The organism is Enterobacter sp. LU1 (assembly GCF_008271405.2).
GTDB lineage: Bacteria > Pseudomonadota > Gammaproteobacteria > Enterobacterales > Enterobacteriaceae > Enterobacter > Enterobacter hormaechei_C.
In genome coordinates this window covers 458,449-573,486 of record NZ_CP043438.2, presented here as the reverse complement: position 1 = coordinate 573,486, position 115,038 = coordinate 458,449, and the positions used below count along the sequence as shown (strand labels likewise).

At 55.3% G+C, this 115,038-nt stretch carries 108 protein-coding genes, 1 tRNA gene and 2 pseudogenes (1 of these 111 only partly in view); 53 read left to right on the top strand and 58 right to left on the bottom strand.

Annotated features, from left to right (window positions below; all coding sequences use genetic code 11):
• The 3 genes from FZF21_RS02725 to FZF21_RS02715 form a co-directional block, all read left to right on the top strand.
• On the top strand, nt 1-780 hold the end of the coding sequence (locus tag FZF21_RS02725; protein WP_149121087.1) for an S-type pyocin domain-containing protein. The gene continues 879 nt to the left of window position 1, outside the view; only the last 780 of its 1,659 coding nucleotides appear in the window; the start codon falls outside the window, past its left edge; the stop codon is at nt 778-780.
• Nucleotide 781: 1 nt separating this feature from the next.
• Entirely contained in the window at nt 782-1,030 is a 249-nt protein-coding gene (locus FZF21_RS02720; RefSeq protein ID WP_077266469.1) for a bacteriocin immunity protein, read from the top strand.
• Between the two features lie 114 nt (nt 1,031-1,144).
• Nucleotides 1,145-1,516, top strand: a complete 372-nt coding sequence (locus FZF21_RS02715) for a hypothetical protein (RefSeq protein WP_058688930.1) — start codon at nt 1,145-1,147, stop codon at nt 1,514-1,516.
• Between the two features lie 77 nt (nt 1,517-1,593).
• On the opposite strand, the gene FZF21_RS02710 is transcribed toward FZF21_RS02715, so the two are convergent.
• On the bottom strand, nt 1,594-2,067 hold the full coding sequence (locus FZF21_RS02710) for a SymE family type I addiction module toxin (protein ID WP_149121088.1): 474 nt from the start codon (nt 2,065-2,067) through the stop codon (nt 1,594-1,596).
• A gap of 303 nt (nt 2,068-2,370) precedes the next feature.
• Nucleotides 2,371-2,679, bottom strand: coding sequence for a helix-turn-helix transcriptional regulator (locus tag FZF21_RS02705; protein ID WP_071922641.1), 309 nt, complete (start codon nt 2,677-2,679; stop codon nt 2,371-2,373).
• A gap of 202 nt (nt 2,680-2,881) precedes the next feature.
• Here FZF21_RS02705 and FZF21_RS02700 point away from each other — a divergent pair, with 202 nt between their 5' ends.
• From FZF21_RS02700 to dndE, 5 genes are all read left to right on the top strand, one after another.
• Nucleotides 2,882-3,145, top strand: coding sequence for a helix-turn-helix domain-containing protein (locus FZF21_RS02700; RefSeq protein ID WP_088208777.1), 264 nt, complete (start codon nt 2,882-2,884; stop codon nt 3,143-3,145).
• 91 nt (nt 3,146-3,236) lie between these two features.
• The gene (gene dndB / locus FZF21_RS02695) at nt 3,237-4,322 is read left to right on the top strand and encodes a DNA sulfur modification protein DndB (RefSeq protein WP_149121089.1); all 1,086 of its coding nucleotides are present in this window, start codon (nt 3,237-3,239) and stop codon (nt 4,320-4,322) included.
• A complete protein-coding gene (gene dndC / locus FZF21_RS02690; RefSeq protein ID WP_149121090.1) occupies nt 4,319-5,953 on the top strand; it encodes a DNA phosphorothioation system sulfurtransferase DndC in 1,635 nt (544 codons plus the stop codon). The genes dndB and dndC overlap by 4 nt, the downstream gene beginning before the upstream one ends.
• Nucleotides 5,943-7,943, top strand: coding sequence for a DNA sulfur modification protein DndD (dndD, locus tag FZF21_RS02685; protein ID WP_149121091.1), 2,001 nt, complete (start codon nt 5,943-5,945; stop codon nt 7,941-7,943). Before dndC ends, dndD begins: the two co-directional genes overlap by 11 nt.
• Nucleotides 7,943-8,296, top strand: a complete 354-nt coding sequence (dndE, locus tag FZF21_RS02680) for a DNA sulfur modification protein DndE (protein WP_149121092.1) — start codon at nt 7,943-7,945, stop codon at nt 8,294-8,296. The genes dndD and dndE overlap by 1 nt, the downstream gene beginning before the upstream one ends.
• 72 nt (nt 8,297-8,368) lie before the next feature.
• Here the strand turns inward: dndE and FZF21_RS02675 are convergent, their stop codons facing one another.
• The 7 genes from FZF21_RS02675 to rraB form a co-directional block, all read right to left on the bottom strand.
• Nucleotides 8,369-10,093, bottom strand: a complete 1,725-nt coding sequence (locus FZF21_RS02675; protein WP_149121093.1) for a DUF262 domain-containing protein — start codon at nt 10,091-10,093, stop codon at nt 8,369-8,371.
• A gap of 27 nt (nt 10,094-10,120) precedes the next feature.
• Nucleotides 10,121-11,101 carry an O-methyltransferase gene (locus FZF21_RS02670; protein ID WP_149121094.1) on the bottom strand — a complete coding sequence of 327 codons (981 nt, stop codon included), beginning with the start codon at nt 11,099-11,101 and terminating at the stop codon, nt 10,121-10,123.
• Nucleotides 11,094-12,386 carry an ATP-binding protein gene (locus FZF21_RS02665; RefSeq protein ID WP_149121095.1) on the bottom strand — a complete coding sequence of 431 codons (1,293 nt, stop codon included), beginning with the start codon at nt 12,384-12,386 and terminating at the stop codon, nt 11,094-11,096. Before FZF21_RS02665 ends, FZF21_RS02670 begins: the two co-directional genes overlap by 8 nt.
• Nucleotides 12,387-12,651: 265 nt before the next feature.
• Nucleotides 12,652-12,736, bottom strand: a tRNA-Leu gene (locus FZF21_RS02660).
• Between the two features lie 105 nt (nt 12,737-12,841).
• On the bottom strand, nt 12,842-13,564 hold the full coding sequence (locus tag FZF21_RS02655; RefSeq protein WP_149121096.1) for a topoisomerase II: 723 nt from the start codon (nt 13,562-13,564) through the stop codon (nt 12,842-12,844).
• 30 nt (nt 13,565-13,594) lie between these two features.
• Nucleotides 13,595-14,353, bottom strand: a complete 759-nt coding sequence (gene miaE / locus FZF21_RS02650) for a tRNA isopentenyl-2-thiomethyl-A-37 hydroxylase MiaE (RefSeq protein ID WP_047637797.1) — start codon at nt 14,351-14,353, stop codon at nt 13,595-13,597.
• A gap of 47 nt (nt 14,354-14,400) precedes the next feature.
• Nucleotides 14,401-14,826 carry a ribonuclease E inhibitor RraB gene (gene rraB, locus FZF21_RS02645; RefSeq protein ID WP_017694625.1) on the bottom strand — a complete coding sequence of 142 codons (426 nt, stop codon included), beginning with the start codon at nt 14,824-14,826 and terminating at the stop codon, nt 14,401-14,403.
• 98 nt (nt 14,827-14,924) lie between these two features.
• Here rraB and FZF21_RS22155 point away from each other — a divergent pair, with 98 nt between their 5' ends.
• From FZF21_RS22155 to xynR, 3 genes are all read left to right on the top strand, one after another.
• The gene (locus tag FZF21_RS22155; protein ID WP_213014347.1) at nt 14,925-15,020 is read left to right on the top strand and encodes a hypothetical protein; all 96 of its coding nucleotides are present in this window, start codon (nt 14,925-14,927) and stop codon (nt 15,018-15,020) included.
• Nucleotides 14,990-15,994, top strand: a complete 1,005-nt coding sequence (argF, locus tag FZF21_RS02640) for an ornithine carbamoyltransferase (protein ID WP_149121097.1) — start codon at nt 14,990-14,992, stop codon at nt 15,992-15,994. The genes FZF21_RS22155 and argF (FZF21_RS02640) overlap by 31 nt, the downstream gene beginning before the upstream one ends.
• 245 nt (nt 15,995-16,239) lie before the next feature.
• On the top strand, nt 16,240-16,998 hold the full coding sequence (gene xynR, locus FZF21_RS02635; protein ID WP_015572531.1) for a DNA-binding transcriptional repressor XynR: 759 nt from the start codon (nt 16,240-16,242) through the stop codon (nt 16,996-16,998).
• A 4-nt stretch (nt 16,999-17,002) separates the two neighbouring features.
• On the opposite strand, the gene FZF21_RS02630 is transcribed toward xynR, so the two are convergent.
• The 5 genes from FZF21_RS02630 to FZF21_RS02610 all read right to left on the bottom strand — a co-directional run bounded on the left by FZF21_RS02630 (nt 17,003) and on the right by FZF21_RS02610 (nt 23,813).
• Complete coding sequence (locus FZF21_RS02630; protein ID WP_149121098.1) at nt 17,003-18,613, bottom strand: glycoside hydrolase family 43 protein; 1,611 nt, start codon at nt 18,611-18,613, stop codon at nt 17,003-17,005.
• Between the two features lie 11 nt (nt 18,614-18,624).
• Nucleotides 18,625-20,007, bottom strand: coding sequence for an MFS transporter (locus tag FZF21_RS02625; protein WP_017694629.1), 1,383 nt, complete (start codon nt 20,005-20,007; stop codon nt 18,625-18,627).
• Nucleotides 20,008-20,233: 226 nt separating this feature from the next.
• Nucleotides 20,234-22,201: a xylonate dehydratase YagF gene (gene yagF, locus FZF21_RS02620; protein ID WP_149121099.1), complete on the bottom strand. Its 1,968-nt coding sequence runs from the start codon at nt 22,199-22,201 to the stop codon at nt 20,234-20,236.
• A gap of 14 nt (nt 22,202-22,215) precedes the next feature.
• Nucleotides 22,216-23,124 (bottom strand): 2-keto-3-deoxygluconate aldolase, encoded by a 909-nt coding sequence (gene yagE / locus FZF21_RS02615; RefSeq protein WP_149121100.1) that lies wholly within the window; start codon nt 23,122-23,124, stop codon nt 22,216-22,218.
• Nucleotides 23,125-23,360: 236 nt separating this feature from the next.
• Nucleotides 23,361-23,813 (bottom strand): YhcH/YjgK/YiaL family protein, encoded by a 453-nt coding sequence (locus FZF21_RS02610; protein WP_047740990.1) that lies wholly within the window; start codon nt 23,811-23,813, stop codon nt 23,361-23,363.
• 675 nt (nt 23,814-24,488) lie between these two features.
• On the opposite strand from FZF21_RS02610, the gene arcA reads away from it, so the two are divergent.
• The 5 genes from arcA to FZF21_RS02585 all read left to right on the top strand — a co-directional run bounded on the left by arcA (nt 24,489) and on the right by FZF21_RS02585 (nt 29,765).
• The gene (arcA, locus tag FZF21_RS02605) at nt 24,489-25,709 is read left to right on the top strand and encodes an arginine deiminase (RefSeq protein WP_015572525.1); all 1,221 of its coding nucleotides are present in this window, start codon (nt 24,489-24,491) and stop codon (nt 25,707-25,709) included.
• Between the two features lie 10 nt (nt 25,710-25,719).
• Entirely contained in the window at nt 25,720-26,631 is a 912-nt protein-coding gene (gene arcC / locus FZF21_RS02600) for a carbamate kinase (protein WP_149121101.1), read from the top strand.
• A 119-nt stretch (nt 26,632-26,750) separates the two neighbouring features.
• Nucleotides 26,751-27,755: an ornithine carbamoyltransferase gene (gene argF / locus FZF21_RS02595; RefSeq protein WP_003863360.1), complete on the top strand. Its 1,005-nt coding sequence runs from the start codon at nt 26,751-26,753 to the stop codon at nt 27,753-27,755.
• 46 nt (nt 27,756-27,801) lie between these two features.
• Nucleotides 27,802-29,205 carry a YfcC family protein gene (locus FZF21_RS02590; RefSeq protein ID WP_149121102.1) on the top strand — a complete coding sequence of 468 codons (1,404 nt, stop codon included), beginning with the start codon at nt 27,802-27,804 and terminating at the stop codon, nt 29,203-29,205.
• An 80-nt stretch (nt 29,206-29,285) separates the two neighbouring features.
• Entirely contained in the window at nt 29,286-29,765 is a 480-nt protein-coding gene (locus FZF21_RS02585; RefSeq protein ID WP_003863366.1) for an ArgR family transcriptional regulator, read from the top strand.
• Here the strand turns inward: FZF21_RS02585 and FZF21_RS02580 are convergent.
• Nucleotides 29,762-29,886: pseudogene (locus FZF21_RS02580) on the bottom strand (hypothetical protein). The gene FZF21_RS02585 and the pseudogene FZF21_RS02580 overlap by 4 nt on opposite strands.
• Between FZF21_RS02580 and FZF21_RS02575 the strand changes: the two are divergent.
• The 5 genes from FZF21_RS02575 (at nt 29,866) to gbpA (ending at nt 33,456) form a co-directional block, all read left to right on the top strand.
• Nucleotides 29,866-29,970, top strand: a complete 105-nt coding sequence (locus tag FZF21_RS02575) for a pyrBI operon leader peptide (protein WP_071524139.1) — start codon at nt 29,866-29,868, stop codon at nt 29,968-29,970. The pseudogene FZF21_RS02580 and the gene FZF21_RS02575 overlap by 21 nt on opposite strands.
• Before the next feature lie 34 nt (nt 29,971-30,004).
• Entirely contained in the window at nt 30,005-30,937 is a 933-nt protein-coding gene (pyrB, locus tag FZF21_RS02570; RefSeq protein WP_047364811.1) for an aspartate carbamoyltransferase, read from the top strand.
• A gap of 12 nt (nt 30,938-30,949) precedes the next feature.
• Nucleotides 30,950-31,411: an aspartate carbamoyltransferase regulatory subunit gene (gene pyrI, locus FZF21_RS02565; RefSeq protein ID WP_010427352.1), complete on the top strand. Its 462-nt coding sequence runs from the start codon at nt 30,950-30,952 to the stop codon at nt 31,409-31,411.
• Between the two features lie 73 nt (nt 31,412-31,484).
• A complete protein-coding gene (gene ridA / locus FZF21_RS02560; protein ID WP_003863373.1) occupies nt 31,485-31,871 on the top strand; it encodes a 2-iminobutanoate/2-iminopropanoate deaminase in 387 nt (128 codons plus the stop codon).
• 136 nt (nt 31,872-32,007) lie between these two features.
• Nucleotides 32,008-33,456, top strand: a complete 1,449-nt coding sequence (gbpA, locus tag FZF21_RS02555) for an N-acetylglucosamine-binding protein GbpA (protein ID WP_149121103.1) — start codon at nt 32,008-32,010, stop codon at nt 33,454-33,456.
• Between the two features lie 85 nt (nt 33,457-33,541).
• On the opposite strand, the gene FZF21_RS02550 is transcribed toward gbpA, so the two are convergent.
• Entirely contained in the window at nt 33,542-35,926 is a 2,385-nt protein-coding gene (locus FZF21_RS02550) for a family 20 glycosylhydrolase (RefSeq protein WP_149121104.1), read from the bottom strand.
• A gap of 200 nt (nt 35,927-36,126) precedes the next feature.
• On the bottom strand, nt 36,127-38,835 hold the full coding sequence (mgtA, locus tag FZF21_RS02545; RefSeq protein ID WP_020480537.1) for a magnesium-translocating P-type ATPase: 2,709 nt from the start codon (nt 38,833-38,835) through the stop codon (nt 36,127-36,129).
• Nucleotides 38,836-39,221: 386 nt separating this feature from the next.
• On the opposite strand from mgtA, the gene treR reads away from it, so the two are divergent.
• From treR to FZF21_RS02525, 4 genes are all read left to right on the top strand, one after another.
• Nucleotides 39,222-40,169, top strand: a complete 948-nt coding sequence (gene treR, locus FZF21_RS02540; RefSeq protein WP_017383908.1) for a trehalose operon repressor TreR — start codon at nt 39,222-39,224, stop codon at nt 40,167-40,169.
• Between the two features lie 127 nt (nt 40,170-40,296).
• Nucleotides 40,297-41,715: a PTS trehalose transporter subunit IIBC gene (gene treB / locus FZF21_RS02535; RefSeq protein ID WP_020480548.1), complete on the top strand. Its 1,419-nt coding sequence runs from the start codon at nt 40,297-40,299 to the stop codon at nt 41,713-41,715.
• Nucleotides 41,716-41,766: 51 nt separating this feature from the next.
• A complete protein-coding gene (gene treC / locus FZF21_RS02530; protein ID WP_047737030.1) occupies nt 41,767-43,422 on the top strand; it encodes an alpha,alpha-phosphotrehalase in 1,656 nt (551 codons plus the stop codon).
• Between the two features lie 134 nt (nt 43,423-43,556).
• The gene (locus tag FZF21_RS02525; RefSeq protein ID WP_032668656.1) at nt 43,557-44,303 is read left to right on the top strand and encodes an oligogalacturonate-specific porin KdgM family protein; all 747 of its coding nucleotides are present in this window, start codon (nt 43,557-43,559) and stop codon (nt 44,301-44,303) included.
• Between the two features lie 8 nt (nt 44,304-44,311).
• On the opposite strand, the gene FZF21_RS02520 is transcribed toward FZF21_RS02525, so the two are convergent.
• Complete coding sequence (locus FZF21_RS02520; RefSeq protein WP_015572516.1) at nt 44,312-44,971, bottom strand: MurR/RpiR family transcriptional regulator; 660 nt, start codon at nt 44,969-44,971, stop codon at nt 44,312-44,314.
• Between the two features lie 179 nt (nt 44,972-45,150).
• On the opposite strand from FZF21_RS02520, the gene FZF21_RS02515 reads away from it, so the two are divergent.
• The 5 genes from FZF21_RS02515 (at nt 45,151) to nrdG (ending at nt 52,807) form a co-directional block, all read left to right on the top strand.
• Nucleotides 45,151-46,548, top strand: a complete 1,398-nt coding sequence (locus FZF21_RS02515; protein WP_149121105.1) for a fructose-specific PTS transporter subunit EIIC — start codon at nt 45,151-45,153, stop codon at nt 46,546-46,548.
• A 10-nt stretch (nt 46,549-46,558) separates the two neighbouring features.
• Nucleotides 46,559-49,156, top strand: coding sequence for a glycoside hydrolase family 38 C-terminal domain-containing protein (locus FZF21_RS02510; protein ID WP_047737032.1), 2,598 nt, complete (start codon nt 46,559-46,561; stop codon nt 49,154-49,156).
• A gap of 1 nt (nt 49,157) precedes the next feature.
• Entirely contained in the window at nt 49,158-49,730 is a 573-nt protein-coding gene (locus FZF21_RS02505) for a PTS sugar transporter subunit IIA (RefSeq protein WP_015572515.1), read from the top strand.
• Between the two features lie 368 nt (nt 49,731-50,098).
• The gene (gene nrdD / locus FZF21_RS02500) at nt 50,099-52,237 is read left to right on the top strand and encodes an anaerobic ribonucleoside-triphosphate reductase (RefSeq protein ID WP_015572514.1); all 2,139 of its coding nucleotides are present in this window, start codon (nt 50,099-50,101) and stop codon (nt 52,235-52,237) included.
• Between the two features lie 105 nt (nt 52,238-52,342).
• Nucleotides 52,343-52,807, top strand: a complete 465-nt coding sequence (gene nrdG, locus FZF21_RS02495; RefSeq protein WP_023302982.1) for an anaerobic ribonucleoside-triphosphate reductase-activating protein — start codon at nt 52,343-52,345, stop codon at nt 52,805-52,807.
• Nucleotides 52,808-52,839: 32 nt separating this feature from the next.
• Here nrdG and FZF21_RS02490 read toward each other — a convergent pair whose 3' ends face one another.
• The 10 genes from FZF21_RS02490 to FZF21_RS02445 all read right to left on the bottom strand — a co-directional run bounded on the left by FZF21_RS02490 (nt 52,840) and on the right by FZF21_RS02445 (nt 61,504).
• Nucleotides 52,840-54,750: a PRD domain-containing protein gene (locus FZF21_RS02490; RefSeq protein ID WP_017383912.1), complete on the bottom strand. Its 1,911-nt coding sequence runs from the start codon at nt 54,748-54,750 to the stop codon at nt 52,840-52,842.
• A gap of 19 nt (nt 54,751-54,769) precedes the next feature.
• On the bottom strand, nt 54,770-55,906 hold the full coding sequence (locus FZF21_RS02485; RefSeq protein WP_032103144.1) for a lactonase family protein: 1,137 nt from the start codon (nt 55,904-55,906) through the stop codon (nt 54,770-54,772).
• Nucleotides 55,907-56,021: 115 nt separating this feature from the next.
• Nucleotides 56,022-56,762, bottom strand: a complete 741-nt coding sequence (locus tag FZF21_RS02480; protein WP_017694646.1) for a KDGP aldolase family protein — start codon at nt 56,760-56,762, stop codon at nt 56,022-56,024.
• A complete protein-coding gene (locus tag FZF21_RS02475) occupies nt 56,759-57,877 on the bottom strand; it encodes a DgaE family pyridoxal phosphate-dependent ammonia lyase (RefSeq protein WP_063946191.1) in 1,119 nt (372 codons plus the stop codon). Before FZF21_RS02475 ends, FZF21_RS02480 begins: the two co-directional genes overlap by 4 nt.
• The gene (locus FZF21_RS02470) at nt 57,861-58,994 is read right to left on the bottom strand and encodes an amidohydrolase/deacetylase family metallohydrolase (RefSeq protein ID WP_017383915.1); all 1,134 of its coding nucleotides are present in this window, start codon (nt 58,992-58,994) and stop codon (nt 57,861-57,863) included. Before FZF21_RS02470 ends, FZF21_RS02475 begins: the two co-directional genes overlap by 17 nt.
• A gap of 42 nt (nt 58,995-59,036) precedes the next feature.
• Entirely contained in the window at nt 59,037-59,678 is a 642-nt protein-coding gene (locus FZF21_RS02465; RefSeq protein WP_015572508.1) for a DUF4310 family protein, read from the bottom strand.
• A 13-nt stretch (nt 59,679-59,691) separates the two neighbouring features.
• On the bottom strand, nt 59,692-60,468 hold the full coding sequence (locus FZF21_RS02460) for a DUF4311 domain-containing protein (protein WP_006810337.1): 777 nt from the start codon (nt 60,466-60,468) through the stop codon (nt 59,692-59,694).
• A gap of 22 nt (nt 60,469-60,490) precedes the next feature.
• Nucleotides 60,491-60,790: a DUF4312 family protein gene (locus FZF21_RS02455; RefSeq protein WP_006810338.1), complete on the bottom strand. Its 300-nt coding sequence runs from the start codon at nt 60,788-60,790 to the stop codon at nt 60,491-60,493.
• 2 nt (nt 60,791-60,792) lie between these two features.
• On the bottom strand, nt 60,793-61,155 hold the full coding sequence (locus FZF21_RS02450) for an SFCGS family glycine-rich protein (RefSeq protein WP_006810339.1): 363 nt from the start codon (nt 61,153-61,155) through the stop codon (nt 60,793-60,795).
• A gap of 10 nt (nt 61,156-61,165) precedes the next feature.
• Nucleotides 61,166-61,504 carry a PRD domain-containing protein gene (locus tag FZF21_RS02445; RefSeq protein ID WP_026080657.1) on the bottom strand — a complete coding sequence of 113 codons (339 nt, stop codon included), beginning with the start codon at nt 61,502-61,504 and terminating at the stop codon, nt 61,166-61,168.
• 416 nt (nt 61,505-61,920) lie between these two features.
• Between FZF21_RS02445 and FZF21_RS02440 the strand changes: the two genes are divergently transcribed.
• Nucleotides 61,921-62,076, top strand: a complete 156-nt coding sequence (locus FZF21_RS02440) for a Hok/Gef family protein (RefSeq protein WP_017383916.1) — start codon at nt 61,921-61,923, stop codon at nt 62,074-62,076.
• Between the two features lie 70 nt (nt 62,077-62,146).
• On the opposite strand, the gene cybC is transcribed toward FZF21_RS02440, so the two are convergent.
• Entirely contained in the window at nt 62,147-62,533 is a 387-nt protein-coding gene (gene cybC, locus FZF21_RS02435) for a cytochrome b562 (RefSeq protein ID WP_010427378.1), read from the bottom strand.
• Between the two features lie 43 nt (nt 62,534-62,576).
• Nucleotides 62,577-63,929, bottom strand: coding sequence for a metalloprotease PmbA (gene pmbA, locus FZF21_RS02430; RefSeq protein ID WP_015572506.1), 1,353 nt, complete (start codon nt 63,927-63,929; stop codon nt 62,577-62,579).
• Nucleotides 63,930-64,024: 95 nt separating this feature from the next.
• On the opposite strand from pmbA, the gene yjgA reads away from it, so the two are divergent.
• Nucleotides 64,025-64,576 (top strand): ribosome biogenesis factor YjgA, encoded by a 552-nt coding sequence (yjgA, locus tag FZF21_RS02425; RefSeq protein WP_003856072.1) that lies wholly within the window; start codon nt 64,025-64,027, stop codon nt 64,574-64,576.
• Nucleotides 64,577-64,680: 104 nt separating this feature from the next.
• Here yjgA and mpl read toward each other — a convergent pair whose 3' ends face one another.
• Complete coding sequence (mpl, locus tag FZF21_RS02420; RefSeq protein WP_017694649.1) at nt 64,681-66,054, bottom strand: UDP-N-acetylmuramate:L-alanyl-gamma-D-glutamyl-meso-diaminopimelate ligase; 1,374 nt, start codon at nt 66,052-66,054, stop codon at nt 64,681-64,683.
• A 179-nt stretch (nt 66,055-66,233) separates the two neighbouring features.
• Here mpl and fbp point away from each other — a divergent pair, with 179 nt between their 5' ends.
• On the top strand, nt 66,234-67,232 hold the full coding sequence (gene fbp, locus FZF21_RS02415; RefSeq protein WP_003856070.1) for a class 1 fructose-bisphosphatase: 999 nt from the start codon (nt 66,234-66,236) through the stop codon (nt 67,230-67,232).
• A gap of 37 nt (nt 67,233-67,269) precedes the next feature.
• Here the strand turns inward: fbp and FZF21_RS02410 are convergent, their stop codons facing one another.
• The 5 genes from FZF21_RS02410 to ytfQ form a co-directional block, all read right to left on the bottom strand.
• Entirely contained in the window at nt 67,270-68,838 is a 1,569-nt protein-coding gene (locus FZF21_RS02410) for a methyl-accepting chemotaxis protein (RefSeq protein ID WP_015572503.1), read from the bottom strand.
• Between the two features lie 93 nt (nt 68,839-68,931).
• Entirely contained in the window at nt 68,932-69,933 is a 1,002-nt protein-coding gene (gene yjfF, locus FZF21_RS02405) for a galactofuranose ABC transporter, permease protein YjfF (protein ID WP_017383921.1), read from the bottom strand.
• Nucleotides 69,920-70,945 (bottom strand): galactofuranose ABC transporter, ATP-binding protein YtfT, encoded by a 1,026-nt coding sequence (ytfT, locus tag FZF21_RS02400; RefSeq protein WP_017383922.1) that lies wholly within the window; start codon nt 70,943-70,945, stop codon nt 69,920-69,922. Before ytfT ends, yjfF begins: the two co-directional genes overlap by 14 nt.
• A gap of 10 nt (nt 70,946-70,955) precedes the next feature.
• Entirely contained in the window at nt 70,956-72,458 is a 1,503-nt protein-coding gene (gene ytfR, locus FZF21_RS02395) for a galactofuranose ABC transporter, ATP-binding protein YtfR (protein ID WP_017383923.1), read from the bottom strand.
• A 103-nt stretch (nt 72,459-72,561) separates the two neighbouring features.
• Nucleotides 72,562-73,518 (bottom strand): galactofuranose ABC transporter substrate-binding protein YtfQ, encoded by a 957-nt coding sequence (ytfQ, locus tag FZF21_RS02390; protein WP_039271932.1) that lies wholly within the window; start codon nt 73,516-73,518, stop codon nt 72,562-72,564.
• A gap of 309 nt (nt 73,519-73,827) precedes the next feature.
• On the opposite strand from ytfQ, the gene ppa reads away from it, so the two are divergent.
• Nucleotides 73,828-74,358 (top strand): inorganic diphosphatase, encoded by a 531-nt coding sequence (gene ppa, locus FZF21_RS02385; protein ID WP_006810347.1) that lies wholly within the window; start codon nt 73,828-73,830, stop codon nt 74,356-74,358.
• 157 nt (nt 74,359-74,515) lie between these two features.
• On the opposite strand, the gene FZF21_RS02380 is transcribed toward ppa, so the two are convergent.
• From FZF21_RS02380 to tamA, 3 genes are read right to left on the bottom strand one after another with little or no spacing between them, the layout of a single operon-like run.
• Complete coding sequence (locus tag FZF21_RS02380) at nt 74,516-74,860, bottom strand: gamma-glutamylcyclotransferase (RefSeq protein WP_017383925.1); 345 nt, start codon at nt 74,858-74,860, stop codon at nt 74,516-74,518.
• Nucleotides 74,861-74,862: 2 nt separating this feature from the next.
• Complete coding sequence (gene tamB / locus FZF21_RS02375) at nt 74,863-78,639, bottom strand: autotransporter assembly complex protein TamB (protein ID WP_047737036.1); 3,777 nt, start codon at nt 78,637-78,639, stop codon at nt 74,863-74,865.
• Nucleotides 78,636-80,369, bottom strand: a complete 1,734-nt coding sequence (gene tamA, locus FZF21_RS02370) for an autotransporter assembly complex protein TamA (protein WP_032647013.1) — start codon at nt 80,367-80,369, stop codon at nt 78,636-78,638. The genes tamB and tamA overlap by 4 nt, the downstream gene beginning before the upstream one ends.
• A 224-nt stretch (nt 80,370-80,593) precedes the next feature.
• Between tamA and msrA the strand changes: the two genes are divergently transcribed.
• Entirely contained in the window at nt 80,594-81,235 is a 642-nt protein-coding gene (msrA, locus tag FZF21_RS02365; RefSeq protein WP_006810351.1) for a peptide-methionine (S)-S-oxide reductase MsrA, read from the top strand.
• Here the strand turns inward: msrA and FZF21_RS02360 are convergent, their stop codons facing one another.
• A complete protein-coding gene (locus tag FZF21_RS02360) occupies nt 81,236-82,294 on the bottom strand; it encodes a LacI family DNA-binding transcriptional regulator (protein ID WP_023302973.1) in 1,059 nt (352 codons plus the stop codon).
• 192 nt (nt 82,295-82,486) lie between these two features.
• On the opposite strand from FZF21_RS02360, the gene FZF21_RS02355 reads away from it, so the two are divergent.
• The 6 genes and pseudogenes from FZF21_RS02355 (at nt 82,487) to FZF21_RS02330 (ending at nt 90,078) form a co-directional block, all read left to right on the top strand.
• Nucleotides 82,487-83,638 (top strand): Gfo/Idh/MocA family oxidoreductase, encoded by a 1,152-nt coding sequence (locus FZF21_RS02355; RefSeq protein ID WP_015572494.1) that lies wholly within the window; start codon nt 82,487-82,489, stop codon nt 83,636-83,638.
• Between the two features lie 15 nt (nt 83,639-83,653).
• Nucleotides 83,654-84,832 (top strand): Gfo/Idh/MocA family oxidoreductase, encoded by a 1,179-nt coding sequence (locus FZF21_RS02350; protein ID WP_063946193.1) that lies wholly within the window; start codon nt 83,654-83,656, stop codon nt 84,830-84,832.
• A 2-nt stretch (nt 84,833-84,834) separates the two neighbouring features.
• The gene (locus FZF21_RS02345; RefSeq protein WP_015572491.1) at nt 84,835-85,902 is read left to right on the top strand and encodes a Gfo/Idh/MocA family oxidoreductase; all 1,068 of its coding nucleotides are present in this window, start codon (nt 84,835-84,837) and stop codon (nt 85,900-85,902) included.
• Between the two features lie 9 nt (nt 85,903-85,911).
• Nucleotides 85,912-86,934 carry a Gfo/Idh/MocA family oxidoreductase gene (locus FZF21_RS02340; RefSeq protein ID WP_045339546.1) on the top strand — a complete coding sequence of 341 codons (1,023 nt, stop codon included), beginning with the start codon at nt 85,912-85,914 and terminating at the stop codon, nt 86,932-86,934.
• Between the two features lie 69 nt (nt 86,935-87,003).
• A pseudogene (locus tag FZF21_RS02335) lies at nt 87,004-88,547 on the top strand (MFS transporter).
• A gap of 193 nt (nt 88,548-88,740) precedes the next feature.
• Nucleotides 88,741-90,078, top strand: coding sequence for a hemolysin family protein (locus FZF21_RS02330; protein WP_006810357.1), 1,338 nt, complete (start codon nt 88,741-88,743; stop codon nt 90,076-90,078).
• A 76-nt stretch (nt 90,079-90,154) separates the two neighbouring features.
• Here the strand turns inward: FZF21_RS02330 and FZF21_RS02325 are convergent, their stop codons facing one another.
• Nucleotides 90,155-90,361: a DUF1107 domain-containing protein gene (locus FZF21_RS02325; RefSeq protein ID WP_003856054.1), complete on the bottom strand. Its 207-nt coding sequence runs from the start codon at nt 90,359-90,361 to the stop codon at nt 90,155-90,157.
• A gap of 324 nt (nt 90,362-90,685) precedes the next feature.
• Here FZF21_RS02325 and FZF21_RS02320 point away from each other — a divergent pair, with 324 nt between their 5' ends.
• Nucleotides 90,686-91,243: a YtfJ family protein gene (locus FZF21_RS02320; RefSeq protein ID WP_015572489.1), complete on the top strand. Its 558-nt coding sequence runs from the start codon at nt 90,686-90,688 to the stop codon at nt 91,241-91,243.
• Here the strand turns inward: FZF21_RS02320 and cysQ are convergent.
• The gene (gene cysQ, locus FZF21_RS02315; protein WP_015572488.1) at nt 91,237-91,977 is read right to left on the bottom strand and encodes a 3'(2'),5'-bisphosphate nucleotidase CysQ; all 741 of its coding nucleotides are present in this window, start codon (nt 91,975-91,977) and stop codon (nt 91,237-91,239) included. The genes FZF21_RS02320 and cysQ overlap by 7 nt on opposite strands.
• A 190-nt stretch (nt 91,978-92,167) precedes the next feature.
• Between cysQ and cpdB the strand changes: the two genes are divergently transcribed.
• Nucleotides 92,168-94,111 (top strand): 2',3'-cyclic-nucleotide 2'-phosphodiesterase, encoded by a 1,944-nt coding sequence (cpdB, locus tag FZF21_RS02310; RefSeq protein ID WP_045350202.1) that lies wholly within the window; start codon nt 92,168-92,170, stop codon nt 94,109-94,111.
• Between the two features lie 93 nt (nt 94,112-94,204).
• On the opposite strand, the gene FZF21_RS02305 is transcribed toward cpdB, so the two are convergent.
• On the bottom strand, nt 94,205-94,591 hold the full coding sequence (locus FZF21_RS02305; protein WP_023302966.1) for a helix-turn-helix domain-containing protein: 387 nt from the start codon (nt 94,589-94,591) through the stop codon (nt 94,205-94,207).
• Nucleotides 94,592-94,675: 84 nt separating this feature from the next.
• On the opposite strand from FZF21_RS02305, the gene FZF21_RS02300 reads away from it, so the two are divergent.
• From FZF21_RS02300 to FZF21_RS02290, 3 genes are all read left to right on the top strand, one after another.
• Complete coding sequence (locus tag FZF21_RS02300; protein ID WP_015572487.1) at nt 94,676-95,524, top strand: SDR family oxidoreductase; 849 nt, start codon at nt 94,676-94,678, stop codon at nt 95,522-95,524.
• A gap of 81 nt (nt 95,525-95,605) precedes the next feature.
• Nucleotides 95,606-96,430: an AraC family transcriptional regulator gene (locus FZF21_RS02295; protein WP_017694662.1), complete on the top strand. Its 825-nt coding sequence runs from the start codon at nt 95,606-95,608 to the stop codon at nt 96,428-96,430.
• A gap of 75 nt (nt 96,431-96,505) precedes the next feature.
• Nucleotides 96,506-97,465 carry a DMT family transporter gene (locus tag FZF21_RS02290; protein WP_045350203.1) on the top strand — a complete coding sequence of 320 codons (960 nt, stop codon included), beginning with the start codon at nt 96,506-96,508 and terminating at the stop codon, nt 97,463-97,465.
• An 85-nt stretch (nt 97,466-97,550) separates the two neighbouring features.
• Here FZF21_RS02290 and FZF21_RS02285 read toward each other — a convergent pair whose 3' ends face one another.
• Nucleotides 97,551-99,200 (bottom strand): methyl-accepting chemotaxis protein, encoded by a 1,650-nt coding sequence (locus FZF21_RS02285; protein ID WP_003856047.1) that lies wholly within the window; start codon nt 99,198-99,200, stop codon nt 97,551-97,553.
• Between the two features lie 245 nt (nt 99,201-99,445).
• Between FZF21_RS02285 and ytfE the strand changes: the two genes are divergently transcribed.
• Entirely contained in the window at nt 99,446-100,108 is a 663-nt protein-coding gene (gene ytfE / locus FZF21_RS02280) for an iron-sulfur cluster repair protein YtfE (protein ID WP_017383941.1), read from the top strand.
• 86 nt (nt 100,109-100,194) lie between these two features.
• Here ytfE and cycA read toward each other — a convergent pair whose 3' ends face one another.
• Both cycA and fklB read right to left on the bottom strand, forming a co-directional pair.
• A complete protein-coding gene (gene cycA, locus FZF21_RS02275) occupies nt 100,195-101,604 on the bottom strand; it encodes a D-serine/D-alanine/glycine transporter (protein WP_015572483.1) in 1,410 nt (469 codons plus the stop codon).
• A gap of 314 nt (nt 101,605-101,918) precedes the next feature.
• A complete protein-coding gene (gene fklB, locus FZF21_RS02270; RefSeq protein WP_008502892.1) occupies nt 101,919-102,539 on the bottom strand; it encodes an FKBP-type peptidyl-prolyl cis-trans isomerase in 621 nt (206 codons plus the stop codon).
• Nucleotides 102,540-102,770: 231 nt separating this feature from the next.
• On the opposite strand from fklB, the gene FZF21_RS02265 reads away from it, so the two are divergent.
• Nucleotides 102,771-103,409: an OapA family protein gene (locus FZF21_RS02265; protein WP_015572481.1), complete on the top strand. Its 639-nt coding sequence runs from the start codon at nt 102,771-102,773 to the stop codon at nt 103,407-103,409.
• Between the two features lie 46 nt (nt 103,410-103,455).
• Here FZF21_RS02265 and FZF21_RS02260 read toward each other — a convergent pair whose 3' ends face one another.
• The 5 genes from FZF21_RS02260 to rpsF all read right to left on the bottom strand — a co-directional run bounded on the left by FZF21_RS02260 (nt 103,456) and on the right by rpsF (nt 105,977).
• Nucleotides 103,456-104,385 (bottom strand): DMT family transporter, encoded by a 930-nt coding sequence (locus FZF21_RS02260; RefSeq protein ID WP_017383942.1) that lies wholly within the window; start codon nt 104,383-104,385, stop codon nt 103,456-103,458.
• A 152-nt stretch (nt 104,386-104,537) separates the two neighbouring features.
• On the bottom strand, nt 104,538-104,987 hold the full coding sequence (gene rplI / locus FZF21_RS02255) for a 50S ribosomal protein L9 (protein WP_006810372.1): 450 nt from the start codon (nt 104,985-104,987) through the stop codon (nt 104,538-104,540).
• A 41-nt stretch (nt 104,988-105,028) separates the two neighbouring features.
• Nucleotides 105,029-105,256, bottom strand: coding sequence for a 30S ribosomal protein S18 (rpsR, locus tag FZF21_RS02250; protein ID WP_000135199.1), 228 nt, complete (start codon nt 105,254-105,256; stop codon nt 105,029-105,031).
• Nucleotides 105,257-105,260: 4 nt separating this feature from the next.
• A complete protein-coding gene (priB, locus tag FZF21_RS02245) occupies nt 105,261-105,575 on the bottom strand; it encodes a primosomal replication protein N (protein WP_003856035.1) in 315 nt (104 codons plus the stop codon).
• A gap of 6 nt (nt 105,576-105,581) precedes the next feature.
• Nucleotides 105,582-105,977, bottom strand: a complete 396-nt coding sequence (gene rpsF, locus FZF21_RS02240; protein ID WP_003856034.1) for a 30S ribosomal protein S6 — start codon at nt 105,975-105,977, stop codon at nt 105,582-105,584.
• 340 nt (nt 105,978-106,317) lie between these two features.
• Between rpsF and yjfY the strand changes: the two genes are divergently transcribed.
• Entirely contained in the window at nt 106,318-106,593 is a 276-nt protein-coding gene (gene yjfY / locus FZF21_RS02235; protein WP_017383944.1) for a DUF1471 family protein YjfY, read from the top strand.
• 135 nt (nt 106,594-106,728) lie between these two features.
• Here the strand turns inward: yjfY and FZF21_RS02230 are convergent, their stop codons facing one another.
• The 6 genes from FZF21_RS02230 to ulaA are packed head-to-tail and all read right to left on the bottom strand — an operon-like array spanning nt 106,729 to nt 111,136.
• A complete protein-coding gene (locus FZF21_RS02230; RefSeq protein WP_017383945.1) occupies nt 106,729-107,415 on the bottom strand; it encodes an L-ribulose-5-phosphate 4-epimerase in 687 nt (228 codons plus the stop codon).
• A complete protein-coding gene (locus FZF21_RS02225; protein ID WP_015572478.1) occupies nt 107,408-108,268 on the bottom strand; it encodes an L-ribulose-5-phosphate 3-epimerase in 861 nt (286 codons plus the stop codon). Before FZF21_RS02225 ends, FZF21_RS02230 begins: the two co-directional genes overlap by 8 nt.
• Nucleotides 108,269-108,277: 9 nt before the next feature.
• Nucleotides 108,278-108,928 carry a 3-keto-L-gulonate-6-phosphate decarboxylase UlaD gene (gene ulaD / locus FZF21_RS02220; protein WP_017694667.1) on the bottom strand — a complete coding sequence of 217 codons (651 nt, stop codon included), beginning with the start codon at nt 108,926-108,928 and terminating at the stop codon, nt 108,278-108,280.
• A 12-nt stretch (nt 108,929-108,940) separates the two neighbouring features.
• Complete coding sequence (gene ulaC / locus FZF21_RS02215) at nt 108,941-109,408, bottom strand: PTS ascorbate transporter subunit IIA (protein WP_006810377.1); 468 nt, start codon at nt 109,406-109,408, stop codon at nt 108,941-108,943.
• Nucleotides 109,409-109,417: 9 nt separating this feature from the next.
• Nucleotides 109,418-109,723: a PTS ascorbate transporter subunit IIB gene (ulaB, locus tag FZF21_RS02210; RefSeq protein ID WP_003856022.1), complete on the bottom strand. Its 306-nt coding sequence runs from the start codon at nt 109,721-109,723 to the stop codon at nt 109,418-109,420.
• Nucleotides 109,724-109,735: 12 nt separating this feature from the next.
• A complete protein-coding gene (gene ulaA / locus FZF21_RS02205) occupies nt 109,736-111,136 on the bottom strand; it encodes a PTS ascorbate transporter subunit IIC (RefSeq protein WP_015572475.1) in 1,401 nt (466 codons plus the stop codon).
• Between the two features lie 359 nt (nt 111,137-111,495).
• Between ulaA and ulaG the strand changes: the two genes are divergently transcribed.
• Both ulaG and ulaR read left to right on the top strand, forming a co-directional pair.
• Nucleotides 111,496-112,560 carry an L-ascorbate 6-phosphate lactonase gene (gene ulaG / locus FZF21_RS02200; RefSeq protein WP_006810379.1) on the top strand — a complete coding sequence of 355 codons (1,065 nt, stop codon included), beginning with the start codon at nt 111,496-111,498 and terminating at the stop codon, nt 112,558-112,560.
• Between the two features lie 110 nt (nt 112,561-112,670).
• A complete protein-coding gene (ulaR, locus tag FZF21_RS02195) occupies nt 112,671-113,426 on the top strand; it encodes an HTH-type transcriptional regulator UlaR (RefSeq protein ID WP_149121106.1) in 756 nt (251 codons plus the stop codon).
• Here the strand turns inward: ulaR and yjfP are convergent.
• Nucleotides 113,423-114,145 (bottom strand): esterase, encoded by a 723-nt coding sequence (gene yjfP, locus FZF21_RS02190; protein ID WP_047737053.1) that lies wholly within the window; start codon nt 114,143-114,145, stop codon nt 113,423-113,425. The genes ulaR and yjfP overlap by 4 nt on opposite strands.
• A gap of 137 nt (nt 114,146-114,282) precedes the next feature.
• On the opposite strand from yjfP, the gene bsmA reads away from it, so the two are divergent.
• Complete coding sequence (gene bsmA / locus FZF21_RS02185; RefSeq protein ID WP_003856011.1) at nt 114,283-114,612, top strand: biofilm peroxide resistance protein BsmA; 330 nt, start codon at nt 114,283-114,285, stop codon at nt 114,610-114,612.
• A 148-nt stretch (nt 114,613-114,760) separates the two neighbouring features.
• Nucleotides 114,761-115,036, top strand: coding sequence for a DUF1471 family protease activator YjfN (yjfN, locus tag FZF21_RS02180; protein ID WP_017694671.1), 276 nt, complete (start codon nt 114,761-114,763; stop codon nt 115,034-115,036).
• Nucleotides 115,037-115,038: the final 2 nt, after the last annotated feature.

Here is a 115,038-nt window from a genome sequence, read left to right as displayed (position 1 = left end):
CGGGAAGCCCCTACCCGCGTTCGCTTCACTTGGGAGAACGACGCCAGCGGTAACCCGACACCGCGCGGCTGGCATACGCCGCCGGGCAAAGACAGCGTGCGCGTTCGCAGGATGGAGTGGGATAGCCGACGCCAGGCTTACACCTTTACCACCGAAGAAGACCCCGGTATCACCATTATCTGGACACCGGACCGCACCGGAGAGAATAAGCCGTGGGATACGGGCAATCAGAACCCGGTACGGATACCGAACCCGGTTGTGGTTGATCCGCTGCCGGAGGATACGGCGATTGGTGTGACGACTAGCCCGACACCGGAAGAGAAGACGTTTGCGGATTATATTCTGATTCTGCCGGTGGGCGGGGTGCCGCCGATTTATGTCTATATCCGCCACAATCCCGGACAAGTCACAGGCAAGGGGCAGAAAATTAGGGGCATTTGGTTATTTGATGCGAATGCGGGTAATGGGTCTCCCATTCCGAGCCAGATAGCGGATCGGTTACGTGGGCAGACATTTACGGACTTTAACCAGTTTCGTAAGGCGTTTTGGCTGGAGGTGTCGAGGGATCCGGGACTGCTTGAGCAATTCAACCGAGGGAATATTGGTAATATCAAGGTAGGGAAAGCACCGTCACCACGAGAAAATGAGCAGGTAGGCGGTAAAGTGAAATATGAGATTCACCACATAAAACCTATAGTTGAGGGTGGTGAAGTCTACAACATTGATAATATGGGGATAGTGACCCCTAAACGTCATATTGAAATTCATCGAGGGGCATAAATTGAAAACGATAAGTGATTATACAGAATACGAGTTCCTTAATTTCGTAAGAAAATTGTTTGATGTCACTGCCACCACTGAAGCTGAAGATATAAAAAATATCCTCGAATTCAAACGATTGACTGAGCACCCTGATGGTTCCGATCTTATTTACTATCCACGAGAAGATAGAGAAGACAGCCCCGAAGGTGTAGTTCAGGAAGTAAAGGAGTGGCGTAGGGAAAATGGTAAATCCGGTTTCAAACCATAGCAAAGATAATCATGCTTTCTGGACCAGTACTCTACTTCGCACCTTATCGAATAGCGGGTGACTGTTAAGTTCCGGAAAGCCAATTGAAACTAACGAATACGGAATATTTTGTAAATGGAACCTACTCTCGCACAAGTTATTGAGGTCGTACGTGAGTCCTCTGGGATACATCGTAAACCTATTGATAGCAACACCTGGATTGAGGCCGATTTGCATATTTGCGGTATGGATGGCGAAGACCTACTGGAAGACTGCGAAGAAGCTTTTGGCGTTCAGCTTGCCACGGAAGAGGATGGCTATAGGAAAACGTTCTCTCTTGCTGATAACGAGTATCTGTTCACGGGTGAAGGTGTAGATTTTTTTGGCATCTGTAGGTTTATGCGCTGGGTGCGTGGCATACCCGAACCTGTGATACGCGATTTAACCGTTGGCGAACTTCACGCTGTGCTGGTTAAGGTTGTGAAAGAACAGGTAAAGCACGAGTGATTTTTACTTAAAACGGGCATGGGATGACATGCCCGTATCGTTTTATTGCTCCAGGAATATAAGGTAGGAAGCCAGAACTACTCAGGCATCGCTTGCCCGATTCCCCGCTTCACAACGGGTATATCGCCGGTATCATTCAGCGCCCCCGGAAACGTTTTTAACCACTGCGCAACTTTCTGCTTATTTATATTCACCACGCTCATCCCTTCCAGGCATCCCCATAATTCTCTTGTATGCTGTGGCGTAATCACAATGCAGTCTTTCATGGCGCGGATTTTCACGGGCATGCCGTTGATAAAGCCTGCGCGAGTTAACCATTCGCCGCCCAGAAGAAGGTATTTCATGTCTATGCGCGCATACAGTTCGCAGCAAGCTGCACTGTCCTGCGGCGTTTCCGCGCGAGGATGGACGGGGGCCGCGTTGGGCGGGTTGCCGTGAAGACGGCGGGCGCTGTTTTTGCGTACCAGCTCGCGGTTTTCAATCATGCCGGTGAAAGCGTCTGATTCTGTTTTGCAAACAGTAAACTCTGGCTTAAAATTCGTCGCAGCCATTTTCAACTCCTTTTCAGTTGTTGGTGGTTAGCGGTATGGGGGTGTTGCAGCACCTTCATATCGCGAATTCCTCGTTAAATATTCTTCGAGACTTCCTTTGCCGTTCGGCGTAATTTCTGGTGACCATTATACAGGGCTGAATATAAACACAGCAGTTTGGTGTAGGGGAAATTTGGAATTTGCGAGGGGGATTCAGGAAATGAAATCAGACGAACTGAAGCAAGATTCTAACGCAAGGTTTTGGTTCTAAATCACTGGAAAGCCTTTCGAGAAGAAAAAGCACAGCGAAGCACTCTTTTTTGTTTAGAGCTGCTGAAGGATGTTTTTTTTCTTCTCCGAGTCCAATTTCGGCCAAAGACGGACTAAAGAGGCCAGTTCATCATCTTCTGTGTAGAAGTATGCTACAGGCACTTCGAGAACTTTAGCGAGATGCCGAACGACTTCAATGCTTGCCTGGTGAACCCCTTTCTCGTAGCGGTTGATACGCGCGCTTGCTGCAAACTCATCTATGCCAGCCAAAATACCCAGGTTTTTTTGCGATAACGCCATGTCCAAGCGCACCTCTTTGAGGCGTCGACTGAAGAGCTGATTGTGGGAATTGGATGTTTTCATAACTACGATAATCGTAGTTAATGCCTAAGGAAGATACTACGTTTTACGTAGTGCAAACACTAGATTGATTTTCACGTAAGGATTTCACAAATCCTCGAGCACCCTCGCAAAACTACGTAAAACGTAGTTTTATGGATTCCAAAGAAGCTACGAATAACGTAGTGTCTGGTTCAGTCATCTTTTCTCAAGGGGGATATGAAGAATGGTTTGGTACAAAGCATGTGTTTTAGCGGTTCTCAAAAGGAAAGAGGTTTCGCTCGCCACCTTAGGTGTCAGCTCCTACACAACGATTAACGCTCTTGTGAGACCTTGGCACAAAGTAAACTTCTTCCATGCCAGAGCAATTGGTATCAATCCAGAGCTCATACGGCCACGTTGTTACTCCAAATCTTTGGCTCAAGGGGTTTACATTCAAGAAGAATCAAGCACAGCAAAGAGTTACGTCAAATCATACGTAAATCTTTAACAATTCGTGTCTTATCATCATAAAAATTTCGTTCTAAGAAATTTTTACGTAAAATATAACGTAATTGCGCCTTTAAAACAGGGACTAGAACATGGCTAACTTTGATGCAGATTATTGCTACTCTTTCCCCGCAGTGAGGGGCGTCCAGGCTGGACGACCATTCTATATCGCCACTTGCCCTATGCGCATCATTCCAAAGATCTTCAGCTTCGATGAGACAGACGTGCCACCGGAGCTGCGCGCTCAGCGTATCTTGAATAAATCACGCATCCCAGAGATGGTGCGTTACTTACTTGAAAACCCTAAAGATTACGTATTCTCTGCATTAACTGCATCCATTGCGGTCGATGTACAATTTGACGAGTTCGAAAACTCCAACAATCTTGGAACGCTTCGCGTACCAATGGATGCGCAAATTCTTATCAATGATGGTCAACATCGCCGTAAGGCTATCGAGGATGCCCTTTCTGAGCGTCCTGAATTAGGACAGGACAACATCCCCGTATTGTTCTTTGTTGATGAAGGTTTAAGGCGTAGTCAGCAGATGTTTGCTGACCTGAACAAATACGCAATCCGCCCTAGCCCATCTCTATCCGCGCTTTACGATCATCGCGACGTAAGCTCGAACCTTGCCCGCTATCTGGCCATGTCTATCGAGCCCTTTATTGGTCTTACTGAACTTGAGAAATCCAGTATCAGTTTGCTTTCCAATAAACTGTTCACGCTAAGCAGCATTAAACAGGCAACACGTGCCCTGCTTGGTAAAGACCCTAAAGTAGGCAGCATTGAGGACAATACGCATATCGCTACGCTATACTGGCAGGCTATTTTCAAAGTCATGCCAGACTGGCAGCTTGCTGCACGCAAAGAAGTATCTCCGGCGCAGCTCCGCCAGGATTATGTGCATGCCCACGGTATCGGTTTGCAGGCTTTGGGCCTTCTGGGCCGTTCACTACTGGCTGAAGAACCCGAACACTGGCAGGAAAAACTTACGGAGCTTAAAACCTTTGACTGGCGTAAAAGCAATCCTGAGATGATTAAGCGCGCAATGCAACATGGCAAATTGAGCAAAACCGGTACCGCCATTCAGCTCACGTGCAACGCTTTAAAAATAGCGCTGTCTCTCCCCCTTTCTCCTGAAGAACAAGAGCTTGAAGCTCAGATGGTTGTATCATGAGTACATTAACTCAGGCCTATGATCTGGCCGACTATGAAGATTTCATAAACGAAGAGCAATTTGCTGGGCGTACTCTCGCTGATTTTGTCTCTGAAGTTCAGCGCGTCTACTGCGCAGATAAACGCCCTTGGGTAATTGGCTACAGTGGTGGCAAAGACTCTTCGGCAGTTATTACCCTTGTTTACCTGGCATTGATGGGTCTTCCGCCGGAAATGCGTACGAAGGATGTGTTTGTCGTTTCCTCAGACACGCTCGTAGAAACGCCGGTTGTAGTAGACCTCATCAAAAAAACGATGCTCCAGATTGAAGCTGGCGCTAAACGCGACGGCTTACCGATAACACAACATGCTGTAACGCCAAAAACCAACGAGACATTCTGGGTAAACCTGCTTGGTAAAGGCTATCCAGCGCCTACCCGTAGTTTCCGTTGGTGTACAGAACGAATGAAAATCAACCCGGTAAGTGACTTTATCAAAGATAAGGTCAGCCAGTTTGATGAAGTTATCGTCGTTCTTGGATCGCGCAGCAGTGAAAGTGCATCACGTGCTCAGGTTATTGCAAAGCATAAGATTGACGGCTCGCGCCTTGCACGCCATACCACCCTTTCGAATGCCTTCATTTACACCCCGATTGATACCTGGGATGTTGAAGACGTATGGAAATTACTGCGTGGTGCATTCAGATATGCGCCTGATGATATTGACGAGTGGGAAAGCCCTTGGGGGGGTAATAACCGCCCGCTGTGGACTCTTTATATGGATTCCTCAGCTCAGGGTGAATGCCCACTAGTTATTGATGACAGCACGCCTTCCTGCGGTAACTCACGCTTTGGTTGCTGGACATGTACTGTCGTCACAAAAGATAAAGCGATGGAAAGCTTAATCCAGAACGGTGAAGAGTGGATGTCGCCACTTCTGAAATTCCGCGATCTGTTGGCTTTCACAACCGATCCAGTAAACAAAGATACCTACCGCAACTATAAGCGACGCACAGGTAAAGTGAGCTACCAGTATGCGAAGGATGGCGAAGAACTTACCGCTGAACGTAAACATGTTCCAGGCCCATACTGGCTTAAGTATCGGCAAGAATGGTTGAAAGATTTGCTGACGATTCAGCGTGATATGAACGCCCAAGGTCATACAATTACATTAATCACAGAACCAGAACTGCATGCTATACGCCAGCAATGGTTAAAGGATCCCAACGAGCCTGACTGGTACGACACATTACCGGGCATTTATCGCGAGGTTTATGGCGAGGATTTGGACTGGGTTATAGACGATCAATCACGTTTCGACGCCAGCGATGCCGAACTTCTTGAGCAAATTGCCCAAGGATTTGATGTTGTACCTGAAATGGTAATGAAATTGATCGAGCTTGAAGTTTCGATGGAAGGCCTTAGCCGCCGCCAGGGGATCTTCGACAAGCTAGGGACGATCCTCAAGCAAGACTGGGGAAGTCTTGAAGAGATAAAACAACAGCAGGAAGCTTTGCAGAAACGTAATGAGCGTGATGTTCATCAGGAAGAAGTGGCAAGCATAGAAGCTGAACTGCAGATGCTGCAGCAGAGAATTGCCGAAGTCAGCGAACCAAGCCTGCATACCAGTGAGGAAAAAGAACGTGTTAATTAAACAGCTGGTACTGCGTAATTATAGGGTTTTCAATGGAACGCATGTTATCGATCTGGCCCCTAAAAAACGACAGAACGACGATAACCCCCGCCCTATCGTTTTGTTCGGTGGGTTAAACGGTGCAGGTAAGACATCAATACTTTCTGCTATCCGCCTGGCCCTTTACGGAAGGCTTGCATTTGGTGCAACAACTCAGCAGCAAGAGTATGTGGAAGAGCTTAGCGCTCTGGTGCACAACGGCTCAACTTTGGGTGAACAACCCGATGAGGCTTCAGTCGAGCTTATTTTTACCTACAATAAAGGTGGCCAAGAGGCTGAATTTACCGTTACCCGCACCTGGCAAAAAGGTAAGCGAGACAAATTATCCTTACAGCAGGATGGCAAACTCATTGAAGGACTTGGCTATGATCAATGCCAGGGTTTCTTAAATGAGCTTATCCCCCACGGCATAGCAGACCTGTTCTTCTTCGATGGTGAAAAAATTGCGGAGCTTGCTGAGGACGAATCGGGAAATATCCTCCGTACGGCTGTGCGTCGTCTGCTGGGCCTGGATCTAATCGAGAAGCTCCGGAACGATTTAACGATTTTCGTTAAACGCCAGCAATCAGGTCAACTGGCTGAATCTCAGCAGCAGAAACTACTTGAACTTGAGAAACAGATTAAAGAATTTGCCTTTAAGACCGAGCAAATTCTTGAAAAGGCTGATTTCGCTAAATCGCGTATTGATCTGATCTCCAAGGAAATTGTGCAGAACGAGACCCTTCTAAATGCGCAAGGAGGGGCTTTTGCTCAAACAAAAACCCAGGAGAAACAGAAGGTCGAGACGCTTTTAAAAGAAAAAGATCGTCTGGAAAAAGCGCTTCGTCATGAGTGTGATAGCTCATTACCGTATGCTTTAGCACCAAAGACTCTAGGTCTTTTGCTAGAACAGATTAGTGCTGAGACACGAATAAAACAGGCAAATAGCTTCGAGAAGGAATTGAATCAATTTCTTACGCAACTCAAAAGCGACATTTCGTTCCGCTCAGGAAGCACAGGGAAAATTGCTGCTGAAGCAATAGAAGATAACCTTAAAACGTATCTTGCTGATAAGCCAAAAGGTGAATTGCTGTTTGACATATCTGAACGTGAAGCCGGGATGATTCAGCAGTCCATCGAACAGGATAGTAAAAAAGCCTGGCAACGTTTTGACCTTTATCGTAACCAGCTGGCAGAGGTAGAAGAACAGCTAGAGCAAGCCGCCGCAAACATCGCCCGAGCGCCGGAAGATGATCAGCTAATGGATATTTTTGAAAGACTCCGAGAACTGGATCGCCAACGTGAAGCTAAGCGGCAGGAGTATCGCTCATTGCTTGAAGAAGCAAAAAATACCAAACAACAGCAACTTGATTGCGCTCGGCAGATTCAAAAGGCTCACGACGCAGCGCACAACCAGCACAGCTTTAATAGCGCGTACAATAATGCACAAGAGACAATCTGCTTGCTTGATCGCTACAGTGAACTGTTAACGCAGGCGCGAGTAAAAACCCTCTCAGCTAACTTTGAAGTTGCGTACCGTAAGTTAGCCAGGAAAGAAGACTTGCAGCTGAATGCGCATATCAATCCAGAAACATTTGATGTTGAACTGGTGGATGAGAACAACAAAGTTATCAATCGTAAACTACTCTCCGCTGGAGAGAAGCAAATTTATGCGATAGCGATTCTTGAAGCGCTGGCTAAAACATCCGGGCGAGATCTACCTGTCATTATAGATACTCCTCTAGGACGCTTAGATTCTCAGCATAGAGATAAACTTATTAATCATTATTTCCCATATGCAAGTCATCAGGTCGTGTTGCTCTCGACTGATACAGAAGTGGATGAAAAGTATTTTGTGGATCAACTTAGAGATGATATTTCTCATGCATATGAAATCGTATTTAATGCTCGAACAAAATCATCTGCACTAAAACCAGGCTACTTCTGGGAATTAACTAAGGAGGCAGTATAATGCTCCCGAATAGAATGCAACTAAGTCGTCAGACAGAAGAACAATTAAAAAAACTGAAAGGTTATACTGGTATAACACCAAATATATCTGCAAGATTGGCATTTTTTCGATCTGTAGAAAGTGATTTCCGTTACACTAGCACCTATTCCAACAAAAAGCTTGATGGTTCTCTAGTTCTAGATAAAATTACTTGGCTTGGAGAAACATTACTGCTAACAGAGCTTGTCCTTACAATGCTTTATCCTAAGTTAGATAAAAAAGATTATATCAAAGCTTGGGCTGCTCATGTGGAAGATGGAATTTCGAGCTTAAGAAATCATAGAAGTCTAAAAGAGTTTTCAAGAAGTATTTAAAATAGAAGCCACCTCTAATGAGGTGGCTTGCATAAAAACTCAATATGTTTAAAATTTAAATACTAATAACTTTCAGCATTTACACATTGTTTTGTCAAGCTTCCAAATAGAAGTAGCTAAATCCGTGAGAGCCTCGCACCTATAAAAAATCTGTTCTTCACTCCACTCATGAAGCTTTGAAATAGTTCTCGCACCATGAAATTCTGATGTCGAAAGGATTTTTTTCTTCTCATCAAAAATAGCGTTTTTTATTTTTCTATTTTTACCTTTCTCGAGAAGAATAGTATTGCCAATAGAATTAATCCATCTTGGGTAAGGTTTACTAAATAAATTCATCTCTTCCCCCCATGAATCACAATTTTTTGGTAAAACATGTTCAAGATCGACTTCTAAAAAATCGGGTATAAGTGCCTTCGTAGAACCTAAATGAAGTTCTATTTTGCAAGCAATATATTTGAGGATAGTAGAGCTTTCTGTTTCGTAATTTGAAAAGCTTTCTTTAAACGAACTTTGCACCTTTTCGATTAACGGTAAAAACCCCTCAAGAATTTGATCATTACTCTTCCCTGTCTTCATATCAGTTAACATTTTTTTGAATAAGGAGTCAATTTCCCCTATACCATAATCACAAATCGTCACCCAACGGAACAAGAGATTTAAAGATAACTCTGACAGTCTTTCCAGAATAGATTCATTATTCTTCATGGCATACAAAAAACATGGAAGATGAATTGTATAGCCTAAAAGATTCATCTCAGCCACTTTTTCTGCCCATTTACCACTGGTATTGATTTTAGGCCAATTTAAATTAGACTTGTTTTTTAGTTTATCAAATGAATCGGCATTATTGATTAAATTACTTAGGAATTTCCTTGTGTTGGCCTCGTTGTTTCCGATTGTTTTTCTAATTGTTTTATATAACGTTGCCTTAGTAACATCCATAGACTCATAAGCATTCCAATATACTTTTATATAATCTACAAAGCTGGCAGGAACAACTTGTATTTTCTTTACCAGATCATCCCATTCACTTAAAGCAGCATCTTGATAATTATTTGAAACATTACTGAGAATTTTATTTTTAAGTAAATCAGCAACTGATAAATCCATGCCTTTTGAGTTCAAAGATTCAAAAATAACATAAGCATCAAAATCGTCTTCAACCGTAATTGTTACAAATTTCAGCTTTGTAATTATGAATCTGAAAAATTTCTTCATTTCATTTAACGAATCACTTCTTCCAAAAAAATCTTTCCTTATTTTATCTTGAAAAAATCGTTTTGCTTTGGTTACTCTATTAGATTTATTACTAATATTAGTTGTAATCTCTCTAAGTGAGATATCTAATGCATCTTCAAAAAATTTCGAGTCTTTATTGTTTGCTCGTAAATAATAGTCATCTTGTTTAATGTGTCTATTTACACTTGCAAACAAAGAGTCCGCAATATCCTCTCTTTTTTCGTAGGAGCAATTTAGATCATTCTCTGAAATGAGACCATCAGAAACCAACTTTGAATAATCCTGAATAACAGAAAGAAGCAACATAAAACTAATTGTACGTTGCTGACCATCAACAATGTCATAATGAGTTGTATTTTTTTCTCGACTAGCCAAGAGCAAAGTGCCCATGAAATATTCTTTTCCATCACTGTAGGATGTAATGATGTCATTCCATAGTTCAGTTAGCTCATTATTTGACGTCCAAGAATAATCCCTTTGATATCTTGGTATAAAATAACGCGTATCTAATCCATAAAATATTTGTTCTAAATTCTTACCATCAGCTTTAATATTCATTTTCGTCCCTTATTACAATAATTTAGTTTAGATTGAGTCTATTTCAAAAAAAGAGGGGTAATATTTGTAGTTCTTTTTAAACTCTAAGACCTCTTCTTGATTAAATATTTTCTTATCAAAAATTAAATTATCATCCCCAGGCATCTTTTCCATGAGATATCTTATTTCTTTATTAGTTAAATTCGGTACTTTAATCTCATATGAACAATCACTATCTTTATAGAAAAATAATTCATTAGCTCGGCAGCTTTCAATTTTCGCTTGTTCACTCGAGTTAAAAATAACAAAACTTAAAGTTGACATTCTAGCACCGTCTGCATAATCAAAGTAAGCAACTTGTTGGAGCTTGAACTTATCTTTATCTAAAATAGATATATTACGCTTAGACAGCACACTTTCAATTTGTGAAATAATTACTTGACGAATAAATTTAGAAAATTTAATTTTATTTGTCCACCCACGCTCATCAAAATCTCCTGGGATAAATTGCTTACCAAAAACCTCTTCGAATTTGCGTCTGTATAACTTGTCAACATTCCTTCCGAAATGTTGAATAAGTTCTTTTTCCCTATAAGGTTCAGAATTATAACTCAACGTGATTATACTTCCACTTGGTAAGCGCTCAACAAGAGTAGACAAATCAGTCAACATTATTTTTGAAAATGCTGAGTCGTAATCCAACCAAACTATCGATTTTTTTGTAAGGTTTAATTTTGGCAAAACTTCACTTGAATGACCAAATTCTAACTTCACGCAATCATATGGTTTATTAAATAGATATTTTTCTTTAAATCGAGTATCGCTCTCAATACTTGTCATATCTTGGATATTGAGATATCTGTGAAACATTATAAAATCAACAAAATACTTTGAACCGAAACCAATATACTGGTAGTCAGAAAAAACACCGACAGGTGAAAGACGGACAAAAATATCCCTGAGCATTTTTCTCTCAATATTTTTCGCCGCCCGAATGCTATAATTGATAATATTTCCAGAATTAGCCATTTTGCAGCTCATATTTCATGTAATATTTAAACGTTTCTATACCAACTTCCTTGTTGGTTGTAACATTCAATGCTTCTTTAGCCAATTCAAGATCTTTCTGCAAGATTGTATATTGTACCACTCCCACTTCAGGAAGTGATTTTTTCTCTGCCGCATCAGGTCTTACAAAATCTGTATCTTGTTCAACTTCAAATAGCTGAATATTATTAGCATTATCAATTGCATTATTCAATGGCCTAATATCTATAGCGCCATCTCTAAATGCCATATCTTCTTTCATTCTTTCCTTTAAGAAGGATATCACAGGCCTTGCTGCAACTTTCATTTCATGCAATGCCGCTCTATAAACAGCATTATCTCTGTCTATTCCTGTTTTAGTTGTTGTCCATGGAAGCTTACTTGAATCTTCACAATTAAACTCAACAACCCCTCTGAAATATGCATAATCAGGATGATATTTTGGAATGCCATCAACTTGCCATCCAGTAATATTACTTTGTTCGGCAAATTCAACTAAGCGGCCATTACATATAATATACCACCCACCTTCTTCTAGACTTCTAGAGGAAACCCCTGCCATGACATTAACTGAAACTCCGTTAATATCAATTAATTTCCTATAAACGCCTAGCTCTGGTGACGAAAGAAACGTCAGTTCAAATTTGGATATTTTCGCTCCATTTAAATTAATATTCATGCCAGAGTTGATGCTTTTGAAATGCGCAACTGAAATTTCATGACTCAAAGAGTTGATAAAAATAGCCTGATTTAATTGCTCATTGATCTCTCTATATAAGTTGCTTACAGAAATTATTGTTTCACCGTCATTTAAATGATAGTCGGCCTGAGACTCATCATAAATAATATCAAATGTCCACTCTTCATTCTTTTTCCATTCATCAACATCTATATTAATACAAAAATATTCATTATTTTTCTTAGATGCCACATGGAAATTTCTTCCTAGTTTGAAAAGAGTTCTTTTCATCCCAACACCAAATTGCCCAACTGAATTTGGTGTTGGAGGACTTTTTTTTGACCGACCAAATCTAAACGCATAATCTTTAGCAGCCTTAATATCCATACCGCCACAATTATCAAAAATAATAAACTTATTATCTTCTATAGTGAGTGTGACATCGGCAAATTTCTTGTCATTTTTTCTGGCGGCATCGATGCTGTTATCAATAAGATCCAAGATAGCTCTATCTAATGCGATATCCCTTGTTAACATATCGATGAAAAATTCCTTAGTAGGACTGGCATCAATTTGTTCAGTCATCATAAACTCCTGAAAGTGCGAATCAAGTGTAATAAAAATATTACCTTAGTTATCAATGGATAGAGATTAACTCCATTGACATTGGCAACGCAAATAGAATATGTACAAGACTGGGTTGTGTCACACTAGTTGTAAAATTAGATGCGTATAAAAACCTGTGATTTCAATATGTTATAAAATACAATATTGAAACATGCTTTTTAAAGACTAAAGGGATGTACTTTAAACTTTTGATAGCTGAACTTAATACTAATGCAAAAAGAGATTTTGGTGCCGAAGGCCGGACTCGAACCGGCACGTATTTCTACGGTTGATTTTGAATCAACTGCGTCTACCGATTTCGCCACTTCGGCACTGAAGGGGATGCGGAAACGTTGTGGATTATACCTGTCGCGCGCCGCCATGCAAGTGACGACGCGCGAAACCCGCGCTAAGTGCCCAAAAAACCAGCGCCCTGGTTACTCCAGCTCAGACACTGCAAGACGAATCACCCCTGCCGCCTTCTGCTCCGGCAGCGCCAGCACCTTCGCCCACATCTCCTGCACCATATCGCAGGAGAGCTTCTCCTTGCCCACCGCCTTCTCCGGCATCTGCAACAGCTGGATATCCTCGCCGTACTTATCGGCAAGCGCCTTCATAATCGGCCGGACATCCTCGACAGCCGCCTCGCGTTCGGCTTGCGTCACGGTGTGGCGGTTTTTGCCGTAGGCCGCGCGCATCATGTCGGCGTCGGCCTGCATTCGCCGCGTCATCAGGTCTTTATCCAGCATGCGCATCGGATTCACGCCGCCCTTCACCATCGGGTAGAGGAAGCGGAAGCAGGCGTCGTCGCTCACCTTCTGGATGGCGGCAGTCTGCTCCATGTTGATGGTCATGTAGTTCACCACGTTGGCGTCCGGCGCGTTTTGCAGGCGCGACATCTGCAAATGCAGGATCTGCGGCTGGATGGTGTCGATAATCTGCTGCTCCGGCTCGCCGGCCTTTTGCAGGGCGGCCATCTGGTCGAGGATGCGCTGATGCAGCGCGGGCTCCTGCTCCTTAATCACCTGCCAGGCAGGCATCGCGTTGAGGGTGGTATCAATCTGCGCTTCCGGAGCGCGTTGCCTGTCAAAGAACACCCAGAACGCCACGGCGGCGGCCGCGACAATAACAACGACCGTACTGATCCACGTTTTTTTCATCTCGCATCCTTATCCTTGAGTTGTGCCGGTTTACACCGGCACGCCGCTGTGGAAGCGAAACTCGTGGTCCGGTGTCGAGATAAGTGTGGCTTCAATTTCGCCAAAAAGCTTTATGCGCGGTGAGATATCGTCGTCGCTCACCTGTTGGGCCAGCGTCAGGTAGTCCTGATAATGGCGCGCTTCCGAGCGCAGCAGCGAGAGATAGAACTTCTGTAAGTCATCGTCGAGGAACGGGGCCAGCGCGGCGAAGCGTTCGCAGGAACGGGCTTCGATGTAGGCGCCGCAGATGAGCTTGTCGATCAGCGTCAGCGGTTCGTGGGTGCGCACTTCCTTCAGCATCCCTTTGGCGTAGCGGCTGGCGGTGATTTTGACGTACGGAATATCGCGGGCCAGCATCGCCTCACGCACCTGCCAGAAATGGTGCAGCTCCTCTTTAATCAGCAGCACCATGCTGCCGATGAACGCCTGGCCCCACGGGTCGTCGGTTTTGGGCATCACGCTTTTGCCAATCTGCCTGTGCAGGGCGATGAAGTCCGGCTCCGGGCCGTCGCGAAAGGTGAACTGTTCGTAGGGTTTGAGCCAGTCGAGCAACGCATCGGCACCGCTTTCGTCGGCGACGTATTTACGCACCAGCAGCAGCGCGGTCTGGGCGGCCTTGAGCTCGCACACCATGTGGTCGGTGAGCAGCAGCGGCAGGTTCGCCGGATCGCGGGCTTTATCAATCCATGCTTGCGGGGTCGGACACTGGAGGAAGTTGAGTACGGGGGCGAGTATCTGCGGGTAATCCATGGTTCTGCCTTGAAAAAAGCGGTGGCGCGCGCCACCGCCTGAAACGCTTAGTGACGCACGCCGTCGTCGTCTTCGTCGACGTAATCTTCGTCGTCGCCTTCTTCGCCGTCTTCACCGTTCGGATCTTCGAAGTAGGTTCCCCAGCCGTCGTATTCCACTTCAAACTTCTCGGCCAGGTTCATCAGCTGTTCTACCTGCGCGTCGATCAGCTCCGCCTTCAACGCGCCTTCGCTCAGGATGTCGCAGCAGATGACGGTGTCGCCCTCTTCCACTTCCAGCTCTTCCGGCTCGGTCACTTCGTAACCCAGCTTGAAGGCTTCCACGGCCATTTTTTCCAGCGCTTCAAAGTCGTCCGCAGAGAAATGGTGCTCGATGGTGTACAGCGCGTCCGGATCGCTACCGTCTTCCAGCAGTTCTTCAATAATCAGACGCGTCTCTTCGCGTTGCTCTTCCAGTAATTCCGGGTTTGCCATGGGTCAATCCTCTTTAAGTGCGGCAGATACTTCTATTTTCACACACGGACGGGTTTGCCTCCACCTTTGTTGGAAAGATTTGTGAAACGGGGTTGCAAATGAATAATTACACATATAAAGTGAATTTTAATTCAATAAGTGGCGTTCGCCATGTGAGGATAAAATGTCTGATCTGTACAAGAAACACTTTCTGAAATTGCTCGACTTTACCCCTGCACAGTTCACTTCTCTGCTGACCCTTGCCGCACAGCTCAAAGCCGATAAAAAAAAGGGCAAGGAAGTACAAAAGCTTACTGGCAAAAACATCGCGCTCATCTTCGAAAAAGACTCGACCCGTACACGTTGCTCTTTCGAAGTTGCCGCATTTGACCAGGGCGCGCGCGTTACCTATTTAGGGCCGAGCGGCAGCCAGATTGGGCATAAAGAGTCAATTAAGGATACCGCACGGGTGCTCGGGCGGATGTACGACGGCATTCAGTACCGCGGCCACGGCCAGGAAGTCGTCGAGACGCTGGCGCAGTATGCTGGCGTGCCGGTGTGGAACGGGCTGACCAACGAGTTCCACCCGACGCAGCTGCTGGCTGACCTGCTGACCATGCAGGAGCACCTGCCGGGCAAGGCGTTTAACGAGATGACGCTGGTCTACGCGGGCGACGCGCACAACAACATGGGCAACTCGATGCTGGAAGCGGCGGCGCTGACCGGGCTGGATCTACGCCTGGTGGCCCCGAAGGCCTGCTGGCCGGAAGAGAGCCTGGTGGCAGAGTGCAGCGCGCTGGCGGAAAAGCACGGCGGGAAAATCACCCTGACGGAAGACGTGGCGGCGGGCGTGAAGGGCGCGGACTTTATCTATACCGACGTGTGGGTGTCGATGGGCGAAGCCAAAGAGAAGTGGGCGGAGCGTATCGCGCTGCTGCGCGGGTATCAGGTGAACGCGCAGATGATGGCGCTGACCGGCAACCCGAACGTGAAGTTCCTGCACTGTCTGCCGGCGTTCCATGACGACCAGACCACGCTCGGCAAGCAGATGGCGAAAGAGTTCGATCTGCACGGCGGGATGGAAGTGACGGACGAGGTGTTTGAGTCGCCGGCGAGCATCGTGTTCGACCAGGCGGAAAACCGGATGCATACGATTAAGGCGGTGATGGTGGCGACGCTTGGGGAGTGATCCTTTCTCCCACATTGATTCGGTGCGCTCTTCTTGCCGGGTGGCGCTGCGCTTACCCGGCCTACAAAACCCGTAGGCCCGTGCAAGCGTAGCGCCGCCGGGCGAATCAGGCGACGATGCGGCCTGATGCCCTCACCCCGGCCCTCTCCCACGGGGAGAGGGAGCAAACCGGCTCCATTTCATTGATTTTTCACCCCGAAAAAGGTACGTTTTCGCCTTAATTCCAGCGTGGACATACCAGCATTATGCCGATTATTCAGTCTGTTGAACGTGCGTTGCAGATCCTCGACCTGTTCAACGAGCAGGCCACCGAGCTTAAGATCACCGACATCAGCAAGCTGATGGGGCTGAGCAAGAGTACCCTCCACTCGCTGCTGAAAACCCTCCAGCTTCACGGCTATATCGATCAGAACCCGGAGAACGGTAAGTATCGCCTCGGCATGAAGCTGGTCGAGCGCGGGCATTTTGTCGTGGGCTCGATGGATATTCGGCAGAAGGCGAAAGGCTGGCTGACGGAGCTGTCCCGGCGGACCGGGCAGACGACCCATCTGGGGATCCTGGACGGGCGTGAAGGGGTCTATATCGAGAAGATTGAAGGCAAGCTGGCCGCCATCGCCTATTCGCGCATCGGCCGCCGCCTGCCGGTTCACGCCACCGCCATCGGCAAGGTGTTGATTGCCTGGCTGGGCGAGCCCGAGCTGAACGCCCTGCTGGAGGGCTATCAGTACATTACCTTTACGCCTTCCACCCTCGCCTCTCGTGAAGCACTAATGAGTGCCCTGGCGCAGACCCGCGAGCAGGGCTATGCCCTGGATAGCGAAGAGAACGAGCAGGGCGTGCGCTGCGTGGCGGTGCCGGTGTGGAACCACGAGTCCCGCGTCATTGCCGCCCTGAGCCTGTCGACGCTGACCTCCCGCGTGGACGACGCTGAGCTGGCTAATTTCCGCGAGCAGCTTCAGCAGGCCGGGCTCCAGCTCTCACGCGCGCTGGGCTACCCGGCCTGAGCCGTCAGACCGGCTCGTAGGTGAAGTAGTCGAAGTCAGCGTGGCAGCCGTCGCCGCTGATGTCCTCGCAGTGCAGTCCCACAAACGCGCCGGTGAAGAAGCCGCGCCCGCCGATATAGTCATCCGACAGCTTCCACGCCTCATACGTCACCGGCACGGCATGCCACGTCTCGCCGTCGAACGAGTAGCTGTAGCGGTAGACCAGCCTATCCACATCCACCCTTAGCCAGACGCTCTCAGCCTGTTCCGGCACCGGAATCGGCTGCTCGTGCAGCGGCCATGACGGCACGTTGTGGTCAAGCTGGATCACCTTAATCGTTCTGCCCTGCCCCTCCTCGTAGTCCACAAAGCAGTAGCTCCAGTTTTTGCTGTTGTAGTAGCAGGTCAGCCCCGCGCTCTGCTGGAAGTGCACCGGCGAAAACTGCATCCGCGTCTCGGCCCGGAAGGTGAAGTGCTGCCAGCGGCGCGCCACGGTCGACTGGGTAAAGGTCGAGTTGAGCGAGTCATTGCCGTATAACCGTAAATAGCCGGGGCGCGCGGTGAGCGAGCCGAGGGTGTCGTCGAACGGAATGCGCAGGGTCTGCAATTCAGGGTCAAGCGTGCTGCCGTCGAAATCATCCCGCCAGCTGCCCTGAGCGGCGGCGGGCTGCTCCGCCATCTGCGGGCCTTTCACAGTCAGCTGCGCGTGCTTGCCGCCCTCCACGTACGGCCAGCCGTCGCGCCATTCAATGCGGGTGATGCCGGTCTCACGCCCCAGCGGGCAGTAGCCGCGCCCGCCGGAGGCCAGCAGCGGCACGCCCGGCAGGCGCAGCGGGCGGCTGGTGAGGTAGGCCATGTACCACTCCCCGGTGTGGGTTTGCAGCAGCGAGCCGTGGCCGCTCTTTTGCAGCGGGTTCTCCGGCAGGTGCCAGCTGGTCATCATCGTCACGTCCGGGTGCAGCTCGTACGGCCCGTCGATGTTTTTTGCGCGCAGCACCACGACGGCGTGCTCGTAGCTGGTGCCGCCTTCGGCAACCATCAGGTAGTACCATCCCGCGTGGCGATACAGGTGCGCCCCTTCGGTGTAGCAGAGCGGCGTGCCGGTAAACAGCGTTTTGCGCTCGGGCGAGAGGGTGCCGGTCTGCGGGTCAAACGCCTGCATCACGATAGTGTTATGCGGGTTGCTGTGGTGGCGCGGCCCCCACGGGCGGTAGAGGTAGTATTTGCGGCCATCGTCGTCGTGGAACAGGGACGGATCGAACCCGCCGTTGCCCATCGGGATCGGCTCGCTCCATGGCCCCTCAATGGACGGCGCGGTGACGAGGAAGTTGCGGCCATTTTTCCACGGCGAATCGACAATCTTCACGTCGGTATAGAGCAGCCAGAATTTGCCGTCGGCGTAGCTCAGGCACGGCGCCCAGATACCGCCGGAGTCCGGGTTGCCCTTCATGTCCAGCATCGACACGCGGTCCAGCGGCGTGCTGACCAGCGACCAGTTTTTCAGGTCGCGGGAGTGATAGATGCGCACGCCCGGGAACCACTCGAAGGTCGAGGTGGCGATGTAGTAGTCCTCGCCCTGGCGGCACAGGGACGGGTCCGGGTTGAAGCCGGTGAGTATCGGGTTAGTGATTTCCATGTTGCCTCCGGTTAATGGGATGCGGCTGTCGCGGCGTCGGGAATGGCCTCGCCCTGCGCCGCGCGGTGCTTGATCAGCTGCTGGCTGATGGCCTCCACGCGGGCGTCGGTGAGCTTATAAAACGACAGCATGATGAACATGCCCGCATAGAGCACCACGGGCACCACGCAGAACAGAATTTTGATGGTGGTCAGCACCTCGACCGGCTGCACGCTGCTGCTGGCGGAGTAGTTCACGTACGCCAGGATCCAGCCCACCACCGCCCCGCCAATTGCCAGGCCAATCTTCAGGCTGAACAGGTAGGTGGAGAACACCAGCCCGTCGAGGCGGCGCCCGCTGCGGCTTTCTTCGTAATCCACCACGTCAGAGGCCATCAGCCATTGCAGCGGCGTGGTGGTGTTAAAGACGAACAGGAACAGGATGTTGAGGGCGAAAATCAGGGCAATATGCTCCGCCGGCGTGAAGAAGATCAGAAGGCTAATCAGAGAGTAAGCGACAATGATCCACTTAAAGGCGGTGACGCGGTCGAAGCGGCCCAGCAGACGAGACGAGCAGAGCGAGCCGAACATGGTGGCGAGGCTGCCGTAGAGTAAAAACTGGGTCGCCATCTCCGGGTGATCCATCACGTATTTCACGAAGTAGAGCGTCGCCCCGCCGCGCACCACGTTGGAGCAGGTCGCCATCATCTTGAAGGCGCACATGATCCGCCACTGGCCGTTGCCCAGCAGCAGCTTAAGATCTTTCGCCACCGACGAGCCAGGCTGCACTTCAAAGGTGTAGCGCTCTTTGGTGGTGAAGAAGCAGACATAAAGCAGGACCACGCCGCTCAGACCCAGCACGCACATGGCGCCGAAATAGCCCACCTGCTCGTTCCCTTTGCCGATGATGCTGACCAGCGGCAGCGCGATGCCGCTGATGGCGAGCGACCCCGCGGCGGCGAGGAAGAAACGCCAGGACTGAAGGGCATGACGCTCTTTCGGGTCGGCGGTGATCACCCCCGGCATGGCACAGTACGGGACGTTAACGAAGGTGTAGACCAGAGTCAGCAGAATGTAGGTCACGCAGGCGTAAATGATTTTGCCCTGCGCGGAGAAGTCCGGCGTGTAGAAGGTCAGCATGCAGACGATGCCAAACGGGATGGCGCCCCACAGCAGGAACGGGCGGAACTGGCCGTAGCGGGTGCGGGTGCGGTCTACCAGCAGCCCCATCAGCGGATCGGTCACGGCGTCGAGCACGCGGGAAACTAAAAACAGCGTCCCCATTATGCCCGCGGAGAGACCGAACACGTCGGTGTAGAAATAGGCCAGCAGGAACATCGTGGCCTGCCAGACGAAGCCGCAGGCGGTATCACCCAGCCCGTAGCCAATTTTGTCTTTCATGGTTAATTGCGTCATCAGAATTACACCCTTATGTAGTGTGCTGAATTACAACATTGTGTTACTGGAGTGTAATGAGCTGCTCAATTAACCAGCAATGGTCATATCTTATTTCTGAATTACGTTATTTCGCTTTTGTGACGCTATCGATATATCACAAGTCATTGTTTAAATTAGCAAATTAAAGACAAGCAAAAACCGCCCGCGGAATATTTTCCGCAGACGACTTTCTCTCAAAAAATAATTAAAGGCCGAGTGCTTTTTTACCGGCGTTAATTACCTCAATGATTTTATCGGTGTCATAAATACAGCCTTTCCAGGTGCCGCCACTCACGGACTGTAATGCCGCCCACAGCCGGGTATCGTCCGGCAAAAAGTCGTGAGCGTGCAGATCCGGGTGCGTCTGCCGCCGCGCCAGCTCGCGCGCCCCCTCTTCCGGCGTCAGCGGGTTGTCCGCGGTACCGATGAAGTTCACGCTACCGGTCAGAGTCAGGCGGTCCACGGCAATCTCAATGATGTCGTTATCGCGCAGCTTACCAATCGGCCCTCCCGCCAGCGCCTCCGGCGATACGTGGCCGAAGCAGGCCCCCGTCGACACGCCCGAGAAGCGCGCATCGGTGATTAACGACACCGACTTGCCCCACGAGATGTGTTTGAGCGCGGAGGTGAGCTGGTAGGTCTCTTCCATGCCGGTGCCGGACGGCCCGCCGCCGATCACCACCATGATATCCCCCTGCTTAATCTCTTCCCGCTTGATGGCCTTGATCGCCTGCGCTTCCGAGACGAACACCCGCACCCGGCCTGTGTGGCGGTAAACGCCATCTTCCCCCACTACCGACGGGTCGATCGCCGTGGCCTTGATCACCGAACCTTCCGGCGCGATGTTGCCCGTCGGGAAGCAGACCGTCGAGGTCAGCCCTTTCGCTTTGGCCTTCTCCGGCGGCAGGATCACGTCATCCGGCTCCACGCCATCCTGCTCGCGCAGGCACTGGCGGAAGCGCTTACGGCGCTCGGACGCCTGCCACCAGTCGAGGTTCTCGCCCACTGTCTGGCCAGTGACGGTCATGGCGTCCAAGTGCAGCAGGCCGAGATCGCGCAGGTGGAGCATCACCTCCGGCACGCCGCCTGCGAGAAACGCGCGCACGGTCGGGTGGTAGTCCGGGCCGTTGGGCAGCACGCTCACCAGACGCGGCACCCTACGGTTAACCCGCGTCCAGTGCTCTACGTCCGGAATAGTGCAGCCCGCCGCGTGGGCGATGGCCGGAATGTGCAGCAGTAAGTTCGTGGAGCCGCCGAACGCCGCGTGGATCACCATCGCGTTTTCGATGGCTTTGTCGGTGAGGATATCGCGCGTGGTGATGCCGCGGTTATCCAGTTCACTGACCGCGCGTGCCGACTGGCGGGCGATCTCCAGCCACACCGCCTGCCCGGACGGGGCCAGTGCAGAGTGCGGCAGCGCCAGACCCAGCGCCTCCGCCACTACCTGCGAGGTGCCCGCCGTACCGAGGAACTGACACCCGCCGCCCGGCGACGCGCAGGCGCGACAGCCCAGCTCGGCGGCCTCCTGCAAGGAGAGCTCATGGTTGGCGAAGCGCGCGCCGATGGTCTGCACTTTGCCCGCATCTTCCCCCACGGTGGGCGGCAGCGTCGCCCCGCCCGGCACCAGAATGGTCGGCAGATCGTGCATGGAAGCCAGCGCAATCATGGTGGCGGGCAGCCCTTTATCGCAGGTTGCCACGCCGATCACCGCCCGGCGCGTCGGCAGGGAGCGGATCAGGCGGCGAAACACTATCGCCGCGTCGTTGCGGTACGGCAGGGAGTCGAACATGCCGTGCGTGCCCTGCGAGCGACCGTCGCACGGATCGCTGACGAAGGCGGCGAACGGGATCCCGCCGTTGCGGGTGATCTCCTTCGCCGCCGCCTGCATCTGCATGCCGATCTCCCAGTGCCCGGTGTGGTAGCCCAGCGCGACCGGGCGTCCGTCTCCGGCGCGGATGCCACCCTGGGTGCCGATGATCAGCACCTCTTTGCCGGTGAGCTTGTTGGCATCCCAGCCCATCCCGGCGTTCTGCGTCATACCGAACAGGTTGCCGCTGGGGGATTCCATCAGCATCTGCGGTGTCAGCGGCAGCGTGCCCTGCGGCCCCGCCGCGTGGGTGATCACCGCATAAAACGCATCGTCCTGTGGGGTGAAAATTTTCTCAATGGTCATCGTTATCGTCCGGCTCAGCAGAGTTTGAGCTGTTGTAACAGGGTTTTCAGCTGCGCCTTGCGCGACTCGTCCAGCGGCGAGGCTGGCGGCAGGACGTGCGTAGAAATCGGACGACCGCAGAGCACGATCGCCTCTTTAATGACGTTCACAAACGGCGTATCCAGCTGATACATCTGCGGGATTTGCAGCAGGGTCTGATGATACTCAGCCGCTTTCGCCACGTCGTTATCCCGCCAGGCTTTCAGAAGATTTACCGACACCTGTGGGGCAAAGTTGCCGCTGGCCGAGATCGCCCCGTCGCCGCCGAGCAGCAGGGTATTAAACAGATGATCGTCGTAGCCGCACAGCACCGTGAAATGAGGATGGGCGCCTTTAACGGTGTGGATCATGCTGCGCAGGTGGGCGACGGAGTCGATGGTGTCTTTGATGCCGACGATGTTACTGCGCGAGTCGGCGAGGGTTTTCACCAGCGCCGGGGTCAGATCCTGCCCGGTCAGCGCCGGGAAGTTATAGAGCATCACCGGCAGCGTGACGCTGTCGGCCACCTGCTCGAAGTAGCGGATCAGATTCGCTTCCGACACTTTCCAGTAGTAAGGGTTGATCACCACGATGCCGTCCGCGCCCGCCTGCTGCGCGTGCTGGCTCAGCTCAATGGTTTCCCGGGCGTTGGTGCCGCCGGTGCCGATCAGGACCGGCACACGACGATCGACATGATCGATCGCAAACCGGGCAATGGTTTTACGCTCTTCGGCGCTGAGCTGGGAGAACTCGCCGCCGCTGCCCAGGAAGAACAGGCCGTCGACGCCCGCAGCAATCAGATCGTCGATCAGCGCGGCGGTACCCGGTTTATCGAGCTGGCCATCGGCGGTAAAAATGGTGGAGACAGGGGGAATGATACCCGTGAACAACGCGGACTGCGGCATGAGATCTCCTTGCTGAATCATTTTGTTCTACATTATAGAACAGCGTTCATTAATTTAACGATCATACTATGACGCAGAAAAAGCGCAGGTAAATGGGAGATGAGGAGGGAGTGCGGGAAGTTTAAGCTGGATCACATTATGCGTGGGTGCGGTCTGGTTCCCTCACCCTAACCCTCTCCCAAGGGGAGAGGGAACTTTTACACCCTCTCCCCTTGGGAGAGGGCCGGGGTGAGGGGTTACTCTACCAGCATCTTCACCACAACCTTACGCACCTGCGCCGGCGCTCCCGCCGCGCACAGCGGCTTATGCACTTCGCCCGGCCAGAACACTACAAAATCCCCTTCGCTCAGCACCACGGTTTTCTCCTGCTCGCCTTCCGGCAGGAACGCGATGTCTTTGTCCGCCAGCCAGTCGGTGTCCGGCGTACCGTGCGGCAGGGTACTGAAGGTCATCCCTTCCTGACCTTTTAGCACAATCTGAATATCCAGATAGCGTGCATGGTATTCAGCGCGACGCTCGGCGAACGGCTGGGTCATGTCCTCCGAAACCAGATAAAACAGTCTGTTGCCGTTGATGTCGTGCTTACCGGTCGGCGTTGCGTCGGTGACGTGGGCCTTAACGTGCTCAATGGCCTGGCGCAGCTCTTCTGGCAACCAGGACTGGAGATGATGAATATTGCCAATAATCATGATACAACCCTCAGATTAAAACATTGTTTCATTTTTATGTTTTATACGAGGATTGCCTCTTCCATACCAGCCCTTTTTTGACAAGATTTGCGTCAGCGCATGTTTATCGGGAAATGTGTTAATCCACTGTTAATTGCACACAGGCATTTATGCAGTAGTTATGCATAACCTCATTTCATGCACTTTGCACACAGGATCTAACTCACTGAATTTAAAACATAACTCACAAAACCTGTTGGTGTATCACACTTTACCACTTTGGTTATTTCCTTTAAAAATCCATAATTATTTATTGATTTCTCTTAAGTGAAAAATAGTTAACTGTCATTATTGCATAGCTATTCCCTTGACAACATTTTATCCATTAAAATCAACAGCATAACTAAATATTTCAAAGCGTGTGATTCTACAAAATAATAACAACTTCAAATATTGCCACCCGTTCCTGCTTAGCTATTCATCCCTTAATAATATGAAATTAATCATTATCTGATACGAATCATGCAATTGAAAATAAACTGCTCAATATCGGTTTTCGCGTGAGCAATGTCACAATAACCATTATTTAAGCGCCTACTATAAATCACGAAATCAATTGAGCTTAGCCGCCATGAAATTAAACACATCACATGGCGCATGCCCTTTTTATTCTGAAAAAAAGTTAAAGGAATAATTATGGAAAAGCATTACGTCGGTTCTGAAATTGGTCAATTGCGTAGCGTTATGCTGCACCGTCCTAATTTAAGTCTGAAACGGTTAACTCCCTCAAACTGTCAGGAGCTGCTATTTGATGACGTGCTCTCGGTTGAACGGGCGGGTGAAGAGCATGACATCTTCGCAAACACGCTGCGCGAGCAGGGTGTGGAAGTCCTGCTGTTGACCGACCTTCTTACGCAAACGCTTGATATTGCTGAAGCAAAAGCCTGGCTTCTTGAAACACAAATCTCCGACTATCGCCTGGGACCAACCTTTGCCGCCGACGTGCGCGGCTGGCTGGCGGATATGCCGCACCGCGAACTGGCGCGCAGATTAAGCGGCGGATTAACCTACGGTGAAATTCCGGCGGCCATTAAAAATATGGTGGTCGATACCCACACGGCGAATGATTTTATTATGAAGCCGCTGCCGAACCACTTATTTACCCGCGATACCTCCTGCTGGATATATAACGGCGTCTCCATTAATCCGATGGCGAAACCCGCCCGCCAGCGTGAAACCAATAACCTGCGGGCAATATATCGCTGGCACCCCGCATTTGCCGACGGCGAGTTTATTAAGTATTTCGGCGACGAGAATATTAATTACGACCACGCCACATTAGAAGGCGGCGACGTATTAGTGATTGGTCGCGGGGCGGTACTGATCGGCATGTCCGAGCGCACGACGCCGCAGGGCGTGGAGTTCCTCGCCAACAGCCTGTTTAAACATCGCCAGGCCGAGCGCGTGATTGCCGTTGAGCTGCCGAAACACCGCTCCTGCATGCACCTCGACACCGTGATGACCCACATCGACGTGGACACCTTCTCCGTTTACCCGGAAGTGGTGCGCAAGGACGCCCAGTGCTGGACGCTCACCCCGGACGGACGCGGCGGCCTGCTGCGTACCCAGGAAACCGACCTGCTGCACGCCATCGAGAAAGCCCTCGGCATTAACCACGTCCGCCTGATCACCACCGGCGGCGACGCCTTTGAAGCCGAACGCGAGCAGTGGAACGACGCTAACAACGTCCTGACCATCCGCCCGGGCGTGGTGATCGGCTACGAGCGCAACGTCTGGACCAACGAGAAGTACGACAAAGCAGGCATCACCGTGCTGCCGATCCCGGGCGACGAGCTGGGACGCGGTCGCGGCGGCGCGCGCTGCATGAGCTGCCCACTGGAACGCGACGGAATTTAAAGGAGCCATCATGGAACGAAAACCCACTCTGGTTGTGGCCCTTGGCGGCAACGCGCTGCTCAAGCGCGGCGAGCCGCTGGAAGCGGACATCCAGCGCCAGAACATCGAGCAGGCCGCCCGCACCATCGCCGGCTTAACGGAACAGTGGCGCGTGGTGCTGGTGCACGGCAACGGCCCGCAGGTCGGACTGCTGGCGCTGCAAAACAGCGCCTACGACAAAGTCACTCCCTACCCGCTGGACGTTCTTGGCGCCGAAAGCCAGGGAATGATCGGCTACATGCTCCAGCAGGCGCTGAAAAACAATCTGCCCCAGCGCGAGGTCAGCGTCCTGCTCACGCAGGTGGAAGTGGACGCCGCCGACCCGGCGTTCAGCAACCCGACCAAGTACATCGGCCCGGTCTACAGCGAAGCCCAGGCTAAAGCGCTGGCCGCGGAAAAAGGCTGGGTGTTTAAGGCCGACGGCAGCTACCTCCGCCGCGTGGTGCCGTCGCCGCAGCCGAAGCGCATCGTCGAGAGCGACGCCATCACGGCGCTGATTCAGCGCGACCACCTGGTGATCTGCAACGGCGGCGGTGGCGTGCCGGTAGTGGAAAACGCCAACGGCTATCACGGGATCGAGGCGGTGATCGACAAAGACCTCTCCGCCGCCCTGCTGGCGCGCCAGATCGAGGCCGATGCCCTGCTGATCCTCACCGATGCCGACGCGGTGTACCTCGACTGGGGCAAGCCGACCCAGCGTCCGCTGGCGCAGGTGACGCCGGAGCTGCTCAGAGGCATGCAGTTCGACGCCGGATCGATGGGGCCGAAAGTGGCCGCCTGCCGCGAGTTTGTTGAGGCCTGCAACGGCATTGCCGGGATCGGCGCGCTGAATGACGGCGCGGAGATCCTGGCGGGCGAGAAAGGCACGTTGATTCGTAACTGAGTCGTTTTCCCCTCACCCTAACCCTCTCCCAAAGGGAGAGGGAATGTACGCCCCCTCTCCCTGCGGGAGAGGGCCGGGATGAGGGCATCAGACAGCTAAATTTTAAAAAGGATTTCCCCATGACCATTAACCTGAAAAACCGCAACTTCCTGAAACTGCTGGACTACACCCCGGCGGAGATCCAGTACCTGATCGATCTCGCCATCGAGCTGAAGGCCGCCAAAAAAGCCGGACGCGAAAAACAAACCCTGGTCGGGAAAAACATCGCCCTGATCTTTGAAAAAACCTCCACCCGCACCCGCTGCGCCTTCGAAGTGGGTGCGTTCGACCAGGGCGCGCAGGTCACCTACCTCGGCCCAAGCGGTTCGCAGATTGGCCACAAAGAGTCGATGAAGGACACCGCGCGCGTGCTGGGCCGCATGTATGACGGCATCGAGTATCGCGGCTACGGCCAGGCCATCGTTGAAGAGCTGGGCGAGTACGCGGGCGTGCCGGTGTGGAACGGCCTGACCGACGAGTTCCACCCCACCCAAATTCTGGCGGATCTGATGACCATGCTGGAGCACTCTCCGGGCAAAACCCTGCCGGAGCTGAGCTTTGCTTATCTCGGCGACGCGCGGAACAACATGGGTAATTCGCTAATGGTCGGCGCGGCCAAAATGGGGATGGATATCCGCCTTGTGGCGCCGAAATCCTTCTGGCCGGAGGCGGGCCTGGTTGAGCAGTGCCGCGCCATCGCCAAAGAGACCGGCGCGCGCATCACCCTCACCGACGACGTGGAGGAAGGCGTGCAGGGCACCGATTTCCTCTACACCGACGTGTGGGTTTCCATGGGTGAGCCGAAGGAGGCCTGGGCCGAGCGCGTCAGCCTGATGAAGCCGTATCAGATCAACGCGGACGTGATGAAGGCCACCGGTAACCCGAACGTCAAGTTCATGCACTGCCTGCCGGCGTTCCACAACGAGCACACCAAAGTGGGCCGCGAAATCGAAATGGCGTACGGCCTGAAGGGGCTGGAAGTGACGGAAGAGGTCTTCGAATCACCGAACTCCATCGTCTTCGACGAAGCAGAGAACCGCATGCACACCATTAAAGCGGTCATGGTGGCGACACTCGGCGACTAATCACCGCCCGGCGCGCCGCGGGGTGCGCCGGGTTCAGGAGAACATCATGGGCAAGTTCAAGTTTCCCTCCGCTTACACCATTCTCTTTTTTCTGATTGCCGTGGTTGCCGTGCTGACGTGGATTGTTCCGGCCGGGCAGTACCATATGGCAATGAACGAGGCGCTCGGTAAAGAAGTGCCGGTTGCTGGCACCTACGCGCACGTGGCAGCGCACCCGCAGGGGCTGGTTTCGGTGCTGATGGCGCCGATTGCCGGGCTGTACGATCCAGAATCCGGCCAGGCCGGGGCCATCGACGTGGCGCTGTTTATCCTTATCATCGGGGGATTCCTCGGGATCGTCACTAAAACCGGGGCGATAGACGCCGGGATCGAGCGCGTCACTACCCGACTACGCGGCCGCGAAGAGTGGATGATCCCGATCCTGATGGCGCTGTTTGCCGCAGGCGGCACGATTTACGGCATGGCAGAAGAGTCGCTGCCCTTCTATACCTTACTGGTGCCGGTGATGCTGGCGGCGCGGTTCGATCCGGTGGTTGCTGCGTCCACCGTGCTGCTCGGCGCGGGGATCGGCACCCTCGGCTCCACCATCAACCCGTTCGCCACGGTGATCGCCGCCAACGCCGCCGGGATCCCCTTCACCAACGGCATCATGTTGCGCATCGCGCTGCTGGTGATCGGCTGGATCATCTGCGTGGCGTGGGTAATGCGCTATGCCCGCAAGGTGCGCAAGGATCCGTCGCTGTCGATCGTGGCGGATAAGCAGGAAGAGAACCGCGCCCACTTCCTCGGCAACAAGGGCGAGCAGTCGCTGGAGTTTACCCCGGTGCGCAAACTCATCCTGGTGATCTACGCCCTCGCCTTCGCGGTGATGATCTACGGCGTGGCGGTGCTGGGCTGGTGGATGGCGGAGATCTCGGCGGTGTTCCTCGCCAGCGCGATTATCGTCGGGCTGATCGCCCGCATGAGCGAAGAGGAGCTGACCTCAACCTTTATCAACGGCGCGCGAGATTTGCTGGGCGTCGCGCTGATTATCGGCATCGCGCGCGGTATCGTAGTGATCATGGATAAGGGCATGATTACCCACACCATTTTGCACAGCGCCGAGGGAATAGTCACCGGATTGTCGACGGTGGCGTTCATCAACGTGATGTACTGGCTGGAAGTGGTGCTGTCGTTTCTTGTGCCTTCTTCGTCCGGCCTGGCCGTTCTGACGATGCCGATCATGGCGCCCCTTGCCGATTTCGCTAACGTCAACCGCGACCTGGTGGTTACGGCTTACCAGTCGGCGTCCGGCATCGTTAACCTGATCACTCCCACCTCTGCCGTCGTGATGGGCGGGCTGGCTATCGCCCGCGTGCCCTACGTGCGCTATCTGAAATGGGTCGCGCCGCTGCTGGGGATTTTAACGGTGGTGATTATGGTGGCGTTAAGCCTGGGCGCCCTGTTGTAATTTGCCGGATGGCGCTGCGCTTATCCGGCCTACGGATCGGTGCGGTGCCACCGGTTATTTCGGGAACTGATATGGGAACTATGATGGATTACGAAGAGTACTCTCCCAAAGAGCAACTACAGCTAACGGTCTGCCAGCGTCTGATCGCGGAAAAGAGCTATCTCTCCCAGGAGGAGATCCGCCGCGACTTACAGGAGCGGGGTTTTGAGACCATCAGCCAGTCCACCGTTTCACGTCTGCTCAAGTTGCTCGGTGTCATAAAAATTCGCAATGCCAAAGGGCTAAAGATTTATTCGCTGAATCCCCAGCTGCGCCCGGCCCCCGACGCGGCGCGTACCGTCTCTGAAATGGTGGTGAGCGTGGAGCACAACAGCGAATTTATCCTTATCCATACCGTCGCCGGATATGGCCGCGCGGTGGCGCGTATTCTGGATTATCACCAGTTACCGGAAATTTTAGGCGTGGTGGCCGGAAGCAGTATTGTCTGGGTCGCGCCCCGCGTGGTGAAGCGCACCGCGCTGGTGCATAAGCAAATTAATTATTTACTCAGAACGCATTAATATTCATAAAGAACCGTTTGCATTGAGTAAAGCGTGCATTAAATCGCTTGATCCCAAAAGCGAGCTGCGTATAATGCCCGACAATTTGCCGGGAGGAAGCATGGTCAAGCGTGTACGACATATCGTCTTACCGCGTCTGAAATCAGACGCTGGCCTGCCGTTTTTCTTCCCGTTGCTAAACCTATTCCCAGAGCCCCTCATTTGAGGGGCTTTTTTTTGCCCGGCGTCAGGAGATAAACATGAATCCGCTTTATCAAAAACACATCATTTCCATAAACGACCTCAGCCGCGAAGAGCTGGAACTGGTTCTGGAAACCGCGGCAAAACTGAAGGCCAATCCGCAACCGGAGCTGCTGAAGCACAAGGTGATTGCGAGCTGCTTCTTCGAGGCCTCCACCCGCACCCGCCTCTCCTTCGAAACCTCCATGCACCGCCTGGGCGCGAGCGTGGTGGGCTTCTCGGACAGCAGCAACACGTCGCTGGGCAAAAAAGGCGAGACCCTGGCGGATACCATTTCGGTTATCAGTACCTACGTGGACGCGATTGTGATGCGCCACCCGCAGGAGGGCGCGGCGCGTCTGGCGACCGAGTTTTCCGGCGGCATTCCGGTGCTGAACGCCGGTGACGGTGCCAACCAGCACCCGACGCAGACCCTGCTGGATCTGTTCACCATTCAGGAGACGCAGGGCACGCTTGAGAACCTGAACATCGCCATGGTCGGCGACCTGAAATATGGCCGCACCGTCCACTCCCTGACCCAGGCGCTGGCGAAATTTAACGGCAACCGCTTCTTCTTCATCGCGCCGGACGCGCTGGCGATGCCGCAGTACATTCTCGATATGCTGGACGAAAAAGGCATCGCGTGGAGCCTGCACGCCAGCATAGAAGAAGTGATGGACAACGTGGATATTCTCTACATGACCCGCGTGCAGAAAGAGCGTCTGGATCCGTCCGAATACGCCAACGTGAAGGCGCAGTTCGTGCTGCGCGCCAGCGACCTCGAGGGCGCACGTGACAATATGAAGGTGCTGCACCCGCTGCCGCGCATCGATGAGATCACCACAGACGTGGATAAAACGCCGCACGCCTGGTACTTCCAGCAGGCCGGAAACGGCATCTTCGCCCGCCAGGCGTTACTGGCACTGGTTCTGAATCGCGAATTGGCACTGTAAGGGGAAACGACAATGACACACGATAACAAACTCCAGGTTGAAGCCATCAAGCGTGGCACCGTGATTGACCACATCCCTGCGCAGGTGGGCTTTAAGCTGCTGACGCTGTTCAAACTGACCGAAACCGACCAGCGCATCACCATCGGCCTGAACCTGCCGTCAGGCGAGATGGGCCGCAAGGATCTGATCAAAATCGAGAACACCTTCCTGACCGACGAGCAGGTCAACCAACTGTCGCTGTACGCGCCGGACGCCACCGTTAACCGCATCGACGATTACGACGTGGTGGGCAAATCCCGCCCTAGCCTGCCGGAGCGTATTGAAAGCGTGCTGGTCTGCCCGAACAGCAACTGCATCAGCCACGCTGAGCCGGTTTCCTCCAGTTTTGCAGTGAAAAAGCGCGCCAATGATATCGCGCTCAAATGCAAATACTGCGAAAAAGAGTTTTCTCATTATGTGGTGCTGGCCAACTAATTGAGGTTGGTAATGAAATCCCGGCTGTTATAATGGCCGGGAACATTCTTAACGCTGTAATTCTGGAGAAAACATGAGCAAAGTACTCGCGACGGAAAATGCACCTGCGGCTATCGGCCCCTACGTTCAGGGCGTTGATCTGGGCAGCATGATCATCACTTCAGGTCAGATCCCGGTGAACCCGAAAACTGGTGAAGTGCCAGCAGACGTGGCGGCACAGGCGCGTCAGTCGCTGGAAAACGTGCAGGCTATCGTCGAATCTGCCGGTCTGAAAGTGGGCGATATCGTCAAAACCACCGTGTTCGTGAAAGATCTGAACGATTTCGCCACCGTTAACGCCACTTATGAAGCGTTCTTCACCGAGCACAACGCCACCTTCCCGGCGCGCTCCTGTGTGGAAGTGGCGCGTCTGCCAAAAGACGTAAAAATTGAAATCGAAGCGATTGCCGTACGTCGCTAATTTATTTCAATAAAGAGAAGGCAGCTCAGGCTGCCTTTTTTATTGCGACCATTTTTACTCTCTCCAGGCAATGACGCATCCCCACTCCATTAATAGACTGACGCTGCCTTGTTATATTCTAATTAATGGATGAAGAATGAAACTCTCTAAGATCGCGCTGGCCGTTGCCACATTAGCGGTTGCGTCTTCCGCACTTGCACACGGATATATAGAATCCCCCGCCAGCCGCGCTTATATGTGTAAGCTCGGCCAGAATATTGACTGTGGCTCTGTACAATATGAACCGCAGAGTGTAGAAAAGACCTCCGGCTTCCCGACGGGCGCAATGCCGCCTGACGGCCAGCTTGCCAGCGCCGGTATTGCCAGCTACTCCCAGCTTGATAAGCAGAGCCTGAACGCCTGGACTAAAAGCCCCATGACGGCAGGCCCGCATGAATTTGTCTGGCACCATACCGCGCCGCATAAAACCACCAACTGGCGTTATTACATTACCAAACAAAACTGGGACCCCAATAAACCGCTGACCCGTGACCAGTTCGAATTAACGCCGTTCTGTACTATTAACGGGAATGGTCAGGCACCGTCCATGACAAAATCCATGACCTGTAATGTCCCGGAACGTACGGGCTACCAGGTTATTTATGGCGTGTGGGAAATCGCGGATACCACAAACAGTTTCTATCAGGCCATTGACGTTGATTTCGGTAACGGCGGCAACGTCACGCCGGACGATACCCCAGCGGTAATATCCCAGTGGAGTAAAACCCTGAGCGGACAGATTGCCGGGAATAACCTGAACGTGGGCGATAAAGTGATTGCACGCTTCTTCGACGCCAACGGGGAAGTTGCCGCCCTGCGTACTGAAATGACCATCGGCTCTTCAGAACAAGGCGACGCTAACCACTGGTCCTACGATCTGGCGCAGAAGATCAACACCACTCATAGCGATGTCCGCGTCGGTGTGAAAGATGAAGCCGGTGAAATCAGCCCGATTCACGGCGCCAACAGCGTATTCGTGAAAGACGGCAGCACGCTGAGATCCGTTGCCATCTCTTATGAAGAGCAAAAAGCGCAGGTGAGCGAGACCATCACCGTTTCCGATCTGCAATACAGCAAAATCGAACATGGCAATGTGATTGTGACCTTCCATGTAAACACGCAGGGTGACGTTAATTTTGAAGCGCACGTGATGAACCACCACGGTGCCGAAAAAGGTTACCTGAAGCAGGATATGAATAACGTCAATCAAAACGTGACCATGACGCTGACTGACGTCACGGCGGGCCACCATATGCTGAAATACTACGCCACCAACAAAGACGGCACCCTGTTCGCGCAGGACGTGCTAAACCTGATGCTGGAAAGCGACGCGGCGGACAGCAGCGGCCCGCATGACTTTATCTTCCCGGACAGCATTGCCTCCTACAAAGCGGGCACCGTGGTGTTACAGCCTAAAAACGGTAAGACCTACGAGTGTAAACCGTTCCCGTATAGCGGCTACTGCGTGCAGTACAGTCCAACCGCAAACCAGTTTGAGCCGGGCGTGGGCGCGCACTGGAAAGAGGCGTGGGTGCTGAAGAACTGAGTTGCCTTCACGCCCGGCGGCACTTCGTTTGCCGGGCCTACACGTCACGTAGGCCCGGTAAGCGTAGCGCCACCGGGCGCATTTGTTACTGATTCCGCGTCGCCCTAAGCAGCGTCTCCAGCGGATATACCGCCGCAATCACCACCTCGTCCTGAACCTTCGCTGCGTTATCCAGTTCGCTCTGAATCGACGCGATCTCGTTGTCGTCCAGCGTGCCCTGGCGCGCCACCAGATCCGTCAGCCTCAGGCCAATCGAGGCCAGCTTATCCACCTCCTGAATCACCGGCTTGATCGCCTTCAGCTGATAGCTGTTTTCGCTTAGCGCCAGCGCATCGCTGGTGTTGTTCTGCCAGCGGTTAAAGACGTGGCGCAGCGCGTCGGCGCTTTCCGTGTCCTCCGCGTCGCTCACCAGACGGTCCGCCCATTTATTCATCTGACGCACGGTGGCGCTTTCCGCGTTTAGCGCGTCAGCGAGCCGGTTGAGCGGCTCAAACTGATGATAGTTTCCGGCCTGGAACTTAAGATGCTGGCGGGTGTAATACTGCGCCGGTTCAAGCGCCTGGGCGAGAATTTGCAGCGGAAGGGTATCCGCATTGTTGGCGAGGCGCGTGAACTGCACCTGCTGCTGGGTATGCTGCTGTAGTCCAGCCGACACCGTGGACCAACTGTCCATCGCCTGGAGCCGGGTATACATGTTGTCGATGTCGTTGACGTCCTTTGCCGACCATAGCCGCTCCGCCACCGCAAAGGCGCGCGGCCACAGACGGATATCCAGCACCGGCGCGACCACGTTTTCCGCCCACAGCGCGGCTTCACCGCCGAGCAGATTGGCCTCGTTCGCCGGGTCCGGCACCACCGGCGGTATGCCTTTTGGCACCGCGTCCAGACGCGTGCCGTCGATCGGGTAGCGGGCGTTACCCACCAGGAAATAACCGCTGAGCTTATCGTTCTCAACGGAAACGACCGGACGCGTTTCACCCATCCAGGTATCAACGGTAAACGTTACCTGGTTGTCGTCCCGCCACTGAATGTTCTCCACCGCCCGACGCGATTTCCCGGCAAAATCAATGAATCCACGCCACCCGGCATCGCCTTTCACCAGCGTAAAGCTGCCTTCCACCGGCTTGCCTTTCAGACGCGGCATGGAGAAAGCCCAGCTCTGGACGCTGTCGGTGTCCGCTATCACATCCACGCCGTTCAGCCCCTGCGGCACAATTTCATTGCGGTAGTGGTAGGCGGTGGATTGCGGCTGATCGAGGTAGAAACCGGTTGAGAGAATGCCCTTATAACCGTTCTGCGCCACCTGCCCCAGCGCGTCCTGTCCCTGCCAGGACTGGATCAGAATGCTTTTCGGCAGATCGGGATGGTAGATCTCATCCCAGCCAACCATCTGCCGGTGGTGCTTCTCAAGGATCGTCTCCAGCTTGCGGTTGAAATACGCCTGCAACGCGTGGCTGTCCGCCAGTTTGTTGTCGCGCATAAACGTCTGGATCGCAGCGTTCGCTTTCCACTGGCTGTCGTCAACCTCATCGCCGCCAATATGCAGATACGGATCCGGGAAGATCGCCGCCAGTTCGCTGACCATCGCGTCGGCAAAGGTATAAGTTGCCTCTTTGGTTGGATCCAGCACCGGCTTCAGCACGCCCCAGTGGCGCTCCATGGCGTACGGCCCCGGCGCGCTCATCAGCTCCGGGTAGGCGACGGCAATCGCCGAGGCGTGGCCCGGCATATCAATTTCCGGCACCACGCGTATGCCGCGCTCGACAGCGTAACGCACAATCTCGCGCATCTGCTCCGGGGTGTAGAACAGCCCATCGCTGGCAAGCTGGGTTAATTTTGGATAACGCTTTGAGCTGAAGCGCCAGCCCTGATCGTCGGTTAAGTGCCAGTGCAGAACGTTGAGTTTTGCCGCGGCCATGCCGTCGATCTGGCGTTTAATATCCGGAATCGGGAGGAAGTGGCGCGCCGAATCGAGCAGCAGCCCGCGCCACGGGAAGCGCGGCGAATCTTCAATGGTTACCCACGGGATCGAGGTGTTTTCGGCGCCGTTCTGCATCAGCTGAAGCAAGGTTTCCATGGCGCGCAGCGCGCCGAAGCGGGTGTTGGCGGAGATATTTACGCCGTTGGCGTCCACCGTGAGTTTATAGCTCTCATCGCTGTCCGGCAGCGGCTGCGGCTTCACCTTTTTGGCGATGGCGATGCGGATGGTCGGCTTGTCAGGTTTTTCGGCCTGCGGCTGTAGCGTCCAGCCGGTTTGCAGCGCAATACGCTGGCGCAGGCGGTTGACCGCATCCCCCAGATCGTCGCCGCTGACGCTCACAGAGAGTTGATTGTTAAGCACCAGCGCGCCCTGAGTGGTCGGACGTTCAACCTTCGCAGGCCAGGGCATTAAGGGAAGGTCACCTGCCGGGGCGGCAAAGGCGGAGGCGCCGAGCATGAGCCCGGCGGTTAAGAGGCTGTACCGTAACATGAATGTTCCTTATCTGACGGGCCAAATACAGGCAAAACATTCTGTTAACATGCGCTCAAATTGTCGTCAAGCGAATGCGCCGACGGAGATCACAGGTTGTTGAATTTGGGAGGAAAGCCAGCTGCCGGGTGGCGGCTTCGCCTTACCCGGCCTACGTTCGGATCGTAGGCCCGGTAAGCGCAGCGCCACCGGGCTTGCCGTTACTGCCATCCATACCGGCGCGCATAGAACCCTTTCACCATCTGCGTCAGCACCATGTAGCCCGCGAGGATCGCCACCAGCCACGGGAAGTAGCTCAGCGGCAGCGCCTGAAGTTGCAGGTAGCTTGCCAGCGGCGAGAACGGCAGCGCGATCCCGAGCGCCATCACAATCCCCGTCATCACAATCAGCGGCCACGCGGCACGGCTCTGGATAAACGGAATGCGACGGGTGCGGATCATGTGCACAATCAGCGTCTGAGACAGCAGTCCCACCACGAACCAGCCGGACTGGAACAGCGTCTGGTGTTCTGGCGTATTCGCATGGAACACAAACCACATCAGGCAGAAGGTCAGAATGTCGAAGATAGAGCTGATCGGCCCAAAGAACAGCATAAAGCGCCCCAGATCGGCGGGGTTCCAGCGCTGCGGCTTCTGGATCTGCTCGTCGTCCACGTTATCAAACGGGATCGCCACCTGAGAGACATCGTACATCAGGTTCTGGATCAGCAGATGCAGCGGCAGCATCGGCAGGAACGGCAGAAACGCGCTCGCCACCAGCACGCTGAAGACGTTGCCGAAGTTGGAGCTGGCGGTCATTTTGATGTATTTGAGCATATTGGCGAAGGTGCGACGCCCTTCGATGACGCCCTCTTCCAGCACCATCAGGCTCTTTTCCAGCAGAATGATATCCGCCGCTTCACGGGCAATATCCACCGCGCCGTCCACGGAGATACCGATATCCGCCGCACGCAGGGCTGGCGCATCATTGATGCCGTCGCCCATAAAGCCTACTACGTGCCCTTCGCGACGCAGCAGAGTGACGATGCGCTCTTTATGCATCGGCGTCAGGCGGGCAAACAGCGTGGTGCGTTGGGCAAGCTCGGCCAGCTCATCGTCGGACAGGTGCTCAATGTCGCTCCCCACGACGACGTCACCCGCGTCCAGGCCCACTTCGTGGCACACTTTGGCCGCCACCAGCTCGCTGTCGCCGGTCAGGATTTTGACGGTGATCCCGCTCGCTTTCAGCGCTTTCAGCGCGGGCGCGGTGGTCTCTTTCGGCGGATCGAGGAATGCGATGTAACCTTCGAGGATCAAATCGGATTCATCGATACGCTGGTAGTCCCCTTCCCGCGCGGGCAGGAACTTGCTGGCTACCGCCACCACGCGCAGCCCCTGACGGTTCAGGTTATCGGTGACGCGTTTGATGCGGCGCAGCATGGTCTCATCCAACGGCACGATCTCGCCGTTATGGCGCACCTGCGTGGAAACATTCAGGATCTCCTGCAATGCCCCTTTGCAGATCAGCTGATGTACGTCCGCCTGCTCGCTGACCACCACCGACATGCGGCGGCGCTCGAAGTCGAACGGGATTTCATCCACCTTCTGCCAGCGACCGGAGAGCGTGCGGGCAGACTCCTCGTCCACCCCTTCCAGCACCGCCACGTCGAGCAGGTTTTTCAGCCCGGTCTGATAGTGGCTGTTCAGCCAGGCGCTGTGGAGCACGCGCTCGCTGGTTTTTCCGGCGATGTCGGTGTGGTTCTCCAGCACGATTTTGTCCTGCGTCAGGGTGCCGGTTTTATCGGTGCAAAGGATGTCCATCGCGCCAAAGTTCTGGATGGCGTCGAGGTGTTTAACGATCACCTTTTGTTTAGAGAGTTTGACCGCCCCGCGCGCCAGCGTGGACGTGACAATCATCGGCAGCATTTCCGGCGTTAAGCCAACGGCCACGGAGAGCGCGAACAGCGCCGCTTCCCACCAGTCGCCTTTGGTGTAGCCGTTGATCAGCAGGACAATCGGCGTCATGACCATCATAAAGCGGATCAGCAGCATGCTGACGCGGCCAATACCTTTCTGGAACGCATTCGGCTCGCTCTCCTGCTCGCTGACGCGTCCGGCAAGCTGTCCAAACCAGGTATTGCCGCCGGTGGCGGTGACAATCGCCTGCGCGGTGCCGCTGACCACCGTGGTGCCCATAAAGCACAGGGTGTCGCACTCCAGCGGGTTCATCTGCTGCGGATCGCGGGTCCGCGCTACCTTCTCTACGGGCAGGGACTCACCGGTGAGTGACGCCTGCGCGACGAACAGATCCCGCGCCTGGATGACGCGTAAATCCGCCGGGATCATGTCCCCCGCCGCCAGCTTCACCAGATCGCCCGGCACCAGCTGGTCAATGGGAAGCTCAATCCAGGCGTTCTCGCCGAGGTCGTTAATCACGCGCGACACGGTGGCGGTGTTGCTGACCATCGCTTTCAGGGCGTCCGCCGCTTTGGTGGAGCGCGCTTCCTGAATAAAGTTCAGCAGCGTGGAGATCCCCACCATCAGGGCAATCACGCCTGCGGCAAACAGATCTTCAGTGGCGTAAGAGATAATCCCGAGCACCGTCAACAGCAGGTTGAACGGATTGCGGTAGCAGAGCCACAGGTGGACCCACCAGGGAGAGGGTTTCTGCGCCGGGATCTGGTTATCGCCATGTTCCGCGCGGATTTTTGACACTTCTTGCGCGTTCAGCCCTTCCGGGTGGCCGCCAAAGGCGCGCCAGACTTCGTTTTCATCCATCGCCGCCACGTTCAGGCAGCGCTCGGTCAGGGAAGCGGGGATTGCCGCTCCCGCCATGGTGTTGGCATTTGGCAGCGGATCGCGCGCAATCAGGCGATGTGGCAGGTGACGGCTCAGCAGCGCTTGCAGCTGCCGGGTGATATTCTTCAGCATAGTCATTCCCCCGCATCCGCAAAGGCGGACGCAGTTTTCCCGCAGGCGTGGCAAAGCCGTACCTGTCAGGCACTTAATTTATCAAGCAGGAACGTATGAACGTTGCTGCCTCACGCCGGTGAGACAGCAAAAGGCTGGCTTACCGGAAAGAAGGTTTTCTCCTGGTCAGGAGAGGTGTGGGATCGGGATCCATGTGGCCTCCGGTAAGTAAAAAGTTGGGTATCGGCACGCAGTATAGTGATTTATCCATACCGTTTGTGACTAATCGGGCGGTATTATAACGCCCTGCAAATAAACCAAACGTAAACCAGACTTTGCCCATAGCGAATTCGCAGGATAGCATTAGGCTCAATTGATTATTTTATCGATGTTACAGGGAATACAGCATGCAGAACCGCCTTACGATTAAAGATATCGCGCGTTTAAGCGGCGTGGGGAAATCGACTGTCTCACGCGTGCTGAACAACGAAAGCGGTGTCAGCGAGCGCACACGCGAGCGCGTCGAGGCGGTGATGAATCAGCACGGTTTTTCCCCTTCCCGCTCCGCGCGCGCCATGCGCGGGCAGAGCGATAAAGTGGTCGCCATTATTGTCTCGCGTCTGGATTCCCTCTCCGAAAACCTCGCCGTACAGACTATGCTGCCCGCGTTCTACGAGCAGGGCTACGATCCGATCATGATGGAGAGCAAGTTCTCCGCGCAAATGGTGGAGGAGCATCTCGGCATGCTTCAGCGCCGTAATATTGATGGGGTGGTGCTGTTCGGATTTACCGGCCTAAAAGAGGACGTGCTTAAACCCTGGCAGCCGTCACTGGTGCTGCTGGCGCGCGACGCCAGCGGGTTTGCCTCTGTCTGTTACGATGACGAAGGGGCGATCGTGATCCTGATGCAGCGCCTGTATGAACAGGGCCATCGGCATATTAGCTATCTCGGCGTGCCGCATGCCGACATCACCACCGGCAAGCGTCGCCACGAAGCGTACCTGGCGTTTTGTAAAAAACACAATCTTCCCGCCGTGGCCGCGCTGCCCGGTCTGGGTATGAAACAGGGATATGAACAGGTCGCCAGCGTGCTAACGTCACAAACCACCGCCCTGGTATGCGCCACGGATACCCTTGCATTGGGTGCGAGCAAATATTTGCAGGAGCAGCGCATCGGGGAACTGCAATTAGCGAGCGTGGGAAGCACGCCGCTGATGAAGTTCTTACACCCGGAGATTATCAGCGTTGATCCGGGTTACGCCGAGTCTGGCCGGCAGGCTGCCGCGCAGCTGATCGAGCAGATTACCGGGCGTACCGAGCCCCGTCAGATCGTTATTCCAGCCCATCTCTCATAATTCTTTTGAATAGATTATTGTGATCTTCGCCCGATTTCGGGAACGTTCCCATTTTCGCCGTCACGTTGAAGGAGTAGGCTTGCGCACAGGTCATAACCCCTATCACCATCTGTCATGAGGTTTCATGATGAGTAAAGTCAAACAAACAGATATCGATCAGCTGATCGTCCTGGTCGGCGGACGCGATAACATCGCCACCGTCAGCCATTGCATTACCCGCCTGCGCTTCGTGCTTAACGATCCGGCCAAAGCCAACCCGAAGGCCATTGAAGAGCTTTCTATGGTTAAAGGCTGCTTCACCAACGCCGGGCAGTTTCAGGTGGTGATTGGTACCGAAGTGGGCGATTACTATCAGGCTCTGCTGGCGACTACCGGGCACTCTTCCGCCGATAAAGAGCAGGCGAAGAAGGCCGCGCGCCAGAATATGAAATGGCATGAGCAGCTGATTTCCCATTTTGCGGAGATCTTCTTCCCGCTGCTGCCAGCGCTGATCAGCGGGGGCTTAATTCTAGGCTTCCGTAACGTCATCGGCGATGTGCCAATGAGCGACGGCAAAACCCTGGCGCAGATGTACCCGGCGCTGCAAAGCATCTATGACTTCCTGTGGCTGATTGGCGAAGCGATCTTCTTCTATCTGCCAGTCGGGATCTGCTGGTCCGCGGTGCGCAAGATGGGCGGAACGCCAATTCTCGGTATCGTGCTCGGCGTGACGCTGGTCTCTCCGCAGTTAATGAACGCTTACTTACTTGGTCAGCAAACGCCAGAGGTGTGGAACTTTGGCCTGTTTACCATCGCCAAAGTCGGCTATCAGGCGCAGGTGATCCCGGCATTGCTGGCGGGCCTGGCGCTGGGCTTTATTGAGACGCGCCTGAAGCGCATCGTGCCGGATTACCTCTATCTGGTGGTGGTCCCGGTCTGCTCGCTGATCCTGGCGGTGTTCCTGGCGCACGCCTTTATCGGTCCGTTTGGCCGCATGATTGGCGACGGCGTGGCCTTCGCGGTCCGTCACCTGATGACCGGCAGCTTCGCGCCAATCGGTGCCGCGCTGTTTGGCTTCCTCTACGCTCCGCTGGTGATCACCGGCGTGCACCAGACCACGCTGGCGATTGATATGCAGATGATCCAGAGCCTCGGCGGTACGCCTGTCTGGCCGATCATCGCCCTGTCTAACATTGCGCAGGCCTCGGCGGTAACCGGCATCATCATCGTCAGCCGTAAGCACAACGAGCGAGAGATCTCCGTTCCGGCTGCCATCTCCGCTTACCTCGGCGTCACTGAACCGGCGATGTACGGTATCAACCTGAAATACCGCTTCCCGATGCTCTGCGCGATGATCGGCTCCGGTCTGGCGGGCTTGCTGTGCGGCCTGAACAGCGTGATGGCGAACGGGATTGGCGTCGGCGGCCTGCCGGGTATCCTCTCCATTCAGCCCGCGTTCTGGCAGGTATTTGCGCTGGCGATGGCGGTGGCGATTATCATCCCAATGGCGCTGACTACTGTGGTTTACCAGCGTAAGTTCCGTCAGGGCACGTTGCAGATTGTTTAATTCTCTCTTTCGGGGCGCAGTTGCGCCCCTTCGCATTTGCAGGAACGTACTATGAATACCCTTCCTCACTGGTGGCAGAACGGCGTCATCTATCAGATTTACCCAAAGAGTTTCCAGGACACCACCGGCAGCGGCACGGGCGATCTGCGCGGCGTGACACAGCGCCTGGACTACCTGAAAACCCTCGGCATTGACGCCATCTGGCTGACGCCGTTTTATATCTCCCCGCAGGTGGATAACGGTTACGACGTGGCGAACTACACTGCCATCGATCCGACCTACGGCACGCTGGACGACTTTGACGAGCTGGTTGCCCGGGCGCATGAACGCGGCATCCGCATCGTGCTGGATATGGTCTTTAACCACACGTCCACGCAGCACGCCTGGTTCCGTGAGTCGCTGGATAAAGCGAGTCCGTACCGCCAGTTCTATATCTGGCGCGACGGTACGCCGGATACGCTTCCCAACAACTGGCGCTCCAAATTTGGCGGCAACGCCTGGCGCTGGCACGCCGAAAGCGAGCAGTATTATCTGCACCTGTTCGCACCGGAGCAGGCGGATCTCAACTGGGAAAACCCGGCGGTGCGCGCCGAGCTGAAAAAAGTGTGCGAGTTCTGGGCCGATCGCGGCGTGGACGGCTTGCGTCTGGACGTGATTAACCTGATTTCAAAAGATCAGGATTTCCCGGACGATACCCTCGGCGACGGTCGCCGCTTCTACACTGACGGGCCGCGCATCCACGAATATCTTCAGGAGATGAGCCGCGACGTCTTTACGCCGCGTAATCTGATGACGGTGGGCGAGATGTCCTCCACCTCGCTGGAGAACTGCCAACAGTACGCGTCTCTTGACGGCCGCGAGCTGTCGATGACCTTTAACTTCCACCACCTCAAGGTAGACTACCCCGGCGGCGAAAAATGGACGAAGGCGAAGCCGGACTTCGTGGCGCTAAAAACCCTTTTCCGCCACTGGCAGCAGGGGATGCACAACAAAGCCTGGAACGCGCTGTTCTGGTGTAACCATGACCAGCCGCGCATCGTGTCGCGCTTTGGTGACGAAGGGGAACACCGCGTGGCGGCGGCGAAAATGCTCGGCATGGTGCTGCACGGGATGCAGGGCACGCCGTATATCTACCAGGGTGAAGAACTGGGTATGACCAACCCGCATTTCAGCCGTATCACCGACTACCGCGACGTGGAAAGCCTGAACATGTTCGCCGAACAGCGGGCTAACGGTCGCGATACGGATGAACTACTGGCGATTCTGGCGAGTAAGTCACGCGATAATGGCCGCACGCCGATGCAGTGGGACGCCTCGCATAATGCGGGCTTTACCGAGGCCGAGCCGTGGATTGGCGTCTGCGACAACTACGAAACCGTGAACGCCCGCGCGGCGCTGGACGACCCCGATTCGGTGTTTTACACCTATCAGTCGCTGATTCGCCTGCGCAAAACCTTGTCGGTACTGACGTGGGGAGACTATGAAGATTTGCTTCCGGATCACCCTTCCCTGTGGTGCTACCGCCGCCAGTGGCAGGGACAAACGCTGATGGTGGTGGCGAACCTGAGCCACGCGCGCCAGCAGTGGCAGCCCGTCCCCGTAGAGGGAGCATGGCGGGTGGCACTCAGTAACTATGACGAGGTTCCCTCCCGACCCGATACGTTGCTATTGCGCCCGTTTGAAGCTATCTGGTGGGTGCAGGAATAAACCTCAGGAGATACAGCATGCTGTATCTCTTTTTTTATGTTTAGCGATACGCTAAATGTACGACGATAACTTTTACAATATGGCGCACTCAAAATAAAAATAGCCTGCCAATTAAATAACCTCGGCAGGATATTATGAAAAAGATAATTATTAAAGCAACGTGTATTAGCGCATTATTATTGAGCACACAGGGATGGTGCGGGAATACGTCCGTCGACCTTCGCTTTGGTCATAATACGCGCTCAGACGTAAATGATTCACGCATTAAGGTCATGCATCAGGCGAATAACGGTTTTTACTTCTCCGTTGAAGCCGCACAGAACCATAATAATACGTTTTTTGGTGATACCGACAGATATAATCCCGACGACAAGGGGTTAACGGAAGCGGCACAGGAAATCGAAACGCGCTGGCGTTTTGATCTGGGAAATGGTTTCGCCGTTGCGCCTGGCATGGTGACGGTTTTCACCGCCAGCAATACGCATTACCGCCCCTTCATTCAGGGCTGGAAAGCCTTCGATAACGGTCTGAATCTCTCCGCCCGTTACCGCTATAACACCGTCAATGACGCGCACAGCGATAAAGAACTCGACGGCAGCGGTTATACTCGCCGCCAGTCACACCAGTTCGACATTTGGTTCGCGTATAACATCGGCAAATTCGGTATGTCCTATAACCCGCGCTTCCGCTGGCAGGATAACGTCGATCAGGGAACCGGGGATGACACCTACTGGGAGCATACCGTCGCGTTCAACTACAAGCTCGACGATGGCTGGACGCCATACGTCGAACTGGTTTCACTGGATAAAACGTACATCAATAATGACGGCAACCATGAAAATGATTATGCCGTACGTCTGGGAATAGTGAAGCAGCTCTGACGGCCTGACTACACCGTATCGTGCTGTAGCAGCCTACAGCCGATACGGTCCACGGCGCTCAACAGTTCAAGCTGCCCTTCCCGCTGATACAGCGAAACCGCGTTAATGTCGATTGGTAACGGCCAGCATAGCGTTGAGATCGACGCCAGTGTCGACCCCTGACGGGTAATCGCAATAATCTTCAACCCTTTGCGCAGCGCGTTACGCGCCATTTCAATCAGCGACTGCGTCTCCCCGGATTTACTGATCAACACCAGCGTCCCCTTCGATACGCGTGTCAACTGGTGCATGTCATTCAAAATAAGGTGCGGCAGGCTCGCCAGCGACAAAAAGCGCGACAGGTAGTTGAGGCTGGTGAGCGAGGCTCCCCGTGCGTAAAGATAGATATGGCTGGAATGCGTAAGCAACCTGGAAACGTCTGTCACAATATCATCCGGCTGCGGCCCCACGTCGGGTGTAGCAGGTGCAGGTGTAAAATGGTCGCGTAAAAAACGGTACCGAAGCTCGGTATAGCTTTTATAGCCCATTTTTTTACATACACGATTAACGGATGTTGTCGTGGTAAAGGTATCACGGGCAATCTCTTTTGCCGATATATTAGAAATATTACACGCATGATGCTGAATGTATTCAAATATCAAACGTTCACTTCCCTGGAATGAATTCATCTATTACGCCCCGTTTAATCCCGAGATGATATTAACACAACAGAGAAATAGTCTCTGGAAGGCGCTTCACACATTGCATTTACGCGTATCACGATACGTAATTAGTATTAGCAAACATTAAAAACTGTTTTAGGTTCTCTTTATACTTCCCCTGTTTTCACATCCAGGGAATTATGACAATGACGAAACAAAAAGTTGTCGCGGTAACGGCCTGCCCGACGGGTATCGCACACACCTTTATGGCGGCGAATAAAATTATTGCATGGGCTAACGAGCACAATATCGAGGTAAAGGTCGAAACGCAGGGCAGAGATGGCGTTAAAAACCGCTTAACAAAACAGGATATCGCCTCCGCCACGGCCATTATTCTGGCAACCGACGTTCCCATTCAGGATGCCGAGCGTTTTGAAAACATTCCTCACCTTCAAACCCGCACACAAGAACTGATCAAACATACCGATCGCTATCTGCGTCAGGCGCTGGCAAAGGAAAAAAACGTCACCACTGTCGCACAAGAAGACGATCTTCAGCGTTCGGCTTACCAGATTTTTATTGGCCATATTATGGCAGCCATCAGCTATATGCTGCCGGTGGTGGTGATGGGCGGGCTGATGATGGCGACGGCCAAAATAACCGGGCAGTTTATTAACATCGAACATTCGCCGTTCAGCGTGCTGGATAAAGTGGGCTTTATGACCATTAAGTTCATGTATCCCGTTTTTGCGATGTATTTGGCGTTTTCCATTGCCGGTAAACCGGCACTCATCCCCGGTCTTATTGGCGGCATCATGTCAGACGAAGTCTATAAGCGCTTCTTTGATATCGAAGGCTTTATGCCATCCGGCTTTTTCGGCGCCATTGGTATCGGCTTTTTTGTGGGCTATCTGGTGCGCTGGCTCAATGATTCGATTCACGTCCGCCAGCAGCTCACCACCATTAAAACCATGCTGCTCGTCCCGCTGATCACCGGCATTACGCTGGTGATGGTCATGGAATATTTGATTAACCCGATTTTTGGCTCGCTTAACCAGCTGATGGTGGTCTTTTTTACCTCGGCAGGTGACACCGGGCGCGGGTTCTATTCCGCGATGATTGCCGCGGGCACCGCGTTCGACCTGGGCGGTCCGGTCAACAAGGCGGCAGGCTCGGTCGCGCTCGGCCTGAATGGCATGAGCGAGACGTTTGATTTAACCGCCCGCGAACTCTCCATCGTGATCCCCTCCATTGGCGTCGGCTTTGCTGCGTTCCTCAACGGCCGCTTTGGATTACCGGATGTCTTTAGCCAGGAAGAGAAAACCGTCGGTAGCACCTCGCTGTTGCTGGGCGTGATTGGGATCTCCGAAGGCGCGATCCCGTTCATCCTGAAAAACCCACGTCTGATCCCGGTGTTCATGACCGGTGCCGTCGCCGGCGCGCTGGTCGCCATTACCCTTGGCGTGAAGCAGACGCTGCCTCTGCCAGCCGTCTGGGGCTGGCCGCTGGCAACCAACGTGGCGGGCTACCTGGCGAGCGTCTTTATTGGCGCACTGATTTGCGCCCTGGGCGTGCTCTATGTCAGCCCAAAGAACGCCAGATAAGGGGAACGTCATGAATCAGATCCACGTCATTGCCCATACGCACTGGGATCAGGAGTGGTATTTCACCCGTCAGGACAGCATGGTGCTGGCGTCATATAATTTTGCGGACGTCATCAACACGCTGGAGCAGGACTCCGCTTACACCTGCTATCACCTTGACGGACAGATGGCGGTAGTGGAGGACTTTCTCGCCATCAATCCTAATTATCGCACCAGGCTGGAAAAGCTGGTCAGAGAAAAAAGGATCTTCGTAGGGCCATGGTATACCCAGACGGACACCTACAACGTGCATGGCGAATCGATTATCCGCAACCTGAAGTACGGCATTTTTTCTGCCCGGACGCTGGGGCATGCGATGCAGGTTGGGTATCTTCCGGATACCTTTGGCCACAATGCGCAAATGCCCACGATCTTGCAGGGCTGCAATATCGACAATATCGTCTTCTGGCGCGGTATCGATCACGACAGGCACGCCAAAAGCAGCCAGTTCCTCTGGCGCGCACCCTCAGGTGCGACCGTCATCGCCTGTGCGATGGCGCTCGGTTATGGCGCGGCTAAAAACATGCGTTCGGAAGCCTCCCATCTCCGGGGAAAAATCTACCCGATGACCACACTTTTGCGTTCACGGGCCGGTCTAAACGACCTGCTCCTGCCCTGCGGCGGCGATCAGGTCAGCATCGACCCGGCGCTGCCGAAAATCCTGGAGGTCGCCAGCGCACAGTCCCCGGATCAGGACCGTTACTTCATCAGCTCTCTGGAGCGTTATGTAGAAACCCTTCGCGCGCAGCGTGAACAGTTTGAGCTCCTGGAAGGAGAGCTGAAATCGCCGCGCTACACCCGCATCCATAAAACGATCGGCTCCGTGCGCTACGACATCAAAAAGAAAAACGATGAGGTTGAACAGTTCATCCTGCGACAGCTGGAGCCGACAATCGCAATGGCACGTCACCAGGGGATTCCGGTCAACCTCGCGGTAGTCGACACCCTCTGGAAAAAGCTGTTGCGAAACCATGCCCACGATTCCATTGGCGGCTGTAATAGCGATGCCACCAACCGCGACATTCTGCATCGTATGGAACAAACCGAACAGCTGTGCCATAGCCTGTGGAATCTGGTGGTGAAAACCCTGGCCGCCGCCTGCGTTCAGGATGGCGACCTGCTGATCTTTAACCCGCTAGCTACCCCAACGCAGCGCGTGGTGATAACCACCCTGTATAGCCGGGCGGATAATATCGCCCTGACGCATCAGGGGCAGCCCATCCCTTTCGACGTCCTGGAAAGAGACATTCTGCACGGCGGAACGGCGATCTCCCTTACCGCCGAGGGCGAGTGCGAGACGCCCCTTCTCCCTTATTACCGCTGGCACGTTGCGGTAAAGACACCGGTTCTGCCGCCGATCGGCTATCTCACCGTTAACGTTGAAGAAGACCCTGCACCTTTCCTGGCGTCTGAAAAGATAAAGGGCAGCGAGATTGAGAATGCGCATTATCGACTGTCGCTGGATGCCGGAACGCTTACCCTGCATGACAAACGCAGCGGCAGACGTATCCCCTCTTTCTTTACCTTTGAAGACTGCGTGGATGCGGGCGACAGCTACGATTTCTCACCGCTTGCGGGCGACGCGCCGACGCGCTGTTCGCATTTTACGCTCGTCGACGGCGTAAAAACGCCGCTTGTCGAAAAGCTGACCGTCGAGGCCACAATGCGTCTTCCGCAGGATCTCGCCAGCCGTCAGGATACGGCCCGAACGCCGTTATCCATTCGTCTGGTCTGCGAATTACGCCACGACGATCCGAATCTGTATGTCGAGGCTTCGCTGGAAAACAGCCACTGCGATCACCGGCTACGTTTACTGATCGGCAGCGATGTTCACACCCGTCACGCTATCGCCTCACAGCCCTTCGCAATCATCCAGCGCGAAACGGGATATGACGGTGAACACTGGCAAGAACGCTATCGCGAGAAGCCCGTGGATATCGAAACCAGCGAGGGCATTATCGCTGTCACGGAACCGGGTAAAGCGCTGGTTGTGACTAGCCGTGGCATGAAAGAATTTCAGATTATCGGCAGCGAACCCGCTGCTATTGCCCTGACGATGTTTAAATCGACGGGCGTGCTCGGACGCAGCGATCTCGAATGGCGACCGGGTCGGGCCTCCGGCATCAATAATACGGTGGTTGAGACTCCTGATGCCCAGTTGCTGAAACCGTTGCGCTTTTCATTCACCGTCGCGCTGGCCGTCAACGCCGACCACCTCACGCTGCGCCAGCTGGAAAATCAGGCGGCTGGACAGCCCTTCACCTACCAACGGCAAACGCTACACACGCTCGATCACCGTCTTGAGCGTTTTTCGTTGCGTCTGCCCGAGCGCAGGCTTCCGGCAGAGTTCTCGCTACTGACCGTGCCGGAACCGCTCATCCTTTCCGCTCTGCCCCATGCGCAGCAGTCGCAAGGTACGGTCGTCCGCGTGTTTAACGCTGGCACGGAGCCCGTTCCCGTGCCGGAAAGCCTGGCGGGGCTTCGTCAGATTAACTATCTGGAAGAGTCCGTGCAGCCGGTAACGGCGATCCTCCCCTCCGCAACCTGCGATTTTTTGATTGAGGTTTAATATGAACTTGCTGGCATTGACGCATCCCGATCTGGTGTTTATCAACCCGCCCCAACGTACGCCGGAAGCAGTGATCCGTTGGCTCACCGAGCCGCTCGCCAGGCGGAAGGTCATCAACGATCGAGAGGCATTTATCGAAAGCGTTTTACAACGTGAAAGTGAAGGCCCTACCGCGCTGGGTGAAGCGCTCGCCGTCCCGCACGGTAAAACCGAGGCGGTGCAACAGGCGGCATTTTGTCTGGCGCTCTTTGACGATCCGATATGCTGGCCGGGACTGGAAGGTGATGAAGAGGTGAGGATGGTTTTCCTGCTCGCCATTCCGCCAGCGGAAGCAGGCAGTACGCATATGCACCTGCTGACGACGCTGACCAGCAGACTCACGGATGAGCGGGTGCGTGAGCAATTGCTGGCGGCGCGTACGCGGGAAGAGGCGATGTCTGCGCTGAGTAATGAAGGTTCTCAAAAACAGGACGATGCCCCCGAAAGCTCTCTTCTCATCCCGTTGGTACTGGGCTGCATCGTTACCGTAGCCTTTTTGCAGGCAGGGTTGAGCTGGGCCTGCGGGGTGAGTTAATCGAGCAGCGCTCAGCACAGGCTCTGCTGAGCGCTTGTTTTTGTTGAATAATTAATCAGATTTTTCCTTCGAGTCTTTACAATTGCCCCAGCGCCCGCCGTTTGTACTCTCGTCTTTTTACTTTGTTCTGCATCAAAAAAATCGCAAACTTGTTTGATGCAAATCACTATATGTAGCACTTAAAATGCACGCCGACCCAACATCTTGTATTTATCGTCTACTATTCCAACAACAAGACGGCGCGAACGCTGGCCGGAATTGTGGATAACACGAGCTGGGCACGCGGGAAGTCTTTGCCGCGGCGAGGAATACGTCCGGTGAATACTTCTCCACCTTTGTGGATAACCTGTTTTTAAAATGGAGTGATCATGACACCGCATGTGATGAAACGTGATGGCTGTAAAGTGCCGTTTAAATCAGAGCGCATCAAAGAAGCCATTCTGCGTGCAGCTAAAGCAGCGGGAGTCGATGACGCAGATTACTGCGCCACCGTCGCAGAAGTCGTTAGCAGCCAGATGCATGAACGCAGCCAGGTGGATATCAACGAGATCCAGACCGCGGTTGAAAACCAGCTGATGTCTGGTCCGTACAAGCAGCTGGCGCGCGCCTACATTGAGTATCGTCACGACCGTGACGTCCAGCGTGAGAAACGCGGTCGCCTGAACCAGGAGATCCGCGGCCTGGTAGAGCAAACCAACTCGTCGCTGCTCAATGAAAATGCCAACAAAGACAGCAAAGTGATCCCAACCCAGCGCGACCTGCTGGCCGGTATCGTCGCCAAGCACTATGCCCGCCAGCACCTGCTGCCGCGCGACGTGGTGTCTGCGCACGAGCGCGGTGAGATCCACTATCACGATCTCGACTACTCGCCGTTCTTCCCGATGTTTAACTGCATGCTGATCGACCTGAAAGGCATGCTGACCCACGGTTTTAAAATGGGTAACGCCGAGATTGAGCCGCCGAAATCCATCTCCACCGCGACGGCGGTCACGGCGCAGATCATCGCCCAGGTGGCAAGCCACATCTATGGCGGCACCACCATTAACCGCATCGATGAAGTGCTGGCCCCGTTCGTGGCCGAGAGCTTCAACAAACACCGTAAAACGGCGGAAGAGTGGCAGATCCCGGATGCCGACGGTTACGCCCGTTCCCGCACCGAGAAAGAGTGCTACGACGCGTTCCAGTCGCTGGAATATGAGGTAAACACGCTGCACACCGCCAACGGCCAGACGCCGTTTGTGACCTTCGGGTTTGGCCTCGGCACCAGCTGGGAATCACGCCTGATCCAGCAGTCTATTCTGCGCAACCGCATCTCCGGCCTCGGTAAAAACCGTAAAACGGCGGTGTTCCCGAAACTGGTGTTCGCCATTCGTGACGGCCTGAACCACAAGTTTGGCGATCCGAACTATGACATCAAGCAGCTGGCGCTGGAGTGCGCGAGCAAGCGTATGTACCCGGACATCCTCAACTACGACCAGGTGGTGAAAGTCACCGGTTCGTTTAAAACGCCAATGGGCTGCCGCAGCTTCCTCGGCGTGTACGAAGATGAGAACGGCGAGCAGATCCACGACGGGCGCAACAACCTGGGCGTCATCAGCCTGAACCTGCCGCGCATCGCGCTGGAAGCTAAAGGGAATGAAGCGGCCTTCTGGACGCTGCTGGATGAACGTTTACAGCTGGCACGTAAGGCGCTTATGACCCGCATCGCCCGTCTTGAAGGGGTGAAAGCCCGCGTCGCGCCAATTCTCTATATGGAAGGAGCCTGCGGCGTGCGCCTGAAGGCGGACGATGATGTGTCGGAGATCTTCAAAAACGGTCGCGCATCGATCTCTCTTGGCTATATCGGCATTCACGAAACGATTAACGCGCTGTTTGGCGACAAGCACATCTATGACAACGACGCCCTGCGTGAGAAAGGTATCGCGATTGTGCAGCGCCTGCGCGATGCGGTAGACCAGTGGAAAGAGGAAACTGGCTACGGTTTCAGCCTGTACAGCACGCCGAGCGAAAACCTCTGCGATCGCTTCTGCCGTCTGGACACCGCCGAGTTCGGCATCGTGGAAGGCGTGACCGACAAAGGTTACTACACCAACAGCTTCCACCTCGATGTGGAGAAGAAGGTGAACCCGTACGACAAGATCGACTTTGAAGCGGCCTATCCGCCCATTGCGAACGGCGGTTTTATCTGCTACGGCGAGTACCCGAACATTCAGCACAACCTGAAGGCGCTGGAAGACGTGTGGGATTACAGCTATCAGCACGTGCCGTACTACGGAACCAACACGCCAATTGACGAGTGCTACGAGTGCGGCTTTACCGGTGAGTTCGAATGCACCAGCAAAGGCTTCACCTGCCCGAAATGCGGTAACCACGACGCAGCCCGCGTCTCCGTGACCCGCCGCGTGTGCGGCTACCTCGGCAGCCCGGATGCCCGTCCGTTTAACGCCGGTAAGCAGGAAGAGGTGAAGCGCAGGGTGAAACATCTGGGGAATGGGCAGATCGGGTAATCCGCTGCCACGTTAATGCCCGGTGGCGCTGCGCTTACCGGGCCTACGGACCGCTCTCTTTTGTAGGCCGGGTAAGCGCAGCGCCACCCGGCGTGGTTATTCGCGATGAACTATCACCAGTACTACCCCGTCGACATCGTCAACGGCCCCGGCACCCGCTGTACCCTGTTTGTATCAGGCTGCGTTCACGAGTGCCCCGGCTGCTACAACAAAAGCACCTGGCGCCTGAACTCGGGTATGCCGTTTACCGCTGAGATGGAAGACCGCATCATCAACGACCTGAACGACACGCGCATCAAACGCCAGGGGATCTCGCTCTCCGGCGGCGACCCGCTCCATCCGCAAAACGTGCCGGCGATCCTGAAGCTGGTAAAACGCATCCGCCGCGAGTGCGCAGGAAAAGACATCTGGGTCTGGACGGGCTATAAGCTGGATGAACTGAATGCGCAGCAGATGGAAGTGGTGGATCTGATTAACGTCCTGGTCGACGGCAAGTTCGTGCAGGATCTAAAAGATCCTATGCTTATCTGGCGCGGCAGCAGCAACCAGGTTGTGCATCATCTGCGTTGAATGAAGGCGGATATCCTCTGTCCGCCTGAACGTCAAAACCGACTCAAACTCTCCATCGCCTCAGCCTTAAACGCCGCAAAATTCTCGCACTGGCACAGGCGCGCCATCGCGCGTTCACGCAGGAAGGTGACAAAGATGTCGTAAATCGCCATTGCCTCTTCGTACTCGCTTTTGCTGATGGCGAGCAGGAAGATGACATGAGCGGTTTCATCTCCCCACTGAATGCCCTGCGGCGCCAGCACGGTGTAGACCACCGTTTTTTGCGCCAGCAGCCCGAGGGAGTGCGGCAGCGCGATGCCGTCGCCGAGCATGGTGCTGACGATGGCTTCACGCTCGATAACCGATTCCAGAAACTCCGCGCCGACAAAACCTTCCCCTTCAAGCTGCCCGCACAGTTCGCGGAACAGCGTTTGCTGGTCGACAGGCTTGTCGAGAATGCGGAAATGGGCCGCGTCGAAGTATTTTTCCAGCATCCACGGGCGGGTGCGATCCACCAGCACCAGCTTGCCGATCTGCTCTAACTGATAATCGGTCGGGAACGGGGCGATCATCACCACCGGTTTGGATTTTTCGCTCACGCGGGCGGTGGAGATCACGAAGTCTTCGCCAATGGCATCGGCAAGCTCGTACTCACGAAGGGTGAGCGTGCGCGTCACCTCAATCTGCGGATATTTACGCTGAAGTACCGCCTCGATCATGCGCACCATCGCGTTACCGGCGTCGCACACCAGCAGCACCCGCGGCTGGCGCTGGTAGCCGATATTGTAATGGCGCTCCAGCCCGACGCCGATATGCAGCACCAGAAAACCAATTTCGTTTTCGCTGATCACATACGGGGTGTATTTGCCCCAGCTCGACACCGCCGCGAGGGTCATATCCCACGCCATCGGGTAGTGCTGCTTGATGTTATCCAGCAGCGGATTGGGGATCATGATTTGATACCGCACGCGGGTAATCATGGTTTTGATGTGCGTGAGCAGATCTGCATGCAGTTGCTCATCGCTCAGCAGGTTGTAGTTATAGTGGGTGTTGATGTAGCGCAGAATGTAGTTGACCAGGGCTTCGTCGTCGTCGGCGTTAATCGCGCTGGGGGCGATCTCCTGGATCTGCCGCGCCGCAATGTGCACACACAGCCAGCTCTCTTCTGACGGCGAAAGCGCTTTGCCCGCCAGCTCCTGGATAGCCACCGCGATATCTTTCGCCGCCTCACGCACGTTCTCTTCCACGTCCTCCGCGTGGAATTCCGGCAGCGGATACCCCTCGCTGATGCGCCGCACCGACACCGCGCAGTACAGGCGCAGGAACAGCTCGCCTTCATCGGTCAGGCGAATGTGATGGCGCGTCAGCGCATCGTGCAGCACCGGCACCATCTTTTCCGCCACCCCCGCATTCAGCGCCACGTCGGTCACCAGCGGGTTCAGGCTGTCCTGCTGCGCCAGCTCCCACAGGAGGTCGGTCAGGCAGGCGCGGATCGCCATCTCGCTGCCAAACAGCTTCATCCCGTGGCGCGGGCGGGTTTCCAGCGTCAGGTTATAACGGTGAAACCACTCGCGCACTTCCACCATGTCGCTCTGCAACGTAGCCCGGCTGACGAACCACTCATCGGCCAGATCCTCCAGCTTGAGGGAAAAGGCTGACGTCAGAAAACGCACCACCAGATAGTGCACGCGCTCCGGTCCGGTTCGCGGAATACGCAGCGCGCGCGGGTGGGACGCCTGCAATTGTTGATAGCGCACCACATCATTAATTTTGAGCTGATAGCCGTTGCCCCGGCTCAAAATGAACTGCGCGCCGTGGCTGGCCAGCAGCGCGTTCAGGGCGGTGATATCCGCCCGGACGGTTCGCGTGGAGACCGACAGCCGCTGCGCCAGCTCGTCCTGTGGCAGCGTCTCGTTTTGCAACAGATCGAAAAGTTGCGCTAAACGTTGGTTCGGAAATCGCACGTCGTTGTCCTCTTACTGCTCAGGGTGAAATGACCATCTGGGATGGGCTGCCGACCGGGGTATAGTCTGGCTCGGCGCTCAGCTTGCCGTCCGGCGCCACGCGGAAACGGGTAATGTTGTCGCTGCGCTGGTTCATGACGTACAGCCAGCGACCCTGCTTATCGAGCGTCAGGGTGCGCGGATAGTCGCCGCGCGTCCAGACATCATCCTGATGCGTCAGCGTACCCTCCGCCGTTACGGTAAAGTGCCCGATGCTGTTATGCAAACGGTTAGCGACATACAGCTGTTTCCCGTCGGCGCTTAGCGCCAGCCCGGCAGCAAAACTGGTGCCTTTATAACCGTCCGGCAGGGCTGAAACCGTTTTACCCTCTTTCAGCCTGCCATTACTGTCCAGCGCATAATGGGTGAGCGTAGACGCCTCTTCGTTAATCAGCCACAGGGCATCGCCTTTCGGCGTAAAGACGAAGTGGCGCGGCCCGGCCCCTTTTGAGGAGGCGCTGATAAATGGCGGATCGTTAGGAGTCAGCTTCCCGGTTTGATCGTCAAAACGGTACTGATAGATGCGATCCAGCCCCAGATCGGTGGAAAAAACGTATTTCCCGTCCGGATCGGCGGCGATCATGTGCGCATGTGGGCCGTTATGATCGCTGATGGCGAAACTGCCCTCGACGGCAGCTTCCGGCTTCGCCGCGCCCGGTTCGCCTTTGTCCTGATGGGTGTCCGTAGCATCGCCCAGGCTGCCGTCTGCGTTAACGGGCAGCACCGCGACAGTTCCGCTGACGTAGTTTGCCACCAGCAGATGTTTGCCGTTCGGCGTCAGGGAAAGATACACCGGCCCCGCGCCGCCGGAGGACACCTGATTCAGCTCGCTCAGCGCGCCGTTATCACCGATGCGCAGCGCCTGCACCACGCCCTGCTCCACTTCGCTTGCCAGATACAGCGTTTTGCCGTCGTGTGAGACGGTTAACTGCGCGGCGTTCGGCAGTTTGCTCACCAGTGTTTTATCGTTCAGCGCACCGGTTTGCGGATCGACGGTAAAGCGGTACAGCCCTTCACCGTTCGGATTATAGGTACCCACCCAGGCGTACTGGGTTTGAGCGATTGCAGAGGTAGCAAGTAAAGAGAGTGAAGCGACAAGCAGGGTACGGGTGTGCATGGTGGCTCCTTCGGGTGTGTGCGGTTTGTTTCCCCTCACCCCAGCCCTCTCCCAAAGGGAGAGGGGGTAAAGGTTCCCTCTCCCGGTGGGAGAGGGTTAGGGTGAGGGGCAGGTTCTACTTAACCAGCTTCTTCGTCATCGCCAGCAGCGTACGCACATCTTCCGGACGCGTATCACCGCTGGCTTTATCGATAATCGAGCTGTAGATATGCGGGATGATTTTGCTCACGCCCGCATCCAGGGCGATCTGCAAGATCGCCTCGAAGTTCTCCAGATCGATTCCCCCGGTCGGCTCCAGCCAGAAGTCGTGACGGGCGCAGGCTTCCGCCACCGCCTGGTATTCGTCACGGCATTTCAGGCCGCCCATCGGGAAGTACTTGATGGAGCTGCCGCCGAAATCTTTCAGCAGGGCGATAGCGGTTTCAACCGGCACTATGCCGTCCGGCGCTTTGCTGCTCAGCGGGCCGGTGGAGATTTTCACCATGCCGACGGTGCCGGTCGGGGAGACCAGACCGTTGACCACGGACTCATTCTGCCCCAGCAGCGCGCGGCTGGTGGCCACGCCGGTAAAGACCTGGTTAACGTGCTGCGGCTGCACCTGGCGGGAGATTTCACTCACCATCGCTGACTGGTTCGGGTCGCCCGCGCCCAGCCCCACGGAGAGCGCATTATCAATCAGGGCTGCGTATTCGCGCATGTCCGCAACCGCGCTCGCCACGTCCGGGTAATTTTTGGAGAGCACGCCCACCAGCACATGACCTTCCGCCGCCTCGTAAATGGCGCTGGCGTTGGCCTTTGAGCCTGCCAGCACGTTCAGGCAGACGCGGTCACGGTAAAAGTTGGGGGTCAGTTTCATGCTTTTTTCTCCTGTCCTAATACTTCGCTAATGCGGCGGTACACGATGTTCAGCTGGTCAGCATTCACGCTGCGCACGTCCGCCTCGATAATCCCTTCGTTGGCCTTATAGCCACGGAAGTAAATGGCGTATTCGCCCTGTTTCAGCGCGTTCACCAGTTCACCGGTGCCGACGCCGGTGGTGGCTTCGTCAAACTTAATCTCGGTGCGGGCGATGTCACGCCCGGCGCTGTCCCAGACCACGCGCGCGGTCACGCCGTTCAGGGTGTTCAACGCGTCGATAAACGGCGTCATCTTCGCCACCATCTCGGCCCCGCTCTCTTTGGTCGCCGTCAGGTAGTGTTCGATGGCGCAGGTCAGGCCCAGGATACCCTCTTTGCCCACTTTCATCGCGCGACCAATGCCCGCCGTCTGGCGCTTCACCCACTCAACGTACTGGGTTTTGCCGATCACCAGCCCGCTGGTTGGCCCTTCGATCGCCTTCGCGCCGCTGTAGATCACCAGATCGGCACCGGAGCGGTAGTAGGCGTGCAGATCTTCTTCCGCCGCCGCATCGACGATCAGCGGGAGATCGTGCTTGCGCGCCACGACCGCCGCCTGCTCGACGCTGAGCATGCTTTTCTGCACGCAGTGGTGCGATTTGATGTAGAGGATCGCCGCCGTGCGCGGAGTGATCGCCGCCGCCAGCTGATCGGCAGAGCATTCGTTGGCGTAGCCCGCCTCCACCAGCTTGCCGCCGCCCAGCGCCACCATGGTGCCCACCGGCGCGCCAAAGTTCACGTTGTGGCCTTTCGGCAGGACGATTTCGTTGTTTTCAATCGGTGTGACGTGCAGGTTTTCCAGCAGCCAGTCGCTGTCTTTCACCAGCACCGCCGCCACGGACTGGGCAATGCCCGCCGACGCGCAGGAGACCACCGTCGCCCCTTCCACCTCCAGCAGCTTCGCGATGTATTCCCCGGTTTTATTGACCAGATCCTTCATCTCGAAATAGTGATTCATGCCGTCGATCGCCGCCTGCACCACTTCCGGGCGCGGCGTGGAGACACCCAGCGCCGTCATGCGGCCAGAGGTGTTGATAACCTGCTTTAAGTTGTACTTCTCATAAATCGAAGGCATGTTCCGTGCTCCCTTGTTCGGTCATGTAGCCCTTGCCCGCGCGGATCGCGGCAAGCGGCATCAGAATGTGTTCAGCCTGTAGGCTGTCGTTTTCGGCATCCGTCAGCACCGTCGGCTGGCGCTTGAGCGTAAACAGCGTCAGATCGGCGTCGAGGCCAGGCTGAATGCGGCCTTTGCGCGTCAGGCGCAGGCCGTCGGCGGCGTTGGCCGTGACACAGTCAATCACCTGCGGCAATGACATGCCGATGGCGAGGAATTTCGACATCACGCTCGCCAGCGAGCCGACCGGGCCGTTGATGCGGTTGCGGCAGTAAATATCCGAGCTGATGGTATGCGGCAGAATGCCCATCGCAATGGCGCGCTTCGCCACTTCAAAGCTGAAGCTCGCCGTGCCGTGGCCGACGTCCAGGCGCACGCCGCGCTTCAGCGCAGACGTAATGGAGGCGCGCAGCTCGCCGGAGGGCGTCAGAATGCGGTTAGGCTTGCCGTTGTAGCAGTGGGTGATGATGTCGCCGGAGCTCAGCAGTTCGGCAATCTCATCGAGGTTCGGCGGGTTGTTGCCGATGTGCACCATCAGCGGCAGGTCGCCGTTCTCTTTCTGAATCGCTTTCGCGCGCTCCAGCGGGGTGATGCCGTTTTCACCGACCACGCTGCTGCTCATGCGCGCCTTCAGGCCAACGATAAAATCCGGGTGGCGCGTCACCGCCTGCTTCACCGCATCGGCGTCAATATTCGCCATGTTGGCCAGCTCGTTCTGGGCGATCAGCCCCACGCGGGAGATGTTCAGCAGGGCAAACACCTCGGTGGAGGCTTTGCGGGTGATGGCGTAAAAATCGTCCACGTCGTCGGCTCCGGTACTGCCCGCGTCCACCACGGTGGTGACGCCGGTGGCAATGCCCACGCTGTCCGGCTCGTCGTGGTAAATCGGGGAGTTCGGGTAGCAGTGGACGTGGGAGTCAATCCAGCCCGCGCTGACGAACACGTCGCCGTTCAGCTCAACCGTTTTGCGGGCGGGAGCGTCAATGTCGCCTGTCGCGGCAATCTTCCCGTCCTGGATGGCGATATCGGTCAGGGTATCGTCGGCGAGGCGCGCACGGCGCAGGAGTAAATCAAACATGAGGATCTCCTGATAAAGCGGGCACCGAAGCGCCCGCGGGTATTAAAGGGCGACCGGGAACAGCCAGCCCAAAATCATTGCGCCGAGGATGGCGCCACCGGTAATCGGCTTCTGCCAGATGTAGAACAGCAGCGCGCCTACCAGGGAACCGACGCCGATTGGAATGGAGGCGGTCATGGCGCTGAGGATAATCAACGGCCCGAGGAAGCGGCCGGAGGCGTTACCCGCGCCCATCATCACGTCTGCGCCGTAGGTGGAGTTGCTCTGATTGATGGTGAACTTACGCGCCAGGATGATGACGTAGCCAATCGCCAGGCCAATCACCAGGCCGGTAATCAGCGCGGCAATGAAGTTGGTCACCGGGAACATGATGCCCGCGCCCAGCAGCAGCGCCGGAACGCCGAGGCCCACGCCGGTCTGGATCGCGCCGCCGATATCGAGAATACCCACCAGCGAGCCTTCGATAATACGGGCGAACAGGAAGCTAGCACCGAACGCCGCCACCGCGCCGTAGACGCCGGTATCGATTCCCGCTTTCAGCATCGCCACGAAGGCCACTTCGTTAAACGCGCCGATGCCGTAGAGGTAGTACATGTGCGTCCCGGCAAAAACGCCGGAGGAGAGCAGGCCAACGAAGATCGGGAACGACCAGTCGGCATACCAAAAACCTTTATTCTGTTCCATTTAGAGGCTCCTGTTATTTACCGCTGAGCGAGTTGTGGATCATGTCGAGCCAGTTCGGCACGGTCAGATGGAAGGATTCGATCATCTTCATGTCGAAGCCGCGGAAGAAGCCGCTCAGCACAAAGAGCAGAACGATCGCCGCCATCATCACTTTGGTGACGTGGTTCCAGCCACTCTCTTCAACACCTTTACCAATCAGAATACCCAGTACCAGACCCGGTACGGCGTTACCCATGATCAGCTGTGCCGCGCCGCCAAAGATGGTGGCCCAGAAGCCCGATTTTTTACCCGCGTCGATGGCCGCCAGCCAGAAGATCACCGGCATCACGGTGTTGACCAGCAGGTTCGCCGCCGGTACCAGCACCTTCACGGCGGTCACCTGAAGCGCTGCCGGAACGGAGGAGGCGGTCAGGTTAAGGAAGGTCACGACAATCATGCCGATGATGCCGCAGGCAATCGCCATTTTGCGCGGGTCATGCAGCGTTTCACCGACGTTACGGTTTTTAATCATCAGTGCAGCAGCACCCCAGTTCGGGATGATGCGGTGGTCAACGTCCTGTGTGAAGGCACCTGCGGCCACGGAAGAGGCCCAGGCGTTAAAGAAGAAACCTAACCCAAAGGAGAAGTGGGACGCCGGATCCCCTTCGCAGGAGTTCAGTTCCCCCAACGTACGAAACGCGCCCATACCCTGAGTGGTAGGCGCATGAAACATGCGTGCAGCCCCGGCGCCAACACCGACGCCAACCAGGCCGCCAATGATGAGCGATTTTATTAATATAATTAAGAACATCAGTCTGCCCTTTTATGAATAATCAGCGTTGCGTGACGAAATCCACCTGGTCGAGATTGATGGCGGTCACGTTGACGGTCACATCCAGCTCCACGCTGTAGGTGCGTCTTTCCCGGCGCAAAAAGAAGAACAGAAACGCTTCTTTTCGCACCGCTTCTTGCGCCTGAACAACCTGCACATCCTGTGGCTCAATACGCAGTAAGATATGCGGTGAGGCTTTCATCACCGCAGCCTGAACGTGGTTGAGAGCGTCGGCAAAGGCGCGCGCTTTGGCGTCGCCCTTCCCCTTCACTCTCACCGTGGTTGTGAACTGTTCTTTCATGCTTACGCGCCGTATTTCTTCTGCCACGCCTGTACCAGACGCTCGCCCAGCTCTTCTTTATCCATAAAGCCAAAGCCCAGCACGTTGCAGCCTTCGTTGATGGCGGTCACCCCCTCATCCACGGAGCGCATGCCGTATTTGGCCTTGTAGCCATATTTGGTCTGAGCGGTGATGGCGCCCGCGCCGCCGCTGCCGCAGAAGGAGATCCCGAAGGTGGCGTTTTCTGCTTTCATCACGTCACCGAGCTTCATATCCGCTGCCATGCCCGGTACGACAACCGCGCGTCCGCCGGCTTTTTCCACACCCGCAGCCACTTTCTGACCTTTACCCAGGCGATCGCCAATCACGACTGTAATCTGTTCCATGTGTTGCTCCTTAAAGGTTGTCTTTCGCGACTTCGAAGTGAACGGAGAGCAGCCAGGCCTCTTCATCAGGAAGGTTGCCGAACTGCGCCACCACTTCACGGGCGAGTTGCATTGAATCTGGTGAAATTTCGTCAAACAGCTCTGCTTCAACCTCTGGCAGCGGCTCGCCGGTCACGGACCGGTGCGCCATTGCGCGAACGTGGGAGGTCAGCATCTGCTCCTGTACCGCGTTGGGAATGATGTTGTGCCGGGCCAGCAGGGCGTAGACCTGCTGAAGCATGGTGTTCGCGAGCTGTTCTGTTTGCACCGCCTGTTCCCCAACGTCGTTCATTACCGCTCCGTTAATCACTCGTCTTACCCCGTTAATGGCTCTGGAATAAAACTAACGTCGAGGGGGAATTGTTTGTAGCGAGTTGTTTTCCACTTCGAAGTGGAAAGGCGAGCAGCGGCAGTGATCTGTGCCACATAAATGCGGTGAATCTGTATAAATCGCTGGATTTACGTGATGAATATCACGCTATTACGCGGCATTAGACTGGTAAGCGGAGTGGAAAAGATTACGAGCAGGCTCGTAGAAATGTGACGTGGATAAGGTTTTCTTATGGGGATCCGCTAGAGTGGCGGCGGGTGCTTGAGACTGACCGTCTCAGGCATGGGACGGAAAGTGGAAAGCCCCGCCTGATAAAAAATCAGGGCGGGGGCTCGAAACGACACGTCACACCGTGGAGTTCGCTACCTCGCCCGCTTTAAAGCAAGGAGGCATCCATGAAACGCAGAAACCCAAGTATCGGGGTTTTGATGATTATTTCTTTGACAATAATCATCTTAACGCTGGTGACGAGGAAAACACTGTGCGAGATCCGTTTTCGTAACGGCTCGCTTGAAGTGACAGCGCGGATGGATTGTCGCTCCGGCAAGTAGGGAACAACGATGCGGGGGCGCATAATGCGCCTCCGCATACGGGGAGAGGACGTACAGCTCAGGCACCCAATTAACGATACTTTTTGTGGTACGTGTTGCGGGTCGCGACAAACTGATCGGCTGCCGCCTGGGCTTCTTTCACTTTGCCTTCGTTCGCCAGCTTCAGCGCGCCGTCAATCTGGCCGACCAGCACGTCAAAACCGTGGCGGTAGTCTTTCATCTCGGCGCTGTCTGCCGCTTTGCTTTCCAGCTTCGGCGGCGTCGCTTTTTGCGCATCCAGCGCGGCTTCACGCATTTTAGTCAATGCGTCTTTCATGTCCGCCGCATTGTCCGTTTTCTGCACCACCTTCAGGTTTTCACTGAGGATGTCCATGTTGTCTTCGAGATCGGCAGCAAACGCAGACGAGCCAAGAACCAGCGTTGAAGCCGCGACGATCGCTAACAGGTGTTTACGCATTGCTCACTTCCTTTTTTTATTATTAATCAATCTTTTACGGGGATTATTGCCCGGCGATTTTCATCTCCGGCAGTAATACAGAACCACACTGAATATTGCTGCGTGTTTCAATATCGTTACCGACCGTAACAATATTGCGCCACATGTCCTTCAGGTTGCCGGCGATGGTGATTTCGCTCACCGGATACTGAATTTCACCGTTTTCGACCCAGAAGCCCGCTGCACCGCGAGAGTAGTCGCCGGTAATACCGCTCACGCCCTGCCCCATCAGCTCGGTGACCACCAGGCCGGTGCCCATCTCTTTCAGCATCTGTTCAAAATTCAGGCCCTGTCCGGCAATGCGCCAGTTATGAATGCCGCCCGCGTGCCCGGTGCTTTTCAGCCCCAGCTTACGCGCGGAGTAGTTGGTCAGCAGCCACTGGGTCAGAATGCCGTCTTTCACGATATCACGACGTTCCGTGCGCACGCCTTCGCTGTCGAACGGCGTAGAGGCCAGCCCTTTCAGCAGGTGTGGGTGCTCTTCGATGGTCAGCCATTCCGGCAGGATCTGCTTGCCCAGCGAGTCGAGCAGGAAGGTCGATTTACGGTACACCGAACCGCCCGCAATCGCTCCCACCAGATGACCAAACAGGCCGGTTGCCACTTCGTTGGCAAAAATGACCGGCGCTTTCATGGTGGAGAGTTTACGCGGCGAAAGGCGTGACAGCGTGCGTTCGGCGCACGCTTTTCCCACCCACTCCGGAGACTGCAAATCTCCCAGCGCGCGGCCAATGGTATACGCGTAATCACGCTCCATATCGCCGTTTTCTTCGGCGATGACGCAGCTGGAAAGCGAGTGGCGGGTTGAGCAGTACCCCTGCAACATGCCATGGGAGTTACCAAACACTTTAATGCCGTAGTGGCTGTTAAAGCTGCCGCCTTCGGTATTGGTGATGCGTTTGTCAGCCTGCAAAGAGGCCTGCTCGGCTCGCGCGGCCAGCTCAATGGCTTCATCCGGCGTCACTTCCGCGGGATGGAACAGATCGAGATCCGGCGCGTCAAACGCCAGCAGCTCTTTATCGGCCACGCCAGCGTAAGGGTCCGGGGAGGTGTAACGCGCGATATCCAGCGCCGCCTGCACCGTACGGGCGATGGCATCCGGGCTCAGATCGGTAGACGACGCGCTGCCTTTACGATTCTGGTGATACACCGTGATTCCCAGCGCGCCATCGCTGTTAAATTCTACATTCTCCACTTCGCCATAGCGGGTGCTCACGCTAATGCCGGTGGTTTTGCTGACCGCCACTTCGGCGCCATCTGATTTACCTGAAGCGAGCGTCAGCGCGGTGGAGACGGCTTCTTCCAGGATCTTACGCTGCGCTTCAACTTGTGAGGTTACTTTCATCGCAAATGCCATACTGTAAGAGAGAGTTAAGTGAAGTCTAACAGAGAACCGTTTTTCAGTGCGCGTCTTAACTGGTAACATTAGCCTCTTTTTTTAAGGAGCCTGACATGACTAAGCAGCCCGAAGACTGGCTCGACGACGTTCCCGGTGATGACATCGAAGACGAAGATGATGAGATCATCTGGGTCAGTAAAAGTGAAATTAAACGTGACGCCGAAGAGTTAAAACAGCTTGGCGCAGAAATGGTAGAACTGGGTAAAAACGCGCTAGATAAGATCCCGCTCGACCAGGATCTGCGTGATGCCATTGAACTGGCACAGAAAATCAAGAAAGAAGGGCGTCGCCGCCAGCTTCAGCTTATCGGTAAACTGCTGCGTCAGCGCGACGTGGAGCCGATCCGTCAGGCGCTGGACAAACTGAAAAACCGCCACAATCAGCAGGTTGCGCTGTTCCATAAGCTGGAGCAGATCCGCGATCGTTTGATCGAGCAGGGTGATGACGCGGTACCTGAAGTGCTGAACCTGTGGCCGAATGCCGACCGCCAGCAGCTGCGATCGCTGATCCGCAACGCGAAGAAAGAGAAAGAAGGGAATAAGCCGCCGAAGTCTGCGCGCCTGATTTTCCAGTATCTGCGCGAGCTGTCTGAGAACGAAGAGTAATCTGTGCGGGTTTGCGCCGGATGGCGGCGTAAACGCCTTATCCGGCCTACAAGGTCGTGCGAAAAAATGTAGGCCCGGTAAGCGCTAGCGCCACCGGGCTTTTTTTACTCTGCGGCCGCGGCTTTCTTCGCCAGACCGTCCAGCAGCTTCTGATGGATCCCACCAAACCCACCGTTGCTCATCACCAGAATGTGATCGCCAGGCTGTGCGGCTTTCACCACCATATCCGCTAAGACATCCACGTCCGCACTCCAGTGCGCCGGCTGAATGCAGGCGTCTGCCACTTCGGCCACCTGCCACGGAATATGCTGCGGTTGCAGCAGGAAGACCTCGTCGGCACGCCCTAAGGACGGTGCGAGATCGTCTTTGCAGATGCCCATTTTCATGGTGTTCGAACGCGGTTCCAGCACGGCCAGAATGCGCGCGGTGCCGCCAACTTTGCCACGCAATGCGGCAAGCGTCGCCAGAATGGCCGTTGGGTGGTGCGCGAAATCGTCATACACGGTAACGCCGTGGGCTTCACCGCGCAGCTCCAGACGGCGACGGGCGTTGATAAACGAGCCCAGCGCATTGGCGGCATCCGCAGGCAGTACGCCCACGTGACGCGCCGCGGCGATCGCCATCAGGCCGTTGTGCATGTTGTGCTCGCCCACCAGGCCCCACTTCACCTCGCCCACTTTCTCACCGTCGAGCAGCACTTCCCATTCGGAGGCATCCGCGTTGAGCTTTTTCGCCTGCCAGTGCCCCTGCTCGCCAACCAGCTCCTGCTCGCTCCAGCACCCCATCGCCATAGTCTGCTTCAGGTTGATGTCGTTCTCCGGCAGGATAATGCGGCCCTGACCCGGAACAATGCGCACCAGATGGTGGAACTGTTTCTGAATCGCTTTCAGGTCGTCAAAGATATCCGCGTGATCGAACTCAAGGTTGTTGAGGATCAGCGTGCGTGGGCAGTAATGCACGAACTTGGAGCGCTTGTCGAAGAACGCGCAGTCGTATTCATCCGCTTCAATCACAAAGAACGGGCTGTCGCCCAGACGCGCGGAGACGTCGAAATTCCCCGGTACGCCGCCGATCACGAAGCCCGGCTTGTAGCCGCAGGCTTCGAGGATCCAGGTCGCCATACCGGCGGTGGTGGTTTTGCCGTGCGTCCCGGCAACGGCGACAACCCAGCGGTCGCGCAGGACAAAATCATGCAGCCACTGCGGGCCAGACATGTACGGGATATTGCGTTCCAGCACCGCTTCAACGCATGGATTCCCACGGGTCATGGCGTTACCCACGATCACCAGATCCGGCTGCGGCTCCAGCTGGCTGGCGTCATATCCCTGAATCAGAGAAATTCCCTGCTTCTCGAGCAGCGTGCTCATCGGCGGATACACATTGGCGTCCGAACCTGTCACTTCATGGCCCAGCGAGCGCGCCAGCATTGCCAGTCCGCCCATGAAAGTGCCACAAATCCCCAATATATGAATGCGCATACGTCACTATCCTTCTTCAATGTGGCGCACATTTTACTCACATGTCAGCGGCTGTGAAACGCATTTCAGGTAAATCCGTATTTTGCTGGCGCGATTCACCTCTGCGCTAATATTTGAATGTTTGTTAAGATTGTTGGACATCAACCGCTTTACTCAACATAAGATGCAGGGAAAGTGTTATGAAAACGTTAGGTGAATTTATTGTCGAGAAGCAGCACGAGTTCTCTCATGCTACGGGTGAGCTCACTGCTTTGCTGTCGGCAATAAAGCTGGGCGCTAAGATCATCCACCGCGATATCAACAAGGCCGGTCTGGTCGATATCCTGGGTGCCAGCGGTGCCGAGAACGTTCAGGGTGAGGTTCAGCAGAAACTCGACCTGTTCGCCAATGAAAAACTGAAAGCTGCACTGCGCGCGCGCGACATCGTTGCGGGTATCGCCTCTGAAGAAGAAGATGAGATCGTCGTATTCGAAGGGTGTGAACACGCGAAATACGTTGTTCTGATGGATCCGCTGGACGGCTCCTCCAACATCGACGTTAACGTTTCTGTCGGTACCATTTTCTCCATCTACCGTCGCGTCACGCCGGTTGGCACACCGGTGACGGAAGAAGACTTCCTGCAACCGGGCAGTAAACAGGTTGCTGCCGGTTATGTGGTGTATGGCTCGTCCACCATGCTGGTGTACACCACCGGCTGCGGCGTACACGCCTTTACCTACGATCCGTCCCTGGGCGTGTTCTGCCTGTGCCAGGAGCGTATGCGCTTCCCGGAGAAGGGCAACACCTACTCCATCAACGAAGGCAACTACATCAAATTCCCGAACGGCGTGAAGAAGTACATCAAATTCTGCCAGGAAGAGGATAAAGCCACCCAGCGCCCATACACCTCGCGCTACATCGGCTCGCTGGTGGCGGATTTCCACCGTAACCTGCTGAAGGGCGGTATTTACCTCTACCCAAGCACCGCCAGCCACCCGGACGGAAAACTGCGTCTGCTGTACGAGTGCAACCCGATGGCATTCCTGGCCGAACAGGCAGGCGGCAAGGCGAGCGACGGTAAAGAGCGTATTCTGGATATCGTGCCGGAAAGCCTGCACCAGCGCCGTTCATTCTTCGTCGGCAACCGCCATATGGTGGATGACGTTGAACGCATGATCCGCGAATTCCCGGACGCGTAACGCACGAAAAGGGGAGCCAGGCAGGCTCCCCTTTTTTTCAGGCCGTTTGCATCGTCAGCTTGAAGGAGGCCATCGCTTCCATCAGCTCGCGCGACTGTTCCTCCAGGGAACGAGTTGCCGCAGATGATTGCTGGACCAGCGCCGCATTTTGCTGCGCCGTTTCATCCATCTGATTGACGGCGATATTCACCTGCTCAATACCGCGGCTCTGCTCCTGGGAAGCCGTCGCAATTTCACGCATCAGTTTGGTCATACGCAGTACTTCGGTGGCGATCTCGTCCATCGTCTCACCGGCCTGCTGCGCCAGCTCGCTGCCCTCGTTCACGTGGGTTTGCGAATCGCTGATAAGCGAGCGGATCTCTTTCGCCGCATCAGCACTGCGGCTGGCGAGATTACGCACCTCACCCGCCACGACCGCAAAACCTCGCCCTTGCTCACCCGCACGCGCCGCTTCAACGGAGGCGTTCAGCGCCAGGATATTGGTCTGGAAGGCAATGCCGTCGATGACGCTCAGGATATCGGCGATGCGCGCCGAGCTGCCGGAGATGTCGCGCATCTTCTCAATGACATAACAGACCATTTCACTGCCGTGATCGGCGGTATCGGAGACCGACTTCGCCAGCTGGTGCGCCTGCTCGGCGTTATCGGCGTTAAGTTTCACCGTGGCGGTGATCTCTTCCATGCTGGCGGCCGTCTGCTCCAGCGAGGTGGCGGTGGATTCCGTGCGCTGGGCCAGGTTCATATTCCCGGCCGTCAGCTCGCGGCTGCCGGTATCAATCTGCGAGCTGGCGTCACGCACCCGCAGAACCGAGTCCATCAGCGACTGGCGCATCCCTTCGATCGCCGCGTTAAGGCGATTAAATTCTTGGCTCGCCGGCGCGTTCAGGGTATGGGTTAAATCCCCGGCCGCCACATGTTCCAGCTGGGCAATCGAGGCTGAAAGCGGCTTGAGCAGCATATGGCGCAGCACCAGCCAGGCCAGCACGATAATGCCAGCCGTCAGCAGCGCCGCGACGATAATCAGGATCAGCACGCGGGTTTTACTCGCCTGCACAGCGCTCACCTCCGCTTTACCGCGCGCCTCGCTCCATGCCTGGAACGCCTGCATATCGTTATCAAACTGCTTCGCCACCGGGACCAGCTTGTTTTCCAGCAGATCGTAATAGCTGTCCGCGCTTTGCTCGTTCAGGGCTTTCAGCATCGGGCTGATACCCTGCTGGTTGTACACCGCCAGACTCGCGGCAACGTTATCCAGCAGCTTTTGCCCCTGCTCATCCGCCACGCCGCTGCCGATCACGTCCTTCAGCGTTTTCTGTGCCAGCGCCACTTCCTGGTTAATGGTTTTGACCGCCCTGGCCGCATCGTCCAGCAGGCCGACCTCCATCATGCGAACGGCCTGCCCCGCTTCGTTACGCGCGCGCAGGATCAGCGTATAGCCGGCATTCAGCTGCACCATCTGTTCACCCTGAAGATGATTGATGCGCTGGAGAGAAGCGGAACTTTGTGTAAGGGCATAAATGCCGATGCCGCTGACAATCAGCAGCAGAAGGGTCATAACGGCCAGTAAAGAGAGCAAGCCGGTACGAATCGATAGCGTTTTAAGCATGATGTTATTTCCGGTAGCGAGATATTTCTGGGCATAAAAAAAGAATATCGGCCGCTACCGGAAAATGTTTAGAGTTTAAGCAATTTCAGCATGTTATCGCTCTGTTAAAGATGTATTCACCCGGGTAACAGGCGAGCTCTGGCGGTTCTCCCACAGCACCGTCAGGCCGCGCTGGAGCGCGATAAAAATAAACAGCAGAATGCCGATAGCGATTTTGGTCCACCAGGAGCTGAGCGTGCCGTCGAAGTTGATATAGGTCTGAATCAGCCCCTGGATCGCCACGCCAAACAGCGTGCCGAGGACTGTCCCCACTCCGCCGCTGAGCAGCGTACCGCCAATCACTACCGAGGCAATGGCGTCCAGCTCAACGCCCACCCCCGCCAGGGCATAGCCTGCCTGGGTATAAACCGAGAATACAATCCCCGCGAGGGTGGCCAGCCCGGTCGAAAGCATGTAGATGCGAATAGTCGTGCTGCGCGTGGAAATTCCCATCAGGTTCGCGGACGTGGCGCTGCCGCCAATGGCATAAACCTGGTTACCAAATCGGGTACGGTGGGCGAGGAAGATCCCGATCACCACCACGCCCAGCATCAGCAGCCCCATTGCGCTCAGGCGCCCCCCGCCGGGAATTTTCCACGCCAGACTGGAGAGCGTGTCGTAGATCGGATGGTTAATTGGAATTGACTCCTCCGACACCAGATAGCTCACGCCGCGCAGGAAGAACATCCCGGCGAGGGTGATGATAAAGGCCGGGATTTTCAGCGCATCGATCAAAAGCCCCATAAAGGCGCCGAACGCGCAGCCCATGACCAGCACCAGCGGAAAAGCCAGCAGCGGCGAAATCCCCCAAAAGCCAATCGCCTTGGCAAGGAACACGCCGGTAAAGGCGATCACCGACCCAACGGAGAGGTCGATCCCGCCGGAGAGGATCACAAACGTCATGCCGACGGCGATAATGCCTAAAAAGGCATTGTCGGTCAGGATGTTGCAAATCACCCGCGTGGAGGCGAAGCCCGGGAACTGGGTCAGGCAATAGAGGTACCCCAGCACGAACACGCCCAGCGTGATCATTAACGGCAAATTACGTTTTATCATGACCGCGGTTCCCCTTAATGAGAGTGATAAAGCGCGGCGACTGCACGATAAGTACGATAAGCACCACGACCGCTTTGACGACCTGATTCAGCTCCGGCTGGAACCCGGAGAGCAAAATACCGGTATTCATACCCTGAATAATCAACGCCCCCACCACCGAGAGCAGCAGATTAAAACGTCCGCCCATCAGCGATCCACCGCCGATAACCACCGCGAGGATCGCATCCAGCTCGAGCCAGAGTCCGGCGTTATTGGCATCCGCTCCGCGAATATCGGCGGCCACGATCACCCCGGCAATCGCAGCACAGACGCCGCTCAGCACGTAAGTCAGCATCACCATCAGCCGCGTATTTACCCCGGCGTTTTTCGCGGCCCGAATGTTAATCCCCACCGCTTCGATGAACATCCCGAGCGCCGTTTTGCGGGTGAAAAGCCAGAACACCACCAGCGTCACCAGCGCGACGATCACCGGCGTCGGGAAGAACAGAAAATTACCGCTGCCGATCCACGCCAGGCTCGGGGAGTTAAAGGTGACGATTTGACCGGAGGTGATAAGCTGCGCCACACCGCGCCCGGCCACCATCAAAATCAACGTCGCGACAAACGGCTGGATCTTGAGCACCGCAACCAGAATGCCGTTCCACAGCCCGGCAAGCACGCCGGAACCCAGCGCGGCCAGCAGGACCACCGGCAGGCTGTGCCCGGCGACGGTCATCGAGGCGGCGGTGGCGCCCGCAATCGCCATTACCGCACCGACGGAGAGGTCGATCCCGCCGGTGGCAATGACCAGCGTCATACCAATCGCCAGCAGCGCCACGGGCGCGGCACGGTTTAAGATGTCGATCGGGCTACCAAACAGGCGGCCATCCTGCACGACGATCTGAAAGAAATGCGGAGCCACCAGGCTATCCACCAGCAGCACCAGCAGCAGCGCCACGATTTGCGGCGTGCCGGTCGGCCAGGTGAAGCGGCGCTTCGCTTCGCCAGTTTGCGAAAGAGAACGGGACATCACATTTGACTCCTTACGCCGCGATGGCATTCATGATCGCCGGTACCGACAGTTTATCCAGCGGGATCTCTGCCACCTGCCTGCGATCGCGCATGATGATGACGCGATCGGCATAGCCGACCAGCTCCTCCAGCTCGGACGAGATCACCAGCAGCGCCAGACCGTCGGCGCAGAGCGTTTCGATAAGCCGGATGATTTCGGCGTGCGCGCCCACGTCGATACCGCGCGTGGGCTCGTCGAGGATCAGGAATTGCGGCTTGGTGAGCAGCCAGCGCGAGAGGAGAACCTTCTGCTGGTTACCGCCCGAGAGGAACTCGATGGGCTGTTCCGCGCTCGGGGTACGTATACCGAGCTGGCGGATGAAGCGCTCGGCAATCGCGTTCTGCTCGCGCTTAGGGATCGGACGCAGCCAGCCGCGCTGGGCCTGTAGCGCCAGAATGATGTTTTCCCGCACCGAGGCGGCGGCAATAATCCCGTCCGTTTTCCTGTCCTCCGGGCAGAAGCCCACGCCGAGGCACGACGCCTGATGCGGTGAACGTAGCGTTTGTGGTTTGCCTTTGATCAGCGCCGTTCCGCTGTCGGCAGGTTTGATCCCGAAGATGACTTCGGCGGTTTCGGTGCGCCCGGAGCCTAACAGCCCCGCCAGACCCACAATTTCACCGGGGCGTACCTCGAGGTTAAACGGCGCGATGGTCCCTTTTCTGCCGTAATCGTGAAACGCGGCGATCGGTTTTTCGCTCAGCAGCGTACGGCCCGCGCGCTGAAGCGCGTTGGTCTCGAGCTCGCGGCCCAGCATCATTTTGACCAGCTCTATCTGCGGCAGCTCGCGGGTTTCCCGGCAGCCGACAAAGCTGCCGTTGCGCAGCACCGTTATACGGTCGCTCACCTCGTAAACCTGATCGAGGAAATGCGTCACGAAAATCAGGCTGACGCCCTGATTACGCAGCTGGCGCATCAGGGTAAAAAGCATCTCCACTTCCTGGGTATCGAGGCTGGCGGTGGGTTCATCGAGGATCAGCACTTTCGCCGAGAGATCGATAGCGCGACAGATCGCGACGATTTGCTGCATCGCTACGGAAAAACGGTTCAGTGGTTCGCGCACGTCGAGAGAGAAGCCATACGATTCCATCAGCTTCGCGGCGCGCGCTTCCATCTCTTTGCGGCGCAGCAGGCCAAAACGTCTGGGTTCGCGGCCAATAAACAGGTTATCCGCTACCGACATGTTTGGCAGCAGGTTCACTTCCTGGTAGACCGTGCCGATCCCCAGTTGCTGGGCATGCGCGGTGTTTTTGGGCGAAATGGCGTTACCTTCCAGCCAGATAGCGCCGCGATCGGCGTGATAGACCCCGGTCAGGGTTTTAATCAGCGTCGACTTCCCCGCCCCGTTTTCGCCGAGCAACGCCATGATCTCCCCACGCCGCAGGCTGAAATCAACGTTATCCAGCGCCTTAACGCCAGGGAAAAATTTACTCAGGCCCTCTGTGCGGAGGATTTCCTGGTGTTGTTCGGTGGTCATGGTTTCCCCCTGCATCAGGCCGGATGACGCTACGCTTATCCGGCCTACAAAAGAGCGTATCGTAGGCCGGGTAAGCGCAGCGCCACCCGGCAATTTCACTGGATCAGTAGCCCATATTTTTCTTCTTCTCTAACTCTTCTTTCGCCGTGTCCGGCAGGTAGAGCGTGGATTTGGTGATGGTCAACTTCTCAGGCTGGGTGCCGTCCTTCTTGAATTTCTCCAGCGCATCGAATGCCGGGCCCGCCATATTTGGCGTCAGCTCCACGCTGGCGTTCGCTTCGCCGTCAATCATCGCTTTGTAGATGTCCGGTACGCCGTCGATCGAGCCGGTGAGGATATCTTTGCCCGGCTTCAGGCCCGCTTCTTTGATGGCCTGGATGGCGCCGATCACCATGTCGTCGTTGTGGGCGTAAACCATGCAGATATTTTTGCCGTTATTTTCTGCCTTGATAAAGCTTTCCATGACCTCTTTACCCTTGCTGCGGGTGAAGTCGCCGGACTGAGAACGGATGATTTTGATGTTTGGTGCTTTGCCGATGGCCTCCGCGAAACCTTTCTTACGGTCGATAGCCACGCTCGCCCCGACGGTGCCCTGCAACTCAACCACGTTACACGGCTTGCCATCCACCTGCTTCACCAGCCAGTCACCAATCAGTTTGCCTTCCAGCACGTTATCGGCGGTGACGGTGGTCATATAGAGAGATTTGTCTTTTACGTCGATGGAACGGTCGAGCAGGAAGACCGGAATTTCAGCATCTTTGGCTTCCTTCAGCACCGGCTCCCAGCCCGTGGCGACAACCGGGGCAATAAAGATGGCATCCACGCCCTGAGCGATAAACGAGCGCACCGCTTTAATCTGGTTCTCTTGCTTTTGCTGACCATCGGCGATTTTCAGCGTAATACCGCGCTTTTCGGCCTCACTTTTCGCCACATTCGTTTCAGCGGCGCGCCAGCCAGATTCAGATCCGACCTGCGAAAATCCAACGGTTAAGGGTGCGGCCATCGCCATAGACGACATGGCTGCCGAAACTGCTGTAACAAGAAGTAAGCGCTTCCACATATGAACGTCCTCGTAGGGTAGGTTATTGTTGGTTAAAAGATGTTCCGCGGATGAACTATAGCCAATGGAATATGTTACGGATTGCGTTACATCACACTTCAGAAAAGTGAATAAAACGTTAATCACAAGTTTGTAATCGCTTTCATTTCAACATTTAAAATGCGGCTGAGTTTATGGATTATCCTGTCATGGAAACGGTCTGAAAAGTGAAGGCGCGAGGGAGAGAAGACGAAAACAGGCGGAGACTTTCAGCGCCAGTTGGCTATAATACCTGCCACTTGTTTACCATCCATTTTAAAGGACACCGACATGAGCTTACTCAACGTCCCTGCGGGTAAAGAACTGCCAGAAGACATCTACGTTGTGATCGAAATCCCGGCCAACGCAGATCCAATCAAATACGAAATCGACAAAGACACCGGTGCGCTGTTCGTTGACCGTTTCATGTCTACCGCCATGTTCTATCCGTGCAACTACGGCTACATCAACCACACTCTGTCTCTGGACGGTGACCCGGTTGACGTACTGGTCCCAACGCCATATCCATTGCAGCCAGGCTCCGTCATTCGCTGCCGTCCTGTTGGCGTGCTGAAAATGACTGACGAAGCGGGTGAAGATGCGAAACTGGTTGCCGTACCGCACACCAAGCTGAGCAAAGAGTACGATCACATTAAAGATGTGAACGACCTGCCAGAGCTGCTGAAAGCGCAGATCGCCCACTTCTTCGAGCACTACAAAGATCTCGAAAAAGGCAAATGGGTTAAAGTTGAAGGCTGGGATAACGCAGAAGCGGCGAAAGCAGAAATCATCGCCTCTTTCGAACGTGCTGCTAAGAAGTAATTCTTACTGCTGAGACTAAGCCCCGCGCGTCGGGGCTTTTTTGTGCCTGTCGCTCCAGGTAACCCGTGCGATTGAGGAGTATCGCCCGGCGGCGCTACGCTTGCACGGGCCTACGGCGCAAAACGACAACGCCACCTTACGGTGGCGTTGTCGTTTTTCAGAACTGGTCTCTGTCTAACCAGTTACCGCTTTCAATCAACGTTAACCCGTCGACCGAACGTTGGTACACGTACATCCATGCACTGCCGTAAGGCGTCTGGATCAACTGGCGAGCGTATTCACCGCCCCTGGTGCGCAAGGCATCAAGTTCGGCCAGCGTGGCATTATCAATACGATAAACCTCACCCTGTACCGTTCCGTTCCCCGGAACCGCGCCTGGATAGTGGCCCAGACTGTACAACTGGTAGTTTTCGATTGTGTAATTTCCCAGCAACTGGGCGTTGGTCATCCAGTGGCTGTTGCCTTGCCTGGTTCGTAAACTGCCGTAAACAAATATTCGCATTGCTAAAACTCAAACTGATAGAGCAGATCAAGTGCCTGGTCTACGCCGGACACTGCTTCCAGATATAGCTTAGGCATCAGGCGATAACGTAACGTGAGTGTAGCCAGTGAGTCAAAGATCCCCACGCCATATTTTACCTGTAGACCCGGCAGTACATAGCCGCTGACCACTACCTGCGAAGAGTCACCCACGCCCTGAGTGTCCAGCGCCAGATTGCTTACGCCAAACGTCTCGCCGATTTTACCCACAACCTGACCACTTTGTGCAACCCCCAGACCAACTAACATTGATGTCATTGCCGCACCATCGCCCTGTTGGCTATCCAGACCCTGGCCGCGCAGCAGGTAAGAGAGCGCTTCCTGTTGCGACATGGCCGGGTCAGAGAAGATCTCTGCCTTAGGTTCATCGGCGGAGCCCGTCACGCGCACGCCTGCAATCACATCATCTTCGGTGGCTTCCGGGTTACGGATCGCTTCGATATTGAGTACCGGCTGATCCGGTGGACCGGAGAACAGCAGCTCGCCTTTACGCACAATCAAATCCTGCCCGTAGGCATGGAAGCGCCCTTCAGGAATATTGATTTGTCCATTGAGGCCAAGTCCCTGTTGATCCTGCGCCACTTTCAGGTCACCCGTGAGTCTCGCCTTCAGCCCAAACGCGTCCAAACGCACGTTATTCCCCACGTGCACGATAAGATTACTATTGATCGGTATGCCAGCGCTCTTCTGTTCAACAGGTTTCAGATTTTCATTGAGCATAACTTCGTCACTGGAGACGCCAACCGCGCTTTCCGGCACCTCGTGAACCACGATGCGCGCCCACGGTACGTCAACACGGCCGTCCAGGGTGAAGAGACTCGGCGTTGCCTCAAAGACCACGTCTGGCGACACGTCCAGGCGCACCATCGGCGGTACCGTGATACGCACCCTGCTGCCCTTGGCCGCAATACGGGCGCGCCAGTTGTCGAGCTGGCTCCAGTCTGCGTCACCGCTCAGGTTGATTTGTCCCTGCTGCGTCAACACTGAGCCACTGAGGGTTGAGCTTTGGCCGTTAAAGTTCATCGTCAGCTGGCTTGGCTGCATATCGAACGGCATAAAGTTACCGTCAATGTCCACACCGTTTAACCGCATCTGGCCAAACAGCTGTGGGCTTTGCGCATCCCCCGCCAGACGCAGGTTGGCGCTGAGCATCCCCGCCGCCTTTTCTCCCCGCGAGAAGATCGGATTCACCATCGCCAGGTTGAAGTTACGAATATTGACGTTGCCGCCGAGATTGCGCCGCCCTTGCGGATCGGTAATTTGCACCTGTCCGTCAAACTGACCGTTGTTGGTCAGGCGGATCAGCCATCCCAGTTCCGCACGATTGTTACGCAGGTCAGCGTTCACATTCAGGGTGTCGAACGCCACCGGCAGCGGCGCGTCATTGACCTCCTGCGTCACCTTCACGTTACGTCCGGCGAGGGTAACGCTGCCCTGCGGCAGTCCCTCTTTGGTGGTGTCCCACGCGACGTCCGCTTTGCCGCTGAAGACCCCGCTGGCCTGGGTGGTTTCCGGCATAAACGGTTTCAGCATCGCCAGGTCGAAACGGTTGAGGTTGATCTGCGCGCGTCCTTCCGCGCCCGCATCAATGGTCTGCGGCACGCACAGCTCAGCATTCGGGTTGGTCCAGCAGTGTGGCCCAATGCTGATCTTTTGCTCCGCGTTGCGGTAATCCAGCGCGACAGACCGCGACAGCACCAGCGGGCCGACCGGCGTGCTGAAGCGGGTGTTATCCAGCACGCCTTTCCAGCGCGTCGCCTGGCGGTCAAAACTGCCCGTCAGGTGCAGCTGCCCGGAGACCGGCTCGCCCTGCACGCGTAGCTGGAGATCGTGCTGCTTTTCGTTACCTTTTGCCGCCAGCGTGACCAGACTGATGTTCACGTCCGGCTGAGAGATACGCTCCACGCGCAGATCCAGGTTTCCGCCGATCTGATCGGTGGATTTCACGTCTCCCTCGACACGCACGCGGGCAATAGAAAGTTCCTGCCAGCGCAGGTTATTGGCGGTGATGTCCGCCAGCAGCTGCGGCGCCTCCACCGTACCGCGAACCTTCACTAACCCCTTCGCCGTGCCGCCAAGACCCGGCAGGGCGTTATCGAGATTTGGCGCGTCGATGGTGGCATCCAGATTGAGGTCTTTCACGCCCAGCTCGCCTTTGATATCCGCCGTGTTGCGACCCAGCGCCACGTGCAGGCCCGGGATCACCCACTGGAGATAGCTGTTGCCCTTAAGCGAGCCCTCTACGTTGACTTTGTTCTGCTTCACGTTGCCGGTGAGCTTGAGTTCCGGCACGTCCATCTGCCAGGTGCCACCGTACAGGCTACCGCGGGTTTTGATCAGGCCATCCAGTTTTGACGGCCAGTCCGGGACCTCTTTAGCGGTGTTGATCCCGGTCAGCTTCAGCTCGCCGCGCCAGCTGATCGCCTGCTGCCAGTCGAGCAGCGCGGTCAGCTCGGTTTTTCCTTCCAGCGCCGCCACGGTCAGCTTGTCGAGGTTAACCTGCAACTCGTTACCCTTCGCATCCAGGGTGATATCGGCGGGCGGTACCCCCTGCCCCTTCACTGCCGTGCGGAACGACAGCGTGTAGTCGGTCATTTTGCCACTCAGCTTCAGCTTCAGATCGTCAGCCTGGAACTGTTTTTCGCCGGTGAACGGCCAGTAAAGCTGCTTGCTGACAACCTCAAGGTTGAGCGGTAAACCGGCCTCTGCCAGCTGGGTTTGCCCGCGCAGCACCATATCCACCGGTCCGGAGAGGTTCACGCCGAACTCCAGCTTCTCGCGCAGCGCGCCGCCGACTTTCACCTTCACCTTTTCGCCTTTCAGCGGATCGATGTTCAGGGCGCTGTTCAGCGTAATATCTACCGGCCAGTTGTCACGCAGTAGCGCATTGCCTGAGGCGTTGACCGACCCCTGGTTAGTATCAATATCCAGCGCGTCGAGCTTCATGTTGCCGTCGATACTGCTGACTTTAAGCAGCATGTTGAAGACCGTCAGATCGGTATCGCCGGTCAGACGCAACTGCTCGCCTTTAAACTCTTCGATATTGAGGTTCAGCGGCAGATGCACGTCGGTCATCTCCGGCAGAACCGGTTTCGAGAAGAGATCTTTCAGCGTTTCGCCCAGCGGTTTTTCTTCCGGCTGCGGGTTCTGGATCTTCGGCTCTACGATCTCTTCCTGCGCCACGTCGGCCACCTTCGGCAGCGCAATCAGCAGCCCTTGCAGGGAGGTTGGGGTCAGGGTGAGGTTTTTCTCCTGCCAGCGCAGACCGGAGGTGAAATCCATCACGGATACCGTCGTGTCGTCGATTTTGATATTGACGTTATCCAGCGCGACCCGGTAGAGCGCAATCGGGTACGGCGTGGAGAGGTTCAGCGGGCCGCTGTCCTCTTCTTCGACAGGCTCGGACTTCGGCATTTTTTTGGAATCTATCGCCACGTTAACGTCTTTTAGCGACAGATCGTTTACGCACAGCTGGCTGTCCCGCAGGCAGCCGAGCTTGACCGCCAGATGAAACTCGCCCGCATTCACCGCCACGCCGGGCTGTTCATAACGGATATTTTTCAGGCGCAGATCGCGCCAGCCGCCCGTTACCTGGCCGATTTCCAGCCCCGGCACCCAGCGGTTCGCGGCGTTAAACAGCAAATGCAGGCCCGTGGTGGTGCCCACCAGAAACGCCACCGTACCGAGCAGTAATACGATAAAAATCAGCACCCCGAGGCTTATCTTCTTCCATAAACTCATAATTCAGGCCCCAGACCGATGTAAAACTGTAAACCGTGTTCGTCTTTGTCGCCCACCGGAACGGCGAAATCGAGCTTGATGGGCCCGACCGGTGACTGCCAGCGCACGCCTACGCCCGCGCCGGTTTTGAAATCGCTGCGGCGGATATCGTTCACCGCTTCACCGCCGTCAACGAACATCGCTCCCCACCACTTGCCGCTGACGTTGTACTGGTACTCCAGCGAGCCAGTCGCCAGTTTTGACGCCCCGGTCAACTGGCCTTTGTCGTTTTCAGGTGAGATCGATTTGTACTTATACCCGCGAATGCTGCGGTCGCCCCCGGCGAAGAAGCGCAGATCCGGCGGGACGCGTTCGAAATCACCGGTTTCGATCCAGCCGAGATTACCGCGCATCACAAAGCGGTGTTTGTCGTACAGCGTGCGGATCCAGACGTTTTGCGCCTGAAAGACGGAGAAGTCTACGTCGGAGCCCCAGGCGGTGTTGGAGTAATCGATGGAGTAGCGCTGAGAATCGCCCCAGGTCGGCATCAGGCCACCGCGCGAGCGGGTACGGCTGATCATCACGCCCGGATAAAGCAGCATGGTGGTGTTGGTGACGTTTGCCTGGGTAAAGTGGTCGAGGCTCCAGCGCAGGTTAATGGCGCGCTGCCAGCCGCTGGAGAGATCCCAGAAGCGTGATACCGCAAGCGTCGTCGAGTCCTGCTCGGTATCGTTCAAATCGGTACGCTTAAAGCCGCCCTGCACGAGGTAGTATTGCTCAAGCGGATTTTTCAGCAGCGGCATTTTATAGCTGAAGTCCAGCTGCTGTTCAGGCGCAGACAGGCTGACGCTGGTGGTCAGGCTGTGGCCGTAGGAGTTCATCCACGGTTTTTTCCACGAGGCTTTCACGCGCGGGCCGACGTCCGTGGAGTAGCCGACACCGGTCTCAATGGTGTTCTCGGTGCGCGGAGAGACCACGCCATGCAGCGGTAACACTTTCGTTTTACGGGATTTATCAAATTCCGGCGCTACCACCACGGAGTTAAACCAGCCCGTCGCGGACAAACGACGGTTCAGCTCGCCCAGGTCGCTGGACTGGTAGTAGTCGCCCTTTTTAAACGGCACCAGATTTTGCAGATACTCGTCACGGATTTGCGATCCTTCGAAGGTCACATCGCCAAACCGGTAGCGCTCGCCGCTGTCGTAATCGATATCCCAGAATGCCTGACGTCGCTCAAGCGCAACGCCCAGCTGGCTTTTGTTGAACCGGCTGTCGAAGTAGCCTTTGCGCAGCGAAACGCTGGTTAAGGATTTTTTAAAACGATCGTAATCCCCGTGATTGAGCACGGTGCCCACTTTCGGACGGGTGCTGAGCAGATCCAGGTAGTCCCGATCGGTGCGCGCACCGCCGCGCAGCACCACGTTCGTGCCGCCAATCAGGACGGGTTCGCCCGGCGAGACGCGGGCAATCAACACCTGGCGTCCTTTCGCCGGCGGCGGACGTAAATCGAAATCGATGGTGGGTTCGTAGTACCCCAACGCCTTTAAGCCTTCGCGGATGGCGTCATCCACGCGCGCGCGAAAACGCCGATCCGGCGTGACCTCATCGCTCTGGATAGTAGAAAGCTGCGCACGCACGTTTTTTTCCAGCGCCCCGGATAACCCCTCAACCTGCAAACGGACATTCGCCGCGCTGGCAATCCCGCTGGTCAGCAGTAAGCTGACTAAACATAACTGGCGGATCTTTGTCACGTTTTCTCCTGAATATCCCTGTTTCCACCCTGGAAGCAAATGCAGTGCCGCTCCGCGGCAAAATACGGCCTGAAAGCCAAAAACCCAAATTACGGGTTGAAAAAGGGTGTAACACCCAAATATTTCTTATGATTAAATCTAGACTCATTCATCGCATTTATTGTGTTCAATTAAACGCTTCGTGACAACCTTAACCGAAACAACGCTACCCGGGAGGCCCCACCGTGAGTTTATTCGATAAAAAGCATCTGGTATCACAAGCCGATGCGTTACCGGGACGCAACACCCCTATGCCAGTGGCAACATTACACGCCGTAAACAACCATTCAATGACAAACGTTCCTGATGGAATGGAGATCGCCCTGTTTGCCATGGGCTGCTTCTGGGGCGTAGAACGCCTGTTCTGGCAACTGCCGGGCGTGTACAGCACCGCTGCGGGCTACACCGGAGGATATACGCCTAACCCAACCTATCGCGAAGTCTGTTCCGGTGAGACCGGTCATGCTGAAGCGGTGCGTGTGGTGTATGACCCGAGCGTCATTAGCTATGAACAGCTGCTCCAGGTGTTCTGGGAAAACCATGACCCGGCACAGGGTATGCGTCAGGGTAACGATCACGGCACCCAATACCGTTCGGCCATCTACCCGCTCACCCCAGAGCAGGAGGCCGCCGCCCACGCCAGCCTGACGCGTTTCCAGGAAGCGATGCAGGCGGCCGGTGATAAACGTCAGGTCACGACGGAAATCGCTACCGCGAAACCGTTCTACTATGCCGAAGACGACCACCAGCAGTACCTGCATAAAAATCCGTATGGCTACTGCGGCATTGGCGGCATCGGCGTTTGCCTGCCTCCACAGCAGGCCTGATTACTGCATCAGCGCCACGCGAGCCGCGTGGCGCGTGGCATTACTCACCGAGCCGTAATCAATGACTTTCCCCTGCAACAGCAGGTTAAACACTGGCGCCTGTGGTCGGTTGAGCCGCGTTTGCAGCAAATGCACCGCTTCTATACCCAAATCCCGACAGGGCACCGTGATCCCCGTAATGGGCTTTTCAAGCCGGTTTGCTAAATTCCACGCAAAATCGGTGGTGATGATGGAGATGTCTTCCGGCACGCGCAGCCCATGCCGCTGTAACGCCTTCAGCACACCCTCGGTCATGCTGGTGCTGTTGGGAAAAATGACCTCAGGCCACTGCGCTCTGTCGTGACGTAACAGCCACGCATCCAGCTCGCGCTCAGCCTCTTCAGCGGTAAACCACTCCGTGACCAGTAAATCCCGCTGCGGCTCAAACGCCACATGAAAATGCCGGTACGCTTCTTTAATTCCATCCAGCCGGGCATAGAGCGTGTCCCGGCGTAAACAGGTGATGGTCAGCACCCGGCGATGCCCCTGCTCGAAAAGATATTGCATCGTGGTAAAGCCGATTGCGCGATGATCGGGCGAAACCGAATCCAGCACCCGGTCCCGGTCGACGGAATTAATTAATACACAGGGTTTATTCAGCGTGCTGGCCAGCTTAAATATGGTGGAATCATCCGTACCAATGATAATTATTGCGTTAATATTTTTATGGCTTGCCTTTTCCATAAATAATTTCACGTCCGCATTCTGTTCCTCTAATCCGCAATAACTGATCCAGACATTATGTGGCGCGCTGGCTTCCGCAATGCCTTTGGTCACTTCCAGATAAAAAATATCCCCACGACCCTGAAACGTTCTTTCAGGCGCAAATACAGCGATTCCGTTAATTAAAAGCCGTCCGCTCGCCATCGACTCCAGCACGCCAAGCTCCCGTGCGATGCGGACAATGGCTTCCCGGGCCTTATCGCTGGTATAAGACTTGCCGCTCAACACCCTGGAAACCGTGCTCACGGAATATCCCGTCAGGGATGCGATCTCCTCCATTTTTAACTTGCCCGGCATAGTGTGACCTCGCTCTCAATCAGTTTTTGCAAATATTTGCAGAAACAGCGCTTTGATTTTAAAACCAAATTTCAAAATGGTTGGAGTTTACTTATTCACCTTGCGAGTATTCTCACAAAAACACATTGTCGCTACGTCTCGCCTTTCCTATTTTTCGGTCATCACGCTTTTTGGCTGAAATTAAGGTGAGACATGGAGAAGGTACGTTTTGGCATTATTGGTATAGGTAATATCGGTACGGTCCACGCACGCTATTTACTGGCCGGAACCGTCAGCGACGCCTGCCTTACGGCGGTGTGCGATAACGCGCCGGAAAAGCATCCGGCCATTCGGCAGCTGGTTGGTGGCATTCCGCTGTTCAGTGATGCGCAGGAGATGCTCCAGAGCGGGCTTATCGATGCGGTCATTGTCGCCACGCCGCATTACGATCACCCGCACCTGTCGATGCTGGCGATGCGCCACGGCATTCATACCCTGTGTGAGAAGCCAGCAGGCGTCTACACCGCGCAGGTCCAGGAGATGAACGCCTGCGCCCGGGAGTGCGACGTGGTGTTCGGCATCATGTATAACCAGCGGCCCAACCCGCTGTATCAGAAAGTGAAAGATCTGATCGACAGCGGCGAGCTGGGCGAGATCCGCCGCTCCAACTGGATCATCACCAACTGGTATCGCTCGCAGAGTTACTACAACTCCGGCGGCTGGCGCGCCACCTGGAAAGGGGAAGGCGGCGGCGTGCTGCTCAACCAGGACCCGCACCAGCTCGATCTCTGGCAGTGGCTGGTGGGCATGCCGGTTCGTCTGCGCGCGTTTTGCCAGTTCGGTAAGCATCGCGATATCGAAGTGGAAGACGAGGTGACAGCCTACGCCGAATATGCCAGTGGCGCGACCGGCGTGTTCATCACCACCGTCGCGGAAACACCAGGTACCAACCGCCTGGAGATTGTCGGCGATCGCGGCAAAGTGGTCGTCGACGAGGGCAAACTGCGCTACTGGCGGCTGCGCGAATCGGAAACCGAGTTTAACGCTCGCTGGCAGAATGGCTTCGGTGAGCCGGAATGCTGGGAGGTTTCTGTCCCTGTTGCCCCGGAATACAGCGAGCACCACGTCATCACCGCCAACTTCTGCGCCGCCGTGCTGCGCGGCGAGCCGTTGATTGCACCGGGTCTGGACGGCATTCGCGGTTTAACCCTCTCTAACGCCATGCACCTCTCCACCTGGACGGACGACTGGGTTGAGCTACCGCTGAACGAAAAGCAATACCTGCGCCTGCTTCAGCAGCGCATCAGCACCTCTGTAGATAAAGGGGCCACCAGCATCACGCTGGATGCCGCGGGTACCTGGTAACACCGGAGAAAATCGATGTTAAATGTCGCCATTGTGGGAACAGGAAATATCTCCCATAACCATATTCAGGGTTATTTGCAGTTTGGACAGCGCTGCCGGATCGTTGCGCTGGTTGATATCTATCCGGAGAAAGCGGAAGAGAAAAAAGCGCGTTACGGCCTGACGGACGCCCGCGTGTACGCCAGCCACCGGCAGCTGCTGGAGGATGCGCTTCCCATCGATATCGTTGACGTCTGCACCCCGCCCTATGTCCATGCGGAGATCAGCATTGATGCGCTTCATGCCGGCTGCCATGTGCTGTGTGAAAAACCGATGGCCGCCTCGCTGGAGGAGTGTGATGCGATGATCGCCGCCCAGCAGGCCAGCGGAAAAACGCTCTCCATCATTGCCCAGAACCGCTTTACCGATGCCTTCTGGCGCTTAAAAGCGGCGCTGGATTCCGGCCTCGCCGGAAAAATATGCCATGCGCAGGTGGATTCCTTCTGGTGGCGCGGACATTGCTACTACGACCTGTGGTGGCGCGGCACGTGGGAAAAGGAAGGGGGCGGCTGCACGCTGAACCACGCGGTGCACCATATTGACGCCATTCAGTGGATGCTCGGCTTCCCGTCTGAGGTGGTGGCGATGATGACCAACGTGGCCCATGACAACGCCGAAGTGGAAGACCTTAGCGCCGCGATATTCAAATACCCCAACGGCGCACTCACCCAGCTTACCGCCTCGGTAGTACACCACGGGGAAGATCAGAAGATCATTATCCAGGGTGATAAAGCGCGCATCTCCGCCCCATGGCAGGCTTATGCCAGCGTGAGTGCTGACAACGGCTTCCCGCAGGAGACCAACGATATTGAGCGAGAAGCCCGGCTTGATGCCGTTTTCCAGGCGACGCCCAGGCTCGAATGGACTCTGCACACCGGGCAGATTAACGACCTGCTTCAGAGCATTGAGCGCGGTACGGCCCCGCTGGTGGACGGCGTGCAGGGTAAGCGCTCGCTGGAGCTGATTACTGCGATGTATAAATCAGCCATTACCCGCAGTGTCGTTTCCCTGCCTGTTGGCCGCGATGATCCGTTTTACCGTACCGGCGGGACGAACGCCCTCGCCCCCCGTTTTTATGAAAAATCCGCAAGCGTCGCCAACTTCAGCGAAGTGGGCGCTATCCCTCAGGGTAAAGATCTGGATCGAGGACTGTAACCATGAACAAGAATGACGGAATGAACTACGCGCCGGTGGGCAAACCGCAGCCGGTGGTGCAGGCGGGTGAATTTGTATTTGCCGCCGCCGCGCTCGACCACGGCCATATCTACGGAATGTGTAATGGCCTGATTGAAGCAGGTGCCACGCTGAAGTGGGTTTACGATCCCGATCCGGCGAAAGTGGACACGTTTGTTCAGCAGTACCCGCAGGTGAAGGTGGCTGATTCCCTGGACGTTATTCTCGCCGATGACGACGTGCGCCTGGTGGCCGGGGCGGCCATCCCCTCCGAACGCTGTGCGCTGGGGCTGAAGACGATGACGGCTGGTAAAGACTACTTCACGGACAAAGCGCCGCTCACCACCCTTGAACAGCTGGCAGACGCCAAAGCGATGGTGGAGAAAACCGGGAAAAAATACGCGGTCTACTACAGCGAGCGTCTGCACGTGGAAAGCGCGGTCTTTGCCGGGCAGCTGGTACAGCAAGGCGCCATTGGTCGCGTGGTGCAAACCCTGGGCATGGGGCCGCACCGGGAAGGGACTGGCCGCCCGGACTGGTTCTACGATCGTCGCTATTTCGGCGGCATCCTTTGCGACATCGGCAGCCACCAGATCGAGCAGTTCCTGTTTTATACCGGCAACCGCGACGCCACCGTGGTCGCCAGCCAGGTGCGCAACGTTAACCACCCGCAGTATCCCGCATTCGAAGATTTTGGCGACGCCATGCTCAAAGGAGAAAACGGCGCCAGCGGCTATTTCCGTTGTGACTGGTTCACTCCTGACGGGCTCTCCACCTGGGGCGATGGTCGCCTGACGCTGCTCGGTACCGACGGGTATATCGAGATCCGTAAATATGTCGATCTCACCCGGGGTGAGCAGGATGTCGTCTACCTCGTCAATAACGAGGGCGAGTTCCGCTATCCTGTGGCCGGGCAGGTTGGGTTCCCGTACTTTGGCGAACTGATCCTCGACTGCCTGCACCGCACCGAAAATGCCATGACTCAGGCGCATGCTTTCAAAGCTGCCGAACTGTGCGTGAAAGCACAAATGCTCGCAAACGCAGCTGACTAAGGGGACGACATGAACATCCTGAACACGGCGATTATCGGTGCCGGGGCTATTCACAGTTGCCATGTGAATGCCCTGAGGCAAATCCCCAATGTCGCGCTGCGCGCGCTGGTCGATATCGACAGCGTCAAAGGACTGAAGCTGGCTATGAACTATCAGTGCCGCTTTTATCAGGATTACCGGGAAATGCTGCTGGATGACAGCATCGACGTGGTGCATATCTGCACGCCCCACTTCGAGCACAAAAACATGATTCTGGCGGCGCTGGCCGCCGGGAAACATGTCTTTTGCGAAAAACCGGTGGGCATGAACAGCAGCGAGCTTGCCGACATTGCCTCTGCCGCCGCGCAGGCACCCGGCAGGCTCGGCGTCTGCTACCAGAACCGGCTCAATCCGACCAGCCTGCGCATTCGCAAGGAGCTGGCGGAAGGCGTACTGGGAAAGATGTTAAGTATCAAAGCTGTGCTGACCTGGTCCCGCTCGGGGGCGTATTACACGGAAAGCCCGTGGCGCGGGCAGCTGGCAACGGAAGGTGGAAGCCTGCTAATCAACCAGGCGATCCATACCCTCGATCTGATGCAGTGGTTCGCGGGTGGCGTCACGCGGCTGAAGGGGGTAGTCGACAGCGGGGAACTGGCTGACGTCACGCAAGGGGAAGACAGCGCGATGGCCACGCTTCACTTTACCAACGGTGCGCGCGGTCTGTTTTATGCCAGCAACTGCCACACCACGGATTCCCCCCTCTGTCTGGAGATCCAGTGCGAGCGCGGCTCACTGCTGCTCAACGACAACACGCTCTGGCGCATAACGCCCGGCGAACGATTTCGCCTGGAAAGCGATGCCTCTCCCGATGGCACCGCAAAAAGTTACTGGGGATTAGGACACCAGCAGGCGATCCGCCGTTTTTATCACGCTATTCACCACCCGGAGAGTACGGATTTTACCGATATTTGTACCGCCGGAAAATCACTCAAGATTGTGGAGGCTTTTTATCGGTCATCTCAGTTAAGACAATGGATAGATATTAATAATTAGAACGTCACGTGTAGTCCAGCAGTGCAATAAAAATACAACCTCTACATCTACCCTACACTGGATATTATTATGGTTAAACCAACTGAACGCAGAGTGGGTTATGGCGTGGCGCTTGGCTACGGCATAACCGACCTCTTTGGCGGAGGCGCTTTCGCCATTATCGGCACCTGGCTGTTATTTTTTTACACCACCTATTGCGGATTATCCGTCGTGGAAGCCGGCTCTATATTTGCTATTGCCCGCGTCATTGACGCGGTATTAAGCCCGATAATGGGTTACATCACCGACAATTTCGGCGACACCTGGCTTGGGCGTAAATTTGGCCGTCGTCGTTTCTTCTTATTACTCAGCTCTCCCTTAATGTTCCTCTATGCTCTGCTGTGGCTGACGGACATGGGTTACTGGTATTACCTGGGCACCTATCTTTCCATCGAACTGCTTTCAGCGATGGTGCTGGTGCCGTGGGAAACCCTCGCCGCGGAGATGACCAACCGCTATGAAGAGCGCAGCCGCCTGTCGGGCGTAAGGATGATCTGCTCGCAATTGGGCGGTTTTCTTGCGGTGTCGGTTCCGGGCGTGATTATGCAATTTACCGGCAAAGATAATTCCTTTACCTACACGCTAACCGGACTGATATTTTCCTGCGTCTTTTGCATCGCGGTATTTATTACCTGGTACAGCACCTGGGAAGCAAAAGATGTGCATCAGGAGTATGACTTCAAAGTTGATACCCAGCGCAGCAGCGGAGTAATTAATCACCTCAAATATCTGGTGCTGGATCTCTTCTCTTCTTTTCGTATTCGCGCTTTCCGCCTGCATATTCTTATTTATATTTTCTCCTTCACCGCGATGGACGTATTTGGTTCAGTCTTTACCTATTACGTGGTGTATTGCCTGAGTCAGGATGCGGCAGCAGTGTCCGGCTGGCTAAGTATTGCGGCTTTTGCCTCCGTGCCGGGCACGTACGGATTTATGCTGTTACTCAACAGGCTGAACATGACCCCTTCCGCCGCACTGCGCCTTTCGTATAGCTGCATTTTCCTGGTGCTGGCATTCCTGTTTACGGTTTATCTCACCAAAACAGAGGTGCCAACGCTGCTGTTCTCCGCCGTCTTCATCCTGCTGGTTGCAGCCCGTTCCGGCCTCTATTACATTCCGTGGAATATTTATAGCTTTATTCCGGATATCGACGAGATCGTCACGCAGCAGCGCCGGGAAGGCATTTTCGCTGGCGTAATGGTGTTGACCCGCAAAAGCACCGTCGCCATTGCGATTATGATTATCGGCCTGGTGTTGCAGGAGTCCGGTTTTGTGAAAGGCAGTGGCGCACAGCCTGAAAGCGCGCTGGGAGCAATAATTGGCCTGATGATTTTGCCACCGCCGCGCTGCTGGCAGTGAGCTTCTTCGCGACCTACAAATTTAAGCTGACCCGCGAGACGCATAAGGTGCTGCTCAAGGAGATCGCGCGTCGGAAGCTCGGTGGCGACTATCGCGACTGCGGCGCCAGCACCCGCGTGGTCATCAAACAGCTGACAGGCTATGAGTACGATCAGGTCTGGGGCGGCGATGCCACACGCCTGGCTGTAGGCGAAAACTTATCCACCGTGAAATAGCCCTTCTCGCCGGATCGGCCCCATGCCGGCCCGGCTTTTTTTGCCGAAAACGTGACCTCTGGCAGGTTTACACGTCTTTACGCTATACTACCGCTGAAATAATCGGCTCAACGCTACGAGCTGAGTTCAATGTGTCTTCACACGAATGGTATCAACTCCCCTTCTGAGGATCTGGCGAGAAGCCGGATAAACTATGTTAAACAGTATTTTAGTAATACTTTGTCTTATTGCCGTCAGTGCATTTTTCTCGATATCGGAGATCTCGCTGGCTGCCTCCCGTAAAATCAAACTGAAGCTGCTTGCCGACGAGGGCAACATCAACGCATCACGCATTCTGAAAATGCAGGAAAACCCCGGCATGTTCTTTACCGTGGTGCAAATTGGCCTGAATGCGGTCGCCATTCTTGGCGGTATCGTGGGCGATGCAGCGTTTTCTCCGGCGTTTTATAGCCTCTTTGTTAAGTACATGTCCGTAGAGCTGGCCGAGCAGTTGAGCTTCATCCTCTCCTTCTCCCTGGTCACCGGCTTGTTCATTTTATTCGCGGACCTGACCCCGAAACGCATCGGTATGATTGCGCCAGAAGCTGTGGCTTTGCGTATCATCAACCCGATGCGCTTCTGCCTGTATGTCTTCCGTCCGCTGGTGTGGTTCTTTAACGGCCTGGCGAACGTCATTTTCCGCATCTTCAAGCTGCCGATGGTGCGTAAAGACGACATCACCTCCGACGATATTTATGCGGTGGTGGAAGCCGGGGCGCTGGCAGGCGTGCTGCGTAAGCAGGAGCACGAGCTGATTGAGAACGTTTTCGAACTGGAATCCCGTACCGTGCCGTCCTCCATGACCGGCCGTGAAAACATCATCTGGTTCGATCTGCATGAAGACGAGCAGAGCCTGAAGACCAAAGTGGCGCAGCACCCGCACTCCAAGTTCCTGGTCTGTAACGAAGATATCGACCATATCATCGGCTATGTGGACTCCAAAGACCTGCTGAACCGCGTGCTGGCAAACCAGAGCCTGGCGCTGAACAGCGGCGTGCAGATCCGCAACACCCTGATAGTGCCGGACACCCTGACGCTCTCCGAAGCGCTGGAAAGTTTCAAAACCGCCGGGGAAGACTTCGCGGTGATCATGAACGAATACGCGCTGGTGGTGGGCATTATCACCCTCAACGACGTTATGACGACCCTGATGGGCGACCTGGTCGGCCAGGGGCTGGAAGAGCAGATTGTTCAGCGTGACGAAAATTCATGGCTCATCGATGGCGGTACGCCGATTGAAGACGTCATGCGCGTACTCGACATTGACGAGTTCCCGCAGTCCGGCAACTACGAGACCATCGGCGGCTTTATGATGTTTATGCTGCGTAAAATCCCGAAACGTACCGACTCGGTGAAGTTCTCCGGCTTCAAGTTTGAAGTGGTGGATATTGATAACTACCGCATCGACCAGCTGCTGGTAACGCGTATTGATAGCAAACCGACCGTGCTGGTGCCGAAACTGCCGGATGCCGAAGAGAAGGTGTCGGCGTAATCCTTTGTGTGCCCCACAAACATCAACGGCTCCCATCGGGAGCCGTCTTTTTAACTACTACTGCATAGCACGTTGGTTAAGCCATCTCAGTTTGCAGACGCATAACCTGACGGTTGACTTCGGACATCACAGACAAGTGCTGTTTGTCCTTCACTTTTGGGATAAGGATTTTGCCCTTATCGAACTCAAAAGCGCCAACATCCTTGATGTACAACCGTCCACGGAACAGGATCTTCACGTACTTCGCCACCTGAAGCGGGTTGTAGCGTTGGAAAATTTTCATTCTTGTATCTCCTGCGAATCATACGCTCTTGCGGTGCCACAATCGGCCCGACTGTCCTGAGCGCAAATTTTGATGCCCAATGACTATAGACCAGAACCTCGTACTTACCCAGTGTGCATAAGTTTATTTACCGTTTGATTACAATTATTCAGAATAATCTTTGCAAAGCGTGATACAGCGCAGTATATGCCGTCGTTTTTGCATGGATATGTGCGTTCGCCCGCAAACTGGCATCGGGATTGCGGGAAAAGCCTATTGATCGCACTTATGATTAAAAGCGCATGACCAAGTGGTCGGATCACCTGCTAACAATAAGGAAACACCATGACCCTACGTAACCTCCTGGCAGCAGCTTGCCTGTTGCTGCCGCTGATGGCTTCCGCACACAACATTGAAAAAGGACAACGTGTCCCGCCGGTCGGGATTGCTGACCGGGGAGAATTGATTCTCGACAATGATAAGTTTAGCTATAAAGCCTGGAATAGCGCGCAGCTTGCGGGCAAAGTGAGAGTTGTACAACATATTGCCGGGCGTACATCCGCTAAAGAGAAAAACGCTACCCTCGTGGAAGCGATCAAGGCCGCAAAACTCCCGCACGATCGCTACCAGACCACCACCATCGTGAACACCGACGACGCGATTCCCGGCTCCGGGATGTTTGTGCGCTCAAGCCTTGAGAGCAATAAGAAGCTCTATCCCTGGTCGCAGTTTATTGTCGACAGCAATGGCATGACGCGTAAGGCGTGGCAGCTGGAAGAGGAGAGTTCAGCGATTGTCGTGCTGGATAAAAACGGTCGCGTACAGTGGGTTAAGGACGGCGCGCTGACGCAGGATGAGGTGCAGCAGGTGGTTGCCCTGCTGCATAAGCTGCTGACTCAGTAAAGTGACACCCGGAAGCCCGGATTCAGGAATGACTCGCGCGGGGTGTAGTCCAGTGGCTTACCCTGCCAGTCATGCACATGCGCGCCAGCCGCCGCCGCCACCGCATGCCCTGCCGCCGTATCCCAGACGTTCGTCGGCCCGAAACGGGGGTACAGCTGCGCCTGCCCTTCCGCCACCAGACAGAACTTCAGCGACGAGCCAATCGACGTCGTCTGGTGTTCCCCCAGCTGTTGCAGGTACTCCTCCAGCTCGCTGTCACTGTGCGAGCGGCTGATCACCACCAGCGGAGGACGGGCATCACGCACCTGGATCTGCTTACGCACGCCGCACTCTTCCTTCCAGGCTTTACCTTCCGCCGCGCTGTACATCACCTTCATCACCGGGGCGTAAACCACGCCAAGCACCGCTTTTCCTTTTTCAATCAGGGCGATGTTGACGGTGAATTCACCGTTACGCTTGATAAACTCTTTCGTGCCGTCCAGCGGGTCGACAAGCCAGTAACGCTGCCAGTGCTGACGTTCATCCCAGCTCTGGGGCGCTTCTTCAGAAAGGACCGGAATATCCGGCGTCAGGGCCTGCAAACCTTTCAGGATCACCGCATGCGCCGCGATATCCGCCGCCGTCACCGGGGAGTCATCCGCTTTGCTGACAACATCCATCGGTTTCGCACCGTCGTACACCTGCATAATGGCATCACCCGCATCCCGTGCGAGCTGACAAATTTTATCTAACATTCTCCACCTCTTCGTTAACGCAGTGGGCATAACTTATTGTTTTAGTTATATCGTAATGTGAACAATTCCGCTATCTGTGAAGCAATTCTGGTTTCAGCACCCTTTTTTCTGGCAGCATTCACACTTCTGTAAGCAACAAATACTACATACATATTCTTTTGTGGCTTGGATCGAAAAAAGGACTCCTCAGATGATTAAGTTTAGCGCAACGCTCCTGGCAACGCTGATTGCGGCAAGCGTTCAGGCAGCGACGGTGGATCTCCGTATTCTGGAAACCACCGATCTGCACAGCAATATGATGGACTTCGATTACTACAAAGATACCCCTACGGAAAAATTCGGACTGGTACGCACGGCAAGTTTGATCAACGCCGCCCGCGGTGAAGTGAAAAACAGCGTGCTGGTCGATAACGGGGACTTAATTCAGGGCAGTCCGCTCGGCGACTACATGGCGGCGAAGGGGCTGAAAAAAGGCGAGATCCATCCTGTTTATAAGGCAATGAATACGCTGGACTATACCGTCGGCAACCTGGGCAACCACGAATTTAACTACGGCCTGAAATACCTGCACGACGCGCTGGCAGGTGCAAAATTCCCGTACGTTAACGCCAATATCATCGACGTTAAGACGAAGAAGCCGCTCTTCACCCCTTATCTGATTAAAGAGACCGAGGTTGTCGACCAGGACGGTAAAAAACAGACGCTGAAAATCGGCTATATCGGTTTTGTGCCGCCGCAGATCATGACGTGGGATAAAGCCAACCTCGACGGGAAAGTGACCGTCAACGACATTACCGAAACCGCGCGCAAATACGTGCCGGAGATGCGGGCGAAAGGGGCGGATGTGGTCGTCGTCGTGGCGCACTCTGGCCTCTCGGCCGACCCGTATCAGGTGATGGCTGAGAACTCCGTGTACTATCTCAGCCAGGTGCCGGGCGTGGATGCGATCCTGTTTGGACACGCCCACGCCGTCTTCCCGGGCAAAGATTTCGCTGATATCAAAGGCGCGGACATCGAAAAAGGGACGCTCAACGGTGTGTCATCGGTGATGCCGGGCATGTGGGGCGACCACCTTGGCGTGGTGGATCTGGTGCTGAATAACGACAGCGGAAGCTGGAAAGTCACGCAGTCGAAAGCGGAAGCGCGTCCGATCTACGACGCAGCGGCCAAAAAATCTCTGGCAGGGGAAGATAAAAAGCTGGTCGACGTCCTGAAGCATGACCACGACGCGACGCGTGAATTTGTCAGCAAGCCGATCGGTAAATCGGCTGATAACATGTACAGCTTCCTCGCGCTGGTACAGGATGACCCGACCGTGCAGGTAGTCAACATGGCGCAGAAAGCCTATGCGGAGCACTATATTCAGGGCGATCCGGATATGGCAAATCTGCCGGTACTGTCTGCCGCGGCGCCATTCAAAGTGGGCGGGCGGAAGAACGATCCGGCCAGCTACGTTGAGGTGGAAAAAGGCCAACTGACCTTCCGTAATGCCGCCGATCTCTACCTCTATCCCAACACCCTCGTGGTGGTGAAAGCTACCGGGAAAGAGGTGAAGGAGTGGCTGGAGTGCTCTGCCGGGCAGTTCAACCAGATCGATCCGCACAGCAGCAAACCGCAGTCGCTGATTAACTGGGACGGTTTCCGCACCTACAACTTCGACGTGATCGACGGCGTGGAATATCAGATTGACGTCACCCAGCCCGCGAAATATGACGGCGAATGTCAGGCCATTAATCCGCAGGCAGAACGTATCAAAAACCTGACCTTCAACGGCAAAGCGATTGATCCGAATACCACTTTCCTGGTGGTGACCAACAACTACCGCGCCTATGGCGGCAAGTTTGCCGGTACGGGTGACAGCCACATCGCCTTTGCCTCGCCGGATGAGAACCGTTCGGTGCTGGCGGCGTGGATCAGCGCGGAGTCGAAAAAGACGGGTGAAATTCATCCGGCGGTGGATAACAACTGGCGACTTGCGCCGATCCACAGCGACACTAAGCTGGATATTCGCTTTGAGACATCTCCGTCCGATAAAGCAGCCGCGTTTATCAAGGATAAGGCGCAGTATCCGATGCAAAAAGTCGCGACGGATGATATTGGGTTCGCGATTTATCAGGTGGATTTGAGCAGGTAGCGATGATTGTGCCGGGTGGCGGCTTCGCCTTACCCGGCCTACCCGCAATCCTCGATCCCGTAGGCCGGGTAAGCGCAAGCGCCACCCGGCATTTCACGCCGCACGCTCGTCCCTATTCGCCATCACCTGCGGCGTATTGACCTCAATCCAGTCGGCCAGCGCGGCCACCTTCTCGCTTACCTCCTGCCCCATCGGCGTCAGGCTATACTCCACATGCGGCGGCACGACCGGATACGACACGCGATCGACAAACCCGTCATGTTCCAGCGCCTGTAAAGACTGAGCCAGCATCTTCTCGCTGACGCCGCCCATCTTGCGGCGCAGATCGCTGAAGCGATGCGTCCCCTGACGTAACGCCACCAGGATCAGCACGCCCCAGCGGCTGGTTACGTGTTTGAGCACCTCCCGTGACGGGCACTGTTCCGCAAAGAGGTTGCCATCGCGCATTTGCTCGCTGAGCGTTGGTATTGTTGTTTTCATACTTACCTTTTTGTACGTACTTACTAAAAGTTAGTTATGGTGATAGTGTGCCACAACACCAGACAAACACGAAGGAGATTCATCATGATCGCGATTACCGGCGCAACCGGCCAGCTTGGCCAACACGTTATTGAAGAACTGCTGAAAACCGTTCCAGCCAGCCAGATCGTGGCTATTGTGCGTAACCCGGCGAAAGCCGAAGCGTTGCGTCAGCAAGGGGTCGTTGTGCGTCAGGCGGATTACACCGATGAAGCCGCATTTACCACCGCGCTGAACGGCGTGGATAAACTACTGCTCATCTCCTCCAGCGAAGTGGGCCAGCGTGCCGTACAGCACCAGAACGTGATAAACGCCGCCAAAGCCGCCGGGGTGAAATTCATCGCCTATACCAGCCTGCTGCATGCTGACAAATCTCCGCTGGGTCTGCACGTTGAGCACGTCGAAACCGAAAATGCCCTGGCGGCCTCCGGCGTGCCTTACGCTCTGCTGCGCAACGGCTGGTACACCGAAAACTACCTGGCAAGCGCGCCGCCAGCGCTGGAACACGGCGTATTTATGGGTGCCGCAGGCGAAGGCAAAATTGCCTCTGCGACCCGTGCGGATTACGCGGCGGCGGCAGCGAAAGTGATTTCTGAAGAGGGTCATGCCGGCAAGGTGTATGAACTGGCGGGTGATAATGCCTGGACGCTGAGCGAACTGGCTGCGGAACTGAGCAAGCAGAGCGGTAAGCCGGTAACGTATCAGAACCTCAGCGAAGCCGATTTCGCCGCTGCGCTGAAGGGCGTTGGTCTGCCTGCCGGGCTGGCGGAGATGCTGGCGGACTCCGACACCGGCGCGTCCAAAGGCGGCCTGTTCGACGACAGCCGTACCCTGAGCAAACTGATCGGCCACCCAACCACATCACTGGCGGAAAGCGTCAAAGCCATCCTGTAGTTGTTAAAAATTGGTTATTTTTTGTGGCATCCCCTCGGGTCATCTCTGATAATGAAGCGATGACCCACAAGGAGGCTCACCGTGCAAGGCGTACCGGAACAGTTCACTGATGAGAGAGACAGCGCGCGCTTTCGCCATCTGGCGCAGTTGCCGGGCCTGGAGCTTTATCACGCCCATATCTCTGACTACGCCTTTGAGCCTCACACTCATGAAGCCTTCGGTATCGGCACCATCGAAACCGGTGCCGAACGCTTCCGCTATCGCGGTACCCAGCATCTTGCCGCGGAAAAATCCGTCGTGACCATGAACCCGGACGAGATCCACACAGGGGAATCCGCCACCGAAGGCGGCTGGCGCTACCGAATGGTCTACATCGAACCCGACCTGCTGGAAGAGGTCACCGGCCTGCGTCACTGGTGGTTTAATGACGTCACGCGCCACGACCCTTTGCGCTCGCAGCAGATTGGCCGGTTAATTTACGGCCTGTGGCACACCAACGATCCGCTGGCGCAGAAGGGGCTGCTACTGGATTTGATTCAGACTTTTCAGCCACTGGCCCATCATGCGCCGGTGGTGCAGGAGGCCGCGCACCGCTTCGAACGCGTTCGCGACTATCTGCACGACAACTATATGCGCTCGCTGACCCTGGACGAGCTGGCTAACGTTGTCTCGCTCAGCCCGTACCATTTTCAGCGCCAGTTCAAAGCCCATTTCCACGTTACGCCCCACCAGATGCTGATGGCCATCCGGCTGTGGCGCGCAAAAGCATTCCTCACCCACGGCATGCCTGCCGCCGAGGTGGCCGCCGCGACCGGGCTGACCGATCAGTCGCATTTAACCCGCGCCTTCACCCGTCGCTACGGCATCACGCCCGTGCGCTACCAGAAACAGGTTATGCCGCGCTAATGCGCAACCTCATACAATACGCGCGCGTTTTGCCCTCCTACACTGATCGCAAAGTGAATCAAGATGGATGGAAAAATGATTAGCGGCGTGTTGTATGCCCTGCTTGCGGGTTTGATGTGGGGGCTGATTTTTGTCGGCCCGCTGATTGTGCCGGAGTACCCGGCAATTTTGCAGTCGACCGGACGTTACCTGGCGCTGGGGCTGATTGCCGTGCCGCTGGCGTGGCTGGGGCGCGCGCGTCTGCGTCAGCTGGGCCGCAAGGACTGGCTCACCGCGCTGGCGCTGACCATGATGGGTAATCTGATCTACTACGTCTGTCTGGCGAGCGCCATTCAGCGCACCGGTGCGCCGGTGTCCACCATGATTATCGGCACGCTGCCGGTGGTCATCCCGGTTTTCGCGAACCTGCTTTACAGCCAGCGTGACGGCAAACTGGCGTGGTCAAAAATGGCGCCCGCTCTGGTCTGCATTGCCGTGGGGCTGGTGTGCGTGAATATTGCCGAGCTTCGCCACGGCCTCGAAAACTTCAGCTTGTGGCGTTACGGTTCAGGGATCTTTCTGGCGTTTATCTCGGTTGTCTGTTGGGCCTGGTATGCCCTGCGCAACGCACGCTGGCTGCGGGAAAACCCGGATAAACATCCGATGATGTGGGCGACGGCGCAGGCGCTGGTCACCCTCCCTGTCTCGTTGCTGGGCTATGTGGGCGCGTGTGTCTGGCTGGGTAGCCAGCAACCGGCATTTACCCTGCCCTTCGGACCGCGCCCGTGGGTATTCGTCGGGTTAATGGTCGCCATTGCCGTGCTCTGTTCGTGGGTGGGGGCGCTGTGCTGGAACATTGCCAGCCAGAAGCTGCCGACGGTGATACTGGGGCCGCTGATTGTCTTTGAGACGCTGGCAGGGCTGCTCTATACCTTCCTGATGCGTCAGAGCGTGCCGCCGCTGCTAACGGCCTGCGGGATCGCGCTGCTGGTCGTTGGGGTGGTGATTGCGGTGAGAGCGAAGCCGGAAAAACCGATGGTCGTTCCGGCGTCGTAGGGGTGAGCTTTTCGCCCAGCGGCGCTTCGCTTGCAGGGCCTACAAACCGTAGGCCGGGTAAGCGTCAGCGCCACCCGGCACAGTATCAGAAAGTTTCCCAGTTCGCTTCAGACGCCGCCGCGACGGGCTGCGCTTTAGGTGCATAGGTCTTTACCGGCGCGGCTTTCACCGCCTGGTTACGGGTGATCTTAAACACCGCCACCGCGTCGTTCAGGCGTGCAGCCTGATCCTCCAGCGCCGCCGCTGCCGCCGCAGACTCTTCCACCAGCGAGGCGTTCTGCTGGGTGACGCGATCCATCTCCGCCACCGCCTGACCCACCTGGTCGATACCGCGGCTCTGTTCGTCGGAGGCCGACGCAATCTCACCCATGATGTCCGTCACGCGCGTAACCGCATTGACGATCTCCGCCATCGTCGCGCCCGCTTCATTTACCAGCTGAGAACCCGCGTTGACGCGTTCGCCGGAATCATCGATCAGCGCTTTGATCTCTTTCGCCGCCTGTGCGCTGCGCTGGGCAAGGGTACGCACCTCGCCCGCGACAACCGCGAAGCCACGTCCCTGCTCGCCCGCGCGCGCCGCTTCTACCGCCGCGTTCAGCGCCAGAATATTGGTCTGGAAAGCAATGCCGTCGATCACATTAGTAATTTGCGCGATTTTGCTGGAACTGGTGGCGATTTCGTCCATGGTGCGCACAACGCCCTCGACCACGTTACCGCCCTTCTTCGCGGTGGAGGAGGCGTCCAGCGCCAGACGCGACGCCTGACGCGCGTTATCGGCGTTTTGCTTCACGGTGGCGGTTAACTGTTCCATGCTGGCTGCCGTCTCTTCCAGAGAAGCGGCCTGTTGCTCGGTACGAGAGGAGAGATCGTTGCTGCCCGCCGAGATTTCACCCGCGCCGGTGTAGATGGTATCTGCGCCTTCACGCACCACGCCCACCGTGTTGGCCAGCGCAGTCTGCATCTCCTGAACGTTGCGCGCCAGGATCGCCATTTCATTTTTACCCTCAGCCTGAATCGGCTGGGTTAAATCCCCTGCGGCAATGGCGCGGATATGGTTGATCACCTCTTCCAGCGGCAGCAGCAGCACACGGCGCATCGCAATCCAGCTGGAAATAATCACCGCGATCACCAGCAGCATCACCGCAGAAAGGATCCACAGAATGCGTTTGTAGTCGCTTTCATTGTCCTGGATACCTTTGGCGGTCAGCGCGGCCTGCGCCTCACGCCACTCGCGATAAACCTTTTGCATCGCGGTCTGCTTCTGTTCGGCATTTTGTTTGAACATATCTTCCAGATTGCCCTGCCCCAGCAGAACGTTCATTTGCGTCAGCGTGGCGGAGTAGACGCGGTACTGCTCTTCCAGGCGATCGGCCAGGTGCTCGTCCATACCCGGCGTTTCCGGCAGCGCGTAGTATTTATCGTAATGGGTCTGGGCATCGGCCAGCAGGTTTTTCGCGGTATTGACCAGCTCGTTCAGCTGCCCGCCGTTAATCTGCGACGCCATGCTGCTTTGCAGGCGCAGCATACCGCGGTTGAGAGTGACGCGCGCCTGGTTCAGGCTGATCCAGGCGTCGGTAAACTCCGCGACGTTCTGGCTGGAAAGCTGAGAAACGGTGAAGTTCTCTTTATCGTTATTGAGTGCGTTAATGAAAATGCCAGCGGAGATCAGCTGCATGATGCCGAGCACAAGCAGCACCGAAATCAAAAGAGTAATGACTTTTATACGTTTAAACATGCGTTGCCTTTTTTATATACAGGTATTGTCTGACCTGTATCTATCGGCACGTTCGGCAGGTTGTTTACTGTTTCTCCACCTTTAAAAACTTTCGAAAGCCCTTTTCTGCATTCAATCAGCAAGTTAAAAGCACGCTTTTTTTGTGATCCCCTTCTCATTTTCACCCTTGCCTCTAAAGGGTTATAGTATCCACCTAAAGATGCATTTAAAATGCATCTTATATTTCTGATGATGAGGTAACTGCTATGGCCTTCCGCGACCAACCCTTAGGCGAGCTGGCGCTCTCCATCCCTCGCGCTTCTGCGCTGTTCCGTAAATACGATATGGATTACTGCTGCGGTGGTAAGCAAACGCTGGCGCGCGCAGCGTCGCGTAAAGAGCTGGATGTGGAGGCTATCGAAGCGGAGCTGGCTCAGCTGGCTGAACAGCCCGTCGACAAAGACTGGCGCACCGCGCCGCTGGCTGAAATCATCGACCATATCATTGTGCGTTACCACGACCGTCACCGCGAGCAGCTGCCGGAGCTGATTTTACAGGCGACCAAAGTTGAACGCGTTCATGCCGATAAACCTTCCGTACCGCGCGGCCTGGCGAAATATCTGACCATGCTGCACGAAGAACTTTCCAGCCACATGATGAAAGAGGAGCAGATCCTCTTCCCGATGATCAAACAGGGCATGGGCAGCCAGGCCATGGGGCCCATCAGCGTGATGGAAAGCGAACATGATGACGCCGGCGAACTGCTGGAAGTGATCAAACACACCACCGACAACGTCACACCGCCGCCAGAAGCGTGCACCACCTGGAAAGCCATGTACAACGGCATTAACGAGATGATCGACGATCTGATGGAACACATCAGTCTTGAGAATAACGTTCTGTTCCCGCGTGCATTATCGGGTAAATAAAAAAGCCCGGTGGCGCTAGCGCTTACCGGGCCTACAACATCCGCGAACCTAGGCCGGGTAAGCGTCAGCGCCACCCGGCAACATGCTTAACGCATGCCCGCCATACGTTTCTTACCGATAAATAGCCAGCCCAGCCCCAGCGCGATAAACCACAGCGGCGTGACCATCAGCGCCTGTCGGGTATCTTCTTCCAGCGTCAGCAGCACCAGCACGAAGACAAAGAACGCCATGCACACCCAGCACATCAGCTTGCCCAGCGGCATCTTGTAGATCGACTTCTCGTGCAGGTGTGGACGCTGCTTGCGGTACACCAGGTACGAGCAGAGGATGATGGTCCAGACGAACATAAACAGGATCGCCGACACCGTGGTGATCATGGTGAACGCGCCGATTACGCTCGGGTTGACGTAGAGCATCACCACACCACCCAGCAGACAGATGCAGGAGAAGGTCAGCCCTTTCGCCGGTACCGCGCGTTTAGACAGTTTGGCAAACGCGCTCGGAGCAACGCCCTCCTGCGCCAGGCCGAACAGCATACGGCTGGTGGAGAAGACGCCGCTGTTCGCGGAAGAGGCCGCAGAGGTCAGCACCACGAAGTTAATCAGGCTCGCGGCAGCAGGCAGCCCCACCAGCACGAACAGCTCGACGAACGGGCTCTTGGTTGGCACCACCGAGCTCCATGGCGTCACGGACATAATGACGATCAGCGCGAACACGTAGAACATGATGATACGCAGCGGAATGGAGTTGATCGCGCGCGGCAGGGATTTCTCCGGATCTTTGGTTTCCGCCGCCGTGGTACCGACCAGCTCAATCCCGACAAACGCAAACACCGCTATCTGGAAGCCGGCAAAGAAGCCGCTGATCCCTTTCGGGAACCAGCCGCCGTCATTCCACAGATGGGCAAACGAGGCCTGTACGCCGGTTGGCGACTGGAAGTGCGTCAGCACCATCACCAGCCCGACGACAATCAGCGCGATGATGGCGACGATTTTGATCATCGCGAACCAGAACTCCATCTCACCGAACATTTTAACGGTGGCGAGGTTCAGGCTCAGCAGCAGAACAATCACCGCCAGCGAAGCCACCCAGTCCGACAGGCCGGGGAACCAGAATTGGGCGTAGGCCGTAATAGCGACAACATCCGCCATGCCGGTAACCACCCAGCAGAACCAGTAGGTCCAGCCGGTAAAATAGCCCGCCCACGGGCCGAGCAGGTCTGACGCGAAGTCGCTGAAGGATTTGTATTCGAGATTCGACAGCAGCAATTCACCCATTGCACGCATCACGAAAAAGAGCATAAAACCGATGATCATATAAACGAAGATGATCGACGGGCCGGCAAGACTGATGGTTTTGCCCGAGCCCATAAACAGCCCGGTGCCGATGGCTCCACCAATGGCAATAAGCTGAATGTGACGGTTCGTGAGATTTCGCCGTAGCGACTGTTCAGACGTCGCCTCTTCTGCGGCGGCGACTTTGACCTGATCTACCATGTGATATTTTCCTGTTTATGCCTGTCTGTGTTGTTAAGGCTCTTCTGGCCTTTATATACGCCAAATAAATGACGGACCCTGTGTAAGGACTAATCGATAGTAGGTAAGAATCGGCGGGATGAATACTATGATTTGAATATTATGTTAATAATATGTTGAAAGTGAGTGTCATATCACTCATACAGCGCGAAACAGCTCACAAAAATACACGTAACAGTTTCGTTTGCAATACAAAATGTTGATTTCGTCGTAACTCCGGGTTTTATCGCTATTTTCCTCTCCCCGATCGGAGAGAGGAAAATAAGAAAAACCGATTACAGGATTTCCAGCAGCTCGACTTCAAACACCAGGGTGCTGAATGGCGGAATGGACGCGCCAGCGCCACGCTCGCCGTAAGCCAGGTTGTGCGGGATAGTGAGTTCCCATTTGGAACCTACTGGCATCAGGGTCAGGGCTTCGATCCAGCCTGCGATAACGCCGTTGACCGGGAACTCAGCCGGTTCGCCACGTGCGACGGAGCTGTCGAACACGGTACCGTCGATCAGCTTACCGGTGTAGTGTACGCGAACGTGGTCGGTACGCGCCGGGATTGCGCCATCACCCTGATTGATTACGCGGAACTGCAAGCCGGACTCGGTGCTGTTCACGCCTTCACGCTCACGGTTCTCTTCCAGATATTTCACGCCTTCTGCCGCCATCTCTTCGAAACGCGCGCGACGTACGGCGTCAGCACGTTCGTGGATTTCACGCAGCGCACGGTGCACAACGTCAACCGGCACAGCGGGCTGCTTGCCTTCCAGCGCGTCAGCGATACCCGCCACCAGCGCTTCCGGTAACAGACCTTCCAGGCCGGATTCGCTCAGCTGCTGTCCTACCTGCAAGCCGATGCCGTAGCTTGCCTGCGCTTCGATAGTGTCAAAAGTCGGGGTGGTCATGGGTTTTCCTTCCATCACATTTAAAGTAGCGGGCAGCATATCAGCCATGCCCTTATGGGTAAAACTTTGTCTTAAGTAAAGGTGACAAACTGCGACGAAACGGAAACAATAGTAGCCGTCAGGATTTTCCCTAATATATGTCACGAAAGCTGGCTTTGTTACGCCCATCAGGCAGTTAGCAAACTACACTTCTCAGGACAGGATAAAAAGACGCGGAGCAGGAGGAGAGCCATGCCCGGGCGATTTGAACTGAAACCTACCCTGGCGAAAATCTGGCATGCGCCGGATAACTTTCGCATCATGGACCCGCTGCCGCCTTTGCACCGCAGAGGCATTATTATCGGCGCGTTGCTGATCGTCATCGGCTTCCTGCTTCCTTCCGGCAGTGACAACGTTGATACCGCGCCGGTCAGCCGGAATGCTGAGCTGGATATCCAGTCGCAAAGCCAGCCGCAGCCTGATTCACAGCCGATGCAGACGCAGCTGGTCACACCGTCTAACGATCCGGGCCAGGTTGCGCCGGTTGAACCTGAACCGGTTCAGGAAGATCAGGAGCAGGCCGCCGCCCCTTCAGAGCCACAGGCGCAACAGCCCACCGGCATTGAGCAGCAGTGGCGTTCGTATCGCGTAGAGCCTGGGAAAACTCTTGCCCAGCTGTTCCGCGACCACAATCTGCCAGCAACGGATGTGTATGCCATGGCGCAAGTCGAGGGGGCAGGCAAACCGCTCAGCAACCTGCAAAATGGTCAGATGGTGCAGATCCGCCAGAATGCCAGCGGGGTGGTAACCGGGTTAACGATCGATACCGGAAACGGGCAGCAGGTACTGTTTACCCGCCAGCCGGACGGCAGTTTCATCAGAGCACGTTAATGGCCCAGGCCGGGTAAGGCGATGCCGCCACCCGGCACTTTTGTTCTCAGGCACGCCGTTTATTCACCCACCAAATCCCCGAGCAGACCAGCACCAGCGCAATCGCGTATTTGATGTCCAGAATGTTTTCGCCGAGGAAGATGGCGGAGAGCACCGTCCCTGCTACAGGTATGACAAAGTTGAACGGGGCAATCATACTCACGCGGTTTACTTTCAGCAGCGCGCTCCACAGGGCGAACGCCACGGATGAGAGCAGCGTCAGATACCCCAGCACGGCGACGGCTTTCATGCTGTGCACCTCCAGCGTCCCGCCCGTGGCATAGCCTCCCGCAACCAGTGCCGCCCCGCCTATCCCCAGCTGCCAGCCAGTCATCACCGTCGGGTCAACGGTCTGGGAAATGCGTTTCCCGTAAAGCGTGGCCGCAGAGAGAATAAAGGCGGCCAGCACCACAAATCCGTCACCTTTCCAGACAAACTGGAACTCACTTAACCCGCTGTGGAAGTTCACCAGCATAACCCCGGCAAAGCCCAGAACACATCCCAGCGTTTTGTTATAGCTGAGTTTGTCGTTGTGGTAGATAAAGTGCGCCAGCAGCACGCTGAAGAAGGTCCCGGTGGCATTCATGATGGAGCCGTTCACCCCGGTCGTGTAGGCCAGGCCGATATAAAAGAAGGTGTACTGGAGGGAGGTCTGGGTCAGTCCGAGGATCGTGAGCTGGCCAAACTGCGTGGGCGTGAGCCTGCCAATCGGCTTTCGCTGGGCCAGGGCAAAAAGCAGCAGCAACGCGCCGGCAAACAGAAAACGGTATCCGGCAAAGACGACTTTGGAGGGGATATCATCGGTCGCGATCTGAAAGAGTTCGTAGCCACTTTTAATGGCCGGGTACGAGCTTCCCCAAAGCAGACAGCAGAGTGTGGCGCAGGCATAGGCCACATTGCGACGGGCAAAGACGGGCGTGGGCAGAGCAGTATCCATGACAAATCTCATAAATAAAATTGCGTTTCAATTTATTATCAGAGAATGCGTCAGGAATAGCGACCTTACAAGAGCAAAAGATGACGCAGGGTCACGCTAAAAAGCAAAACGCCGGCACAAGGCCGGCGCTTCGACGCGAGCAGAGTAAAAAATTACTCAGCTACTACGTTAACAACCAGTTTAGCGAACACTTCGCTGTGAACCTGGAAGTCAACTTCGTGCTCACCAGTGGTACGCAGAACGCCGTTCGGCATACGAACTTCGCTCTTAGCCACTTTAACGCCTGCCGCAGTTACTGCATCAGCGATATCGCGGGTACCGATGGAACCGAACAGTTTACCTTCGTCGCCAGCTTTAGACGCGATAGTAACGGTGCCCAGTGCGTTGATTGCTTCAGCGCGAGCGTTAGCAGCCGCCAGAACGTCAGCCAGTTTGGCTTCCAGTTCAGCACGACGTGCTTCGAAAAACTCTACGTTTTTCTTAGTAGCTGGAACAGCTTTACCCTGTGGAACCAGGAAGTTACGAGCGTAACCCGCTTTAACGTTTACCTGATCACCCAGGCTGCCCAGGTTTGCTACTTTATCAAGCAGAATAACTTGCATTACCTTATCCTCTTAAAGTCGTATTAATGGACCGTGCCCGATTACTGATGACGATCAGTGTACGGCAGCAGAGACAGGTAGCGAGCGCGTTTGATAGCGCGAGCCAGCTGACGCTGATATTTTGCACGAGTACCGGTGATACGGCTTGGGACAATCTTACCGCTTTCGGTGATGTAGTTTTTCAGCGTTGCGATATCTTTATAGTCGATCTCTTGAACGCCTTCCGCGGTGAAACGGCAGAACTTGCGACGACGGAAATAACGTGCCATATGGCTAGTCTCCAGAATCTATCAAATCAATCTGCTCGGCATGCAGAACCATTTTGCTCAGGCCGTTCTTTGCCTTGTGGCAAGAAATGAACCCCTGAACGATTACTGCGCTACCGACCGTTAAACTGTGAGTAATGGCCTGGTTTTCGTGTCCGCTAATAATTACGGGCATTTGGCACCACGCCTGCCGGTGAAACCCGGCTTCCTCTTGCACAGAACGATGCTCAAGCACGAACTGGCAATGCGGAATTCCTGATGGGCTGACCTTTCGAAGGGGGGTCCTGCACACGGTGCCGGACAACACCAGACGGTTGGTCATCAGAAATTACTCTTCAGAATCCCCAGCATCAGAATCATCTGCGGTTTCGTTTGCGAAATCATCGCGACGCTCACGGCGCTCGTCTTTCGCTTTAACCATCGGAGATGCTTCGGTCACTGCGTGTTTGGTACGCATAACCATGCTGCGGATAACGGCATCGTTGAAGCGGAAGGTAGTTTCCAGCTCATCGATCACTTCCTGCGGAGCTTCAACGTTCATCAGAACGTAGTGTGCTTTGTGCAGTTTGTTGATCGGGTAAGCCAGCTGACGGCGGCCCCAGTCTTCCAGACGGTGGATCGTGCCTTCTGCACCAGTGATGGCAGCAGAGTAACGCTCGATCATGCCCGGAACCTGTTCGCTCTGGTCAGGGTGGACCATAAAAACGATTTCGTAATGACGCATCGAATTGCTCCTTACGGATTATTCAGCCTCCTGTCTGGGTCAGCCGAGGCCCGGGGAGGCAAGGAACGTGTTAAAGGTCGGCTGAAAAATTGACGCGTCATAATACTTGCGCCCCCCAGGAAACTCAAGCTGATTGCACAAATAATTCGCACAAAGGGTAAAGCTGTTCTAAGTGGGTGATTTAAAATCGCACTCATCAGAAGCGCTGTTTTTTTGAACAACACCATCAGAAATGGTCACCCATCGCAACCCGGGTAGCGATTACACTTTAATCAGAGACACTGAACAGAGAAGGAGAACATTACCCCGTATCACAGCACGCAGTCGTGGAGCGCATATCATGAAAAGAATCGCAATCGCCATTTTGGCTGCACTTTTGCTCAGTGCAAACGCGATGGCAGCCATCAGAATAGACAGCCAACAGGCCAGAAACATGGATGATGTGCAGAGCTTAGGCGTTATTTACATCAATCATAACTTCGCCACTGAAAGTGAAGCAGATCAGGCGCTTAATGAAGAAACCGATGCGCAGGGCGCAAAATACTATCACGTCATGCTGACACGTGAGCCCGGCAGCAACGGTAATATGCACGCCAGTGCAGATATTTACCAGTAACGCTTCATCGCTAGCACCAGGAAAGCCAACGAAAATCAAAGCTATATATAATTTGCCCCCTGCCCGGGGGCTTTTTTTATGAATGGCTCCGGAATACCACCGGTTACAACTGTTTCGGTATTCCAGAGCACTTATTCACTTCTGCCCGTAATAAGCATTCGGGCCGTGCTTACGCATGAAATGCTTGTTCATCAGGTAATCATCAATGCCCTGAAGCTGTGGGTTAATGCCGCGCGCAATCCACGCCATTCTGGCCACCTCTTCCATCACCACCGCGTTATGCACGGCGTCATGCGCATCTTTACCCCAGGAGAACGGACCATGCTGGTACACCACAATACCCGGCGTATGCAGTGGTTCCGTCTCACCCAGCGTTTCGATAATGACCCTGCCGGTGTTAAGTTCGTACTCGCCTTCGACCTCAGCCTGCGTTAACGCTCGCGTGCAGGGAATATCGCCGAAGAAGTAATCTGCGTGCGTCGTACCCAAAGCAGGGATCGCCAGCCCGGCCTGTGCCCAGGCGGTGGCGTGCGTGGAATGGGTATGCACAACGCCCCCCAGAGACGGGTAACGCTGATACAGCGCCAGGTGGGTTGCCGTATCAGAAGAAGGGCGCCATTTGCCTTCAACGACGTGTCCTTCCAGGTCAACCACCACCATATCGTCCGCTTTCATGGCGTCATAGGCCACGCCGCTCGGCTTAATCACCACCAGCCCCTGCTCGCGATCGATGGCGCTTACGTTGCCCCAGGTAAACGTCACCAGTCCATAGCGCGGGAGATCCATATTGGCTTCAAAGACCTGCTGTTTCAGCTTAAGCATGTTCCGCCTCCATCAGCCCTGCCCGCGCCATGCGCTCGCGCACCCAGTCCCGGGCTTTCGCCACTTCTGCCGCCGGGTCGTCCGCGGTTTCGCTCCACATCTCAATCAGGTAAGGCCCGCAATAACCTGTCTGTTTGAGCGTCTGGAAGCACCGTTCGAAATCCACCACCCCGGTGCCGAACGGTACGTTTTTAAACACGCCAGGACGGGTATCTTTAACGTGCACCGCCACGATATGCCCGATGCCCGCCTGAAGCTCCATCTGTACGTCGTTATCCCATGCCGACAGGTTTCCGATATCCGGATAAAGCTGGAACCATGGGTTGTTCAGATAGTGCGCATAGCCCAGCGCCTTGCTGATGGAGTTCATCAACGGATAATCCATGATCTCCATTGCCAGCGTCACCTGCGCACGGCTTGCCATCTCAACGCTCTCTTTCAGGCCCTCCCGGAAACGACGGCGCGTTTCATCGTTGGCTTCCTGATAGTAAACATCGTAACCCGCCAGTTGGATCACGCGGATGCCGACATCCTGTGCAAAGCGAATGGCTTTACGCATGATCTCCAGCCCTTCGGCGCGTACAGCATCATCTTCGCTGCCAAGCGGAAAACGACGATGAGCGCTCAGGCACATGGATGGCACGCGCACGCCGGTTTCGGCAATGGCGCTCACCAGCGCCAGACGCTGGTCGCGGCGCCAGTCCAGGCGAGAAAGACGCTCGTCCGTCTCATCCACAGACATTTCGACAAAATCGAAACCCAGCTGCTTCGCCAGCTGCAACCGCTCCAGCCAGCACTCCCCCGCAGGGAGTGCCTTTTCATAGATGCCAAGCGGGACCTGTTTTGACAACATACCCGCTCCTTAACCCCAAAGCTGAGCGATTGAGCGTTTGAACTGACGCGCCGCTTCCACCGGAGACGCAGCATCACGAATGCTACGACCGGCAATAAAGACGTGAATCGGGATACCCTGGAACAGCGGCAGATCCTCCAGCGCCAGGCCACCGGTGACGGTCACTTTGAAGCCCATATCGGCCAGACGTTTGATCGCGCTGATATCGGCTTCGCCCCACGCCACGCCTGCGGCCTGCGCATCACGGCTGCGGTGATAAACCACCTGCTGGATACCCGCTTCGCGCCACTCCTGCGCCTGCTCCCAGGTCCAGAAACCGGTCAGTTCAATCTGCACGTCGCCGTTGAACTCTTTCGCCACGTCCAGCGCGCCTTTCGCGGTGTTGATATCCGCACAGCAGATCACGGTGACCCAGTCGGCGTTGGCTTCAAAGCACATGCGAGAGAGGATTTTGCCCGCGTCGGCGATTTTGGCATCCGCCAGCACGATTTTATGCGGATAGAGCGCCTTCAGGTCACGAACCGCACGAACGCCTTCGCCCACGCACAGAATGGTGCCGACTTCGATGATGTCCACTTCTTCCGCAATCAGACGGGTGGTTTCGTAAGCGTGAGACAGAGTCTGGTTATCCAGCGCGACCTGCAACATTGGTAATGACATTTTCAATTCCTCTTAAACGGCCGCCGCAGTGGCGTTATCAATTAAATCCAGCACGTCCTGCGCGGTACGGCAGGCGCGTAAACGGTCAAAGTTGGCTTCGTCCTCAAACAGATTGACGATCTGCATGATCCCCACCTCCTGGTGGGTGTTGGCATCGACAGCCGCCATGGTGATCAGAATGTCGACCGGGTCGTTATCTTCGTGGTTGAACACCAGTGGTTTTTTCAATGTCACCAGCGCAAAACCGGTTTTCTTGACGCCTTCTTCCGGACGGCCATGCGGCATAGCCAGCCCCGGGGCAATCACAAAATAGGGTCCAAACTGCGCCACGCCATCCAGAATGGCCTGGTAATAACGCGGCTCGACAACGTCCGCCTTAACCAGCAGGTCCACGCTCAGCTTCACCGCTTCCTGCCAGGTGCTGGCTTCGGCCTGTAAAAGGATGGAGTTATTCTCTGCCAGCGAATCACGTAGTTTCATGTGGCATCCTTACTTCACGTCTTGTGGGAAGTGCTCTTTGATCACTTCCAGCAGTTTTGGTCCAAAATCCGCAGGCGAAAGCATGTTGCGTACGCCTACCACATATTTGTTGCCCGACACGCTAATCTCGCCGGCAATGTGCGTTGAGGCGATGATGATGTCCGCGCCGTTCAGTTCACTTTTGTATTCACCCACTGCGCAGCTGTTCACCGTGTGGTCAATGTTTGACTGGGTTAAAAACTGGTCCACTTTCATCTTCATGATCATGGAGCTACCTTGCCCATTGCCACACACAGCCAGGATACGTACGGTCATAATCGAAACTCCTTAATGAGCAGACACTTCTGCTGTTTGTTTTTCTGCATCTTCTTCAGCCCGCAGCGAACGGCCAGCGAAGAACATATAAGCCAGGGCAATCAGGATGATGACGGCCATAAAGACCAGCCCGACGGACGCAAAGCCCTGCATCATCGGCGGCGCCAGAATTGACCAGTCCGCCATGCCCATCCAGGCGCTCATGCCAGTGAGCTTGACCGCCCACACGCACCCGAAGATTTCAACCATGCCCATCACCAGGCAGATCTTGAGCGCTGCGCGCCATCCGCCGAAGTGGTTAGCAAATACGCCAATAGTGGCGTTGGAGAAGAACATCGGGATAAAGCCAGGAATAATCAGGATTGAGGAGCCACAGCCCACCAGGATGCCGACCGCAATCAGCTGGCCGATGGTGCCCCACATAAAGCCCCAGACGACGGCGTTTGGCGCAAAGCTATAGATAGCCGCACAGTCAATCGCCAGCACCGCGCCAGGGATCAGGCGCTGGGAGATGCCGTTAAACGCTTCCGACAGTTCGGCGACGAACATACGCACGCCCTGGGTGATGATGAAAATGGCCACCGCGAAGGAGAAACCGGTTTGCAGGATATAGACCGTCCAGTGGGTTTTACCCGCCATCGCCTGCACCACGTCAATGCCAAAGGAGAGCAGGATGGCACCGAAGAAGATGGTCATCACAATTGCCGTGGAGACGATGTTGTCGTGGAAGATATTCAGCCAGCCAGGCAATTTGAGGTCTTCAACACTCTCCTCTTTTTTGCCCAGGTACGGCGCAACTTTGTAAGCAATCCAGGAGGCGAACTGCTGCTGGTGACCGATGGAGAAGCCGCAGCCGTCCGTAACGTCCTGCGTTGGCTTATACATCATGTTGGAGGTGATGCCCCAGTAAAGCGAGACCAGTATTGCCGTGCAGATGACGGTGGTCCACATTGGGTAGCCGAAGATATAGAGAGAAACCGCAATCAGCCCCGCCTGCTGGAACATGATGTGCCCGGTGAGCATGATGGTGCGAATACCGGTGATGCGGCGCAGGAGCACGTAAATGATGTTCAGCGCCAGCGCGAGCAGTACCGCATACCCAACCCAGCTGTACGCATCCCCCATACGATCGATGGTGGCCATCATGGACGCGTAAGTGTCAGAGATGGCGCCGTTAATGCCGTACACCTCTGACATTTTGGCAACAACCGGCTTAAACGTGCTGGTCAGAATGCCAGACCCCGCCTGCAACAGCATAAAACCAATGATGGTTTTGATGGTGCCTTTGATAATCACGCTGACGCTTTTGCGCAGCAGGATGTACCCCAGGCACGTCACGATACCCAGCAACAGCGGGGCGTTGGTCATTACCTGATTAAAGAAAACGGTAAAGACGTTGTAGAGGATCTCCATAACTCTCTCCAGAAAATGAGAACACGAGGGGCAATCCCTGTGTGGTTGGTGTCATCACTCTATTAATCACAAATAATCATCACAAGATTGCATTTGATTATTTGTGACGGATCACGCAATTTATTTCCATGGTGTTAGTAATGATTTTCACTACCGATACAGCCCAATAAATAAATTCTTAAATTTCAATATATTAACCATTTGTAGCGGTTATCTTAACAACGTCATGATGTTTTTTCTGTGATGTGGCGAGGGGAATTTTCCGCAAAACAGCCATTGCAAATCGATTCAAACAGTGCCAGCATTAATCACAACAAGTCACAGTATGATTACTTTTGATTAAAACCAGGAGTCAAACGATGAGTAAAGTGAAAACCATCACCCGTGAATCATGGATTCTGAGTACCTTTCCGGAGTGGGGTAGCTGGCTGAACGAAGAGATCGAGCAGGAACAGGTTGCTCCTGGCACATTTGCGATGTGGTGGCTGGGCTGCACCGGGATCTGGCTGAAATCAGAAGGCGGCGCCAACATTTGTGTCGATTTCTGGTGCGGCACCGGCAAACAGAGCCACGGCAATCCACTGATGAAAAAAGGCCACCAGATGCAGCGTATGGCCGGCGTTGAAAAGCTCCAGCCGAACCTGCGCACCACGCCTTTTGTGCTTGATCCTTTTGCCATTCGCCAGATCGATGCCGTTCTCTCTACCCACGATCACAACGATCATATCGACGTGAACGTGGCGGCAGCGGTAATGCAAAACTGCGCGGACGACGTACCGTTTATCGGGCCGCAGACCTGCGTGGATTTGTGGATTGGCTGGGGCGTGCCAAAAGAGCGCTGCATCGTGATGAAGCCGGGCGACGTGGTGAAAATCAAAGACATTGAGATTCACGCGCTTGATGCCTTTGACCGCACCGCGCTGATCACCCTGCCTGCCGATCAGAAAGCCGCAGGCGTACTGCCAGACGGGATGGACGAGCGCGCAGTGAACTATCTGTTCAAAACGCCTGGCGGTTCCCTGTATCACAGCGGTGACTCCCACTACTCCAACTACTACGCGAAGCACGGTAACGAGCACCAGATTGACGTGGCGCTTGGCTCTTACGGTGAAAACCCACGCGGGATCACCGACAAAATGACCAGCGCGGACATGCTGCGTATGGCCGAAGCGCTGAACACCAAAGTGGTGATCCCGTTCCACCATGATATCTGGTCAAACTTCCAGGCCGATCCGCAAGAGATCCGCGTCCTGTGGGAGATGAAAAAAGACCGCCTCAAGTATGGCTTCAAGCCGTTCATCTGGCAGGTTGGCGGCAAGTTCACCTGGCCGCTGGATAAAGACAATCTTGAGTACCACTACCCGCGTGGTTTCGATGATTGCTTTACAATTGAACCAGACCTGCCGTTCAAGTCCTTCCTCTGATACCGAGGCCCAATCGCCAGACCCTGCGTCTGGCGATGTCATTTTTATTTTAGTAATTTCACGCTATTTCAAATATCATCTTTTCAAATCAATTCTTATCGGAATAGCTCATGACGGAAGCGCAACGGCATCAAATTTTACTGGAACTCCTGGCGCAAACAGGGTTTATCACCGTCGAGAAAGTGATCGAACGTTTAGGGATCTCCCCCGCTACCGCGCGGCGGGACATCAACAAGCTGGATGAGAGCGGCAAGCTGAAAAAAGTCCGCAACGGCGCAGAGGCCATCAGCCAGCAGCGTCCACGCTGGACGCCGATGAACATCCACCAGGCGCAGAATCACGATGAAAAGGTGCGGATTGCCAGAGCGGCGTCACAGCTGGTGAATCCTGGGGAGAGCGTGGTAATCAACTGCGGTTCGACGGCGTTTCTGCTGGGCCGTGAGATGTGCGGCAAGCCGGTGCAAATCATTACCAACTATCTGCCGCTGGCCAACTATCTCATCGACCAGGAACATGAAAGCGTGGTGATCATGGGCGGCCAGTATAACAAGAGCCAGTCCATCACCCTGAGCCCGCAGGACAGTGAAAACAGCCTCTACGCCGGGCACTGGATGTTTACCAGCGGCAAAGGCCTGACGGCGGATGGCCTGTATAAAACCGATATGCTCACCGCAATGACAGAGCAGAACATGCTTAACGTGGTGGGCAAGCTGGTGGTGCTGGTCGACAGCAGCAAGGTCGGTGAACGCGCTGGCATGCTTTTCAGCCGCGCCGAGCAAATCAGCATGGTGATCACCGGCAAAAACGCCAACCCCGAGATCCTCAGCAAGCTCGAGGATCAGGGTGTCACAGTGCTGCGCGTTTAAAGGTGCTGACGGAAGAATTCCACGGTTGACTCCAGCGCGGCCGGGGTAATACGGTGCCGGACACCTGCTCCCCACAGGCAGGTCAGATTGCTGTCCAGCCCTTCGCGCTGTAGCGCCTGTTGCAGGCGGAACGTTTCACCGGGCGGTACGACGTCATCGGCATCCCCATGCCACAGCAGCAGCGGACGATCGGCCAGCTGTGAAAGCGCATGGCTGACGTCCCATTCAGACAACAGGGTCTCAATCTCCTGAGGGGCCTGCGGCGGGAACAGCGTCTTTGCCAGTGATGTAAAGTAGCCCGATCCCATCAGGCAAGCGACGGACGTCACCTCCGGATGCCTGGCCATGATCCCCAGCGCCGTCATTCCGCCCATTGATGCGCCTGCGACCGCCAGCCGTTTCCCCTCCACCAGCCCGGCCTGCAAGAGCGCGTCACGCAGCCCGGCGAACTCGGTCAGATTGCCGTGCAGCGTTTGCCAGAACAGCCCCAGCCGCGCCTGCTCATTGCCCGTAAAGCGTGCCCCATGATTCGGCGCATCAGGCATGACCACCCGGAAACCGGCCTGCGCCAACGCGACGGCAAAATAGCTGTAGACCAGCTTCGAGGAGAGAAAGCCATGATAGAAAACTACCGTCGGCAGCGGCAGTTCACCTTTACCAGCCGGAAAAGCATGGATGATTTCATGCTCACTCAGCTGGCGAGTTTCAATTTCAATCATTGTCGATCCTGTGCTGATGAATGATTCATAATGTTGAGAGCTGGATTACGGTTTCACGATATTTTCATTCGAAATCTACGTCCCAGATAACACTTCGGGAACATTCCCCCAAAACTAAATTCGCAGACAACTACACTATGGCTATCAGGAAAAGAGACAGGTTTATGCGCAGGCTTACCGCTTTATTGCTGGTCTCGCTGCTCAGCGGATGTTCCGTATTGCAGGGTACGCCAGAACCGGCGCCGCCGGTTACCGATCATCCTCAGGAAATTCGTCGTAATCAGACGGAAGGATTACAACGCCTGGGTACCGTATCCGCGATGGTTCGTGGTTCCCCGGATGATGCAGAAGACGCAATTGAAGCACAGGCCGTTGCCGCAAAAGCAGATTATTACGTCATCACGATGATTGATGAAACCATTATTACGGGACAGTGGTACGCCCAGGGAATTTTATACCGTAAGTAAGCATCATCATTTGAACGACTTTTACACTGCTTTGCGTCCGTAGACATTTTCCTGTCCACAATAAACTCCATGCCAGCAACAATGGAAATGAGTTTATTCGCGAAGGATTGCCCGGCGGATACCGGAGACACGTGAAAAGGAGCTGACGATGAAACGAACCCTTGCTTTAACGACGCTATTGCTTTCAGCGGGCCTGCTGAGCACCACGGCGCAGTCGGCCGAATTTGCCAGCGCGGATTGCGTCACGGGCCTGAACGAGATTGGTCAGATCTCCGTCAATAATATCACGGGAAGTCCGCAAGACGTTGAACGTGTCGTCGCCCTGAAGGCCGATGAACAGGGCGCATCCTGGTATCGCATCGTCCAGATGCAGGAAGATAACCATGTTAATCACTGGCGCGTGCAGGCCATTCTTTATGCATAATC

Coding starts and splice junctions, on each gene's coding strand:
- FZF21_RS02305 (WP_023302966.1), bottom strand. CDS start 94,591: ATGAAAACAACAATACCAACGCTCAGCGAGCAAATGCGCGATGGCAAC.
- FZF21_RS02260 (WP_017383942.1), bottom strand. CDS start 104,385: ATGGATACTGCTCTGCCCACGCCCGTCTTTGCCCGTCGCAATGTGGCC.
- ulaG (WP_006810379.1), top strand. CDS start 111,496: ATGAGTAAAGTGAAAACCATCACCCGTGAATCATGGATTCTGAGTACC.
- gbpA (WP_149121103.1), top strand. CDS start 32,008: ATGAAACTCTCTAAGATCGCGCTGGCCGTTGCCACATTAGCGGTTGCG.
- nrdD (WP_015572514.1), top strand. CDS start 50,099: ATGACACCGCATGTGATGAAACGTGATGGCTGTAAAGTGCCGTTTAAA.
- nrdG (WP_023302982.1), top strand. CDS start 52,343: ATGAACTATCACCAGTACTACCCCGTCGACATCGTCAACGGCCCCGGC.
- FZF21_RS02485 (WP_032103144.1), bottom strand. CDS start 55,906: ATGCACACCCGTACCCTGCTTGTCGCTTCACTCTCTTTACTTGCTACC.
- argF (WP_149121097.1), top strand. CDS start 14,990: ATGTCTGATCTGTACAAGAAACACTTTCTGAAATTGCTCGACTTTACC.
- FZF21_RS02340 (WP_045339546.1), top strand. CDS start 85,912: ATGAACATCCTGAACACGGCGATTATCGGTGCCGGGGCTATTCACAGT.
- FZF21_RS02520 (WP_015572516.1), bottom strand. CDS start 44,971: ATGAATTCATTCCAGGGAAGTGAACGTTTGATATTTGAATACATTCAG.
- FZF21_RS02325 (WP_003856054.1), bottom strand. CDS start 90,361: ATGAAAATTTTCCAACGCTACAACCCGCTTCAGGTGGCGAAGTACGTG.
- ytfE (WP_017383941.1), top strand. CDS start 99,446: ATGGCCTTCCGCGACCAACCCTTAGGCGAGCTGGCGCTCTCCATCCCT.
- FZF21_RS02585 (WP_003863366.1), top strand. CDS start 29,286: ATGATGGATTACGAAGAGTACTCTCCCAAAGAGCAACTACAGCTAACG.
- FZF21_RS02505 (WP_015572515.1), top strand. CDS start 49,158: ATGAACTTGCTGGCATTGACGCATCCCGATCTGGTGTTTATCAACCCG.
- FZF21_RS02675 (WP_149121093.1), bottom strand. CDS start 10,093: ATGAATATTAAAGCTGATGGTAAGAATTTAGAACAAATATTTTATGGA.
- FZF21_RS02460 (WP_006810337.1), bottom strand. CDS start 60,468: ATGTTCTTAATTATATTAATAAAATCGCTCATCATTGGCGGCCTGGTT.
- ytfR (WP_017383923.1), bottom strand. CDS start 72,458: ATGACCACCGAACAACACCAGGAAATCCTCCGCACAGAGGGCCTGAGT.
- FZF21_RS02450 (WP_006810339.1), bottom strand. CDS start 61,155: ATGGAACAGATTACAGTCGTGATTGGCGATCGCCTGGGTAAAGGTCAG.
- FZF21_RS22155 (WP_213014347.1), top strand. CDS start 14,925: ATGAATAATTACACATATAAAGTGAATTTTAATTCAATAAGTGGCGTT.
- FZF21_RS02475 (WP_063946191.1), bottom strand. CDS start 57,877: ATGCCTTCGATTTATGAGAAGTACAACTTAAAGCAGGTTATCAACACC.
- cysQ (WP_015572488.1), bottom strand. CDS start 91,977: ATGTTAGATAAAATTTGTCAGCTCGCACGGGATGCGGGTGATGCCATT.
- FZF21_RS02665 (WP_149121095.1), bottom strand. CDS start 12,386: ATGATGACTGAACAAATTGATGCCAGTCCTACTAAGGAATTTTTCATC.
- FZF21_RS02610 (WP_047740990.1), bottom strand. CDS start 23,813: ATGATTATTGGCAATATTCATCATCTCCAGTCCTGGTTGCCAGAAGAG.
- FZF21_RS02265 (WP_015572481.1), top strand. CDS start 102,771: ATGCCCGGGCGATTTGAACTGAAACCTACCCTGGCGAAAATCTGGCAT.
- mpl (WP_017694649.1), bottom strand. CDS start 66,054: ATGCGCATTCATATATTGGGGATTTGTGGCACTTTCATGGGCGGACTG.
- pyrB (WP_047364811.1), top strand. CDS start 30,005: ATGAATCCGCTTTATCAAAAACACATCATTTCCATAAACGACCTCAGC.
- tamB (WP_047737036.1), bottom strand. CDS start 78,639: ATGAGTTTATGGAAGAAGATAAGCCTCGGGGTGCTGATTTTTATCGTA.
- miaE (WP_047637797.1), bottom strand. CDS start 14,353: ATGGATTACCCGCAGATACTCGCCCCCGTACTCAACTTCCTCCAGTGT.
- FZF21_RS02230 (WP_017383945.1), bottom strand. CDS start 107,415: ATGCTTAAGCTGAAACAGCAGGTCTTTGAAGCCAATATGGATCTCCCG.
- FZF21_RS02320 (WP_015572489.1), top strand. CDS start 90,686: ATGACCCTACGTAACCTCCTGGCAGCAGCTTGCCTGTTGCTGCCGCTG.
- FZF21_RS02290 (WP_045350203.1), top strand. CDS start 96,506: ATGATTAGCGGCGTGTTGTATGCCCTGCTTGCGGGTTTGATGTGGGGG.
- ulaD (WP_017694667.1), bottom strand. CDS start 108,928: ATGTCATTACCAATGTTGCAGGTCGCGCTGGATAACCAGACTCTGTCT.
- FZF21_RS02550 (WP_149121104.1), bottom strand. CDS start 35,926: ATGTTACGGTACAGCCTCTTAACCGCCGGGCTCATGCTCGGCGCCTCC.
- cybC (WP_010427378.1), bottom strand. CDS start 62,533: ATGCGTAAACACCTGTTAGCGATCGTCGCGGCTTCAACGCTGGTTCTT.
- FZF21_RS02480 (WP_017694646.1), bottom strand. CDS start 56,762: ATGAAACTGACCCCCAACTTTTACCGTGACCGCGTCTGCCTGAACGTG.
- cpdB (WP_045350202.1), top strand. CDS start 92,168: ATGATTAAGTTTAGCGCAACGCTCCTGGCAACGCTGATTGCGGCAAGC.
- FZF21_RS02710 (WP_149121088.1), bottom strand. CDS start 2,067: ATGGCTGCGACGAATTTTAAGCCAGAGTTTACTGTTTGCAAAACAGAA.
- yjgA (WP_003856072.1), top strand. CDS start 64,025: ATGACTAAGCAGCCCGAAGACTGGCTCGACGACGTTCCCGGTGATGAC.
- pyrI (WP_010427352.1), top strand. CDS start 30,950: ATGACACACGATAACAAACTCCAGGTTGAAGCCATCAAGCGTGGCACC.
- FZF21_RS02440 (WP_017383916.1), top strand. CDS start 61,921: ATGAAACGCAGAAACCCAAGTATCGGGGTTTTGATGATTATTTCTTTG.
- fbp (WP_003856070.1), top strand. CDS start 66,234: ATGAAAACGTTAGGTGAATTTATTGTCGAGAAGCAGCACGAGTTCTCT.
- dndE (WP_149121092.1), top strand. CDS start 7,943: ATGCTCCCGAATAGAATGCAACTAAGTCGTCAGACAGAAGAACAATTA.
- yjfF (WP_017383921.1), bottom strand. CDS start 69,933: ATGATAAAACGTAATTTGCCGTTAATGATCACGCTGGGCGTGTTCGTG.
- FZF21_RS02300 (WP_015572487.1), top strand. CDS start 94,676: ATGATCGCGATTACCGGCGCAACCGGCCAGCTTGGCCAACACGTTATT.
- arcA (WP_015572525.1), top strand. CDS start 24,489: ATGGAAAAGCATTACGTCGGTTCTGAAATTGGTCAATTGCGTAGCGTT.
- rplI (WP_006810372.1), bottom strand. CDS start 104,987: ATGCAAGTTATTCTGCTTGATAAAGTAGCAAACCTGGGCAGCCTGGGT.
- ppa (WP_006810347.1), top strand. CDS start 73,828: ATGAGCTTACTCAACGTCCCTGCGGGTAAAGAACTGCCAGAAGACATC.
- FZF21_RS02225 (WP_015572478.1), bottom strand. CDS start 108,268: ATGTTGTCAAAACAGGTCCCGCTTGGCATCTATGAAAAGGCACTCCCT.
- ridA (WP_003863373.1), top strand. CDS start 31,485: ATGAGCAAAGTACTCGCGACGGAAAATGCACCTGCGGCTATCGGCCCC.
- fklB (WP_008502892.1), bottom strand. CDS start 102,539: ATGACCACCCCGACTTTTGACACTATCGAAGCGCAGGCAAGCTACGGC.
- FZF21_RS02360 (WP_023302973.1), bottom strand. CDS start 82,294: ATGCCGGGCAAGTTAAAAATGGAGGAGATCGCATCCCTGACGGGATAT.
- yagE (WP_149121100.1), bottom strand. CDS start 23,124: ATGCCGCAGTCCGCGTTGTTCACGGGTATCATTCCCCCTGTCTCCACC.
- rraB (WP_017694625.1), bottom strand. CDS start 14,826: ATGGCAAACCCGGAATTACTGGAAGAGCAACGCGAAGAGACGCGTCTG.
- mgtA (WP_020480537.1), bottom strand. CDS start 38,835: ATGCTGAAGAATATCACCCGGCAGCTGCAAGCGCTGCTGAGCCGTCAC.
- FZF21_RS02700 (WP_088208777.1), top strand. CDS start 2,882: ATGGTTTGGTACAAAGCATGTGTTTTAGCGGTTCTCAAAAGGAAAGAG.
- FZF21_RS02715 (WP_058688930.1), top strand. CDS start 1,145: ATGGAACCTACTCTCGCACAAGTTATTGAGGTCGTACGTGAGTCCTCT.
- FZF21_RS02655 (WP_149121096.1), bottom strand. CDS start 13,564: ATGAAAAAAACGTGGATCAGTACGGTCGTTGTTATTGTCGCGGCCGCC.
- FZF21_RS02470 (WP_017383915.1), bottom strand. CDS start 58,994: ATGTTTGATTTACTCCTGCGCCGTGCGCGCCTCGCCGACGATACCCTG.
- treR (WP_017383908.1), top strand. CDS start 39,222: ATGCAGAACCGCCTTACGATTAAAGATATCGCGCGTTTAAGCGGCGTG.
- yjfY (WP_017383944.1), top strand. CDS start 106,318: ATGAAAAGAATCGCAATCGCCATTTTGGCTGCACTTTTGCTCAGTGCA.
- FZF21_RS02285 (WP_003856047.1), bottom strand. CDS start 99,200: ATGTTTAAACGTATAAAAGTCATTACTCTTTTGATTTCGGTGCTGCTT.
- ulaR (WP_149121106.1), top strand. CDS start 112,671: ATGACGGAAGCGCAACGGCATCAAATTTTACTGGAACTCCTGGCGCAA.
- FZF21_RS02380 (WP_017383925.1), bottom strand. CDS start 74,860: ATGCGAATATTTGTTTACGGCAGTTTACGAACCAGGCAAGGCAACAGC.
- bsmA (WP_003856011.1), top strand. CDS start 114,283: ATGGCTATCAGGAAAAGAGACAGGTTTATGCGCAGGCTTACCGCTTTA.
- priB (WP_003856035.1), bottom strand. CDS start 105,575: ATGACCAACCGTCTGGTGTTGTCCGGCACCGTGTGCAGGACCCCCCTT.
- FZF21_RS02625 (WP_017694629.1), bottom strand. CDS start 20,007: ATGACGCAATTAACCATGAAAGACAAAATTGGCTACGGGCTGGGTGAT.
- FZF21_RS02345 (WP_015572491.1), top strand. CDS start 84,835: ATGAACAAGAATGACGGAATGAACTACGCGCCGGTGGGCAAACCGCAG.
- treC (WP_047737030.1), top strand. CDS start 41,767: ATGAATACCCTTCCTCACTGGTGGCAGAACGGCGTCATCTATCAGATT.
- rpsF (WP_003856034.1), bottom strand. CDS start 105,977: ATGCGTCATTACGAAATCGTTTTTATGGTCCACCCTGACCAGAGCGAA.
- FZF21_RS02350 (WP_063946193.1), top strand. CDS start 83,654: ATGTTAAATGTCGCCATTGTGGGAACAGGAAATATCTCCCATAACCAT.
- ulaA (WP_015572475.1), bottom strand. CDS start 111,136: ATGGAGATCCTCTACAACGTCTTTACCGTTTTCTTTAATCAGGTAATG.
- ytfQ (WP_039271932.1), bottom strand. CDS start 73,518: ATGTGGAAGCGCTTACTTCTTGTTACAGCAGTTTCGGCAGCCATGTCG.
- pmbA (WP_015572506.1), bottom strand. CDS start 63,929: ATGGCATTTGCGATGAAAGTAACCTCACAAGTTGAAGCGCAGCGTAAG.
- cycA (WP_015572483.1), bottom strand. CDS start 101,604: ATGGTAGATCAGGTCAAAGTCGCCGCCGCAGAAGAGGCGACGTCTGAA.
- FZF21_RS02355 (WP_015572494.1), top strand. CDS start 82,487: ATGGAGAAGGTACGTTTTGGCATTATTGGTATAGGTAATATCGGTACG.
- FZF21_RS02455 (WP_006810338.1), bottom strand. CDS start 60,790: ATGAAAGAACAGTTCACAACCACGGTGAGAGTGAAGGGGAAGGGCGAC.
- yjfP (WP_047737053.1), bottom strand. CDS start 114,145: ATGATTGAAATTGAAACTCGCCAGCTGAGTGAGCATGAAATCATCCAT.
- treB (WP_020480548.1), top strand. CDS start 40,297: ATGAGTAAAGTCAAACAAACAGATATCGATCAGCTGATCGTCCTGGTC.
- ulaC (WP_006810377.1), bottom strand. CDS start 109,408: ATGAAACTACGTGATTCGCTGGCAGAGAATAACTCCATCCTTTTACAG.
- FZF21_RS02575 (WP_071524139.1), top strand. CDS start 29,866: ATGGTCAAGCGTGTACGACATATCGTCTTACCGCGTCTGAAATCAGAC.
- FZF21_RS02410 (WP_015572503.1), bottom strand. CDS start 68,838: ATGCTTAAAACGCTATCGATTCGTACCGGCTTGCTCTCTTTACTGGCC.
- xynR (WP_015572531.1), top strand. CDS start 16,240: ATGCCGATTATTCAGTCTGTTGAACGTGCGTTGCAGATCCTCGACCTG.
- yagF (WP_149121099.1), bottom strand. CDS start 22,201: ATGACCATTGAGAAAATTTTCACCCCACAGGACGATGCGTTTTATGCG.
- FZF21_RS02705 (WP_071922641.1), bottom strand. CDS start 2,679: ATGAAAACATCCAATTCCCACAATCAGCTCTTCAGTCGACGCCTCAAA.
- yjfN (WP_017694671.1), top strand. CDS start 114,761: ATGAAACGAACCCTTGCTTTAACGACGCTATTGCTTTCAGCGGGCCTG.
- rpsR (WP_000135199.1), bottom strand. CDS start 105,256: ATGGCACGTTATTTCCGTCGTCGCAAGTTCTGCCGTTTCACCGCGGAA.
- FZF21_RS02525 (WP_032668656.1), top strand. CDS start 43,557: ATGAAAAAGATAATTATTAAAGCAACGTGTATTAGCGCATTATTATTG.
- FZF21_RS02330 (WP_006810357.1), top strand. CDS start 88,741: ATGTTAAACAGTATTTTAGTAATACTTTGTCTTATTGCCGTCAGTGCA.
- FZF21_RS02630 (WP_149121098.1), bottom strand. CDS start 18,613: ATGGAAATCACTAACCCGATACTCACCGGCTTCAACCCGGACCCGTCC.
- ulaB (WP_003856022.1), bottom strand. CDS start 109,723: ATGACCGTACGTATCCTGGCTGTGTGTGGCAATGGGCAAGGTAGCTCC.
- FZF21_RS02670 (WP_149121094.1), bottom strand. CDS start 11,101: ATGGCTAATTCTGGAAATATTATCAATTATAGCATTCGGGCGGCGAAA.
- FZF21_RS02465 (WP_015572508.1), bottom strand. CDS start 59,678: ATGGAACAGAATAAAGGTTTTTGGTATGCCGACTGGTCGTTCCCGATC.
- FZF21_RS02510 (WP_047737032.1), top strand. CDS start 46,559: ATGAATCAGATCCACGTCATTGCCCATACGCACTGGGATCAGGAGTGG.
- argF (WP_003863360.1), top strand. CDS start 26,751: ATGACCATTAACCTGAAAAACCGCAACTTCCTGAAACTGCTGGACTAC.
- FZF21_RS02590 (WP_149121102.1), top strand. CDS start 27,802: ATGGGCAAGTTCAAGTTTCCCTCCGCTTACACCATTCTCTTTTTTCTG.
- arcC (WP_149121101.1), top strand. CDS start 25,720: ATGGAACGAAAACCCACTCTGGTTGTGGCCCTTGGCGGCAACGCGCTG.
- dndB (WP_149121089.1), top strand. CDS start 3,237: ATGGCTAACTTTGATGCAGATTATTGCTACTCTTTCCCCGCAGTGAGG.
- FZF21_RS02515 (WP_149121105.1), top strand. CDS start 45,151: ATGACGAAACAAAAAGTTGTCGCGGTAACGGCCTGCCCGACGGGTATC.
- dndC (WP_149121090.1), top strand. CDS start 4,319: ATGAGTACATTAACTCAGGCCTATGATCTGGCCGACTATGAAGATTTC.